The sequence below is a fragment of the Pantoea sp. LMR881 genome (assembly GCF_027157825.1).
GTDB lineage: Bacteria > Pseudomonadota > Gammaproteobacteria > Enterobacterales > Enterobacteriaceae > Pantoea > Pantoea haifensis.
In genome coordinates this window covers 115,195-230,537 of the sequence record NZ_JAPVOK010000002.1, presented here as the reverse complement: position 1 = coordinate 230,537, position 115,343 = coordinate 115,195, and the positions used below count along the sequence as shown (strand labels likewise).

106 protein-coding genes, 3 tRNA genes and 24 pseudogenes (1 of these 133 running past the window's edge) are annotated in these 115,343 nt (G+C 51.1%); 45 read left to right on the top strand and 88 right to left on the bottom strand.

The genetic code is table 11. The annotated features are described in order from the left end of the window. Positions 1-1,153: 1,153 nt before the first annotated feature. Genes O3W44_RS02835 through copC form a run of 3 tightly spaced genes read right to left on the bottom strand, consistent with a single transcriptional unit; the run spans position 1,154 to position 2,786 of the window. A complete protein-coding gene (locus O3W44_RS02835) occupies positions 1,154-1,495 on the bottom strand; it encodes a YebY family protein (protein WP_269294352.1) in 342 nt (113 codons plus the stop codon). A gap of 39 nt (positions 1,496-1,534) precedes the next feature. Beyond that, positions 1,535-2,410, bottom strand: coding sequence for a copper homeostasis membrane protein CopD (copD, locus tag O3W44_RS02830; RefSeq protein WP_269291917.1), 876 nt, complete (start codon positions 2,408-2,410; stop codon positions 1,535-1,537). A gap of 1 nt (position 2,411) precedes the next feature. Further along, positions 2,412-2,786, bottom strand: coding sequence for a copper homeostasis periplasmic binding protein CopC (copC, locus tag O3W44_RS02825; RefSeq protein WP_269291916.1), 375 nt, complete (start codon positions 2,784-2,786; stop codon positions 2,412-2,414). Between the two features lie 151 nt (positions 2,787-2,937). Here copC and O3W44_RS02820 point away from each other — a divergent pair, with 151 nt between their 5' ends. Continuing rightward, entirely contained in the window at positions 2,938-3,171 is a 234-nt protein-coding gene (locus O3W44_RS02820; RefSeq protein WP_269291915.1) for a DNA polymerase III subunit theta, read from the top strand. Next, positions 3,171-3,839 (top strand): exodeoxyribonuclease X, encoded by a 669-nt coding sequence (exoX, locus tag O3W44_RS02815; RefSeq protein WP_269291914.1) that lies wholly within the window; start codon positions 3,171-3,173, stop codon positions 3,837-3,839. The genes O3W44_RS02820 and exoX overlap by 1 nt, the downstream gene beginning before the upstream one ends. Here exoX and O3W44_RS02810 read toward each other — a convergent pair. Both O3W44_RS02810 and O3W44_RS02805 read right to left on the bottom strand, forming a co-directional pair. Next, positions 3,823-5,894: pseudogene (locus O3W44_RS02810) on the bottom strand (prolyl oligopeptidase family serine peptidase). The gene exoX and the pseudogene O3W44_RS02810 overlap by 17 nt on opposite strands. 117 nt (positions 5,895-6,011) lie before the next feature. Then, on the bottom strand, positions 6,012-6,668 hold the full coding sequence (locus O3W44_RS02805) for a tellurite resistance TerB family protein (protein ID WP_269294351.1): 657 nt from the start codon (positions 6,666-6,668) through the stop codon (positions 6,012-6,014). Between the two features lie 102 nt (positions 6,669-6,770). Between O3W44_RS02805 and purT the strand changes: the two are divergent. Together purT and O3W44_RS24880 are read left to right on the top strand one after the other, a co-directional pair. Continuing rightward, positions 6,771-7,672 (top strand): annotated as a pseudogene (gene purT / locus O3W44_RS02800) (formate-dependent phosphoribosylglycinamide formyltransferase); the annotation flags it as partial. Positions 7,673-7,696: 24 nt separating this feature from the next. Next, complete coding sequence (locus O3W44_RS24880) at positions 7,697-8,011, top strand: hypothetical protein (protein WP_442954657.1); 315 nt, start codon at positions 7,697-7,699, stop codon at positions 8,009-8,011. Between the two features lie 37 nt (positions 8,012-8,048). Here the strand turns inward: O3W44_RS24880 and O3W44_RS02795 are convergent. Together O3W44_RS02795 and zwf are read right to left on the bottom strand one after the other, a co-directional pair. After that, positions 8,049-8,686: pseudogene (locus tag O3W44_RS02795) on the bottom strand (bifunctional 4-hydroxy-2-oxoglutarate aldolase/2-dehydro-3-deoxy-phosphogluconate aldolase). 200 nt (positions 8,687-8,886) lie between these two features. Continuing rightward, positions 8,887-10,362, bottom strand: a complete 1,476-nt coding sequence (gene zwf, locus O3W44_RS02790; protein WP_269291913.1) for a glucose-6-phosphate dehydrogenase — start codon at positions 10,360-10,362, stop codon at positions 8,887-8,889. A gap of 371 nt (positions 10,363-10,733) precedes the next feature. On the opposite strand from zwf, the gene O3W44_RS02785 reads away from it, so the two are divergent. The 3 genes from O3W44_RS02785 (at position 10,734) to O3W44_RS02775 (ending at position 14,476) form a co-directional block, all read left to right on the top strand. After that, positions 10,734-11,657: a MurR/RpiR family transcriptional regulator gene (locus O3W44_RS02785; RefSeq protein ID WP_269291912.1), complete on the top strand. Its 924-nt coding sequence runs from the start codon at positions 10,734-10,736 to the stop codon at positions 11,655-11,657. Between the two features lie 60 nt (positions 11,658-11,717). Then, complete coding sequence (gene pyk, locus O3W44_RS02780; RefSeq protein WP_269291911.1) at positions 11,718-13,160, top strand: pyruvate kinase; 1,443 nt, start codon at positions 11,718-11,720, stop codon at positions 13,158-13,160. An 83-nt stretch (positions 13,161-13,243) separates the two neighbouring features. Further along, complete coding sequence (locus tag O3W44_RS02775) at positions 13,244-14,476, top strand: MFS transporter (RefSeq protein WP_269291910.1); 1,233 nt, start codon at positions 13,244-13,246, stop codon at positions 14,474-14,476. 27 nt (positions 14,477-14,503) lie between these two features. Here O3W44_RS02775 and lpxM read toward each other — a convergent pair whose 3' ends face one another. From lpxM to znuA, 3 genes and pseudogenes are all read right to left on the bottom strand, one after another. After that, entirely contained in the window at positions 14,504-15,478 is a 975-nt protein-coding gene (gene lpxM / locus O3W44_RS02770) for a lauroyl-Kdo(2)-lipid IV(A) myristoyltransferase (protein ID WP_269291909.1), read from the bottom strand. Positions 15,479-15,602: 124 nt separating this feature from the next. Further along, on the bottom strand, positions 15,603-16,934 hold the full coding sequence (gene mepM, locus O3W44_RS02765) for a murein DD-endopeptidase MepM (protein ID WP_269291908.1): 1,332 nt from the start codon (positions 16,932-16,934) through the stop codon (positions 15,603-15,605). A gap of 14 nt (positions 16,935-16,948) precedes the next feature. Further along, positions 16,949-17,907 (bottom strand): annotated as a pseudogene (znuA, locus tag O3W44_RS02760) (zinc ABC transporter substrate-binding protein ZnuA). A gap of 77 nt (positions 17,908-17,984) precedes the next feature. Here znuA and znuC point away from each other — a divergent pair. Beyond that, the gene (znuC, locus tag O3W44_RS02755; RefSeq protein ID WP_269291907.1) at positions 17,985-18,740 is read left to right on the top strand and encodes a zinc ABC transporter ATP-binding protein ZnuC; all 756 of its coding nucleotides are present in this window, start codon (positions 17,985-17,987) and stop codon (positions 18,738-18,740) included. Next, a complete protein-coding gene (gene znuB / locus O3W44_RS02750) occupies positions 18,737-19,522 on the top strand; it encodes a zinc ABC transporter permease subunit ZnuB (RefSeq protein WP_269291906.1) in 786 nt (261 codons plus the stop codon). Before znuC ends, znuB begins: the two co-directional genes overlap by 4 nt. A 58-nt stretch (positions 19,523-19,580) precedes the next feature. On the opposite strand, the gene ruvB is transcribed toward znuB, so the two are convergent. The 6 genes and pseudogenes from ruvB to aspS form a co-directional block, all read right to left on the bottom strand. Then, complete coding sequence (ruvB, locus tag O3W44_RS02745) at positions 19,581-20,585, bottom strand: Holliday junction branch migration DNA helicase RuvB (RefSeq protein ID WP_269291905.1); 1,005 nt, start codon at positions 20,583-20,585, stop codon at positions 19,581-19,583. Positions 20,586-20,593: 8 nt separating this feature from the next. Further along, a pseudogene (gene ruvA / locus O3W44_RS02740) lies at positions 20,594-21,207 on the bottom strand (Holliday junction branch migration protein RuvA). Positions 21,208-21,304: 97 nt separating this feature from the next. Beyond that, positions 21,305-21,831, bottom strand: a pseudogene (ruvC, locus tag O3W44_RS02735) (crossover junction endodeoxyribonuclease RuvC). Positions 21,832-21,868: 37 nt separating this feature from the next. Further along, positions 21,869-22,610, bottom strand: a pseudogene (locus tag O3W44_RS02730) (YebC/PmpR family DNA-binding transcriptional regulator). A 246-nt stretch (positions 22,611-22,856) separates the two neighbouring features. Further along, on the bottom strand, positions 22,857-23,288 hold the full coding sequence (gene nudB, locus O3W44_RS02725; protein WP_269291904.1) for a dihydroneopterin triphosphate diphosphatase: 432 nt from the start codon (positions 23,286-23,288) through the stop codon (positions 22,857-22,859). Then, positions 23,288-25,066: an aspartate--tRNA ligase gene (gene aspS, locus O3W44_RS02720; RefSeq protein WP_269291903.1), complete on the bottom strand. Its 1,779-nt coding sequence runs from the start codon at positions 25,064-25,066 to the stop codon at positions 23,288-23,290. Before aspS ends, nudB begins: the two co-directional genes overlap by 1 nt. Positions 25,067-25,285: 219 nt before the next feature. Between aspS and O3W44_RS02715 the strand changes: the two genes are divergently transcribed. The 4 genes from O3W44_RS02715 to cmoB all read left to right on the top strand — a co-directional run bounded on the left by O3W44_RS02715 (position 25,286) and on the right by cmoB (position 28,348). Further along, positions 25,286-26,107, top strand: a complete 822-nt coding sequence (locus O3W44_RS02715; RefSeq protein WP_269291902.1) for a DUF72 domain-containing protein — start codon at positions 25,286-25,288, stop codon at positions 26,105-26,107. Positions 26,108-26,177: 70 nt separating this feature from the next. Beyond that, positions 26,178-26,573, top strand: coding sequence for an MAPEG family protein (locus tag O3W44_RS02710; RefSeq protein ID WP_269291901.1), 396 nt, complete (start codon positions 26,178-26,180; stop codon positions 26,571-26,573). An 81-nt stretch (positions 26,574-26,654) separates the two neighbouring features. Then, complete coding sequence (gene cmoA / locus O3W44_RS02705) at positions 26,655-27,383, top strand: carboxy-S-adenosyl-L-methionine synthase CmoA (protein WP_269291900.1); 729 nt, start codon at positions 26,655-26,657, stop codon at positions 27,381-27,383. Continuing rightward, positions 27,380-28,348 carry a tRNA 5-methoxyuridine(34)/uridine 5-oxyacetic acid(34) synthase CmoB gene (gene cmoB, locus O3W44_RS02700; protein WP_269291899.1) on the top strand — a complete coding sequence of 323 codons (969 nt, stop codon included), beginning with the start codon at positions 27,380-27,382 and terminating at the stop codon, positions 28,346-28,348. Before cmoA ends, cmoB begins: the two co-directional genes overlap by 4 nt. A 3-nt stretch (positions 28,349-28,351) precedes the next feature. Here the strand turns inward: cmoB and O3W44_RS02695 are convergent, their stop codons facing one another. After that, on the bottom strand, positions 28,352-28,975 hold the full coding sequence (locus O3W44_RS02695; RefSeq protein WP_269291898.1) for a LysE family translocator: 624 nt from the start codon (positions 28,973-28,975) through the stop codon (positions 28,352-28,354). Positions 28,976-29,139: 164 nt separating this feature from the next. On the opposite strand from O3W44_RS02695, the gene O3W44_RS02690 reads away from it, so the two are divergent. Continuing rightward, complete coding sequence (locus tag O3W44_RS02690; protein ID WP_269291897.1) at positions 29,140-30,237, top strand: glycerol dehydrogenase; 1,098 nt, start codon at positions 29,140-29,142, stop codon at positions 30,235-30,237. A gap of 27 nt (positions 30,238-30,264) precedes the next feature. On the opposite strand, the gene O3W44_RS02685 is transcribed toward O3W44_RS02690, so the two are convergent. Beyond that, positions 30,265-31,119, bottom strand: a complete 855-nt coding sequence (locus O3W44_RS02685) for a hypothetical protein (RefSeq protein ID WP_269291896.1) — start codon at positions 31,117-31,119, stop codon at positions 30,265-30,267. Positions 31,120-31,254: 135 nt separating this feature from the next. Here O3W44_RS02685 and O3W44_RS02680 point away from each other — a divergent pair, with 135 nt between their 5' ends. The 5 genes from O3W44_RS02680 (at position 31,255) to O3W44_RS02660 (ending at position 35,456) form a co-directional block, all read left to right on the top strand. Beyond that, a complete protein-coding gene (locus tag O3W44_RS02680; RefSeq protein ID WP_269291895.1) occupies positions 31,255-31,953 on the top strand; it encodes a DUF421 domain-containing protein in 699 nt (232 codons plus the stop codon). Positions 31,954-31,955: 2 nt separating this feature from the next. Beyond that, positions 31,956-32,687 carry a DUF421 domain-containing protein gene (locus tag O3W44_RS02675; protein WP_269291894.1) on the top strand — a complete coding sequence of 244 codons (732 nt, stop codon included), beginning with the start codon at positions 31,956-31,958 and terminating at the stop codon, positions 32,685-32,687. A gap of 227 nt (positions 32,688-32,914) precedes the next feature. Beyond that, positions 32,915-34,030, top strand: a complete 1,116-nt coding sequence (locus O3W44_RS02670; RefSeq protein WP_269291893.1) for a site-specific integrase — start codon at positions 32,915-32,917, stop codon at positions 34,028-34,030. Further along, positions 34,020-34,286, top strand: coding sequence for a hypothetical protein (locus O3W44_RS02665; protein WP_269291892.1), 267 nt, complete (start codon positions 34,020-34,022; stop codon positions 34,284-34,286). The genes O3W44_RS02670 and O3W44_RS02665 overlap by 11 nt, the downstream gene beginning before the upstream one ends. A 540-nt stretch (positions 34,287-34,826) precedes the next feature. Beyond that, positions 34,827-35,456: a hypothetical protein gene (locus tag O3W44_RS02660; protein WP_269291891.1), complete on the top strand. Its 630-nt coding sequence runs from the start codon at positions 34,827-34,829 to the stop codon at positions 35,454-35,456. A 1,053-nt stretch (positions 35,457-36,509) separates the two neighbouring features. On the opposite strand, the gene O3W44_RS02655 is transcribed toward O3W44_RS02660, so the two are convergent. The 4 genes and pseudogenes from O3W44_RS02655 to O3W44_RS02640 form a co-directional block, all read right to left on the bottom strand. Then, on the bottom strand, positions 36,510-36,710 hold the full coding sequence (locus O3W44_RS02655) for a general stress protein (protein ID WP_269291890.1): 201 nt from the start codon (positions 36,708-36,710) through the stop codon (positions 36,510-36,512). Positions 36,711-37,034: 324 nt separating this feature from the next. Next, positions 37,035-37,240, bottom strand: a pseudogene (locus O3W44_RS02650) (DUF2767 family protein). 414 nt (positions 37,241-37,654) lie between these two features. Continuing rightward, on the bottom strand, positions 37,655-38,113 hold the full coding sequence (locus O3W44_RS02645; protein ID WP_269291889.1) for a tail fiber assembly protein: 459 nt from the start codon (positions 38,111-38,113) through the stop codon (positions 37,655-37,657). 2 nt (positions 38,114-38,115) lie between these two features. Continuing rightward, positions 38,116-39,228 carry a hypothetical protein gene (locus tag O3W44_RS02640; protein ID WP_269291888.1) on the bottom strand — a complete coding sequence of 371 codons (1,113 nt, stop codon included), beginning with the start codon at positions 39,226-39,228 and terminating at the stop codon, positions 38,116-38,118. Positions 39,229-39,391: 163 nt separating this feature from the next. On the opposite strand from O3W44_RS02640, the gene cor reads away from it, so the two are divergent. Beyond that, complete coding sequence (cor, locus tag O3W44_RS02635) at positions 39,392-39,616, top strand: phage exclusion lipoprotein Cor (protein WP_269291887.1); 225 nt, start codon at positions 39,392-39,394, stop codon at positions 39,614-39,616. Here the strand turns inward: cor and O3W44_RS02630 are convergent. From O3W44_RS02630 to O3W44_RS02520, 26 genes and pseudogenes are all read right to left on the bottom strand, one after another. Continuing rightward, positions 39,605-40,579 carry a hypothetical protein gene (locus O3W44_RS02630; protein WP_269291886.1) on the bottom strand — a complete coding sequence of 325 codons (975 nt, stop codon included), beginning with the start codon at positions 40,577-40,579 and terminating at the stop codon, positions 39,605-39,607. The genes cor and O3W44_RS02630 overlap by 12 nt on opposite strands. Beyond that, positions 40,576-40,988 (bottom strand): annotated as a pseudogene (locus O3W44_RS24875) (phage tail tip fiber protein); the annotation flags it as partial. The pseudogene O3W44_RS24875 and the gene O3W44_RS02630, both read right to left, overlap by 4 nt. A gap of 800 nt (positions 40,989-41,788) precedes the next feature. After that, a pseudogene (locus O3W44_RS02625) lies at positions 41,789-44,273 on the bottom strand (host specificity protein J); the annotation flags it as partial. Between the two features lie 50 nt (positions 44,274-44,323). Next, the gene (locus O3W44_RS02620; RefSeq protein WP_269294350.1) at positions 44,324-44,941 is read right to left on the bottom strand and encodes a tail assembly protein; all 618 of its coding nucleotides are present in this window, start codon (positions 44,939-44,941) and stop codon (positions 44,324-44,326) included. Positions 44,942-44,985: 44 nt separating this feature from the next. Continuing rightward, positions 44,986-45,321, bottom strand: a complete 336-nt coding sequence (locus tag O3W44_RS02615; protein WP_269291884.1) for a hypothetical protein — start codon at positions 45,319-45,321, stop codon at positions 44,986-44,988. Between the two features lie 63 nt (positions 45,322-45,384). Further along, on the bottom strand, positions 45,385-46,095 hold the full coding sequence (locus tag O3W44_RS02610) for a C40 family peptidase (RefSeq protein ID WP_269291883.1): 711 nt from the start codon (positions 46,093-46,095) through the stop codon (positions 45,385-45,387). A 2-nt stretch (positions 46,096-46,097) separates the two neighbouring features. Beyond that, positions 46,098-46,853, bottom strand: a complete 756-nt coding sequence (locus O3W44_RS02605; RefSeq protein WP_269291882.1) for a phage minor tail protein L — start codon at positions 46,851-46,853, stop codon at positions 46,098-46,100. Beyond that, positions 46,850-47,188, bottom strand: coding sequence for a phage tail protein (locus O3W44_RS02600; protein ID WP_269291881.1), 339 nt, complete (start codon positions 47,186-47,188; stop codon positions 46,850-46,852). Before O3W44_RS02600 ends, O3W44_RS02605 begins: the two co-directional genes overlap by 4 nt. Positions 47,189-47,191: 3 nt before the next feature. Further along, the gene (locus O3W44_RS24870) at positions 47,192-47,476 is read right to left on the bottom strand and encodes a hypothetical protein (protein ID WP_442954593.1); all 285 of its coding nucleotides are present in this window, start codon (positions 47,474-47,476) and stop codon (positions 47,192-47,194) included. Positions 47,477-47,577: 101 nt separating this feature from the next. Continuing rightward, positions 47,578-48,102, bottom strand: a complete 525-nt coding sequence (locus O3W44_RS24865; RefSeq protein WP_442954656.1) for a phage tail tape measure protein — start codon at positions 48,100-48,102, stop codon at positions 47,578-47,580. A gap of 461 nt (positions 48,103-48,563) precedes the next feature. Then, a pseudogene (locus tag O3W44_RS24860) lies at positions 48,564-49,701 on the bottom strand (phage tail tape measure protein); the annotation flags it as partial. Positions 49,702-49,721: 20 nt separating this feature from the next. Continuing rightward, the gene (locus O3W44_RS02590) at positions 49,722-49,892 is read right to left on the bottom strand and encodes a phage tail assembly protein T (protein ID WP_269291880.1); all 171 of its coding nucleotides are present in this window, start codon (positions 49,890-49,892) and stop codon (positions 49,722-49,724) included. 5 nt (positions 49,893-49,897) lie between these two features. Further along, complete coding sequence (locus tag O3W44_RS02585) at positions 49,898-50,383, bottom strand: phage tail assembly chaperone family protein, TAC (RefSeq protein ID WP_269291879.1); 486 nt, start codon at positions 50,381-50,383, stop codon at positions 49,898-49,900. Positions 50,384-50,425: 42 nt separating this feature from the next. After that, a pseudogene (locus O3W44_RS02580) lies at positions 50,426-50,928 on the bottom strand (phage tail tube protein). Positions 50,929-50,981: 53 nt separating this feature from the next. Further along, entirely contained in the window at positions 50,982-51,347 is a 366-nt protein-coding gene (locus O3W44_RS02575; protein ID WP_269291878.1) for a DUF3168 domain-containing protein, read from the bottom strand. Beyond that, positions 51,344-51,829, bottom strand: coding sequence for an HK97-gp10 family putative phage morphogenesis protein (locus O3W44_RS02570; protein ID WP_269291877.1), 486 nt, complete (start codon positions 51,827-51,829; stop codon positions 51,344-51,346). The genes O3W44_RS02575 and O3W44_RS02570 overlap by 4 nt, the downstream gene beginning before the upstream one ends. Continuing rightward, positions 51,822-52,154, bottom strand: coding sequence for a phage head closure protein (locus O3W44_RS02565; protein WP_269291876.1), 333 nt, complete (start codon positions 52,152-52,154; stop codon positions 51,822-51,824). The genes O3W44_RS02570 and O3W44_RS02565 overlap by 8 nt, the downstream gene beginning before the upstream one ends. A 2-nt stretch (positions 52,155-52,156) precedes the next feature. Continuing rightward, positions 52,157-52,381 (bottom strand): hypothetical protein, encoded by a 225-nt coding sequence (locus O3W44_RS02560; RefSeq protein WP_269291875.1) that lies wholly within the window; start codon positions 52,379-52,381, stop codon positions 52,157-52,159. A 60-nt stretch (positions 52,382-52,441) separates the two neighbouring features. Next, a complete protein-coding gene (locus O3W44_RS02555) occupies positions 52,442-52,768 on the bottom strand; it encodes a head-tail connector protein (protein ID WP_269291874.1) in 327 nt (108 codons plus the stop codon). Between the two features lie 217 nt (positions 52,769-52,985). Continuing rightward, positions 52,986-54,149, bottom strand: coding sequence for a phage major capsid protein (locus O3W44_RS02550; protein WP_269291873.1), 1,164 nt, complete (start codon positions 54,147-54,149; stop codon positions 52,986-52,988). 11 nt (positions 54,150-54,160) lie between these two features. Further along, positions 54,161-54,829, bottom strand: a complete 669-nt coding sequence (locus O3W44_RS02545) for an HK97 family phage prohead protease (protein ID WP_269291872.1) — start codon at positions 54,827-54,829, stop codon at positions 54,161-54,163. A gap of 17 nt (positions 54,830-54,846) precedes the next feature. Continuing rightward, a pseudogene (locus O3W44_RS02540) lies at positions 54,847-56,125 on the bottom strand (phage portal protein). Between the two features lies 1 nt (position 56,126). Next, entirely contained in the window at positions 56,127-57,659 is a 1,533-nt protein-coding gene (locus tag O3W44_RS02535) for a terminase large subunit (protein WP_269291871.1), read from the bottom strand. After that, positions 57,641-58,105 (bottom strand): hypothetical protein, encoded by a 465-nt coding sequence (locus O3W44_RS02530; RefSeq protein ID WP_269291870.1) that lies wholly within the window; start codon positions 58,103-58,105, stop codon positions 57,641-57,643. The genes O3W44_RS02535 and O3W44_RS02530 overlap by 19 nt, the downstream gene beginning before the upstream one ends. Positions 58,106-58,225: 120 nt before the next feature. Beyond that, entirely contained in the window at positions 58,226-58,435 is a 210-nt protein-coding gene (locus O3W44_RS02525) for a serine acetyltransferase (RefSeq protein WP_269291869.1), read from the bottom strand. 12 nt (positions 58,436-58,447) lie between these two features. Beyond that, on the bottom strand, positions 58,448-58,738 hold the full coding sequence (locus O3W44_RS02520) for an HNH endonuclease (protein ID WP_269291868.1): 291 nt from the start codon (positions 58,736-58,738) through the stop codon (positions 58,448-58,450). Between the two features lie 111 nt (positions 58,739-58,849). Here O3W44_RS02520 and O3W44_RS02515 point away from each other — a divergent pair, with 111 nt between their 5' ends. After that, entirely contained in the window at positions 58,850-59,053 is a 204-nt protein-coding gene (locus tag O3W44_RS02515; RefSeq protein ID WP_269291867.1) for a hypothetical protein, read from the top strand. Between the two features lie 29 nt (positions 59,054-59,082). After that, positions 59,083-59,289: a HEAT repeat domain-containing protein gene (locus O3W44_RS02510; RefSeq protein ID WP_269291866.1), complete on the top strand. Its 207-nt coding sequence runs from the start codon at positions 59,083-59,085 to the stop codon at positions 59,287-59,289. On the opposite strand, the gene lysC is transcribed toward O3W44_RS02510, so the two are convergent. The 13 genes and pseudogenes from lysC to O3W44_RS02450 all read right to left on the bottom strand — a co-directional run bounded on the left by lysC (position 59,263) and on the right by O3W44_RS02450 (position 66,013). After that, positions 59,263-59,535, bottom strand: a complete 273-nt coding sequence (gene lysC / locus O3W44_RS24855; RefSeq protein WP_442954592.1) for an Rz1-like lysis system protein LysC — start codon at positions 59,533-59,535, stop codon at positions 59,263-59,265. The two genes, O3W44_RS02510 and lysC, sit on opposite strands and share 27 nt — an antisense overlap. Further along, positions 59,432-59,887: an Rz lytic protein gene (locus O3W44_RS02505; RefSeq protein WP_269291865.1), complete on the bottom strand. Its 456-nt coding sequence runs from the start codon at positions 59,885-59,887 to the stop codon at positions 59,432-59,434. Before O3W44_RS02505 ends, lysC begins: the two co-directional genes overlap by 104 nt. Beyond that, entirely contained in the window at positions 59,875-60,507 is a 633-nt protein-coding gene (locus tag O3W44_RS02500) for a glycoside hydrolase family 19 protein (protein WP_269291864.1), read from the bottom strand. The genes O3W44_RS02505 and O3W44_RS02500 overlap by 13 nt, the downstream gene beginning before the upstream one ends. 21 nt (positions 60,508-60,528) lie before the next feature. Beyond that, the gene (locus O3W44_RS02495) at positions 60,529-60,843 is read right to left on the bottom strand and encodes a phage holin family protein (protein ID WP_269294349.1); all 315 of its coding nucleotides are present in this window, start codon (positions 60,841-60,843) and stop codon (positions 60,529-60,531) included. Positions 60,844-61,088: 245 nt separating this feature from the next. Next, a tRNA-OTHER gene (locus tag O3W44_RS02490) sits at positions 61,089-61,160 on the bottom strand. 177 nt (positions 61,161-61,337) lie between these two features. Continuing rightward, positions 61,338-61,413: transfer RNA gene (locus O3W44_RS02485), tRNA-Pro, on the bottom strand. Continuing rightward, on the bottom strand, positions 61,414-61,572 hold the full coding sequence (locus O3W44_RS02480) for a DUF3927 family protein (RefSeq protein WP_269291863.1): 159 nt from the start codon (positions 61,570-61,572) through the stop codon (positions 61,414-61,416). It abuts the tRNA gene before it with no gap. Continuing rightward, positions 61,569-61,997, bottom strand: coding sequence for a tellurite resistance TerB family protein (locus O3W44_RS02475; protein WP_269291862.1), 429 nt, complete (start codon positions 61,995-61,997; stop codon positions 61,569-61,571). Before O3W44_RS02475 ends, O3W44_RS02480 begins: the two co-directional genes overlap by 4 nt. Before the next feature lie 248 nt (positions 61,998-62,245). Continuing rightward, positions 62,246-62,650, bottom strand: coding sequence for an antiterminator Q family protein (locus O3W44_RS02470; protein ID WP_269291861.1), 405 nt, complete (start codon positions 62,648-62,650; stop codon positions 62,246-62,248). Continuing rightward, positions 62,650-64,022, bottom strand: a pseudogene (locus tag O3W44_RS02465) (replicative DNA helicase). The gene O3W44_RS02470 and the pseudogene O3W44_RS02465 overlap by 1 nt, the downstream one beginning before the upstream one ends. Then, positions 64,019-64,714: an ATP-binding protein gene (locus tag O3W44_RS02460; RefSeq protein ID WP_269291860.1), complete on the bottom strand. Its 696-nt coding sequence runs from the start codon at positions 64,712-64,714 to the stop codon at positions 64,019-64,021. The pseudogene O3W44_RS02465 and the gene O3W44_RS02460 overlap by 4 nt, the downstream one beginning before the upstream one ends. 184 nt (positions 64,715-64,898) lie before the next feature. Then, positions 64,899-65,752: pseudogene (locus tag O3W44_RS02455) on the bottom strand (helix-turn-helix domain-containing protein). A gap of 3 nt (positions 65,753-65,755) precedes the next feature. Next, positions 65,756-66,013, bottom strand: a complete 258-nt coding sequence (locus tag O3W44_RS02450) for a helix-turn-helix transcriptional regulator (protein ID WP_269291859.1) — start codon at positions 66,011-66,013, stop codon at positions 65,756-65,758. Between the two features lie 113 nt (positions 66,014-66,126). Here O3W44_RS02450 and O3W44_RS02445 point away from each other — a divergent pair, with 113 nt between their 5' ends. From O3W44_RS02445 to O3W44_RS02380, 14 genes are all read left to right on the top strand, one after another. Further along, positions 66,127-66,786 (top strand): LexA family protein, encoded by a 660-nt coding sequence (locus O3W44_RS02445; protein ID WP_269291858.1) that lies wholly within the window; start codon positions 66,127-66,129, stop codon positions 66,784-66,786. 235 nt (positions 66,787-67,021) lie between these two features. Continuing rightward, positions 67,022-67,237, top strand: a complete 216-nt coding sequence (locus O3W44_RS02440; protein ID WP_269291857.1) for a hypothetical protein — start codon at positions 67,022-67,024, stop codon at positions 67,235-67,237. Beyond that, positions 67,234-67,428: a hypothetical protein gene (locus O3W44_RS02435; RefSeq protein ID WP_269291856.1), complete on the top strand. Its 195-nt coding sequence runs from the start codon at positions 67,234-67,236 to the stop codon at positions 67,426-67,428. Before O3W44_RS02440 ends, O3W44_RS02435 begins: the two co-directional genes overlap by 4 nt. Before the next feature lie 73 nt (positions 67,429-67,501). Next, positions 67,502-67,855, top strand: a complete 354-nt coding sequence (locus O3W44_RS02430; protein WP_269291855.1) for a S24 family peptidase — start codon at positions 67,502-67,504, stop codon at positions 67,853-67,855. A gap of 111 nt (positions 67,856-67,966) precedes the next feature. Next, entirely contained in the window at positions 67,967-68,158 is a 192-nt protein-coding gene (locus tag O3W44_RS02425) for a hypothetical protein (RefSeq protein WP_269291854.1), read from the top strand. Between the two features lie 12 nt (positions 68,159-68,170). Beyond that, the gene (locus O3W44_RS02420) at positions 68,171-68,515 is read left to right on the top strand and encodes a hypothetical protein (protein WP_269291853.1); all 345 of its coding nucleotides are present in this window, start codon (positions 68,171-68,173) and stop codon (positions 68,513-68,515) included. After that, positions 68,512-68,733, top strand: a complete 222-nt coding sequence (locus tag O3W44_RS02415) for a ParE family toxin-like protein (RefSeq protein WP_269291852.1) — start codon at positions 68,512-68,514, stop codon at positions 68,731-68,733. Before O3W44_RS02420 ends, O3W44_RS02415 begins: the two co-directional genes overlap by 4 nt. Then, positions 68,730-69,116, top strand: a complete 387-nt coding sequence (locus tag O3W44_RS02410; protein WP_269291851.1) for a hypothetical protein — start codon at positions 68,730-68,732, stop codon at positions 69,114-69,116. The genes O3W44_RS02415 and O3W44_RS02410 overlap by 4 nt, the downstream gene beginning before the upstream one ends. An 11-nt stretch (positions 69,117-69,127) precedes the next feature. Then, positions 69,128-69,967 carry an ORF6N domain-containing protein gene (locus tag O3W44_RS02405; RefSeq protein WP_269291850.1) on the top strand — a complete coding sequence of 280 codons (840 nt, stop codon included), beginning with the start codon at positions 69,128-69,130 and terminating at the stop codon, positions 69,965-69,967. Then, entirely contained in the window at positions 69,954-70,385 is a 432-nt protein-coding gene (locus O3W44_RS02400; protein WP_269291849.1) for a hypothetical protein, read from the top strand. The genes O3W44_RS02405 and O3W44_RS02400 overlap by 14 nt, the downstream gene beginning before the upstream one ends. Continuing rightward, positions 70,375-70,596: a hypothetical protein gene (locus O3W44_RS02395; RefSeq protein ID WP_269291848.1), complete on the top strand. Its 222-nt coding sequence runs from the start codon at positions 70,375-70,377 to the stop codon at positions 70,594-70,596. Before O3W44_RS02400 ends, O3W44_RS02395 begins: the two co-directional genes overlap by 11 nt. Further along, a complete protein-coding gene (locus O3W44_RS02390; RefSeq protein WP_269291847.1) occupies positions 70,593-70,925 on the top strand; it encodes a hypothetical protein in 333 nt (110 codons plus the stop codon). The genes O3W44_RS02395 and O3W44_RS02390 overlap by 4 nt, the downstream gene beginning before the upstream one ends. Continuing rightward, positions 70,925-71,185, top strand: coding sequence for a hypothetical protein (locus O3W44_RS02385; protein WP_269291846.1), 261 nt, complete (start codon positions 70,925-70,927; stop codon positions 71,183-71,185). Before O3W44_RS02390 ends, O3W44_RS02385 begins: the two co-directional genes overlap by 1 nt. Then, entirely contained in the window at positions 71,185-71,445 is a 261-nt protein-coding gene (locus O3W44_RS02380) for a pyocin activator PrtN family protein (protein ID WP_269291845.1), read from the top strand. Before O3W44_RS02385 ends, O3W44_RS02380 begins: the two co-directional genes overlap by 1 nt. Here O3W44_RS02380 and O3W44_RS02375 read toward each other — a convergent pair. Both O3W44_RS02375 and cutC read right to left on the bottom strand, forming a co-directional pair. After that, entirely contained in the window at positions 71,442-71,864 is a 423-nt protein-coding gene (locus tag O3W44_RS02375; RefSeq protein ID WP_269291844.1) for a GNAT family N-acetyltransferase, read from the bottom strand. The genes O3W44_RS02380 and O3W44_RS02375 overlap by 4 nt on opposite strands. A gap of 184 nt (positions 71,865-72,048) precedes the next feature. Then, positions 72,049-72,800, bottom strand: a pseudogene (cutC, locus tag O3W44_RS02370) (copper homeostasis protein CutC). An 86-nt stretch (positions 72,801-72,886) separates the two neighbouring features. Here cutC and O3W44_RS02365 point away from each other — a divergent pair. After that, positions 72,887-74,031: pseudogene (locus tag O3W44_RS02365) on the top strand (MalY/PatB family protein). Here O3W44_RS02365 and O3W44_RS02360 read toward each other — a convergent pair. After that, on the bottom strand, positions 74,028-74,588 hold the full coding sequence (locus tag O3W44_RS02360) for a VOC family protein (protein ID WP_269291843.1): 561 nt from the start codon (positions 74,586-74,588) through the stop codon (positions 74,028-74,030). The pseudogene O3W44_RS02365 and the gene O3W44_RS02360 sit on opposite strands and share 4 nt — an antisense overlap. Positions 74,589-75,209: 621 nt before the next feature. Between O3W44_RS02360 and argS the strand changes: the two genes are divergently transcribed. Then, the gene (gene argS / locus O3W44_RS02355; RefSeq protein WP_269294348.1) at positions 75,210-76,937 is read left to right on the top strand and encodes an arginine--tRNA ligase; all 1,728 of its coding nucleotides are present in this window, start codon (positions 75,210-75,212) and stop codon (positions 76,935-76,937) included. A gap of 49 nt (positions 76,938-76,986) precedes the next feature. Here the strand turns inward: argS and flhE are convergent, their stop codons facing one another. From flhE to otsB, 19 genes and pseudogenes are all read right to left on the bottom strand, one after another. Then, positions 76,987-77,379: a flagellar protein FlhE gene (gene flhE / locus O3W44_RS02350; protein WP_269291842.1), complete on the bottom strand. Its 393-nt coding sequence runs from the start codon at positions 77,377-77,379 to the stop codon at positions 76,987-76,989. Next, positions 77,379-79,472, bottom strand: coding sequence for a flagellar biosynthesis protein FlhA (gene flhA, locus O3W44_RS02345; RefSeq protein ID WP_269291841.1), 2,094 nt, complete (start codon positions 79,470-79,472; stop codon positions 77,379-77,381). Before flhA ends, flhE begins: the two co-directional genes overlap by 1 nt. Beyond that, positions 79,465-80,615: pseudogene (flhB, locus tag O3W44_RS02340) on the bottom strand (flagellar biosynthesis protein FlhB). The gene flhA and the pseudogene flhB overlap by 8 nt, the downstream one beginning before the upstream one ends. A 391-nt stretch (positions 80,616-81,006) precedes the next feature. Continuing rightward, on the bottom strand, positions 81,007-81,216 hold the full coding sequence (locus tag O3W44_RS02335) for a hypothetical protein (RefSeq protein ID WP_269291840.1): 210 nt from the start codon (positions 81,214-81,216) through the stop codon (positions 81,007-81,009). A gap of 837 nt (positions 81,217-82,053) precedes the next feature. Further along, positions 82,054-82,692 (bottom strand): annotated as a pseudogene (gene cheZ / locus O3W44_RS02330) (protein phosphatase CheZ); the annotation flags it as partial. A gap of 9 nt (positions 82,693-82,701) precedes the next feature. After that, positions 82,702-83,090: pseudogene (cheY, locus tag O3W44_RS02325) on the bottom strand (chemotaxis response regulator CheY). 39 nt (positions 83,091-83,129) lie between these two features. Next, positions 83,130-84,179: a protein-glutamate methylesterase/protein-glutamine glutaminase gene (locus O3W44_RS02320; RefSeq protein ID WP_269294347.1), complete on the bottom strand. Its 1,050-nt coding sequence runs from the start codon at positions 84,177-84,179 to the stop codon at positions 83,130-83,132. After that, positions 84,179-85,051 carry a protein-glutamate O-methyltransferase CheR gene (cheR, locus tag O3W44_RS02315; protein WP_269291839.1) on the bottom strand — a complete coding sequence of 291 codons (873 nt, stop codon included), beginning with the start codon at positions 85,049-85,051 and terminating at the stop codon, positions 84,179-84,181. The genes O3W44_RS02320 and cheR overlap by 1 nt, the downstream gene beginning before the upstream one ends. Before the next feature lie 81 nt (positions 85,052-85,132). Continuing rightward, complete coding sequence (locus tag O3W44_RS02310) at positions 85,133-86,809, bottom strand: methyl-accepting chemotaxis protein (RefSeq protein WP_269291838.1); 1,677 nt, start codon at positions 86,807-86,809, stop codon at positions 85,133-85,135. A 128-nt stretch (positions 86,810-86,937) separates the two neighbouring features. After that, positions 86,938-88,500 (bottom strand): methyl-accepting chemotaxis protein, encoded by a 1,563-nt coding sequence (locus O3W44_RS02305; RefSeq protein ID WP_269291837.1) that lies wholly within the window; start codon positions 88,498-88,500, stop codon positions 86,938-86,940. A 237-nt stretch (positions 88,501-88,737) separates the two neighbouring features. Then, positions 88,738-90,402, bottom strand: a complete 1,665-nt coding sequence (locus O3W44_RS02300; RefSeq protein WP_269291836.1) for a methyl-accepting chemotaxis protein — start codon at positions 90,400-90,402, stop codon at positions 88,738-88,740. Positions 90,403-90,533: 131 nt separating this feature from the next. Next, complete coding sequence (gene cheW / locus O3W44_RS02295; RefSeq protein WP_269291835.1) at positions 90,534-91,031, bottom strand: chemotaxis protein CheW; 498 nt, start codon at positions 91,029-91,031, stop codon at positions 90,534-90,536. A 23-nt stretch (positions 91,032-91,054) separates the two neighbouring features. Beyond that, complete coding sequence (cheA, locus tag O3W44_RS02290; RefSeq protein ID WP_269294346.1) at positions 91,055-93,025, bottom strand: chemotaxis protein CheA; 1,971 nt, start codon at positions 93,023-93,025, stop codon at positions 91,055-91,057. A gap of 2 nt (positions 93,026-93,027) precedes the next feature. Then, positions 93,028-93,981: a flagellar motor protein MotB gene (motB, locus tag O3W44_RS02285; protein ID WP_269291834.1), complete on the bottom strand. Its 954-nt coding sequence runs from the start codon at positions 93,979-93,981 to the stop codon at positions 93,028-93,030. Further along, a pseudogene (gene motA / locus O3W44_RS02280) lies at positions 93,978-94,864 on the bottom strand (flagellar motor stator protein MotA). Before motA ends, motB begins: the two are co-directional and overlap by 4 nt. A 131-nt stretch (positions 94,865-94,995) precedes the next feature. Continuing rightward, a complete protein-coding gene (flhC, locus tag O3W44_RS02275) occupies positions 94,996-95,574 on the bottom strand; it encodes a flagellar transcriptional regulator FlhC (protein ID WP_269291833.1) in 579 nt (192 codons plus the stop codon). Beyond that, positions 95,574-95,924 (bottom strand): flagellar transcriptional regulator FlhD, encoded by a 351-nt coding sequence (flhD, locus tag O3W44_RS02270; RefSeq protein ID WP_269291832.1) that lies wholly within the window; start codon positions 95,922-95,924, stop codon positions 95,574-95,576. Before flhD ends, flhC begins: the two co-directional genes overlap by 1 nt. 996 nt (positions 95,925-96,920) lie before the next feature. After that, positions 96,921-98,357 (bottom strand): alpha,alpha-trehalose-phosphate synthase, encoded by a 1,437-nt coding sequence (gene otsA, locus O3W44_RS02265; RefSeq protein WP_269291831.1) that lies wholly within the window; start codon positions 98,355-98,357, stop codon positions 96,921-96,923. After that, positions 98,354-99,141 (bottom strand): annotated as a pseudogene (gene otsB / locus O3W44_RS02260) (trehalose-phosphatase). Before otsB ends, otsA begins: the two are co-directional and overlap by 4 nt. Positions 99,142-99,635: 494 nt before the next feature. Between otsB and eptA the strand changes: the two are divergent. The 6 genes from eptA (at position 99,636) to O3W44_RS02230 (ending at position 105,106) form a co-directional block, all read left to right on the top strand. Continuing rightward, positions 99,636-101,279, top strand: coding sequence for a phosphoethanolamine transferase EptA (gene eptA, locus O3W44_RS02255; RefSeq protein ID WP_269291830.1), 1,644 nt, complete (start codon positions 99,636-99,638; stop codon positions 101,277-101,279). Beyond that, complete coding sequence (gene pmrA, locus O3W44_RS02250; protein WP_269291829.1) at positions 101,276-101,956, top strand: two-component system response regulator PmrA; 681 nt, start codon at positions 101,276-101,278, stop codon at positions 101,954-101,956. Before eptA ends, pmrA begins: the two co-directional genes overlap by 4 nt. A 1-nt stretch (position 101,957) precedes the next feature. Beyond that, complete coding sequence (pmrB, locus tag O3W44_RS02245; protein ID WP_269291828.1) at positions 101,958-103,043, top strand: two-component system sensor histidine kinase PmrB; 1,086 nt, start codon at positions 101,958-101,960, stop codon at positions 103,041-103,043. Between the two features lie 307 nt (positions 103,044-103,350). After that, the gene (locus tag O3W44_RS02240; protein WP_269291827.1) at positions 103,351-103,917 is read left to right on the top strand and encodes a flavin reductase family protein; all 567 of its coding nucleotides are present in this window, start codon (positions 103,351-103,353) and stop codon (positions 103,915-103,917) included. Positions 103,918-103,977: 60 nt separating this feature from the next. Then, the gene (msrA, locus tag O3W44_RS02235) at positions 103,978-104,511 is read left to right on the top strand and encodes a peptide-methionine (S)-S-oxide reductase MsrA (RefSeq protein ID WP_269291826.1); all 534 of its coding nucleotides are present in this window, start codon (positions 103,978-103,980) and stop codon (positions 104,509-104,511) included. A gap of 507 nt (positions 104,512-105,018) precedes the next feature. After that, positions 105,019-105,106, top strand: a tRNA-Ser gene (locus O3W44_RS02230). Between the two features lie 808 nt (positions 105,107-105,914). Here the strand turns inward: O3W44_RS02230 and phoH are convergent. The 5 genes and pseudogenes from phoH to putP all read right to left on the bottom strand — a co-directional run bounded on the left by phoH (position 105,915) and on the right by putP (position 112,236). Further along, positions 105,915-106,703 carry a phosphate starvation-inducible protein PhoH gene (gene phoH, locus O3W44_RS02225; RefSeq protein WP_269291825.1) on the bottom strand — a complete coding sequence of 263 codons (789 nt, stop codon included), beginning with the start codon at positions 106,701-106,703 and terminating at the stop codon, positions 105,915-105,917. Positions 106,704-107,280: 577 nt separating this feature from the next. After that, positions 107,281-108,558: an iron uptake transporter deferrochelatase/peroxidase subunit gene (gene efeB / locus O3W44_RS02220; protein ID WP_269291824.1), complete on the bottom strand. Its 1,278-nt coding sequence runs from the start codon at positions 108,556-108,558 to the stop codon at positions 107,281-107,283. Then, a complete protein-coding gene (gene efeO / locus O3W44_RS02215) occupies positions 108,559-109,677 on the bottom strand; it encodes an iron uptake system protein EfeO (protein WP_269291823.1) in 1,119 nt (372 codons plus the stop codon). A 54-nt stretch (positions 109,678-109,731) separates the two neighbouring features. Continuing rightward, a pseudogene (gene efeU / locus O3W44_RS02210) lies at positions 109,732-110,555 on the bottom strand (iron uptake transporter permease EfeU). Between the two features lie 196 nt (positions 110,556-110,751). Beyond that, on the bottom strand, positions 110,752-112,236 hold the full coding sequence (putP, locus tag O3W44_RS02205; protein ID WP_269291822.1) for a sodium/proline symporter PutP: 1,485 nt from the start codon (positions 112,234-112,236) through the stop codon (positions 110,752-110,754). A gap of 450 nt (positions 112,237-112,686) precedes the next feature. Between putP and putA the strand changes: the two are divergent. Continuing rightward, positions 112,687-115,343: pseudogene (gene putA, locus O3W44_RS02200) on the top strand (trifunctional transcriptional regulator/proline dehydrogenase/L-glutamate gamma-semialdehyde dehydrogenase); it runs 1,290 nt beyond the window's last position.

The window sequence follows — 115,343 nt, the reverse complement described above, 5'->3', positions numbered from 1 at the left end:
TTTCCAGCTCATGAGCTCTTAAGGCAATAAAAAACCCGCCAGAGCGGGTCGGTTTATTTTTTCTAAAAAATAAATTAATCAGGTAATACGACATTACATAAGATTTTTTGAACGCCAGACATTCCGTTTTTGTTCACACCTGCTTTTACCTTGCCGCTTTTCATAACAGTAAGGAAAAATTGACCATCTGGCATAGTGGACCCAGATTTATATCCAGCAATAATATCAGACGAAAAGCCGTTGTGCCTGAACGGTGAGGCAATCCAGTTAAGCCTTGCGTCCGGACCTTTATTAGCCCTGAAAACGAAAGCTCCCGAACTTTTGCCGACATCGTAGGTTGCTGTGACAATAAGGATTGTGCTGCTCGCCGATGGGGCTGGGCATTCAATTATTATCTGTTTACTGAACTGTCCATCCCCATCCGCCGCTCTCTTTACTTTATTAAAAAGTTAGCTGTGAATGGGTTATCTTTTGCATGCGCTGAAAAACCTAATGCAGAGATGGCTCATGCTGCCAATACTTTTTATATTCCACCACCAAAATCAGGGTTATCCCCGCTGATCATTTTACATACAAATACGAGTGGCACGATGCGTTATTTCCACTGAAGCGGTTACACAGTAAAACACTCTGCGAACTGCGATTTATTTAACAGCCATCGCCCCTCCGTCCGCTGGGGAAGCAGATCGCACTTTACTGACGCAAAACAGCTCTCTCACTTTCCAGGTAAAAATGAAAAAAATATTTATCTATGGTTCTTGTTTTGCCCGTGCTGTTGCGCTGCCAGTTTGATAGCAGGTGGTCAGTACATTAGCCGTTTCGTAAAAAAGCCCGCTCAATGGCGAGCCTCATAAGGTTTGTAGTAAATTTCGTGTGATTCTCATGCAGCCACACTAAAACCACTTACAAAACAGACGCATAAAAAAAGACCGAATACGATTCCTATATTCGGTCCAGGGAAATGGCTCTCAAGGAGCCGTGCGCTAAAAGTTGGCATTAATGAAGGCAGTTTTGCCTTGCCTGTTAAGATTAGAACAGGGTTGGAGATTTTCCAGCCAACTCGTCTCAGAGCGGATAAAAGCAGAGCAGTTTGTGATCAGGACGGCAGAAATGGTTGAAGCGGGGTGCAGCGTCATGCCACACCCGCCAACGTCTACTTATCGCACAACGCCTGGGTGCGCTCAACGATGGGTTGCAGACTCATCATTTTGCCCGGATTGGCTTTATCTTCACTCTGAATCACGCTGATCGGCTGGGCTTTTACCTGCCCGGCTTTCAGTCGCGCTTCGGCAAGATCGTTAAGCGGATATTGCATCAGCGTACCGGGATTAATAGCAAACAGCGAGCCATCTTTTTCGCAGGTTAGCATCACCTCTTCGCGATTAAAGGGCCACTTATCTTTACCGACTTCGAAGCGGCTGACAGTAATAATTTGGGCCGCCAGCGCCTGACCACATACGGATAATACCAGGATTGCAGGGATCACTTTCTTCAGCAAAATAGCCTACCTTGTACTCATTTACTTTGTTCAAACTCAGGCTGGCGATAGCGTGGCTAACACGCTGACCAGGCCAACCACCCCGCATGCCAGCAATAATTCAAGTTGTGTCATGCGAATAAATTTTTGTTGCGTACCGCTGCCAGCCAGACGGAATCGTGGCACCAGCCAGTAACGATTAAACAGCGCCACCAGCACCATCAGGGCAACCAGTATGACTTTCCACAGCAGCAACCTAATGTAGAAATTATCGCGCCACGTTAAGGGCCAACCCGCAATTAACATGCTGTTGATTAAGCCAGTCAGCAAGGCTAACGCTACGGCTAAATGACCATAGCGGGAAAAACGCATCATGGTGCGAATGGCGTCGGTTCGCCGTTCAATCTGCCGCGCTTCCTGCATCAACAGCAGCAACGGCACTAATCCGCCTGCCCAGAAAGAGGACGTGATAAGGTGCAACGCGTGATTACTTTGCTGCAGCAATCCTGATACGCCGGTATGCATCGCGGCATGACCGGTGAATGCCAGGCAAAACAATTGCAACAGTGCAAACACAAGCAATGCTTGCTGGCGTAATCTGCCTGTTAACTGCCACGCCACCACTGCGCCCAGTGCAAACCCAATTTCCCATTGCCATACTGCGCCGAACCGGGTGTTAAGCACCGCCAGCCAGACCGTGGTGTCACTGAGATTGTGCCAGTCGCCACTCATCAAAACGTTTTGCGCAGCTAACATCACCAACGCGCTTAACAATGCCAGCCAGCTGCTGAACAGCATCAGGGGGTGCAACGTAGCGGCCAGTGCCTGACGATAACGTGCAGGTGCCAGCAATGCGGTGTAAAATGCGCTTCCGGTAAGCGCCATTACAGCGACAAAGTGCAGCAGGCGTAGCAGGATCCACAGCGTCGTCACGTTATTTCACGTTGAAGCGATAGCTTCCTTTCGTTTTATGGCCATCAACTGACAGCACATGCCAGTTAACCTGATAGCTGCCTGTGGCTAGCGGTTGAGCCAAATTCACAATCAACTTACTGTGCTGTTTACTGTCCAGAATGGCTTTATCACTCGCTACCGTTTTTTGCTGCGCATCTACAATCTCTACCCCGCTGAATGCCGCTTCGACATCTTCTGTGAAGGTCAGCGTCAACGACGTCTGCGGCTGCATTACGTCCGCTTTCGCGGCTGGCTCAGATGAGCGAAGATGCGCATGGGCGCTGGCGAAGGGACTGAAAAACGCACCCGCAAACACCAGGGAAATTACCGCACCTGAAATAAGGGTTTTCTGCATGAGATCATCCTGTTAACAACAGCAAATAGTGCAAATGTGGCGCAAGGATACGCTGCTGTTTTTAAGGTGTCGAGACCAGCGGTGCGATCCTTTACCCTTGATTCAGGCCGGGGAAAACATTACTTTTGCCCGATAACATCAGGAGAACACCATGAGTCATAACCTTGCTCTTCTGTCGCAGGAAGAAAAAGACAAAGTGAATGTTGATTTGGCCGCAGCGGGCGTTGCGTTTAAAGAACGTTATAACATGCCTGTGATCCCGGAAATGGTGGTCAGTGAACAGCCAGAAGCTCTGCGCGACTGGTTCCGTCAGCGTTTAATGCATTATCGTCAGGCGTCGCTTGGGTTCTCGCGCCTGCCTTACGAACCGAAGCAGAAATCATAATGTTACGAGTTATTGATACCGAAACCTGCGGCTTGCAGGGCGGCGTGGTTGAGGTCGCGTCAGTCGACGTGATTGACGGGCAGATCGTGAATCCAATGAGCGATCTGATTTTACCTGACCGCCCTATCAGCCGTCAGGCGATGGCAGTGCATCGTATCACTGAGGCCATGGTGCGCGGTAAACCCACCATTGAACAGGCAATTGAACGCTATCATGGCAGCGCCTTCTATGTGGCACACAATGCCAGTTTTGATCGTCGCATGTTACCGGAGATGCATGGCGAGTGGATTTGTACCATGACGTTAGCGCGTCAACTCTGGCCCGGAATCAAATATGGCAACCAGGCGCTACGCCACAGCCTTAAGCTTGACGTCACACCGCCTGAGGATTTACATGCCCACCGCGCGCTCTACGACTGCTACGTGACCGCCGCGCTGTTGTTGCGCATTATGGAAACCTCAGGCTGGGATGCCGCACAGATGATGCAACGTTGCCAGCCCGCCACGCCACAAGATGATGTGCTGCCTTTTGGTAAATATCGTGGTCAGCCTGTGGCTGCGATCGCCCGTAAGGATCCGGGCTATTTAAAGTGGATGCTGGATAACGTGAAGGATTTGCGCCCACCTCTGCGGCAGGCGCTGCGTAAATATCTCAGCCAGACTCAGTAATCGTGGGCGGGGGTAACGTGCCCTGCGCCAACGCAATCAGAAACGTTAGCTCCATCGCCACCCCTTCATACGCTTTATAACGGCCCGATTTACCGCCGTGACCTGAGTCCATATCGGTACAAAGCAGTAACAGGTTATTGTCAGTTTTCAGTTCCCTCAGCTTCGCAACCCATTTTGCGGGTTCCCAGTATTGCACCTGTGAATCGTGCAGACCGGTAGTCACCAGCAGATGCGGATACGCTTTTGCCTCGACATTATCGTAGGGACTGTATTGGCGGATATAGCGGTAATACTCCTCATCATGAGGATTACCCCATTCGTCATATTCTCCCGTGGTGAGCGGGATGGTTTCATCGAGCATGGTGGTAACAACATCCACAAAAGGCACCTGGGCAATAACGCCGTAGAAACGTTGCGGCGCCCTGTTAATCACCCCGCCCATCAGTAATCCCCCTGCACTGCCGCCCATGGCAAATAAACGTTCAGGATGACCGAAACCGCGTTTAACCAGCGCATTAGTGACATCAATGAAATCTGTGAAGCTGTTTAGTTTATTGAGCAGTCGGCCGCCATCGTACCACTGCTGGCCCAGCTCCCCGCCGCCTCGCACCTGCACCAGTGCATAGACAAACCCACGATCCAACAGACTTAAGCGACTGACGCTGAAGTCTGCGTCCATACTGCTGCCGTAAGCGCCGTAGCCATAAACCAGCATCGGGTTCTGACCCGGTTGATAATGTTTGCGGTGATACACCAGTGACACAGGGACTTCAGTGCCGTCACTGACTTTGATCCAGTGGTGCTCACTTTTGTAATCATCAGGCTCAAAATTGCCCACAGCACTCTGTTTGAGGATCCGCCGTTCGCCGGTGTCCATATCCAGCTCAAACAGCGTGGTTGGCGTGGTCATTGAAGAGTAGCCATACCGTAGCTTGCTGGTTTTGGGGGTAGGATTATACGCTAACCAGGTCACGTAAGTAGGATCGTCAAAGGCGATGCCGCTGACTTCACCCGAAGCCCAGTTCATCTGACGTAAACTGGTCAGCCCGCGCTGACGCTCCTCGACAACCAGCCAGTCGCGAAAAAGTTGGAAATCTTCCATCACCACATGCTCGCGGGCCGGAATAATTGTCTCCCAGCGCGATTCAGCGAGATAACGAGTACGGTACAGCCCGAAGTTTTTTCCGTCGCGATTGGAGCGAATAAAAAACTCATGATCGTAGTGATCAAGGCTGTATTCATGATCTTTGCGGCGCGGTAAAAATATGTGCGGCTGCGCATCGGGAAAGCCCGCATCAATTAGCTGAATTTCACTGGTTGTGGTGCTGTACAGCGCAATCAGAATAAATTGCTTGGACGTGGTTTTATGCACGCTGAGGTGAAAGGTGTCATCTTTTTCTTCATAAACTAACTGATCGTCCGCTTGTGACGTGCCAAGCTCATGACGCCAGACCTGATAAGACAACAGCGTTTGAGGATGTTTTTGCACGTAATAAACGGTACGTGAGTCGTTTCCCAGGCAAAGCTTGAAGAGGCATTGGTTAACACTTCGGGATACCAGCTGCCGCTGTGCAAATTGCGAAAGCGGATACCGTACTGCCGACGTGATAAAAAATCCTCAGCCAGCGCCATGACATTGTTGTCCGGGCTGATATGCAACGCGCCCATGGTATAAAACTCGCTGTGCGAAGCGCGCTGGTTAGCATCAAGCAGCAGCGTCCACGCATCCTCTTCGCTACTGCCGGCGGGCTGTCGGTAATAAGCAGCATACTCATTTCCGCTCTCATAACGGCTCTGATAGCGATAACCATTTTTCACATAAGGTACAGAATGATCCTGCGACGGCAGCCGATCTACGATTTCTTTAAGGATGCGATCCTGCAGCGGTTGCTGCGAGGCCATGATTTTCCTGCCGTAATTATTTTCGGCACGCAGGTAGTCGAGAACATCGCTGTTTTCTCGTTTGTCATCGCGCAGCCAGTAGTAATTGTCCACGCGCGTTTCACCATGCAGCGACATTTCGTAAGGTATTTTTTTTGCGATGGGTGCTTTCATGACATCCGTCTCCGTGAAAGTAATGATCTGTAAGCGTGGCATCTATAAGAAAAGTTGCCAGGCGTAGCCAGATAAACGGAACGGCAATAAAGGCCACACGTTGTGGCCAGATATTGATTAACCGGCAGGCAGGCGGGCTTTTTCCTCAACAATATTTTTTTGCATATCGTCGCGGACATCCTGTGGGATTTTCAGCGCATCGCCTAATGCGGAAAGGTAACTGCGTTCCATAAAGTGATCGACATCTATTGCTGCACAGCTCAGAAAATAGAGCTCCAGCGCCTCTTCCTCGTTCTTGACATCTTTTGCCAGCCATTGCGGGTCAAGCGGACGGTTCATTGCCTGTTGAATCAGTCGCTCAGCATCCTGACCATAACCGGCCTGATGAATATTCTGTTCAATGGCAGCACGCTCTTGATCGTCAATATGTCCGTCGCTTTTCGCCGCAAAGACCAGCGCAGTGACCAGCCGTTCAGTGCGAAGATCAACCGGCGTTTGCGCCACACCAAACGTTGGTTCATCCTGATGGGTTTCACGCACGCGCTGTTTATATTTATTCCACAACACCGCGCCTGCTGCTGCACCACCGCCAATGATTAACGCTTTGCTGCCATATTTCGTTAACAGGTTACGTGACGACTTACTTGAAATCAGCATGCCTGCCAGGCCACCCAGTGCGCCGGGTGCCAGCATATCACTTAAACCGCCTGAAGATTTTCCGTCACCGCTCTTTTTCGCTAAAACTGACTGAATTTGTTGCAACCAGTTGTTCATCATCCACTCCTGTTGGTTTCGTTAACTCTTCATCCTGCCGAAACAGATGTCAGGAAACGTCAGAGCAGGAAAAGTAAGGAAAAAGCACGCTCCCTACGCGGAATGGTGAGAACGCAAACGTTTTCGTTTATACTGCGCGCGCATTTTGATTGCTTAGGTGAATTTATGACGACTCTGGGAACTGCGCTGCGCCCTGCTGCGACGCGTGTCATGCTGTTAGGCTCAGGCGAACTGGGTAAAGAAGTGGCGCTGGAGTGTCAGCGTCTGGGTGTGGAAGTCATTGCGGTTGATCGTTACGCTGATGCGCCTGCCATGCACGTTGCACATCGTAGCCACGTCATCAATATGCTTGATGGCGATGCGCTGGCCGCATTAATCGCACAGGAAAAACCTGACTATGTGGTGCCTGAAATCGAAGCCATCGCCACAGAAAAACTCATCGAGCTGGAGCAGCAAGGTCAGCGTGTGGTGCCGACCGCGCGCGCTGCGCGTCTGACCATGAACCGTGAAGGTATTCGCCGTCTTGCTGCGGAAACGTTATCGCTGCCAACCTCCAGCTATCGTTTCGCCGACAGCAAAGCCAGTTTCGATGCTGCGGCAGCGGAGATCGGTTTCCCCTGCATTGTTAAGCCGGTAATGAGTTCTTCCGGCAAAGGTCAGAGCTTTATTCGTGAAGCGAGCCAGCTGGATAAAGCCTGGGATTACGCGCAACAGGGCGGCCGCGCAGGTGCCGGGCGCGTTATCGTTGAAGGCGTCGTGACGTTTGACTTTGAAATTACCTTGCTCACCATCAGTGCCGTAGACGGTATTCACTTCTGCGCGCCAATTGGGCATCGTCAGGAAGATGGCGATTATCGCGAATCCTGGCAGCCGCAGCAGATGAGCGATGCAGCCTTACAGCAGGCACAGGATATTGCAGAAAAGGTGGTTAAAGCGTTAGGGGTTACGGCCTGTTTGGCGTGGAGCTGTTTGTGTGTGGTGATGAGGTGATCTTTAGTGAGGTTTCGCCCCGTCCCCATGATACCGGCATGGTGACGCTGATTTCGCAGGATCTCTCTGAATTCGCTCTGCACGTCCGCGCCTTTCTCGGTCTTCCTGTTGGCGGCATTCGTCAGTATGGCCCTTCTGCCTCTGCGGTTATTTTGCCCCAGCTGACCAGCCAGAACCCGCAGTTCGTTAATGTGGAAGCTGCCTTAGGTGCAGGTTTGCAGGTGCGCTTGTTTGGTAAACCAGAGATAGAGGGGCAACGCCGCTTAGGTGTCGCACTGGCCAGCGGCGAAACCACGGACCAGGCAATTGCACGCGCCGTTGCCAGCGCCGCTTCGATAACCGTTCAGGGATAATCCCCATGCGGTGAGCATTTTGCTCACCGCGAATACTCTATTTCGCGCCTTCTACTGCCTCGCACGCCAGTTGTGTAATACGATCCCAGTCGCCCGCTTCCAGCGCATCGTTAGGCACCAGCCACGAACCGCCAATGCACAACACGCTTTTCAGCGCCAGGTAGTCACGATAGTTCGCTGGCGAAATCCCCCGGTTGGGCAGAAGCGAACTTGTGGGAACGGACCGCTAATTGCCTGCAGTGCTTTGACACCGCCGTTGGCTTCTGCCGGGAAGAATTTAAACTCACGCAAGCCGTAATCCATCCCGGTCATGAGTTCAGATACGGTGCTAATGCCAGGAATCAGCGGAACCGGGCCATCCACGGCGGCTTTCAGCAAAGATTCAGTAATGCCAGGGCTGATAATAAACTGGGCGCCCGCTTCGGTCACTTCCTGTAACTGCTGAGTATTAATCACCGTCCCCGCGCCAACAATCGCTTCGGGTACTTCTTTGATCATCGCTCGTAATGCATCCATCGCTACCGGTGTACGCAGCGTCACTTCCAGCACTTTTACCCCACCTGCAACCAGGGCTTTTGCCATGGGTACAGCGTGTTCCAGCTTGTTAACCACAATAACCGGTACCACAGGTCCGGTTTTCAGAATCTGTTCAGCACTCGTTTTCCAGTTTTTCATCACTTCCCCTTGCTTGAGAATGCCGGGCTTAGCGGCCCGACGCGGGAGTTTCGATCCCAATCCTGTAAATCGCGTAACTACCATACATGATCGGCTTAACGATCGTCTATTGAGCAGCGCATTTTTTGAAACGGCAGTTCATTTTTATCATCAGATACGAGATACAAAAAGGCCCGCACGCGGCGGGCCAATTCAGTCAGTTACTCAAACTCATTCCAGGAGCGTCCGTCACGGGTGATCATCGCCACGGAGGCCACCGGTCCCCAGGTGCCCGCCTGATACGGTTTAGAAGAGTCACCGTCAGCCGCCCATGCATTAATGATGGAATCAACATAGGTCCATGCAGCTTCCACTTCATCACGACGCACAAACAGGGCCTGAATGCCGCGCATGGTTTCCAGCAGCAGACGTTCATAGGCATCTGCCAGGTGAGACTGATTAAAGGTTTCTGAATAGCTCAGATCCAGCTTGGTGGTCTGCAGCTTATGTTTGTGATCCAGGCCCGGCACTTTATTCAGAATTTCAATATCAACACCTTCATCCGGCTGCAAACGGATCGTCAGCTTGTTCTGCGGCAACTCGGAATAGGAGTCTTTAAACAGGTTCATCTCAGGATTTTTGAAATAAACCACGACTTCTGAACACTTGGTTGGCAGACGTTTACCGGTACGCAGATAGAACGGCACACCCGCCCAGCGCCAGTTGTCGATATCGACGCGAATAGCCACGAAGGTCTCAGTGGAGCTGCTTTTATTCGCGCCCTCTTCTTCCAGGTAACCTGGTACTTTTTTGCCCTGCACAAAGCCTGCGGTGTACTGACCACGCACGGTTTTATCGCGCACATTGGTTTGGTCAATGCGGCGCAGCGAGCGCAAGACTTTTACTTTTTCGTCACGAATGCTGTCTGCACTGAGATCAGAGGGCGGCGACATCGCAATCATGGTGAGGATTTGCAGCAGATGGTTCTGGATCATATCGCGCATTTGACCCGCTTTATCGAAGTAACCCCAGCGGCCTTCAATACCCACCTCTTCCGCAACCGTGATCTGCACATGGTCAATGGTGCGGTTATCCCAGTTGTTAACAAAAATGGAGTTGGCGAAGCGCAGCGCCAGCAGATTCAATACCGTTTCTTTGCCGAGATAATGGTCGATACGGAAAACCTGGCTCTCTTCGAAGTATTCACCCACGCTGTCATTGATTTCCTGCGAGGTTTCCAGCGAGGTTCCGAGCGGTTTTTCCATCACGACGCGCGCTGGTTTGGCGTTGAGCTTCGCAGTCCCCAGGCCCTGACAGATGGCACCAAAGGTGCTGGGCGGCATGGCAAAATAATTAATTGTTGTGCGGCTTTTTTGATCGAGCATTTTGCCCAGTTTAGGAAAATGCGACGTGTCATTAACATCGAGGTTGCAGAAGTCGAGACGGCTGCTGAGCTTATCCCACAGTGCTTCGTCAATCTTCTCCTTCATGAAGGTTTCCAGTGCTTCACGGACAACTTTGGTGTAAGCCTCTTTATCCCATTCCGCGCGGCCTACACCAATAATGCGGGTCTCTTCATGAATCTGACCTGCTTTTTCCAACTGATACAGTGAAGGCAACAGTTTCCGGCGTGCAAGATCGCCTTTGGCACCGAAAATAACCAGATCGCATGCCTGGGCTGTTTGTGTTACCGCCATTTTCCTCTCCTCGTTGCAGGATATAGGCCCGGTGGCGATGCGTCCTCAGCAACCGGGTCCATGTTGTAATTTTCTTTCAGCACAATGTACTTTTTTCGCCGAGTCAGGTAAACCGACTCGCTGTGGTCGTCAAAAGTTACTCTGTACTGGATTGCGGCTTCGCGTGTAGTGACGCGTGCGATTTCCGCTCTCTTTTATGTGTCAGATATTGTCTGGCATAGCCCCAATACGGGGTAAATTATGTCAAAAAAAACCGTGTCGAACTTATCCGACATTGCGCGTTGCGCTCGTTAACGCAGGATAATCGCTGTTAATTATGTCGGGCGACAGCAATAATTGAAATCGATAAAAGTGATAACGGTCATCAGGTTATGGACATGCTGGAAAAAATTCAGGCGCAGCTGGCTGCGTTAAGTAAATCTGAACGCAAAGTGGCTGAGCAAATTCTTGCTGCGCCGCAGGAAGCCATTCATTCCAGCATTGCCACCCTGGCCCGTGCGGCTGGCGTAAGCGAACCCACCGTGAATCGCTTTTGTCATCACTTAGGCACGCGCGGCTTCCCTGATTTTAAACTGCATCTGGCGCAAAGTCTGGCTAAAGGTAATAGTTGGGTCAGCCGCGATGTTGAAGAGAATGACAATGTTGAAAGCTACAGCAATAAAATTTTTGATTCTGCCCTTGCTGGCCTGCAACGGGTTAAAAATCAACTGAATTACAGCGTCATTCAGCAAGCCGTTGTCTGTTTAAGTCAGGCGCATAAGGTGGCGTTCTTCGGCCTCGGCACCTCGGCCGTGGTTGCGCATGACGCCTTTAATAAATTCTTTCGCTTTAATCTCCCCGTCATCTGGTCAGACGATATTGTGATCCAGCGCATGAGTTGCATAAATAGTAGCGCCCATGACGTTTTTGTTATCATTTCACATACAGGGCGCACCAAAAATATGGTAGAACTGGCTCGCCTGGCCCGTGTAAACGGTTCCACCGTCATTGCCATTACGTCTCCCGATTCACCCCTTGCCGAAGCGGCTACGCTGGCTTTGGCACTTGATGTGCCGGAAGATACCGATGTCTACTTGCCGATGGTATCGCGCCTGGCACAGTTAACCGTGATCGATGTTTTAGCCACCGGGTTCACCCTTGAGCGGGGTACACCGTTTCGTGAAAATCTGAAGCGGGTCAAAGCGGCGTTAAAGAGTCGCGTTATGAAAAGCCAGTTTTGCTTTATCACAACGCTCCGAAAAAAATTAACATCACATTTACAATGTGAGTCGTATCACACGCCATCAATCAGATAGAATAGATGACCACACCGTGTCCAAAAGAAGGGACACGCTAATTTGTTAACGGAGTCCTTCATGTCAAGACGTCTCAGAAGAACCAAGATCGTAACAACCCTCGGCCCAGCGACTGATCGCGATAATAACCTCGAAAAAATCATCGCTGCCGGCGCGAATGTTGTGCGACTCAACTTCTCCCACGGCACGCCAGAAGATCACCAAATGCGTGCTGATAAAGTCCGTGAAATTGCCGCTAAACTTGGCCGCCACGTTGCCATTCTGGGCGATCTGCAAGGACCAAAAATTCGCGTATCAACCTTTAAAGAAGGCAAAGTTTTTCTCAATATTGGTGACCGCTTCCTGCTTGACGCCAGTCTGGGTAAAGGCGAAGGCGACAAAGAGCGTGTCGGCATTGACTATAAAGGCCTGCCTGCTGACGTTGTACCCGGCGATATCCTGCTGCTGGATGATGGCCGTGTGCAGCTAAAAGTGCTTGAAGTTCAGGGTATGAAAGTCTTCACCGAAGTTACGGTGGGCGGCCCGCTGTCGAACAACAAAGGCATCAACAAACTGGGCGGCGGTTTATCCGCAGAAGCACTCACTGAAAAAGATAAAGCGGACATCATCACCGCAGCCAAAATCAATGTCGATTATCTGGCCGTCTCCTTTCCTCGCTGCGGGGAAGATATGAATTACGCGCGCCGCCTGGCACGTGACGCAGGTTGTGAAGCGAAACTGGTTGCCAAGGTAGAACGTGCCGAAGCGGTAGCCACGCAGGAAGCGATGGATGACATCATTCTGGCCTCAGACGTGGTCATGGTGGCGCGTGGCGATCTCGGTGTGGAAATCGGCGATCCAGAACTGGTCGGCATTCAAAAAACGTTGATTCGTCGTGCGCGTCAGTTGAACCGCACCATTATCACTGCAACGCAGATGATGGAGTCGATGATCACTAATCCTATGCCAACACGTGCTGAGGTGATGGATGTCGCAAACGCCGTGCTGGATGGTACCGATGCCGTGATGTTATCGGCTGAAACGGCTGCGGGCCAGTATCCGGCTGAAACCGTTTCCGCGATGGCAAAAGTCTGTTTAGGGGCAGAAAAGATCCCGAGCGTGAATGTGTCAAAACACCGCCTGGACGTGCAGTTCGACAACATTGAAGAAGCCATCGCGATGTCTTCCATGTATACGGCGAACCATCTTCAGGGCGTGACGGCAATTATCACCATGACAGAATCTGGCCGCACGCCGCTAATGACTTCGCGCATTACTTCAGGTCTGCCGATCTTTGCAATGTCACGCCACGAGCGTACCCTGAACTTAACGGCATTATACCGCGGCGTCACGCCCGTGTTTTTTGACAGTAACAATGAAGGTGTTGCCGCTGCACATGATGCTGTTAATCTGCTGCGCGATAAAGGATTCCTCGTTTCGGGCGATCTGGTTATCGTGACGCAGGGAGATGTGATGGGCACGACCGGCACCACTAACACCAGCCGCGTTCTGCGCGTGGATTAATCCCCCCACACCTTTCACAACTGTACTACGCTGAATAACGCGACTGCCTGGCAGTCGCGTTTTATTTTTTACAAGGAGGTCCGATGGCCCGTTTTCAACCCATCAGCCAACTTAACGGTCGCATTTTACTGTTTCCGCTGGCGCTGGTGCTGTTTGAATTTGCCACTTACATTGCACACGACATGATCCAGCCCGGCATGTTGATCGTCACGAATGAATTTGAGGTTGGCCCGGAATGGGTTTCTACGTCACTAACAGCCTATCTGCTTGGCGGCGTGGTGCTGCAGTGGCTGCTTGGCCCACTTTCCGATAAGTTTGGTCGCCGCCCGGTCATGCTATTCGGGATTCTGTTTTTTGCCACTGCCTGCATCCTGACAACCTGGGTCAACAGCATTGAACAGTTTGTTGGATTGCGCTTTGTACAGGGCATCAGTTTGTGCTTTATCGGTGCGGTCGGCTATGCCGCTATTCAGGAGGCTTTTGATGAGGCTCTGGCGGTACGCATGATGGCGCTGATGGCGAATGTCGCGCTGTTAGCGCCGCTGGCGGGGCCTTTAGCGGGTGCAGCCTGGCTCACCGTCGGCAGCTGGCGCAGCATGTTCTGGCTGTTTGCCGCCTGTAGCGCGCTGGCGTTTATTGTACTCTGGCAGGTGATGCCAGAAACGGCGGGCGATCGCAGCCATTCCGTCGCGCTGCCCAATCTGGCACGCAGCTATACCCGGCTGGCAAAGGATCGCCAGGTGATGTACGGCTCGTTTGCCATTGGCCTGGTGTTTATTCCAATACTGACCTGGGTTGCCCTGTCGCCCGTCATTTTGATGCATGACGAAGGGTTGTCGCGCCTGCATTATGCTTTGCTGCAATTGCCGGTATTTCTGGCGATGATCGCAGGCAACCTGACGCTGAGTAAACTGGCGGGGCGAGTCCCCATTGAACAGCCAGTCAAATTTGCCGCCTGGCCAATTTTGCTTGGCTTAAGCGTTGCCTTACTGGCGAATGTGCTTAACAGCCACAGCTATTTGTTTCTCACGGCAGGATTAAGTCTTTACGCCTTTGGTGCAGGTATGGTGAATGCCGGACTGTATCGCCTGACCCTTTACGCCAGTGATGAAGGCAAAGGCAGTGTCGCCGCCATGCTTGGTATGATCAGCATTTTGACGTTAGCCATCGGCATTGAGCTGGCAAAAAGCGGCTATTTCAGCGGCGGTACGCCGTGGTTCAGCCTGATTAATTTCATCAGCGGTCTGTTATGGTTTGGCCTTGTTGTGCTGTTTTTGCGTGAGCGAAAAAAGCGAACACGATTAGCCGCGTTATAAAAAAAGGCCGCAACATGCGGCCTTTTGCTATTTACGTGGGTAAAGATCTTTGCGTTTATAGGGCTCTGTATCGCCCTCTTTTCGCGTCTTGAGCAGTTTCAGGATCCATGTGTACTGTTCAGGATGCGGACGCACAAAAATTTCAACTTCCTCGTTCATACGGCGTGCCAGTTGATGATCGTCCGCGTCGGGCAGGTCATCCATCGGCGGGCGAATATAAATTTCCAGCTTATGCGTTTCACTGTTGTAGACCGGAAACAGCGGTACGACACGAGCACGACACACTTTCATCAACCGCCCGACGGCCGGTAAGGTTGCTTTGTATGTCGCAAAGAAATCCACAAACTCGCTGTGCTCCGCGCCGTGATCCTGATCCGGAAGATAATAGCCCCAGTAGCCCTGTCGCACTGAACTGATGAACGGTTTAATACCGTCGTTGCGAGCATGCAAACGGCCACCGAAACGTCGCCGTACACGGTTCCAGGCATAATCTACTAGCGGATCGCTTTGATTATGAAACATGGCTGCCATCATTTGTCCTTCAGATGCCAGCAGCATGGCAGGAATATCAACCGCCCAACCGTGTGGTACTAAAAAAATGACGTTCTGCTTTTCCGCCTTCATTTGCTCAATGATTTCGCGCCCGTGCCATTCGACGCGCTGACGAACTCGCTCGGGACCCCGTAAGGCCAGTTCGGCCATCATGGTCATCGCTTGTGGTGCGGTGGCAAACATTTTGTCTACAATTTCTGCACGCTGAGCTTCGCTCTGTTCCGGCAAGCAGTAGCAGAGATTGATAAGCGCACGTCGACGCGCCCCTTTCGCCAGTTTTCCGGCAAATTTACCCAGTCTCCCCAAAATGGGATCGCGCACGTTGGCGGGTAACATCGCCATGCCAGCTAAGGCACCTATCGCCAGCCAACTGCCCCAGTATTTAGGTTTAAGAAAGGAACGTTCAAAAACGGGAATAAATTCGATGTTATTTTTTCTACGGGTTTCCATGCACTCGCCTCAATCAATGACGGGCTAATGATAGTGGCGACGTACAAATTTGCAATCATCCCGCACGCGATATAAAAAAACCGACGGTCATCCCGTCGGTTTTCGCCTTAACCTACAGAATCGTTTAGTTAAGCTTCAGTTGCGGTACCCAGGATTTAACCTGCGCCATATATTCGGTACGCGATTTACCGCTCAGCCCTTCCATACGCGGCAATTTCGCCGTTAACGGATTAACTGCCTGATTATTGATCCAGATTTCATAGTGTAAATGCGGCCCGGTGGAGCGACCCGTGTTGCCGGATAGTGCGATACGATCGCCGCGTTTCACTTTTTGGCCTGGCTTCACCAGCACTTTCTTTAAGTGCATGTAACGTGTCATATACTGACGACCATGACGTATCGCCACATAGTTACCGGCTGCACCACCATTTTTCGCGACCACCACTTCGCCATCGCCCACAGCAAGTACCGGCGTGCCAATAGGTAACGCAAAATCGACACCTTTATGAGGGGCGATGCGTCCGGTGACCGGATTGAGTCGGCGCGGGTTAAAGTTCGACGAGACACGGTACTGCTTCACCGTAGGAAAGCGCATGAAACCGCGCGCCAGTCCAGATGCATTACGGTCGTAGAATTTGCCATCTTCAGCGCGGAAAGCGTAATAATCTTTGCCGCCCGAACGGAGGCGCACACCCAGTAACTGGCTTTGTGCGCTCTTTCCATCCAGCATTTCACGCGACATCAGTACGCTGAACTGATCCCCGGCGCGCAGTTTGCGAAAATCCATTTGCCACTGCAAAGCTTTGATAACACTGCTGGTTTCGGCGCTGCTTAAACCAGCACGCTGCGCACTGGCGGCAAAACTGCCCCGCACTTCACCCAGCAAAACGTTATTTTTCCATTCACCCTTTTGCAGTTCCGACTGCATGGTAAAGCCACCTTTATCGGTACGCTCATAATGTCGGGTTTCACGGCGGGAAATTTCCCAGCTTAGCGTTTTTAAGCTGCCATCATCGGCCAGCGTCCAGCTCAGTTGCTGGCCGACCTGCAAATTACGTAGATCGCGATCGCTGCGAACCAGCGCAGCAATATCACCAATATCAATGCCGTACTGATTAAGCGCACTGCTTAAGGTATCGCCGGATGACAAGGTATATTCATGGACGCCACGGGTTTCAGGGACATCTTTATCAATATCGTCTGCGGGCAGTTCTTCTTCCGGCTCCGGTGTACTTTGATCGATAGGCTCACTGGCTTCAGGTAACAGTGTGCGCAATTCGTTTTTATCTAACTCGATGGTTTTGACGATTGGCGTCACATCATCCGTTGGATGGTAAACATAAGGCCGCCAGACAGCGACGGCCAGAGTAATTACAGTTAATGAACCCAGCATTACGCGGTGGGGGCGCGGCAAATTATTAAATGCGAGGGCGACAGAGCGGGCTATCTGCTGCACTTTTACCTATTCCTCTATGCTCCTTTCAGGCAGGCTTCATACTGGCTCGACAGCTGTGAGAGGAATTTCACATAGCTGTCTTTCGATAAGCTGATGTCTGTGCCGAGTGGATCGAGCGTGCCTTTACGCACCGCTGTTCCCCGGGCTACAGCATCGATGACTGCTGGCCTGAATTGTGGCTCAGCAAAGACGCAAACGGCCTTTTGCTCAACCAACTGTGTTCGTATTTGATGTAAACGCTGTGCGCCCGGCTGAATTTCAGGATTTACGGTAAAATGCCCTGTTGGGGAAAGACCATAATGTTTTTCAAAATAGTTGTAAGCGTCGTGAAAAACGAAATACCCTTTATTCCTGACCGGTGCGAGTTGCGCGCTAATGCGTTTGTCCGTGTCCGCCAATTCTGTCTGAAAATGCTGCAGGTTGGCGTCAAGTTTGGCTTTGTCTTGCGGCATAAGTTCCAATAATTTTTCATGGATTGCAACCGCGGTTTGCCTCGCTATCTCAGGGGACAACCATACGTGCATATTAAATTGCCCATGATCGTGATGGTGGTCAAACGCGTCCTGATCTACTGATTCTCGCTGATTATGTTCATGCTCGTCATGATCGTCATCATCTCCTCCAGCGATGAGTAAAGATTTAGCACCCTGTATATCGGCAATTTCGAGATTTTTTTAGCGGGTAATTCAGCCACGGACTTACTCATAAACGCTTCCATGTCTGGCCCAACCCAAACGACTAAGTCTGCGTTTTTTAAGCGTTTTACATCAGATGGACGTAATGAATAATCATGCTCAGAAGCCCCGTCTGGCAATAATACGTCGACCGGTGTGACGCCCTCTGCAATCGCAGCGGCAATAAACCCAACGGGTTTAATCGACGCGACCACATTGGCATGGGCTGGCAGTGTCAGAGAGGCAGCTAAAGACAACGCAGAAAAGGCGAAAACAAGGCCCTTTTTTTTGTGTAACATAATGCGACTTTCCATCGTGAGCAATTGTGTGGATGTGATATTATAACATCCTAATTTCTGTGCAACCTGTAAATACTATGTCCTCACTCGTCACACTTGAAAACATAACGGTTCAATACGACCAGCGCACGGTCTTATCAGGGGTCAGTCTCGCCTTGCAGCCCGGTCGCATCCTTACTCTGCTCGGACCTAACGGCGCAGGTAAATCTACACTGGTGCGGGTGGTATTGGGCCTGCTCTCACCGCAGGGTGGCCGTGTCCAGCGCAGCGCGGGTTTGCGTATCGGATATGTGCCGCAAAAGTTGCATATCGACCCCACTCTGCCGGTCACGGTAGCGCGATTTATGCGTCTGACGCGCGGCAGTAAAGCCGATGAAATTTTGCCTGCCCTGAAACGTGTGCAGGCCGGGCATTTACTTAACGCACCGCTGCAAAAACTTTCGGGCGGTGAAACCCAGCGCGTCTTACTGGCCCGCGCCCTGCTTAATCAGCCGCAGTTGCTGGTGCTTGATGAGCCAACGCAAGGTGTGGACGTCAACGGCCAGGTCGCGCTTTATGATCTTATTGACCAGCTGCGCCATGAATTGAACTGCGGCGTGCTGATGGTTTCACACGATCTGCATTTGGTTATGGCAAAAACTGACGAGGTTTTATGTCTAAACCATCATATTTGTTGCTCAGGCACGCCAGAAGCGGTCTCTCAACATCCTGAATTTATTGCCATGTTTGGGCCACGCGGTGCTCAGCAACTGGCGATTTATCGTCATCATCATAACCATCGTCACGACCTTCAGGGACGTATCGTATTACGCAGAGGACAAGGTCCATCATGATTGAGTTGTTATTACCGGGTTGGTTAGGCGGCGTGATGTTGGCGCTGGCAGCCGGACCGCTGGGATCTTTTGTTGTCTGGCGCAAGATGTCCTATTTTGGCGACACGCTGGCCCATGCGTCACTGCTTGGTGTTGCCTTCGGTTTGTTGCTCAATGTTAATCCTTACTATGCAGTGATTTTAGTCACCGTTTGTCTGGCGCTGGGTTTGGTATGGCTGGAACGTCGGCCACATCTTGCTATTGATACCCTGCTCGGCATTATGGCGCACAGCGCCTTATCCCTCGGGCTGGTTGTCGTGAGCCTGATGTCGAACGTCCGCGTCGATTTAATGGCATATCTGTTTGGCGATCTGCTGGCAGTGACGCCAAACGATCTGTTAACGATGGGTGTCGGTGTGTTAGCGGTATTAGGCGTGATGGCCTGGCAATGGCGTTCGCTGCTGTCGATGACTATTAGCCCGGAACTGGCTCAGGTCGATGGCGTTAACATTCAGCGCACCAGACTGGTATTGATGTTAGTCACCGCCTTAACCATCGGTGTCGCAATGAAGTTTGTTGGCGCGCTGATAATTACTTCGCTGTTGATTATTCCTGCAGCGACTGCACGTCGCTTTGCTCGTTCACCCGAGCAAATGGCAATCATTGCCGTAATTACAGGTATTATTGCGGTGACGGGCGGCCTGACGTTTTCCGCGTTTTATGACACCCCTGCTGGCCCTTCAGTGGTGCTGTGTGCTGCCATTCTGTTTATCTTCAGCATGGTGCGAAAACCCGCCGTGTAGTACTACAGCACTCGGTTTGTGCCGCTATTGCTTCCGGCAGTAGCGGCACTTATCTGTTTTATTCTCCGTGCGTAACACCAAAATGGCGGTAGGCATGTTGCGTCGCCATGCGACCGCGCGGCGTTCGCTGAATGAAGCCTTGCTGAATCAGGAACGGCTCAATGACATCTTCAATGGTTTCGCGCTCTTCACCGATCGCAGCGGCAAGATTATCGAGACCAACCGGGCCACCAGTAAACTTGTCAATGATCGCCAGCAGCAGCTTACGATCCATGTAGTCAAAGCCTTCGCTGTCTACGTTCAGCATATCCAGCGCACTGGAGGAGACTTTCCCGCTTAATTCACCATCGGCGCGTACTTCTGCGTAATCGCGCACACGACGCAGCAGACGGTTAGCGATACGTGGCGTTCCCCGTGAGCGACGGGCAATTTCCAGCGCACCTTCGTCACTCAGCGCCAGCCCCAGGCAGGCAGCACTGCGGCTGACAATGTGCTGCAGATCGTCAACGCGATAAAATTCAAGCCGCTGCACAATGCCAAAGCGATCGCGCAGCGGTGAAGTAAGAGAGCCTGCGCGCGTGGTGGCACCAATCAGGGTAAACGGTGGAAGATCCAGTTTAATTGAGCGCGCTGCCGGGCCTTCACCAATCATAATATCCAGCTGATAATCTTCCATTGCCGGATAAAGCACCTCTTCTACCACAGGTGACAGACGGTGAATTTCATCGATAAACAGCACATCATGAGGTTCAAGGTTGGTCAGCATGGCGGCAAGGTCGCCTGCCTTTTCCAACACCGGGCCTGAAGTGGTGCGTAGATTAACGCCCATTTCATTGGCAACGATGTTTGCCAGCGTCGTTTTACCCAATCCCGGCGGACCGAAAATCAGTAAATGATCGAGCGCATCGCCACGCAGCTGGGCTGCCTTGATGAAAATCTCCATCTGCTCACGCACCTGCGGCTGTCCAACGTATTCTGCCAGCAGCTTAGGGCGAATCGCGCGATCCAGACTCTCTTCTTCATTAACACTGGCGGCAGAGACCAGGCGATCGGCTTCTATCATGAATTACCTCAAATGGCTGCGCGCAGAGCTTCGCGGATAAGGGTTTCGCAATCCGCATCAGGTCGACCAACTTTACTGATCATACGGCTGGCTTCCTGCGGTTTATAACCCAGTGCAACCAGGGCTGCAACCGCTTCGGCTTCCGCATCATTGGTGTCAGGTTCCATGCCTGGCGACGTTAACGTAAAGGCTGAGTCACCGCCAAACAGGTCGCCATGCATACCTTTGAAACGATCTTTCATTTCAACAACCAGACGCTCAGCGGTTTTTTTGCCTACGCCCGGCAATTTGACCAGCACTGCAATTTCTTCTTTTTCTACCGCAGTAACGAACTGCTGTGCCGACATGCCAGAAAGAATCGCTAACGCCAGCTTCGGGCCGACGCCATTAACTTTGATCAGCTCGCGAAACAGCGCGCGCTCTTGTTTACTGTTGAAGCCAAACAGCAATTGCGCATCTTCACGCACCACAAACTGGGTAAAATTACCGCTTCTTCATTGAGTTCAGGCAGTTCGTAAAAACAGGTCATTGGCATGTGAACTTCATAACCAACACCGTTCGCCTCAAGCAGCACCAGCGGTGGCTGTTTTTCCAGAATATTGCCCCGTAGACGACCTATCACCTGAACGCTTCCTTTATAAAAAAACTGTGGCGGATTTTATAACATAAAAAAAGCTGGATGAATATCCAGCCTGATAAGCCTGCGCATCGTCTCGCATTTAGCCCGAACGTAAACGACCACGGGTGAGCACCAGTTTGCTGTCACTCATCCGCGCCGCGTTTTGCGAAACGTGACAATGGGTAATAGCAATGGCCAGCGCATCGGCAGCATCCGCTTGTGGGTTAGCCGCTAATTTCAGTAAGGTGCGAACCATATGCTGCACCTGACTTTTTCCGCACTGCCAATACCTACCACGGTTTGCTTGACCTGACGCGCAGCGTATTCAAACACCGGTAAATCGTGATTAACAGCCGCAACGATAGCTGCACCGCGCGCCTGCCCCAGCTTAAGCGCAGAGTCCGCATTCTTCGCCATAAACACCTGTTCAATGGCGAAATAATCGGGTGAAAACTGAGTAATGATTTCACTGACGCCAGCATAGATTAACTTCAGGCGTGAAGGCAGATCGGCTGTGTTCGTGCGAATACAGCCGCTGCCCAGATAGGTGAGCTGGCGGCCAGTTTGACGGATCACACCATAACCGGTGATTCGCGAACCGGGATCGATACCCAAAATGATCGCCATTATTCGTCTCCGGTTTGGTGTCTGTGGGCTGACGCCATTACAGCGTTTCCGCCACCTCGTCGGAGATCTCACCGTTGTGGTAAACCTCCTGCACATCATCACAATCTTCCAGCATGTCGATCAAACGCAGCAGTTTTGGCGCGGTTTCCGCATCCATTTCAGCTTTGGTTGAAGGGATCATTGAGACTTCGGCGCTGTCTGCCTTAAGGCCTGTCGCTTCTAATGCATCACGCACTGCGCCCATCTCTTCCCATGCGGTGAAGACATCAATTGCGCCATCATCGTAGCTCACGACATCCTCCGCTCCCGCTTCCAGCGCCGCTTCCATCACCTGATCTTCATCCTGACCTGGCGCGTAAGAGATCACCCCTTTTTGCTGAACAGGTAGGCGACGGAGCCGTCAGTGCCCAGGTTACCGCCGGTCTTCGTGAAGGCGTGACGCACTTCGCCCACGGTACGATTGCGGTTATCACTCAGACATTCGATCATGATGGCTGAGCCACCCGGACCGTAGCCTTCATAGATAATGGTTTCCATGTTGGCGTTATCTTCACCCCCACACCACGCGCAATCGCACGATCCATAGTGTCACGCGTCATGTTATTGGACAGGGCTTTATCCATAGCAGCACGCAGACGAGGGTTGGATGTTGGATCACCGCCACCGAGTTTGGCAGCCGTAACCAGCTCACGAATAATTTTGGTGAAGATTTTACCGCGCTTAGCGTCTTGCGCCGCTTTGCGGTGCTTGGTATTAGCCCACTTGCTATGTCCTGCCATCTTACATTTTCTCCGATCTTATCTATGGAACAGGCTATCTTGCTGACGATCCTGGCTGCTGGCAGTGCTCGCAATCCTCACGTACAGACGTACGCTCCGGTTGCTGTGCGCTGGCAGCAGTCAGCCTCGCTGCGCCGATTACGCCTGAACGTTAAGCTTAAGGGCCATAATCTTTACGATCATGACCTAAAATTGAGATAGAACTTTAATCTCTTCGCCGCCGGAAAAACGTGGGACGGCAAACGTTTAAGTAAATTCTTCTATTGCCTGGCGATTACTCCAGGACTTGGTAAGTGCTGCTGCATCAGCACGATCGAGCCAGCGGAACGCGAGGTGCTCGGTTAACGCAATATCGCGTTCGGTGGGCAATTGTAGCCGAAACCAGTGCTCGCGATTATGCGTGGTGCCGGGCGCGTAGCGGTGACGATAGTGCGCAAAGATTTCAAACTCAATTTGACGCTGACAATCTTCTACCGCTAACTGTTCGGCCTGTACATCAATACCCAGCTCTTCGCCTACTTCACGCTGCGCCGCCTGCAGAGCGGTTTCACCCACTTCCAGGCTGCCGGTTACGGATTGCCAGAAATCGGGATCGTCTCGCCGTTGCAGCATCAACACCCGGCCGGTGTTTAGCGCGGAAATCACCACCAGCACCGAAACCGGGTATTTGTACGACATTATTTATTCTCTGACTTATCTTTCTTTACTACCTGAATACCTAATTCAAGCAGTGCCGCCGGATTCGCTTCGCTCGGCGCTTCAGTCATCAGACAGGCCGCGGCAGTGGTTTTCGGGAACGCAATGACGTCACGAATATTATCTGTGCCGGTCAGCAGCATAGTCAGACGATCCAGACCAAAAGCCAGTCCCGCGTGCGGCGGCGTACCGAATTTCAGTGCGTCCAGCAGGAAGCCGAACTTTTCACGCTGTTCATGTTCTTCAATGCCGAGAATAGTGAACACGGTCTGCTGCATATTACCGTTATGAATACGCACAGAACCGCCACCGACTTCGTAGCCGTTAATCACCATGTCGTAAGCATTCGCTACCGCTGAAGTGGGATCGGCGGCCAGCTGTTCTGCGCTCATCGCTTTCGGCGCAGTAAAGGGATGGTGCATGGCCGCCAGGCCGCCTTCCTCGTCCGCTTCGAACATCGGGAAGTCGATTACCCATAATGGCGCCCAGGCTTTCTCATTGGTGATCTGCAATTCACGACCCACTTTCAGGCGCAGCGCGCCCAGTGCATCAGCAACCACTTTGGCGCGGTCGGCACCGAAGAAGATGATGTCGCCATCTTGCGCACCCGTCCGGCTGAGGATCTCTTCGACAATCCCGGCGTTCAGGAATTTCGCAATCGGGCTTTGTACGCCGTCCAGGCCGTTAGCGCGTTCGTTGACTTTCATCCACGCCAGCCCTTTGGCACCGTAGATCTCAACAAATTTGCCATACTCGTCAATTTGTTTGCGGCTCAGCTGCGCACCCGTCGGTACACGCAGCGCGGCAACCCGGCCTTTCGCATCATTTGCCGGGCCAGAGAAGACCTGAAACTCAACGTTTTTCAACAGATCGCCTACATCGATCAGTTCCATTGGGTTACGCAGATCCGGCTTGTCCGAACCGTAACGACGCATCGCTTCAGCAAAGGTCATCTGCGGGAATTCGCCCAGATCAACGCCCTTCACGCTCTGCCACAGATTGCGAATCAGGCGCTCCATGATTTCGCGCACCTGCGGGGCCGTCAGGAACGAGGTTTCCACATCGATCTGAGTAAATTCTGGCTGGCGATCGGCACGCAAATCTTCATCGCGGAAGCACTTCACGATTTGGTAATAGCGATCGAAGCCAGACATCATTAATAACTGCTTGAACAGCTGTGGTGACTGTGGCAGCGCATAAAATTTGCCTTTATGAACGCGGCTCGGTACTAAATAGTCGCGCGCACCCTCTGGCGTGGCTTTAGTCAGCATCGGTGTTTCGATGTCGAGAAAACCTTCGTCATCCATAAAGCGACGGACAAAACTGGTGATTTTTGCGCGCGTTTTCAGGCGTTCGACCATTTCGGGACGACGCAAATCGAGGTAGCGATATTTAAGACGCGCTTCTTCGCTGTTGTTTTGGTTGGCGTCGAGAGGCAGCGGTTCAGAACGGTTGATGATGTTCAGTTCTTGCGCGAACACTTCAACTTCACCGGTGGCCATCTCAGCATTTTTGTTCTTCTCATCACGCGCACGCACGGTTCCGGTGATCTGGATACAGAATTCGTTGCGCAGTTCAGAAGCCAGCTTGAAAGCATCCTGACGATCGGGATCAAAGAACACCTGCACGATACCTTCACGGTCGCGCATATCGATAAATATCAGGCTTCCCAGATCGCGACGGCGGTTTACCCAGCCGCAAAGAGTGACTTGCTGACCCACATGAGACAGATTGAGCTGTCCGCAATATTCTGTACGCATAACACTATCCTTTTAACTTCGCCGCTGCAGCTGACAGCATCAGGCCGCGTAACCTTTAAAGATGCTGCCGCAAAAAGGCGGCCATTATAATGGAAAAAGGCAAACAGGATAAGTAGAGCCGCGCCAAAGCCGCTATTTCATCGCTGGTTTTTGCCGGTTTGCACCCGTGCGCTACCTTATAGGATAATTTGTCATCGTATCAGAGCCAGGAGAAAGGGTGTGACGCTTCGTATTGGCCTACCGCAATGGCAACATTCGCACTGGAAACGCTGGGGAATTGAGAGTCTGGCTGACTATGCCCGCTATTTTCACTGTGTGGAAGGCAACACCACACTCTACGCGCTGCCAAACGCGGAAACGGTGCTGCGCTGGCGCGATATGACGCACGATGACTTTCGTTTCTGCTTTAAATTTCCGGCCACGATTAGTCATCAGGCAGCCTTACAACACAGCGATGATTTAGTTGCGGCGTTTCTGCGCCTGCTCGATCCGTTGGCCGATCGCATTGGGCAATACTGGCTGCAGCTGCCGGCCCGTTTTTCACCAGCACAGCTTGGCGAACTGTGGCGCTTTCTGGATAGCCTGCCACGGCGTTTCGCCTACGGTGTCGAAGTTCGCCATGCCGCGTTCTTTGAAAAAGGCGAGGCGGAACGCACCCTGAATCGCGGTCTGCTTGAGCGCGGCATCAACCGGGTTATGCTGGATAGCCGTCCGGTGCATGCTTCAGTCTCGCAAAGTGCCGCTGCCCTGCATGCGCGCCAGCAAAAACCCCGGGTTCCGCCTCACGCGCTGCGTACCGGTTCGCAACCGATGGTGCGTTTTATTGGAAGCGACAGCGTTGATGAGAGCGTGCCGCTGTTCCAAATCTGGCTGAAAAAACTGGCTGAGTGGCAGGCTGACAGCAACCCGCTGCTGTTTCTGCATACGCCGGATATGGGTGACGTCTTTCCGCTGGTCCAGGCGTTGTGGCCTCAGTTACAAAAACTGGATGCGCGCATTGGCAACGGCCCGGACTGGCCGCAGCAAGATTCTCTGTTTTAGTCATTCTACCGGACAATGATTAATTCGCGGGTTAGCATAGCGGCCTTTGTTGCAAATTCTGGAGTTACAAATGGTTAGCGCGTTATATGTTGTTTGGGGTGTTTTGTTAGTGATGAAGTTCACACTGGATGTCGTACGTTACCGCCGCCAGTACCGCGTCGCCTACGGGGATGGGGGCATTAATGAACTGAAAATCGCGATTCGCATTCACGGCAATGCGATCGAAACCCTCCCGCTGGCTCTGCTGCTGTTAATCGTGATGGAGATGAACGGCGCCAACATCTGGATGATTCACCTCACTGCCCTGCTGTTTTTTACCGGTCGCCTGGTGCATGCCTACGGTTTACGCCACAGCGTGATGAAGGGCCGTCAATACGGCATGATGCTGACGCTGTTTGCTTTGTGCGGCATGGCAATTTTTAACCTGATTTACCTGCCGTGGGAATTGGTGCTGACGCTACACTGACAGATGCGGGTTAATGGGTGCAGCCCACGCGACTTTCTGCCAGAATAGCGCCCTTTCCGTCGTCTCTTCGGATTTTTCGTTATGTCTGACCGCGATACGCTATTTTCCGCGCCCATTGCTAAGCTGGGCGACTGGACCTTTGACGAGCGCGTAGCTGAAGTTTTTCCTGATATGATTCAGCGATCGGTGCCCGGCTACTCAAACATTATTTCCATGATCGGCATGCTGGCAGAGCGTTTCGTTCAGCCTGACAGCCAGGTTTACGATCTCGGCTGTTCATTGGGTGCAGCCACGTTATCTGTGCGCCGCAATATCCATGTGCCAGGTTGTACCATCATCGCGGTGGATAACTCACCGGCGATGGTTGAACGTTGCCGCCGCCACCTTGATGCTTTCCGCGCCGATACCCCGGTGACAGTGATGGAAGCCGATATCCGCGATATCCCTGTTGAAAATGCCTCACTGGTGATCCTTAACTTTACTCTGCAATTTCTTGACCCTCCCGCTCGTTTGCAGTTACTGGAGAAAATCTGGCAAGGATTAAATCCCGGTGGCGCACTGGTGCTTTCCGAGAAGTTTAGCTTTGAAGACAGTGAAGTCGGCGAATTGCTGTTTAACATGCACCACGACTTCAAACGCGCGAATGGCTATAGCGAGCTGGAAATCAGTCAGAAACGCAGCATGCTGGAAAATGTCATGTTGACCGACAGCGTTGAAACGCATAAAGCGCGCCTGAAACAGGCCGGTTTTTCCCATGCTGAGCTGTGGTTTCAGTGCTTTAACTTTGGTTCGTTGGTGGCGTTGAAATGATCGATTTTGGCCGTTTTTATCAGCAAATAGCCGTCGGCCCACTGGCAAAGTGGCTGGAAGTATTACCGGCGCAGATCAGCACCTGGCAACGAGAAAATCTGCATGGGCATTTTCGCGACTGGTACAAGTCGCTGGAATATCTGCCTCTGCTGGCGCCACAGCGCCTCGATTTATTGCACAGCGTCAGTGCTGACCGTGATGATATTAGCGATCGTCATCGTCAGGGCATTGAGAAACTCCTGCGCAATCTTATGCCGTGGCGTAAAGGACCTTATTCTTTATACGGCACCGACATTAATACTGAATGGCGCTCTGACTGGAAATGGGAGCGTGTGCTGCCTCACATCTCTTCGCTCGCCGGACGCACGGTTTTAGATGTCGGCTGCGGCAGCGGCTATCATATGTGGCGCATGATTGGTGCCGGTGCGCATTTGGTGGTCGGCATCGATCCAATGCAGCTGTTTCTGTGTCAGTTTGAAGCAGTACGCAAACTGCTTAATGACGATCGTCGCGCCCATCTGTTGCCGCTCGGCATAGAGCAACTGCCCGCTCTGCAGGCGTTTGACACCGTGTTTTCTATGGGCGTGCTTTATCATCGTCGCTCGCCGCTTGATCATCTGTTGCAGCTGAAAAATCAGCTCGTCAGCGGGGGCGAGCTGGTGCTGGAAACGCTGGTGATTGAGGGCGACGTCAATCAGGTGCTGGTGCCTGGCGAACGCTACGCACAGATGCGTAACGTCTACTTTATTCCGTCAGCCGAAGCCCTGAAAAGCTGGCTGGAAAAAAGCGGATTCGTTGATGTACGCATCGTGGATTATGCAGTGACAACCACCGAAGAGCAGCGCCGCACCGACTGGATGACCAGCGAATCGCTGGCTGAATTTCTTGATCCAAAGGATCCAGGCAAAACGGTAGAGGGTTATCCAGCACCGCTGCGAGCCGTACTGGTAGCCACTAAGCCATGACGTTTAGCGGCGTGACAGGGCCAGTTTCGCCGCAAAACCGATAAACACACAGCCGGTCAGACGATCCATCATTTTCAACACGCGGGGCTGACGTAAACGGCGGGCAAAATAATGGCTGCCGCCAATCAGCACCGCGTTCCACAGCAATCCCAACAGCATGTGCGCGAGCGCCATCAGCGTACACCACAACGCCACCGATGCGCCGGCGGGAATAAACTGCGGCAGAAACGTCACGTAAAAAACACCGACTTTGGGATTAAGTAAGTTGCCGAACAAACCGCGGCAGAAACAGGCGAAGCCGCTTTGCTGCGCCGTCTCACTCTGCATTACATCGTCTGATGCCTGACGTGGATTAAGCAGCAGCTTCACGCCTAAATAGAGTAAATACCCCGCACCGATCCACTTGAGCGCGGTGTAGGCCACTTCTGATGCCAGTAACAGCGTCCCCAAACCCAGTCCAACAGCCACTCCCCAGACTAAACAGCCCAGCGTCACACCGAGCGCGGTCGCACTGGCACGCTTCCAGCCTTGCGCGGCGGCTGAACGCAGCACCAGTGCCGTATCGAAGCCCGGCGTGAGCGTCAGAATGGTAATGGCGAACAGAAAAGAGAGCAGCGTAGCGATCATATTTTCCTCTTAGGTAAGCCCGTACAGCCTGGCCATTTATCCAGGAATTTTAACCCGCGCTTAACAATATGCCCACTGTCATTCCCGGTAAATGCTAAAGATTTTTACCCAGGATGTGCCAGGCTGGTTCAGGCCTCTAAATTTCATATCAAGGAGTTGTGATTATGAGTAAATTTATTTTCTCTTCACCCCGTAAATATGTGCAAGGTGCAGGCGTACTAGATGAGCTCGGTTCTTATATTTCAGAGCTGGGTCAGCACGCCTTTCTGGTCGCAGACGATATTGTCTGGGAATTAACTGGTGAGCGAGCGCAAAAAGCCCTGCAAGCGGCTAATATCGCGTGCGTCAGGCAACAGTTTAATGGCGAGGCATCCAGCAACGAAATTACGCGACTGAGTAAACTGGCCAGTGAGCAAGGCTGCGACGTGATCGTTGGCCTGGGCGGCGGTAAAACGCTGGATACAGTGAAAGCCGTGGCTGATGAAGTGAAACAGCCCGTGGCGATTGTGCCGACCATTGCCTCCACCGATGCACCCTGTAGTGCACTGTCGGTGATTTATTCGGATAATGGCGTGTTTGAAAGCTATCGTTTTTACAGCAAAAATCCCGATCTGGTGTTAGTGGATACGGCCGTGTGCGCCAGTGCGCCAGCACGACTGTTTGCATCGGGTATTGCTGATGGGCTGGCAACATGGGTAGAAGCGCAAGCCGTCGCGCGTTCACATGCCAAATCGATGGTGAGCGGCGATCCGACGATTGCCGGTTTAGCGATTGCCCGCGCCTGTGAAGAAACCCTGCTGACATGGGGATTCAGCGCCTATACCGCAGTGAGCGAAAAACGCGTAACGCCTGCCGTGGAAGCCGTTGTTGAAGCCAATACGTTGCTGTCCGGGCTGGGCTTTGAAAATGGCGGCTTGGCCGGGGCGCACGCGATTCATAATGGCTTTACCGCAATTGATGGCGATATTCATCACTTAACCCACGGTGAGAAAGTCGCTTACGGTACGTTGACGCAAATGGTGCTTGAGCAGCGTCCGGATGAGGAGATTGCGCGTTACATTCGTTTTTATCGCGCAATCAACATGCCGACCACGTTGAAAGCGTTGCACCTCGAAAATGAAAGTTGGGAAAATCTGGTCAAGATTGGCGCACTGGCCAACAGCGAGGGCGACACGCTGAAAAACCTCAACCCGCATTTATCAGCAGAAGATATTGCTCATGCCATTTTGGCGTTAGACGCGTTCAGTAAAACGGTGAAGTAAGCCAGCCAGGGCGATCGGTGCATCGCCCTACTCTTCCGTAAATTCGCCCGGTTTATCCCAGTATTGATATTTATAGGCTGAGCTCAGATTCCGCTCGATGGTGCCTTTATCGAAGACTTCAGTTTCGTGCAGATAGCTTAGCGTGCAGTTCCCCACTTCATCCCACAACTGGCACTCATCAACGGAGCGGATAGTACTGACCGGCGTGCTGGTGATGCCGTTCAGGCGTAACTCGCGCAACTGCTTATCGTAAGTGTAGGTATCCTGACTGCGCGATGAGGTGGCGCTGACAACCAGCCCATGCGGATTCCAGCGATAGTGACTTTCGCCGTTGGTTAATTCATCCGAACCGCGTGCTACGCTTTTTTCCAGCCTCAAATGGGCATCATAACGATAAGTTGTGTCGGTAAAGCCTCGCTGGCCCATGCTGGTAAATTTATCAGAGGCACTCACAATGTTGCCGCGCTTGCCCATCTGCCAGTTAATGGTGCCCTGACGATTATCCACCACCACCTCTTTTCCTTCTCTCAGCACTTTTACCAGCCAGGCATATTCCGCTACCCAGCCGCCCTGTACGCGGGCAATGTGCTGTTCCATGCTGAAAATAACGTTGCGCTCGTTTTTGTCATAACTGACATCAGCCACCATCAGGTCGCCACAAGGATCAAACTGCCCCAAAATCCGCTTTTGAGAGTTCACATCTTTGCCAAACTCACCGGCAATCACCTGACGTACTGCGCCTTTTGCGCTGCCGCCCAGCATAATCCAGTTATTGCTACTCGCAATGACGCCGCTTTGCGGGCCGCACTTGCTGGCTGCATAAAGGGGACTGCCTGATACAGCCAGTAACAGCGTAACGACAGAAATCAGGAAAGGTTTCATGATGTAAGTCCCAGACAACAATACGTTAAGTATAAACGCAACTGTGGCAAAAATAGCCCCTCGCGCCGGTATTGAGATTTTGACGAGATATAATTAATGCTCTCTATACGTTGAAACATGCAGGAACAGAAATCCATGAAACAGGATGATATTTTTCTGTCTGATGTCACTCGTCTCGTTTTCGGCCAACAGCCCCCTGCTTTTCTGTCTGAAGTTCTCTTCCGCGCCGTGCTCAGTTTCATCATCATTATTATTACGCTGCGGCTGTTGGGTCGTCGGGTTGCATCACAATACACGCTGATTGAGCTATCAGCCGTGATTACGCTGGCCGGTACGATGGGCGTGCCGTTACTGGACGACAAGCGCGGGCTGTTACCACCGCTATTGATTATTTGTGGTTTGGTTGGCATGCAGCATCTGATGGGGCATTTGAGTTTGCGTTTTCGCAAACTTGACCGTGCGCTGGCGGGCACCGAGCGCATTGCGCTGGAGGATGGCCGGCTGCGTTTAGAAACGCTGCGCAATACGGTGTTATCGCGAGAAAAACTCTTTTCGCTACTGCGCGGGCGCGGTGTACAACAGCTCGGACAGCTCAGCCGGGTGTATATCGAACCTTCAGGTGCGTTAACGCTGGTATGGAGTGACACACCACGGCCCGGACTGGCCATTGTTCCGCGCCATGATAAAGCCCTGCTTGCTGAGATGCGCAACGATGACCATCAGGTTTGCGCCTCGTGCGGTAATCTGACGGAGAGCCAAAGTGAGCCCGATCTGCCGTGTCGCTGCTGCCATGCGCGGAACTGGTTACCCGCCGCCACGGCGCTGGAGGACTGAAGATGAGCGATTTTTTTCATAAATGGCTGATTGGCGAAGCGCCATGGAGTTTTGCTGGTGAAGTGCTGCTGCGCTTTGTGATTATCTATCTTGTTTTAGTGCTGATACTGCGGTTGATGGGTCGCCGTTTCGCCGGTCAGCTCAGCATCGTTGACCTGGCGATTATGGTTATGCTGGGTGCCGCCATCGGCGCACCATTACAGACACCAGAGAAAGGGATTTTATCAACCGTGCTGTTGCTGGTCACGCTGCTGGCCTGCTTTCGGCTGCTTTCGTTGCTCTCTTTTTACTCTCACACGCTCGAAACCTTTACCCAGGGTGATGCCACGCTGTTAGTTATGGATGGGCGGCTGGCACTGGAACACCTGCATCATGCAGAACTGAGCCGCGACCGAACGTTTTCAGAATTACGTTCAATGGGCGTGCAGCATTTGGGCGAGGTGCGGCGCGCGTGGCTGGAGCCTTCCGGTCGGGTCAGTTTATTACTCTATAAACAACCGCGTGCCGGATTGTGGCTGCTGCCCGGACAGAATGAAGCGTTCAGCAAGCGTATCGCTGTAGAGGGATGTTTTGCCTGCATAAATTGCGGATTCGTTATACAAAGCGAGAGTTCGCCAGAAACAGAGTGTGACTATTGCCATCATCAAAACTGGCGACCTGCGGTTAAGCGGCTGGGCACAGAAAAACTCTATAATCCGCACGAAAAGGAACAGAGCAGCGAGGCGAGTGAATAAATGCGGCAGGCCCAAAGGGCACTGTTTCAGACAAAAAATACCCCAGCAAAGGCGTTGTGGGTGGAGAATGATCGTTGATCTTAAATCCTTTTATATACAGCAAGTTAATGGAATTAGTGTTTTTTATTCCTTGTATATTACTGTATATTAACACAGTATTTAAATCATTATTTAGTGGTCAGGTCCCCCTCTAGCACCCCTTGGGAACTCCTACTCAAGGTAAAAACATGGCCTTTTATTCAATTGAAAAGCGCAAAACGTCTGAAGGTGAAACTCGTTATCGTTGTACGGTCGGGGTTAAGAAAGATGGCAAATATCTTTTCCGAGAGCGCCAGACTTTTAGTAAGCAGGCGCTTGCTAAAACATGGGGCGTCACTCGCGTTGCTGATCTGGAAACTAACGGTATACCCGAAGAAAACAAAATTACAACGATGACGTTTGGTGAGTTGATGGATTTATACATGAACCATCCACACATCAAGTACGGCAAAACAAAATCAGAGACCCTCAATTTAGTTCGTAAGTGTGAGATCGCCAATACGCCGTTGTCGGAAATGAATCAGAAAACATACATCGAGCACTGTGAATATCGAGCTTCTACAGGAGCGGGACCTTCAACGATCCGTAATGATATTGTTTTTATTGGGTCTGTACTTTTTGCAGCAAAGCCGATGTTCAATGTTGATGTAAGGCTTGATGACTTTGGCTATGCAAAGTACCAAATGAATAAACTTCGAATGATTACGTCGTCTCAGAAAAGAAGCCGTAGGCCCACCCAACAAGAAACAGACCGCTTGATTGACGCCCTCAAAGTGAGGGAGCTGACCTCTTATCAAAAGATTCCATTTTCCGATATTTTCATGTTTTCAATTTTAACCTGCATGAGGATTGGCGAAGTTACACGGATTCGCTGGGAAGACATCGATCATGCTCAGAAGGCTGTATTAGTTAGGGACAGGAAAGATCCACGAAAAAAAATAGGTAATCATATGAAGGTGGCCTTGCTAGGAGAAGCATGGGATATCATGAAGCGCCAACCTGAAAAAGATGAATGCATATTCCCTTTCAAGCCAAAAAACATTTCACTTGTTTTCGCCCAAGAACGTAATAAGTTGGGCATTAAAGACCTTCGCTATCATGATCTTAGGCGAGAGGGCGTCAGCCGATTATTCGAGGCCGGCTTTACTATAGAAGAGGTCGCACAGGTTAGTGGCCACCGCTCCCTTAGTACTCTTTGGCAAGTCTATACTGAGTTGTTCCCAAAATCCTTACATGACAGATTCGATGAGCTTCAAAAGCTAAAAATTAAAAGCATTCAAGAGGAGAACAAAAATGAAGCATAACAAAGAATCAAATGTAGGAAGGATGCCGGAGCTTACTGACTTCGGGTTGATTTACAGCGCACTCGGAAAGCTCATAGTCGTTGACCTTGTGATGGAAGACTCTCTTAAAGGTCACGTTGACTATCCGCAAGACTTTCCTGATTTGAAATTAAGTATGAGGTCTGACATGGCTAGGGAGTTAGCAAAGGCGCTACTTGATTGCGCTGATGCGATTGATGCTGGCATGCATCATCCTAGCGTGAAGATCATGAATTGAAGTATAAACGGGTTGAAATAATTATTCTCTGCATCAGACCAGACAGGAGCAGTTGATGCTCCTAAGACACGAATGGAGCGCCCTTCTTAATGACCGGATCTTTAACCCTGATAAATAACCAGATCTGCATTATCAATCAGAAGCGGTAATATGTCGGTAGTACAACCAAAAAGGTTATGGATCAGTAGCCGGAAGATAAATCCCTTTGAAGCCACGCTGGGGAGCTGGCAGGAAGCAGTTGCTCAGGGATGAGACCTTCAAACTGGAAGAGTCTTTGGATAACTTTGGCATTAATTATGGTGCTTCTACTGCAGGGAGGGTACGGTGAAATGTTTTATACAACCATTTTGCGCTTTGATAGTGCTGCTAATGCTCATAGTAGCCCTGCTACATAGAGACCTTTACTTTCTATAGTGGCCTGAAGAGACGTTTGGGTAAAGTTTTTGCAATATTGGACGATGAATTGATTAGTACATCTTGCAGAAGATGAGAGTTAGCTGTCGGAAAAAATAAATATTCAAAATTACTGAAGGGATTTTTATGGCTGAATTGCTGGAGTTAGAGTTCACTGAGGATATTTATTACTCAATTGGAAATAACCCAAGCATTAAGGAAATCATAGCCTCTTTACAGGGCTGGGAGGCCTTGATAAAACAGTCCAGAGGCGTGCTTTCTGAACTTACTGGATCCCATGTACTAGACGTTGACGTTCGCGTTAGTAAGCTAGAGGTTGGATCGTTAAAAGAAAAATTACTCATTAGACTTTTCTTTGCAAATGAGGAAGAATTAAACAAATTTGTTGATGAAGTCAGAACCAAGTACATAGGGGAAGGGAAAGTGAGGAACGCTCTTTTGTGGGCTGTTGTTATCGCCCTTGCTGGTACTGCATTTCTCTCCCTGGCCAAACTCATGGCCCCTAATACTACGTCTCATTTTGAAGCTAATAATAATACGATTATCAATATTGGCGCAGGACAAACCGAGATTACTCCTGAGCGAATCCAGGCGATCATAGACAGTAGCGTTACCGATAAAAAAGTTCTTGCTAAGAGTGCGGTAAAAATTCTCTCTCCAGCAAGGAATGATGACAATGCAACTCTCGTAATAGGAAGTGGCGATGTTCAATATACTTTGCCAGCTGAAACAATAAAAAGGTTCCTACAGACGTAGAATTCCCTCCAGATACCTACACACGAGATCACAGCGATGTTGACCTTGAAATTAGAGCAACAGATTTAGATCACCCAGAGAAATGGGCCGCCGTCATACCGGGTTTAGTAGACAGGCGAGTGAAACTGGTACTAGCTCCCGGCATCAATCCGGACAATATAAAAAGACTTTATACAGCTAGAGCTGACGTGACGATTACCTATAAACACACATCATCTAAAAGCAACCCATACCAGCCTTCGGAAATTTTTCTCAAGGCCATCATAACTGAGAATTAATAATCCTCTCCCGGCCCCAGCACCGGGTTTTTCACGCCTGTAGCCGATAGCCCGCCAAGCGGGCTTTTTTGTGCCTACCGATCCAGTACGCGAACCGCCACCTCCATTACTTTTACCTTCAATTCAGTTCGCGCGCTTCCTTTGAGTATATAGCCCACATTGCTCAATTTTCGACCAAATCACGATATCACGTTCTGTTATGGCGGGTTTCTTATGGCCTCATAAAACCCCTCATTAGTCTGACTTACAATCTTCTAACAAAATATAAAGCGAAGTCGGGAAAATTTAGTGTTTTGATGTACTGGTTATGTGTGTTTTTTCATCTAAAATAGATGCCCCGGTGTCCGTACCGGTTTTTTTGTGCCCTGTTAGCTTTCAGTTAACACACGTATCACCATCTCATAATACTTGTCTTCTCTTGCATCACTCCTGGCGTGCCTTTCCTGAGCAAGCCTTTTCACAATTTCATCTTGGGCAACTTTTTGCCCTGACCATGAATATTAAATACCGCATCACCTAAGATCGTACAGCTGATGAGCTTCTTATCCCTTTTTATTAAAGCTTATGTTTACCCCGCCGATAACATGGTATGGGTCGATATGGCTTCGCCTGTATCAGCCCCCTGATGTATTATTTGCCCGTTTTATGCGGGGTTCTTAAAAACTGAGAGTAGCATCTGCACTTACAGAGCGATTGCCAGCTCCAGGGAAACCATATAAATACAGAATATGCCCGCCTTGAGCGGGCTTTTTTTGGCTGGCTTTTAATAAGCCGTTCAGGCAGCATTATAACGAGGGGGTTTACTGGCTGCTCTTCCCCTTCTGCTGATAGCACCACCTTTACGACCTGCTTCAACAGCGCGTTCATGGTTGTTTTTGAAATTCCCACCACTGATCTTACCGCCCTTCCTTCCCTCTTCAGCGGCACGCTGAGGATTTTCCGCAAAATTTCCCGCTCCACCGCGACGTGTTTTCATGAATGCTCCAGATTTGAGTTAAGTAGTGTTTTCATAAACAAGCATAGACTTGATATCTGGCCGTCGCGTTTATTAATTGTGGAGTGAGACGCTGATCATCATCAGGCAGCATGAAAGAAGAGTGACTCTAAAGAATAAAAACTATCTTATATTACTAATATCAATTGTCTGCATTAATGACGAACATCACGAATTCATTTCAGAATTATTTATCTATTTTTGGTGTTTAATTATGATGCTCAGGTAACACACAGCAAAGTGTTGCGAACGAAGAGAATAAGACACCAGAGTACGGTTGCCCGCCCTGTGCGGGCTTTTTTATGGCTACTCTTCCTGAAGTTTTACCGCCAGCTCCATCACCCTGACCTGGCTATGATCCCACTTATCTTTTTTGGCAAGCTCTGTTCTGATAACGTTCGCTATAGCTACCTTTTTCGTCTCGTAACCTTCTGCTGCCAGGCTAAAATCACATCACCTACAATGCGGCACCTCTCCTGATACATCAGCTCAGCTTTTACTTCAGCGTTCATTGGACTGGATGCTCAAATCAGAGGTGATAAAACGTATCGAAGCCTGCCCTCCATGGGATAACTCTTAACTGAGTCGATTTTTACCGCTTACGCTTGAAATCACGTATCAATTTTTTAGTATTAATTGTGTTACGCAGAACCTGGTCTTCCTACCACCAGGTGAAGGGAAGTTGCTGGCGGGAATGCCTGTTGTTTCCCATGCGTAAGACATGTAAAACCTAAAATCATGACGCCCTTAGGCGTCCGACTGAACTCCTTTCCCCGTATTATCCTCATGAGGCGGGGATTTTTTTGCATGCCTTACAGCGTTTTCACTAAAGAAATTATCGTTCTAACCGAAAAATTAAAGGTATTAATTCAGATTTTCATATTGAGAGATACATCCTGATTTTGCCCACTCATGAGTGGGCTTTTTTATTCGGAGGGTCTTGTTGGCCACTGCACATCAGGCGCATCACTTAAATCGGTATCATTAAGCACATCGATGTAATCCAGCCATGCATTGACTTTACTTGCTTCGGATTCTGTAAGCTTTCTTCCCATCATCAGTTTCAGATTCAGTGAATAAGTAGCAGAGTTTGCTTCAGCAAGGAGAACATCCCGCTGTGCTTCCGCCTGTGCCACATAGTCAGGATCAGGTATTTTTTCTAACCTCGGGCCTTCATCATCAAAAACCTGATAGTAGCCATCCGGTGGATTCCAGTATCGGTCATAGTCTTCACTGAGCATTTCTGTCAGGTCATCAGGCTTGTTTTCATAAAGTGGCATTGAAGACAAGAGATAAAACCCCTTAACAGATAGGCTGAAGTAGTATTTTTCAACAAAAGGAGTCTCTTCGAAATTGTTATCTGTATCCTGAAGTTCTTCGCTCATGATTAATATCCGATTGCTATAAAATTAATACGACATGCGGAGCTTGACTGCCCCTCAACATGAATATCAAAATTGGCAGGTCTTCCAGTTCTGAAGTTAATTATGCGAACGCTGGTACCTCCCGTGCTGTCACCCAGAACAGGTATCACTATCATTGAGTCATTCGCAAAACTTGAAGGGAAAGCTATTGTTGTTTCACCAGATGAGTTAAGCGTAACGACTGCTGAATTTGTCTGAATATGTAATGTCCTGCTGCCCGTTCCGCAGGGTATTTTCCATTGGTTAGTGCCGGGAGAACTAAATCCCAGGTTTGCTAACGTGGCATAAGCCGCTGCTGTAGATATCCAGCTTTGTATATTGGTATTTGTTAAATTCTGGCTGTTCATGTTCATCGCGCCAGTCATGGTTCCACTACTGGCCGTAAAAGACTTACAGCTAATGGCATTCGCGAAAGATGCCAGGTTAGCATCGACTGACAGCCAGGCTCCAGAGTTACTTTGTGAGTTATTTACTACAAAATTTGCACCCGAACCCGTTCCAAAAAATATTTGTCCGGCAGTTGTCTGCGCACCGTAATAACTGTTTGCATCCGAGTTGGTGCGGTTTGCATTGAAACTTAATGTTCCCGACCCTTCACGCGAAATGGTTCCTGATGCTTTTAGTTGGCCTGTAATCTCTCCTCCTGTCGTTACATCAAGCTTGTTAGCCATATCGGAGGTTAGTTTAGAAAAGCTACTAATCGTCACGCTCATTCCGTCTGGCGCGGTAAGCGTCACATTTCCGGTTCCGGTCATAATCTGCTGCCAGCCATCCATTTGTGACTGATAATAGCTCAGCTGCGCAGCGAGACGGCGCGCAAAGTCAGGAACGGAGTCGGTATAGAAAGACAGGATGGCGTAAGCCTGCCCCGCAGCAATCGTGCCGGGTGACGTCTTGAGCGTCAGCTTAGTTGCGCTGGTTACACTCGCAATCTCATACATCTTAACCGTGCCAGAACCGGGAATAAGCAGAGCCTGACCTGCACCAATTGACTGCTTGTTATCCAGCCAGTTGGTACCTGTGCCGGTTACTGTCGTTCCTGATACGGCTATCGTGCCGGTGGTATACCATGCCATTTACTTTTCTCCGGGCAATAAAAAACCGGCTCAGTGGCCGGGCTGGATTATTTATATTTCAATTCAAATAGATATACAGATCGTAATGATCTAAATCATTCATTTAAATACGGATGAATTAAGTGCTTTTATATAAACCAAACCAAATAAACTGAAAGAAAATATGAAAACGATTATTGCGCTTACTGCAATTGCTTTGGCCTTAACCGGTTGCGCAACAAGCACGCCCCCTGTTTGTTATAACAAGGCCAATATTGCAAATCACGTTTACGACATAGCAATATTCAGGAAAGAAAACGGTAGATATCTTGCCGGATATCCTTTCTATGCATGGACAAATAAAACTGAATTTGTTGATACCGCTGAGTGCGACAGATTAAACCCCTAAAGCCTGACGGTAATAGGCGTCATAAATATCACATTCTATATAGCCTACTGTACCTGCAACCCATGACGGCGGCAAAGAAGGGGATGGTATGATGTTCTGAAAATACCTGTCCAGTGTCGTCGCGGCGTAGTTGCCGGACGAGTCACGCCCTGCCGATGCGCATTCATACCATGTCGTATATGTTCCCGGAACACTGGGGTCTGTCTGTATTGCCCTGGCTGAGGTAACTCCATTCGATATGGCAAGAGGCTGCGCTGCAGAAGTTACCGTGCCGCCGTTGAGGATATTCATTTTTAACGGCAGGCAGTTGTTGTGCCATACCATGCTACCGTTTTTATACAGAAAGAATCCCCATACGGGAGTATTAATCAGTAGTTTAGCGAATATGTAAATACGGCACGCCTGCATGGCGTTAAGTCCTGTATTCGATCTGAATTTAAAAGTCCAGTAACCGTTCTGATTTATCTCAGTCCACCACACATGATCATATGTGCTGCCGGTCGCGCGGTGGAAAGCCATAATAGGTACAGATGCGGGTATGTTTGTCTGGAATATCTGGTCATATGCGGGCGAAATATCTATAACCTGCGCCAGGTTGTACGGCGTAAAATCAGGAGCAATTTTGAATGTTCTCGGGTTTGTGCTGTAGTCATACATCGAAAACCCGAAATACATTCCACTGTCTGCGCCTGCTGTCGGGGTGGCGGTAACAATGAGTTTGCTGGTGTTTTTAACGTTCCATGTCACTGTTTGTCCTGACACGCTGACGGTATAGGAATCTCCGCTTGTTCCCTGCCCTGAGTATGTGTTCATCAGCGCGGCAGACAGCGTAAAGCCGGGGAGTGAATATGTTGTGCTGCCGTTACCTGAAACATATTTTATATCGGCAATAAAATTGAATGACATACTGTTAAGGACGTCAAAAGACGTCCCTTTAAGAAATGCCTGAAAACCCATACTCATAAACGCTGCCCCATCACCGCCGCTGGGTTGTTATTTTCGTCATACGAAACAATCCTGTTATTTGAAATAACTAACCTGCCCTGGCCCGGTACAGTCCCGTTAATTTCAAATGTTCCGGATTTATCGAGCCTCCACCCTGTAGAGCTGGCCACATAATTCGTTGACTGGATGTATGCCCCGATCATCGCATTCGTAATGGTTCCATCACCGATAAACGCCGTATCGATAATGGTTTGCCCGTTCTGAATGGCGAAAAAGTTTTTGGCGTTGCGCCGACATTCGTCATCACAGCAAAACGATCTGCAAGGAAAAGTACCTGTGACTGCATACCGTCTGGCGTGTTCTCGACACCAATACCCATACCGGCTGCGTAATACCTGCCGTTTGAGTCCACACCAAGCTTAATGCTGTACTGAGCGGAAACCTTGCCATCCAGAGAGGACACCGCTGAGGAAGTCTGCTGCACGGTAGCATTTGTGTCATTAAACTGAGCTGATACGGTCTGTTGATACTGCGCGAATGCCCGGTTAGCATCAGCCTGAGCAGTTTCAGTTGTCACGATACGCGCTTCGGCTTTAGTTACTCTGCCGTTTACAACACCCACTGCTGCGCGCTGAGACTGATCCGCCGCATCGTTCGCAAGGGCGTTTTCAATATCAGTTAAAGCCTGACTGTCGGCATTGGTGAATGCTGCCTCAGTGCTTTGCGTCAGCTTACTGAGCGCCTGATCGGTTGTGGTTTGCGCCGTCTGCAGGGTGCCAATCGCCGAAGTGTTGTTATCCGTAGTAGCCTTTACGCTGCTGATGGTCTGCGAAAGTGCTGAATCCGCATCCGTGCGCGCCTTCTGTTCTGCGGTGATATTTGCCACATTAGTTGCAACAGAGGAATCCAGACTGTCCAGACGCTGCGTTGTGGCCGACTGGTTATCCGTAACCGTTTTCTCTACTGTGGTCAGGCGAGCTGTATTGCCTTCAGTTGTGGCTTTAATATCAGTGATACGCTGACCGAGTGCGGTATCAGCATCGGTTCTGGCCGTCTGTTCTGCCGTAATTGCTGCACTGACACCAGTCACAGCACTGGTATTTTTATCCAGATCGTCACGTACCGCAGCAATATCCTGCTGTGCCTGGCCAACTGCATTATTCAGCCCCTCAACTTCGTCTTCGACGGAGTCAATGCGAGCCACAAGCTGCTTACCGGCTTCACTTTCGAGAATATCTTCACCAATCCAGTCGAGAATATCACTGGCGTCGGTTGTAGCCTGTCCCCTTACCCAGCCTGTATAGCCACTCTCATTCCCGGTTTTATCGACCAGTTGAGCGCGATACCAGAAAATCTGACCGGCCTTAAGTCCCATCTGCTGGTACTTACTCTGCGGGTAAGGTACATCAGCAAGCAGTAAAGGTGACGTTCCGTCAGCGTCTGCGCTGTACTGAATCTCTGTCTTAAGGGTATCTTCGGTGTTAGCCGGGAAACCCCAGTTCAGTTCAACGCCGAAAACAACGTCATCAGAAGCGGAGAAGCCAACCGGCTTAGGTGGATTACCTACCTTACCTGTGAGCGTTTTTTCCTGCGAATAGCCCCAGCCTGAAGAAATTTCAGCAGCGTTGATTGCCCGAACGCGCACCAGATAACGACCGGCATAAATACTGGGAACCTCAAATGAGGTTACTGAAGCACGCGCCACGTTAATCCAGTTGCCGTCATTTCGCCGCCACTGCGCTTCATACGCAATAGCGTTAGCCACTGCATCCCAGTGAACACGCATCGTTTCCAGGCTTATGCCCTGCTGAACCACGGAATATGAGTCGATAACGATGTTAGAAGGTGCCGCCTGATTTCCTGGAGGAATGACACTTACCGGGCGCTGGTCAATCACTGCGCCGGTATCAATACGCGCATATTTATCCGGGTCGTGAGCGGTTCCGGTAATGGTGAAAGTGCCGTCATCATTCTCCGTCACGGTCGTGACGCGGTACTGCTGCGCATACAGCTCATCGGACTCAACAACCCACACGCATTCTGACTGCGGCGTTTCCGAATAAGCGGTCGTGACAGTCACGATATTATCTGTGATTGACTGGATAGTCCGGCTTTGTGCTATACCACTGGGAAGATTGACCTGTAGGCGGTCACCAGCCACGGCATCAGGTTTTCGGTCCAGTGTCAGGGCGCGTCCGTTAACAGCACTGATGCGGCCACCGGTTACTTTGCCTGACAGGTATTCATCGGCTACCGCAATGACATAGCCAGGCTGAGGGATATCACCATCAAGGCCCACGCTGAAAGAAACAACCCGGTCTTTATTGTTGGTGAGAATGCCCCAGCGCCCTTTGCGGTTGGCTTCGGACTGACGTGTGCAGCCGATAGCAGTAATCTCAAGCTGGTTGAATACCTTATAACGTGTGACTAAATCTTTTTCGAACACCGGTTCCATGGCATCTGCATAGGCATTAGCAGGATCGGACCACGACACAAGTGCAGAGGTATAGCGCGTTTTGGTTGTGCTGCTTGAATAAGCAAACTCTCCATCCACCACGTTCGCGTTTGTGAAGTTGTAATCCACATCACGCGGCATATCTGCCAGCGCATAAATCTGATCGCCGCTCCAGAACGTCATGCCACGGAATATGGCCGCGAAATCACGCAGCACCGTATAGGCATCATTTCTGTTTTGCACAAACACATCGCAAATATAACGTGGCTCTATTCCCGAACCGCCTTTACCGTCCGGCACCATCTGATCGCAATACTGCGCAACCTGATACAGAGACCATTTATCGATATTTGCTGCCGTCAGGCGGTCACCCAGGCCAAAGCGATCTGTAACGACCAAATCATAGAAAACCCATGCCGGGTTATTGGTCCACGCCCATTTAAACGTGCCCTCCCAGGTGCCGGAATAAGAGCGCGTTACAGGGTCGTAGGTATCAGGAACGCGGATAACACGCCCTTTAGGTGTACAGGATACCTGCGGAATGCTGCCGTTAAACTGACTGGAATCGAACTCGATATAAAGCAAGGCTGTATTTGGATAGCGAAGCTTGGCGTCGATAACCTCGGTATAGCTTTCAAGGACCATCGCATCGCCAACTTTGGCGCTGTTTGCGTCAGGCGTGATTTTGCGAAGACGTACAGTCCATATGCTGCCAGCCTGCGGCAACTCAATACGGTGGCTACGCTCATAACCTGACGTTGTTTTTCCGGTTACGGCGGTATCAAGAACTGTCGTCCACGTACCGCCATCTGTTTGCAGGTCAACAGCATATTTTACAGTGTTGCCAACCAGGTCCCCGTCATCTTCCTGTTTAAAAAGCGCAGACCATTTCAGGCGCAGACGAATAGCGGAAAGCTGGGTATTAGTGAAAGTGTGCACCCAGGCCGTAGTGCTGGAGATATCTGAGCCAACGCTGATTTCATTTTCAGTGCCTGGAATGCCCTGAATATAGCTCTGAGCCTGCGTTCCTGAACGGAACTCCCACGCAACGCCACTGAAATTTTGTGTGCCGTCATCATTCTCAATTGCCGTACCGTCCAGAAATATATTCTTTGCGGTAAGTTCACCAGCAAATTCACCTTCACCCAGAGCAATTAATAATTTGGCCTTCGCTACTGATTGCAGATCATCTGGCTGTTCTGTTGGAGTGCGTGAAGATGATGAGCCGCCCTTCTTGCCCCTGATTGCTTTTGCCATATCGCGCCCATAAAAAGGCCGCATAAGCGGCCCTGAGAAAGAATTAAAAGTTACTGCTGATCTTCGACATAAATCCCGGCAGAGATGATGGCCCCACCTATTAGGCGCTGGCCATAAAGTAGTGGCACGGGATAGCCTTGCGCGGCTGTATTTGTTGCTCCGCCGAAAGCATAAGAAGCCTGATTATCAGCGTCCTGTTTACTGGCCAGCCCTGCTGTTTGAGGTGAGAGCATTTGAACAACGCCTCCGAGCATCATTGCTGCTCCCATCATTGCCATTTTTGACCCGATAGCCCAGCCAACGCCGGTCCAGCCAGAAACATAGCCAATAACAACACCCACCACTACCAGCACAGCCCCTAAAATGGTTTGCAGCGCACCTGCTTTTTTGCTTCCAATTACTTGAGGTACAATTTTTATTGTCTCACCAGTAACCGGATAACCCATATCATCGATACCAATGTTTTTTTTACCGCGGAAGACAGCGAAAGTCAGCCCTCTGATTTTACTATTATTTAAATATCGCTCGAAGTTATCTAATGTTTTACACAAGGCATGAACTGCTTCGGCATTCGTTCTGACAGAACGCTTATGCACTTTTCCAAAGATTTTACCTAATTGACCATATAGCTCTATCGTTACCAATTTCTCTTCGGCAATAACTGACATATATTCTCCAAGCGAAAAAAACCACCCGAAGGTGGTTTCAATTATCAAAGACATGATCTTGCTGCTTTGCCCCAAGGGTCATTCCAGCCTTTTGATAGAGCATAAACTTTTAGGTCTGTACCGCTATCTTGCGCCTTATCTATTTTCACAAGCGATACCGCGCCCATCAAATCATCAGAAGAAGATATTTGATAGCCTGTTTCTGTTGGCACGCTGGTCGATGAAGGCTTTAACGCTACCCACTTAGGAGCAAGACACTTATTCATTTCTTCAGGAGTTTTTGAAGAATGTCCTGTGTAGATTGGTTTATCATTCTCAAGCCCGGTAGTAGAACAGCCTGATAAGACTATTAAAGAGAATACGATTGATAATCGTCTCATTATTCTTCCCTTAAATAAAAAAGTAGTCGAATAATAGCAGCGACAAATCCTATGACAATCTTTCTAAAAAAGATCTCTGTGCCTGATCTGCTTCATGGTTCTATCCATCCAATATCCACCATAAGGTGTGCGATTACTAATACGCCCGTATAAATGGTGAAGCATCAGGTTACCTTCAAGGAGAATTCCGGCGTGATTCCACTTGTTCGCCTGGACCTGCATCAAGATCACATCACCAGGCTCAGGCGATCCTGTGACATCAACAAATCCCGCGCTTTCCCAGTTGTCCTGATAGAAATTGTCGGCATACTCATCTTCCCACCATGGATAATCCACGCGGTAATCGGGCAGTTCAATTCCATGCTCCTGCCGGAAGTAGCTCATCACAAGACCCCAGCAATCTGAATGACCAAGCACGAACGGACGACCGAGTAGCGGCAGTTCGCCACGCGGGTTAATAGTGCGAAGGTCGCCTTCAGGCCAACTTACGATATGCCAGGGAACACCGTTGGCATCACATTGCGCTTCATCAAGCGGACTGGGGCGCGTTGTGGCATCAGGGTGACTGTGCACAATCGCCGTAACAGTTCCCCAGTCCTCAGCCTGTGCATAATCTTCGGGTGAAAGCAGGAATTGTTCATTCGGCTCAGCCGCCTGATTGCGGCACGGGAAATAACGCTCTACCCGGCTTTTCTGCGCAACTACGCCGCAACATTCGCGAGGATATTCAGCCGCAGCATGCGCCATGATCGCATCAATGGTTTTTTGCCGCACGATTAGCTCCTGATCAAAGAGGTTCCCGGGAAACCACCAAATGAAAGCTCTTCATTTTCGCCAAAACGCAGCTTGCAGCCAGTTAGCGTACCGCTGCATTCGTCAAGAGAGGGATCATTCACAGGATTGTTGAATTTGTCGAAGTATCGCGAACCGGCATAATCACAGCCGTCCCCGGTACGATATTTACCCCGGATGCACCAGGTGCAGAGCGAATGAAGCTGGCGCGTTGGTATCATCAGCCCCTGCAAGTCCATAGGGCTACTTAGCGTAAACTCGACCTGCGTTTTTGTTTCAGCACTCTTGCTGTCGATGTAAAACACCTTCAGCTTTTCCTGCGTTGGATCGGCGCTGGCGTTACCGTCAGGGAAGTTTTTCGCGTCAAGATACTGAGCAAGCGTATCGTGAATCGAAACCTTAGCCTGAAGAAGGTCGTCATATGCCAGGCACAGCGCCGTAATCGAACCATCAAGATTCGCCACTGTCAGCTTTGGCTGCGCACTGCTGCCGGTTGTCGACGTTTCCATGCCTTCAATTTTGCATGGCCACGCAGAATACTCTTCCCCCTGCCACCAGATGGACTTTGCCGGAAGTTTTGACTCGTCACCGCCAGCAGCAATGATTTCAGCCTCCGAATGGGGAATATTGCAGGCATGAAACCGAAGAACATCAGCCACGCCGAATGCGGTTCCATCCACTTCGTACAGCCGGATAAAGTTGCCAGGCTCAAGCTTCTGGTAATCGGTATTTATACTCATGGTCTGAATGCCTGCTCAAAAGTTGCCGTCAGATTAAAAAGCCCTGCCCCGAGCGCAGTCGGGGTATAAGTCTCGCAGCGGTAAAGGCCAAGTGGTTCAAGCGGTGGTTTCCACTGAAATGACCGCACACCGCCATGTGCATCAAGAAACGCTTTGATCTCGCTGATGAAAGACTCGGTACCGGTAAATTGCAGGTCCCAGTTCTGGGTTCTTGGATTCAGACCGTTGCCAGAGACCTGCGTATAACCATCACCAAACTGTACTTTCCGCGTATTGAACTTAGCCTCACCGGCCGCATTGGTGCGGGGGCACCAGGTAAAGGTTTCGATAGCCATGGGTTACCTGTTTTTCATTACGTTCCAGATATCGCCACCGGGACGGATATCTCGCATCATGTTTTGCTTATAACGCCGGTCAACAAAGCTACCGATTTCTGAGCCAAACTGTTCCCAGCCCTGTGTTGACTGCGTTGAGGTGTTTCCGTTGCCATCTACGGTGATATAAACCTGTGGCGCTGCGCTGCCTGATGGCGTTGCATTGGCTGTCCCCAGCGCACGTACACCAAGGGAGCCATCAGCAGCACGCGTAAGCGGCATGATTGCTTCAGGCCCGGCTTCGCCCATCAGCCCCGCGCCTTTTGCAAAGGCAAACAGCGTTGGCGAGCTGACGATTGAATTGCTGTACTGGCTGAGATCGGATGATGCGTAAACGCCACCTTTGGCGTTCAGCGTGAGGTTGTCATAAGCGCCGGAAGAAAATGCGTTCGATGTTGATGCCCCAGCAGAAGCGCCGCCGCCAAAGTAACCTGCGATGCCTGATGCGACAGTCCCCAGCAGGCCAGAAGATGAAGAACCGCCCCCATTGCGCTGACAACAGCCATTTGCAGCGCAACCTTCTCAATGATTTGCAGGACTGAAATGCCCCACGACTTCCAGCTAACCTTATTGCCTTCAAGCATTGAGGTGACATTACTGAACACGCCGTCGAGAGAAGATTTCACGCCATCCGATACCGTTCCAGAAACATCACTGATTTCATCAAACCAGTCAGCAAAGCCATCCTGTGCCCCTGAAATCCAGTCGGCCTGTAGCGCGTCAATCTGGCTGTAGTAATCCTGCTGAATCCTGAGTCGCTCTGACTGCGCATCACTTAGCACCTGAGTTTCCCGGTCATAAACTGATTTAGTAATTTCCCCGCCCTGATACTGCTTTTGCAGTTCCCGCTGTTGGTCGAGGTACTCACGCTCAATGCTGAGGCGCTCTTTCAGGCGTCCGCGCTCTTTATCACCGAGGCCGGCCCCTGAACATCAACATTCAGGGATGATCGGGCGTTATCGTTCTGCGCCTGAAGGTTGGCAACATACGCGGCAACCTTCATGTTTTCTTCATTTGCCTTTTTCACTGCATTAAGGCGATCAACTTCCTGAGCAAGCGATTCCAGTCGCTTCCGCTGAGTTGCATTGAGACCTTGTAGCTTGCCATCAGCGATATCGAACTGAAGTTTCTGCTGCTCAGTCACTACGGTGACCTTTTTACCAGTAGTGTCTATCAGTTCAATCTGGCGCATGTAGCTGCGCTCAGCCGCCTGGAAAGCAGACTCCAGTTTTTTACCAGCAGTATCTTTCGGCGGCTTGCCGTTGGTCTCTCCCGGGGCAAGGCCGAAGTCCAGCAGCGATGATGCAGAATCAGGCGTGACGGACGGCGAGACCTTTATATCTTTGGGTTGTCTGTTCAGCTCAGCCAGGCGACTGGTCAGCGAGGCTATTTCATCAGAGACAGCTTTCACGCTGTCGTCTTTGCCCATAATCCAGCCCAGGAACGTCTGACTGCCGTCATACATTCCGTCCCCGCGGCCCTTGATAGTGCTGTTGAGGTAGTCGATACGGGCCTGAATCTGGTCCGGGTTGTTCATATCAACATTGTTGCCAAGTGCGGCCATTCTGTTGCCGGAAGATGCAGCCAGCCTCCCTGCTCCACCCGCAGCTTTTATCAGCCACCCGGCCAGTTGTGCCACCTGACTTACGAGGTCGGCAATACCCTGGAGCACCTGCGGGTCGGTCAGAACATCATGAATCTCTGACAGGGAATTGTTCAGGGGACTCAGGTCTACATGCGCCAGACCTGCCGCGATTTCCATTTTCAGACCTTTAACCTGTGCTTCCATGTCCTGAAACAGGCCGTTGACCTTTATCAGATCATCAATGGACTGTGGATCGGGAGCAACGCCGTAATCCTTAGCCAGTTGAATGAACTGGTTCAGCTTCGCATTGTTGTTGTCGAACAGTGGAAGAAGTTTTGAAAGGTCATCACCCAGGCTTTCAAGAATGGTGACCTTTCCGGCGTTGGTGCTGATTTTCCCAAGCGCCTCACCAATCGCCAGCATTTGTTTATCAGGCGCTACCTTTGACAACTTCTCGGCAGACAGGCCCAGCGCATTAAGCGCATCGACTGCTTCGCCTGATTTATTCAGGACGGCATCACCAATTTTATCGCTGAGGTCTTTAAAAATGTCCGCCATCTTATCGCCTTCGACACCGGCTTTTTCCGCAGCGAACTGCCAGGCCAGCAGCTCTTGCGTGGACATTTTCAGGGATTTGGCCCACTGATCCGTGACGTTAATCTGCTCGGAAGTTGTTTTCAGTAGCGCGAACCCGGCAGTTCCGGCAGTCAATGCGGCAGCCTGTATTGCCCCCAACGGAAAGAATAGCGGCTGATGTTGCGGCAGCATCCTTCTGGACCTGTTTAGCCCATTTATCAGAGGCACGCTGCGCTTTATCCATGCCCGATGTAAAGCCGCCAACTTTAGCGATCAGGTCGATCGTCAGTGTCCCCAGTGATTTGGAAGCCATAAAATCTCCGTTGGCGGCAGTTATGTCCAGCTACTCTTAGCTTCCTCAAGAGAGATGGGCTCATTAGCAGCAGCGACTTTAGTAAAATGCAGGGTGAAATCGGTCGGACTGAATGGCGGTTTTTTAGGGTCACGGTTAACGTTGGCAATGGTGCTGGCAACCACCCCTGCGCCCCACTCGGTGCGCATCATTGGGTTCAGGCTGCCGTACCGCTCCCGGTATCTTGCCCAGAGCTGCGACTCTTTGAAGCTGATCGCTTCCCGCGCTTCGGCGATGGTGCGCCCGCCGACGCCGTTGAGGACGAGCTCACACCAGAATTCGTCTTCTGCGCTGAGCTCGTAGTCTTTCCCAAATCGTTGACATCCTGAATAGCGACCAGCAGCGCCACAGTGAGCGCGCCATCAAGAGCACCACGCTCTGGATCGGCCTCGCCAGTGATATCAGCAGGCGTAAAGACAGGCTTGCCGTTCTCATCACAGACCGATGCCGCAATACGACCGGCAACGCCATCAACTTTGCCACCGTAAGCCAGTACGTCAGATGTTGCTGTGTGATAGCCCATCGGGCGAATGAATACGGTGGCTGTAAATTTCTGCTCACCCTGTCTCCAGGTGATTTCTTTCTCAACCGGGCGTCCGGTAAAAGCACCGGATTTTTTCAGCTCATCAAGCGTTAATTTCATGAGTAACTCTCAGGTTGCTGGGGCATTTAAGCCCCATAATAATTAAGCGCCGGTAACAGCTTTTGGCACCCAGACGGCAGAGCCGGAACGCTGGATAGAGGCAGCAGTGGAAACTACCGTGTTGGCAGCAAAATCAAACGGGAAGTCTGACACGTAGCCTTTAAACACAAACCAGGTACGCGAATCAGGCAGAACAAGCCCGTCAACCGCACCGGTTGCACCATCCGCAGCGACGGTAGGTGTAGCTTCACCATCTGACCAGCCGATAGCGAAGGTCAGGTCCTGATCTTCTTCATCGTCAGAGATAGACAGGTTATAAAGCATTATGTGACTGGTATTTTTCGGATCGGCATTCAGTGTTGCTGATGCCTGACCGGGAGTACGCAAGCCACGCTTGTACGTCCGGTCAAACTTCTCAGAAAGACAGGTATCTTCAATCTGGTCAGCCGGGTTGCTGCCAGGGAAAATGCGGTAATGCATTCCACTTCGCTCACCGCGCCTTTTGCGAGCACATAGAGCTGCGTGCCTTGGGTCAGTACAGACATTGTTATCTCCGGTCATAAAAAAACCGGCTCATGGCCGGTGGGTAAAAGTTGGGTCAGCGCATCACTATCCAGTCAACGTCAAAGGAATAGCGGTAGCGCCTTGTTTCGCTGTCAATATCCTGACTTCCCCAGCGCGTGATATAAGCATGCGGCTCAATGGCGTCACGAAGTGCTGAGGCCACCGTAATCGCTTCATCTGGCGTATCAGCCCACACATCCACCTGAAGCGTGAACAAGTCAGCGTCAGGTCGCCGGGCGAGATAATTTTCAGGTGAGCCACTGATGTTCTGCCAGACGGCATAGGGATAAATAACGTTGTCGTCCTGCATGCCGAACGGATAGAGCCGCAGCGTGTCGCCCCCTATCAGCCGGTTTACATCCGCACTGGCTGCACATACCGCAAAAATCGGTGCAATCACGGCTGACCTCCTTTCTTCCTGGCACGCTTAATGGCCCGGTCAATCGCCTTTTCGTATTCATCACCAAAGGTGCTGACCACTTCCCCGATGCTGTTTTCGGCAGCGGGACGCAGAAACGGCTGCGCACGCATTTTTTCGGTACCGAACTCCAGCAGACGCCAGTGCGGCGTGGGTGCGTTCTGCGCTTTGTCCGGATGCTTTTTCAGGACAGCACCGTGCAGCACGCCAATACGGAAGCCCAGATTGCCGGTTTGCTTAAACAGCTTCCCGTTCCAACGCTGCGCCACGTTATCAGCGATACTGCGACCGGTAACCGGATCATCAAGACGCTGCGCATTCGCTTTTGCCTTACTGACAATGACGTTGCCAGCCTGGCGCAAAGCCGCCCTCCCACCTTTACGGCGCAGGTCATCGCTGACTTCATCCAGCTTGCCCAGCAGTGAATCCAGACCGGTAATGCTGAAATCAACCCCATCAGCCATCGTTCACCCCCTGCGAGCACGGAAGTGTCAGATACTCTGAGCCGCTTTTGTCATCAGCCAGAACGCCATGGATGTTGTAAACCCTGCCGCGAAACAGAATGCGGTGCTTACTGGTTACGTCATCCCGGAAACGAATGGTGATGCGCGATGTTATTTCGCTCTGCCCCGCCTGCGCGGCCACAAATTCCCGCGCTGACAGGTCCACAACGTTTGCCCAGAGCTTTGTCACGTCAGCCCATGTGTTAACGACCGCGCCGGTAGCCGGGCTCTGCGCCTTAACCGGCTTTTGCAGCGTGACGCGGTGTCGGAGTTTTCCGGCTTGCATAATTACCCTCCTGGTTTTCCGCTCAGGTAGGTCTGGCCGGGTGGATCAGGTATTTCTTCGTAATCGTCGGCCATCGTCTGGTACAGCAAAGCCGTTAATGATTCGTTGGATTCAGCCAGGCGGTTGATTGCTGCTGTCTGGGCTTTCATCCCCTCTGCCACCTGATGGAAGCTTTCGGCCAGTTTCTCCAGCGTCGTCGCCAGCAGGCTTACCTGTAGCTCTTTCATATGCTATTGCCATCCATTTTTTCAGCCATTCGCGGCGTTTCTGGCATCCTGAGCACGCCATCAGTGCCACTTACGGTGTCGGTACAACAGCGCCTCCACACCTAACGGAACCTCTGCCTGGCTCTGCCCGACAGCCTCACGATTGGCATAGTAGTGACCGATAAGAAGCAGCATTGCCTGCCAGATGCCGGATGAAAAAAGAACCTCACGGGGAGGCTCTTCATTTTCATCGGCAGGGGTAAGCTCAGTTACGAGCAGGCCATCACAATAGTTTTCAACGTAATCGACTGAGGCACCGGCATAACCTTTAATCAGATCGTCTTCGTCGTCGTGATCAACTCTCAGGTGCTTCTTTATCAGCGCCATCTGTGCCTGGCTTATTTCCACCCTTGCCCCCTTTCTTAGCGGATTTAGAAGCCGAATCATCTGTTGATTCTTCCTCCACGACCTCAGCCAGGCTCATGCCTACAAGCGCCTCGCCGATTTCTTTTTAACCACTTTCACTTCACCCTGAGAAACGGTGCCCAGGTGATAATGAGAAAACATACGGAGAGCTTTAATTTTCATGATTTAAAACGCGGCCATTGCTGGCCACGCCCTGATGTTATGCGCCAGTAGAAACGGCGATATCGCCGGTGACAATAGCGGCCGGACGGTAGTGAGCCAGCGCCAGACGCTCTTCACACAGAATGGTGAGCATGTTTTTAACAAAGTTGTCGCGGTCTTGGTTGCTGACCTCAACGGTGGCGTCCATACGGTCCCAGACCTGAGAAGCCAGACCGAACGCACCAACGGTGAACTTACCTGCCGTTTGTGCAGTCGTTGAAACGACCGGAAGCCCCCACAGCACTTTTGACGCAAACGCCTGCGGACCGCCGAGGATGTAATTACCGTTGGCATCTTTCAGCAGCGCGATACGGTGCCAGTCAGCCGGGTTGAGGATGATGCCGTCCGCTTCAAACTCGCTCAGAGATACCTGGTAAATCGCGTGAGCCAGCACATCAGCCCCGGTATCACCGGTAGCGTTCAGCGCGGTTTCATAACCGGACGCGACCACGTTCAGGCCCTGAAGGTTATCGCCGGTGCCGTCACCGTTCAGCATCTGGTTTTCTTCCACCAGCGCCAGACCGTACATCATTCGGGAATTGATATAGGACTGAAGCGCAGGCGCATCGTCCATAATCTGGCGAGATGCCTGCATCCAGTGCGCGATCGTTTTCACGTTCGCCGTTTCTTTGGTGAACGTGATGTTACTTTCCGGTTTGAGCGTGCCCTCAGCAACCGGCGCGGCAGCATTGGTAAATACGTTTTCACGCACGTATTCCAGGGCGTTGCTGGAAATGCGACCCTGTGACAGCAGGTCGCGCACGGTCAGGCGGCGCAGGCCCGGTATCAGAATGCCCGGATTCTGCTGAGGCTGTACCAGCGCACCGGCTGAGGCAGAGCCCGAGCCGATTGCTTTGTCAAAACTGGCTACTTTCGCTTTGGAGCGATCGCCGTTCCAGTTCTTGATCAGGTCTTCAGACACGCGCTCGGCAAAAGATTTCTGCGCAGTCTGCTCCGGTGCGTTACCGGCCATTTTCTGCTCAAGGTCAAACAGGCGGGTGCCGGTTTTCTTCAGTTCTTCCTGAGCGGTGTTCAGGTCCTGCTGAAGCTTTTTGTTAACTTCGCCGTTTTCGCTGATGGATTTACGCTGCTCTTCGATGAGGTTTTTCACTTCTTTCTGTGAGTTCTCAATCGCTTTTTCCAGAGTGGCTAATTCAGACATGTATAACTCCGTTACTGGTTCCGCAGGTTAGCGGCAAATGAGGTAATGCGCTGAGCCAGCGCGTCAATGTCGCCGCCACCGAACTCGCTTCGGTCTGCGGACTTAACACGGGCAATAAATGCCTGTGCCTCAGAACGAGAAAGCCCGACTGAATCCCTCAGCCAGGCCTCCGCGTCCCGTACAGATTTAATGGTTTCGATACTCTTCATGGCAGAGACGCCAGCGAGTTCGTTGGCCGGAAAGGTGCAGACGCTGATTTCGCGCAGCACAGAAATGTTCTTGATGATCATCCCGGTTGTACCCAGGCTGTAATCATCTTTGGAAATGGAGAACCCGACAGACATTCCCTCGACAGTGCCATGCTGCATGGCCGCTTTAAGGTCGCTGGCACCGGAATGGCCGGGCGTTAACTGACCGCGCACAAACAGCCCTTTCTCATCCTCCTGAAGCGCCTCCCACTTACCGACCGGGATTTCCCACGTTTTGTGGTTGAAGAACATCGCGACCTTGCGGGACTGACCGGCCAGCACGCTTTTAAATGCGCCGGGCAGGATGATGTCGCCGTCCGAATCGGTGTTATTGAACACCGATGCGTAGCCTTCAAACTCGCCCTTCGTACCGTCTCCAGAAAACTTGATTTCGGTATGTTCAAACGCCAGCGTTTTCTTAATTTCAGGCATTGAAGCCCCCATAAAAATTAAGCCCCGTCAGTGCGGGGCTCTTTGTTTGTTCCGAGGTCGGTAATGGGTATGTTTTGCGACTGCCGCGTGGCAACATCGCCACCAGGCAGCGGCGGCAGGTTGTCGAGCCTGCGCACTTCATTGATAGTGCGAATGCCGGTATTGACCATACCCTGCATAAACGCGGCGCGACTTGCTGAATCACCACGCAGCAGGCCGTCAAGGTTGTGCTCAGCATGCAGTCTGCCCTGATCCTCATCCTTAACCAGCCACCGTTCTATGCTGTATTCCCAGCGGTCCAGGTAGGGCTTCAACGTGTACTGCAAAAAGCCAAGGTTCTGCTGTTCAATGCCGCTGCCCCATGAAGTCGTTTTTTCCACGTCTCCCACCAGATGCGGTGGTACGCCGTAGAACCGTGCCAGCTCGGCGACCTGAAACTTACGCGCCTCAAGCATCTGCGCATCCTGCGGCGATACGCCGATGGGCTGTGTGGTAAAGCCGCTTTCCAGAATCCAGAGGCGCTTTCTGACCGGACCACCGGCAATCTCTTTAAAGTTTTCCTCAAGCTGACCGCGCTGCTCTTTGGTGAGCACTTTGCCGTCTGTCATCAGAATCTGCGGCGATTTCGCGCCGTTCGCGAAAAAACTCGCGCTGGTTATCTTCCATGGCAATGGCCACGCCTGCGGATTTGGCACTGAACGCCAGCGGCGACAGGCCCACCAGACCGTTAAAGCCAAAACCTTTCAGGTGAAAGATTTCTTTTGGCTTGAAATCCGCATATTCCGTATCGCGCCGGTAGCGGTAGATGACGTTTTTGCCGTTATCACTGAGGCGTACATCCATATTTGCGCTCATCAGCGGCAGCATACTGATCACATCGCCAACACTGTTGCGCTCAACCAGCGCATACGCATTACCGTAGGCGCAGAGCTGCATAGTCATGGCCTCGCGAAACTCCAGCGCGGTCATAAAGTTGTTTGGCCGGAAGCGAAGAAGTTTTGCCAGCGGATTGCTGTTATCTGCTTTCTTTCGCTGATCGTCTTTGGTTTCGTACACATCAAGCGGCAGCGAAGCCGTCACGGTAGATATTAGCCTGATACAGGCCCATACCGTGCTGATCTGCATATTTCGCTCGTCAGAAACCACTGATTCGCCAACGGTGCCATGCGCCGATGTGCCAGCCATCTGCGAGCCCTTATCCGGCGACACCAGGCGACCACCTGTAAGAATGGAGGCCATCCGGGCCCAGAATGGCGAACGTGTCCGCAAGTCAATGCTGTAATCGGTATCTGCCATGTTAAACACTCAAAAAGTTGTAGATAAAATCGTTAACGTCGCCCTGTTCTTCAACCTCGTCGCTGTTCTGTGCGCCGACTGACATTGCCAGCGCAACCATGCCGTCTATCCTGCCGCTGGATTTACCCTTCACGAATTTACGGTTGCCTGCGGGATCGGTAATGACCGTGGCGTTTTTCGCGCACATTTCCAGAATCGGGTGATTACCGTGTTTAAGCTGTGCGCCAAGAAGTTTTGTTTCCAGCTCGCGCAGTGCCGGTGACATTGAAACGAAGCCCTGCCCGAACTCAACAAAGCGTTCAAGCTCTGCTTCTGTGAATCCCGCATCGATGAGGTGTGGTCGCAGGAAGCGCATGTTGTAGCGGTCAAAGGCGATGGCCCTGACGTTGCAGGTATCAAAAATCTTTCTCAGCTCGGTTGCGATGAACGAGTATTCAATCGCTTTACCCGGCGTTGTGTTGAGATAACCCTGCTTCGCCCAGATGTCATACGGCACGCGGTCATTACGTGCCTTGTCTGCCAGCCCTTCAGCCGGAAGCCAGAACTTGGAATGCACATCGCCCTTCGCCGATGTCAGCACCAGCGCGGTAAGGTCAGACACGCTGGACAGGTCAAGTCCGCCCCAGACGGTGACGCCAGTTAAATCATCCGGCTCCTCCTTGTTCATGTGCCATACCGTCTGACTGACGAACGGGCTTTTCGCCTCAACCCTGCGGTTCAGCACAAGGTTTTCAAATTCAGCCTGGCGGGACGGCAGACGCTTGGCGCTCGCGGCCATATCCAGAACTTCTTTCTGATTCATGAACACGTCAAAGGCCGGATTTGCCGCCCGGATGGCTTCAACCGAGAACGGGTCAATGTCTTCAGGTGCAGTCTGGAGCCGGACCACGGTGCGCGGGTCTGCGCCGGTCAGGCCGTCGTCAATCAGCAGGCTGAGAAGATCGCTCGCGTCGGGTGCCTGCGTGCTGATGATGACTGAAATCGGGTTATCCTGAGCAGCGGTTGCGGTTTCAAGCGCCTCATAGAGCGGGTCGCGAGGACCGCGCACCTGTCCCAGCTCATCGTGTGCAACGAAACGGGGCGAGAATCCGTAGGCCGTGGTGGCCTCGGCGCTCAGTGCCCGATAGTACGAACCCAGTTCCGGGCAGTGAATTTCCTTTGCTGAATCCTTAATAGCCACGTACTGCATCAGTACCGGATTCATGCGGCACATTTTCGAGGCCAAGTTAAACAGAATTGCTGCCTGGTCACGCGAACGCGCAGCGGAATAAAGTTGAGAGTTATGTCCTGCCTCCGGGCCAACCAGATACAGCAGCATCAGCATGGCGGTCTCAACCGTTTTGGCGTTTTTGCGGCCCCGGCTGATGATCGCACGGCGCGTGCCATGTTCATTGTCGAAGATGGCCCGGAAGTCGTCTTTCATGAACTCAGCCATTTTCAGCGGCTGGCCGACATACTTCCCTTCAGGGATAAGAATATTTTTTTCACACCAGAGGATGTTGCGTTCGGCCCTTGTCAGAATTTTTTTAGCCATCTGCTAACAGCCTTAATCAATTTCCCAGGGCTTTTCTCCCGGGCAAGATTGTTATGCGCACGCCCTACCGTTTTTGGGTCTGCCGTCGCCTGTCGGGTGATCCTCAGCCGGGTTGCCAGAGATGACGCCGAACGCACTTCGCGTTCGCGCATGGTGAGCAGCTTGTCGTAACGCTTCAGGCCGTCTTCACGCGACAGCCACTCCATCTCAAAATCTTCTAGCTGCGTGGTCAGCAGGCGCGCCTGCACCACATGACGGCAGTACATCTCCATCATGTCGCGGTGGGTTTCGGTGAATGAACTGGCCGGATTGTCGTTAACAAGCCGTACCCAGACGTTTATTTCCGGGTCGCTGAGGTGTAATGAAGGCTGTAACCTGCTTTCAGCCAGTGCTGGCAGCGAGACAGCCGACGTCGCGGCAAGAGATTTTCTGCCTCGCTGAGCCATCGCATTTTTCCTTTTTTTCTGGACGTTTTTAAAAAAAGACTGAGGGCGCGGTCTTTAAGGATTTGCTGCCAGAGTTTTTGCCCTCCCCCTGCCAGCCTTGATTTCAAATGTGAATTAATCTCATTTATCGATTATTTGCAGGTTTTCGTGGTAAGGGCGGGCTGGAGCTAACGATCCTCCGAAGCCGAGAGGTATAGATATGCTGACTGTTGGCGGCGTCTCTCCTACCTCGTGGTTGAAGCTTATCGCGGAGACGGATTTAAAACTTACACCATCAATACTGAACTCAATCAGCTGGCCGTCGCGGTATTCAATCTTCAAGTCTTTCATCTGATGCTCCTGTTACCAGATAACGCGACCTTCATCGTCGAACTCGGTCGCCGTCCCACCCTTTTCCATACGTTGCTTCACTGAATCGTGGCAGCGTTTGCATAAACTTTGCAAATTTTCCGGGTCATGGAACAGTACGCCATCGCCCTTGTGAGGTTTGACGTGGTCAACGATGGATGCGGATATCACCTGATTACGCTTGAGGTGAAACTCACACAGTGGCTGCTTCTGAAGCTGGTGATAGCGCAGGCGATACCAACGCCTTGTGTTGTAGAGGTTATGCCAGGGTGAATTGGAAGCCATAAACATCGCCGCTAAGTAATGAACACAAAACAATTAGTGTTCTTAATGCCAAATGAAACTGTAGTAAGATGCTAACGATCACATAGTCTTAGAAGAATTGAGGATATGCTTTTGTCTGATAAAAAAGGCGAACCGAGTAAAGAACATCTTGAATACCTTGTGAAAGTCGCAGCAGGCGTTATTGAAGATTTAAAATCACCAATTGCTGTTAATAATCTGGATAATGTAAGAAAGATTCTTAATCGTGGTGGCATTTCGGAAATACTTGAGGCAGCTTCTTGGCTGGATTCATATAAACCTGATCGTCTTATTTGAGTATCCAAACTATAAACAAGGAATTTTTTATGACCCCAGCAGTAGGAAAAAGACTTTTAGATGCATGCGCAGAACTTGATAACGACATCAAGATTGCAGCTATTTATGCTTTAGGTGAATCGGCTGATACATCTCCCGCTGTAATTCAAAAGTTATTGGATTTGAGTACCAATTTGAATAATGATGTAAAAATCGCAGCCCTTAAAGCATTAGGGCGAGTATCTAGAAATAAATGACGTGCTAATTAGAGGGAGACTCCCCCTCTCAATCTTCCTGATAGCTTCTCTATCAATATTGCACTGTGCCAGCACGCCGTATAGTTCAGCGTTTAACGCCACGCTGTCACCAAAGTTCATAGGCTCTGGCGGCTGCGGCACGTCAATCGGGCTTGTCAGTTCCGCTGGAAGGTTTAGCCGTGGCTGCTTTACTGTCTGGTACTCCACCAGCGGCTTTTGCTGCTTCGCGCAGCCGGTCAGCAGCATTAGGGGGAACAGGAGCAACAGCACACTTGTCCGCCTCAAGGTAACGCTTGATTTCATTCTGTAGTTTCCGGTTCTGCTGTGCTGTCACGGCGCGTTGTTCGGTAACCTGACTCATTACGGCGTTCTGCTGATTTACCGCTTTCACCAGGTCGTTAACACTTGAGGCTAAATCGTCGTTCTTGGAACGAAGATCGTTTATCTGGTCATCCTTACTGTTCGAGAGCTTCTCAAGCCGCTCGTTCGTGGCGCTCAGTTGTGAGTTACGGGCATTCAGCCCCCAGAGTGCAACGCAGATAAGACCGATGATGAACAGACCAGAGTTGTTTCGGATAAAGCCGATTACCTTGAACATAGAATCCCCTTAGCTTTGATTAAGCGGGATTTCCTGTCGTCCAGTCCGAATGTGCCACCGTTAATGATTCTGGTGATGCGGGTAACATCATCAGAGTCAGCAATCTCGTTTAATCCGTGATTCTTCCACCATGCAGCCGCAGACAGCGCCGCAAAGCGATAGCCCAGAATTAAATCAGGGTCAGCCACCACGTCTGCGCCAAGCTGTTTAACCAGTGCAGCGTAATTATCCTTCCCGGTAATCTGAATTAACCCTCTTCCCCGGTAGCGATACCCGTCACCAGAATCAACTAAGCCATTACCATTACGATTCGCATAAATGATGCTGGCGATCATCTTCTGGTTTGCCGGGTGCAGCGCGTTACGGCCAAAAGCTTTTGCCTGCTCTGGCGTGATTCGCTTGCCAAACATGGCGGTCAGCGCGTTCTCACTGTAATTCAGACCTTCTTCAACCTTCTGGAACCCGGCTGACTCATGGCCCGTCTGTGCAAGGAAGTGAGCCTGACGCAGCGGCGTACTGATTTGGAATGCTGACATGCAGGCGGCAATGTGCGGATACCACTTATCACGCAGCGTATTGCTTACGTTTGTTGCCTTCTGAAAGTTACTGGCTGTCAGCATCACCATCTCCCAGGCGCTTATCTATCTGGCGGCGAATCTTTGATGAGATGTAATCCACACCCAGAAAGCCAAGGAACACCGCAGCAACGCGCGTAGTGTCGTCACTGAAGTTCCAGTTGAATATTGAGCCGATGACCTGAAGGGTCGGCTGAAGAAAAAAGCGAACACGCTACACATAGCGGCATCAAGTAGTCGTCTCGACCAGCTGTCTTTACCGAGGTAAGTGGCGCGGAGAATTGCCATTACGCCTGCCAGTCCTGCGTAGCCGGATTCGTTTCTGTGGGCATAAAGCCAGGCAACAAGACTCGCCCAGAACCCAGGGTCTTTATCTGGCATACGTTTCAATCTCCACCTCCCTCATCTGGGGTGGCCGTGTGTGTCGGATTAAAAGATGCGTCTCGGCCAGTTGCGGCAAGAGTCGGTTTAGGCTGTTTGGCCGGACGCAAAAACGAAAAAAGGCCGCTCTATGGCGACCTTCTTGTATGAGTACCCTGACGCAAACGCGGTAACTGCCTGGCTCGTCAGCCACAGGGTTTTATTTCAGCTCAAGCAATCTCAAAAGTTATTGAATTTGAGATTTGTTGTGGTGGCCGGATTCGAACCGGCAACCTAATGACACAGGTCAATTGCTCTACCGTTTGAGCTAAACCACAACGGAGAGAGCACCAATCGGTGTGCAGTCACCGAACCAGATGGATTAGGTTATGAGCCTGTCATCTGGTGATGCTCTTTCCTGTTGTGCGCCCCGTTTCGTGAGGCTTACGGACTGGAACGTTACTCAGTCACCTGATGCAAGATAACCCCGCCACTATGACGAGGTGTTTTGCTGTTGGTCCGTCATGAAGGATTTGAACCCCCGACCTGCTGGCCCCAAACCAGCCGCGCTACCTGCTACGCCAATGACGGTTATTTCTTTTTTCCGTTGATTAAAGGGAGTGCCAGGACAACAACCCCAGCCACCAGCACACCATCAGCAACCACTGACAAAAGCTTACTGGTGAAGTCCACCGCGATAACCAGAAATAACAGCAGGCCAATCGCCACATACCGGGCCTGTGTAATCACAGATGGTTTTCCAGACGCAGCCCGAGAGCGTTGGCGATCTCTTCCAGAACCTTACGTTCTTCCGGTTCAACTTCGCCGTCAACCTCAGCTATTGCCACCGCCACGTCGAGCACATCTTCTGCTTCGCGGGTGTCATGCTTAACGTCTTCGATTTCACGCAGCGCAGCACGACGACCAATTTTAAAGTTGGTATCAAGCTGACCAACAATAGTGGCGCTGATCGCATTGATCTCGGATGTGAATGCAGCCAGTGCTGGCTGATTACGCAATACCTGCTCAATCTTTGCTTTCTCAGACGCCTCACATTCGCCATCGGCATAGGCCACCAGATAGGCTGCATTTACTACTGCCTGAGCCAAATCGCGCTTTTCAAACTTCTTGATATCGCTTACTGCTTTGCGAGCTTTCTTACGGAAACCGAACATAGTGACTTTCCTTTTAGAGGGTGAGCCAGCGCCCAGGAGTAGTCAGCCCACAGAGAATGTCACACTGACGATCCCTATGGCTCACCCCTGAAAGGCTCTGTGGTTTTTAGTTCGCCGGACGTGGCGAGAGGAACAAAAGAAGAATTACAGGCATAAAAAACCCCGCCAGTTGGCGAGGTTTCGAGTGTTATGTGTCAGTGCGTAGTGACAACTCATAGCAGATTAATAGCGGTTTTGTCATGACACAACTAATTTAAGCTTCGGTGGCAAAATATTTTCTTTCTGACATTCCCTGTCCATTTCCAGCTTGATATCGAGAGCGCATAACGCACCCTGGATAAAACTTTCGCCTTGTTGAATGCGCACCGAAACAGTGTTGTAAGAGATCCCCAGCACTTTCTCCAGCCCCTGAGTGTCATTCCATCTATGTAATATTTTTCCAAAATTGCACAAAGATATTCATCGTGTTTGCTCAAGCGGATCATTGCTTCATTAATAAACATGCCATCATCGTCACAGCATGACGGACGCCCGGCCCGGCTGGCAGGAAGAAGGCGTGATAGGCCGGCAGCAGTGCGCGGGTAGCCAATGTTTGTGTCACCGCTGGTAGCCCATGCTCCCCATCGTTCAAGCACCATCTGAATATCACGCATTATGCTGCCCCTCTCTTCGAATATCTGCGGTTACTGACTGGCTGTTCCTGCTGCTCACGACTGAGGTTCTGAGCTTCAGCCTGATCAATATGGTGAAAGTGACCGTTATGAAACCGACGGTATACCGTTCCCAGCGCGCCATTTCTGTTCTTGGTAATGTTTATTTCTGCAATGCCACGTGCCGGTGACTCCGGATCGTATACTTCATCCCGGTAAAGCATCATGATGATGTCAGCATCTGCTTCTATTTCACCGGAGTCTTTAAGGTCAGCATTCACCGGTCTTTTACTGACGCGCTGTTCAACGCTCCGGGAAAGCTGGCTCAGGGCAATAACTGGCGTTCGGTTAATCTTGGCCAGCGACTTGAGCCCTTTTGAAACCTCCCCCACTGCCAGATCATGGCGGCTGCTACCCTGAAGTTTGATCAGGCGGAGATAATCAATTGCCACCAGCGCGGTTTCGGGATGAGCCCGCTTGTGCTTAATCGCGATTTGTTTGATTTGCTCAACGTTCAGATCGGTAGCGTCAACCATCCAGATTGGGCGCCCGGTCATTCTGCCGATCCCGCTGCTGATTCTGGCCCAGTCCTCATCCTGTAGTTTCTCAGCAGATTTGAGCTTCGAGGCGGAAAGCCCGCCAGCAGCAGTAACCTGACGCTCAGCTATCTGGACAGCACTCATCTCCATACTGAACAACAGCACTCCGCCGCCCTCAGCTGATATTTTATCTGTGATATCCAGCATCATTTCCGTTTTGCCCATTGAGGGCCGGGCTGCCAGTAAAATCAGGTCCGTCTGATCAAACCCACCGGTAACGGCGTCCAGCTCTTCAATGCCGGTCAGAACAGTTCGCCCTTCACTCCTGCCTTCAATCTTCTCTTCAAGTCGCGTGATGATCGAGGGAAGAAGTTCATCAATGCTTACCGGCCTCACCGCATCCGCATCTGTTTCAATCGCTGCCACCAGCGTCTTAACCTCCTGTAGCGCCGCTATCCCAGTATCGCTGTTAGGTGCGCTTTCAAGCTTTGCCAGCGCATTGCCCAAGGCGCTCTGAGCATCCCGCAGAGCGGCATTACGCAGCATCTGCCGAGAATAAGACTTCAGCGAGGATTTGGCCCAGACGATGCGGCCAGCTTCTGCAATCAGGGAACTGTGTTCCGGCAACTGTTCGCTGACAAGAATAGGGTCAATCACCCCTTTGCTGCGTGCCTGCGCGCCAATCGCTTTGAATATTTCGCGATACTGACTGAAGTTGAATGCGGTTTCCGGCATGGACGCAATCACATCCATAACCTCAGCGTCAGCCCCCGAAGCAACATAGCGCCGATAACCGCAGCCTCCATTTCCTGATCGCGCCACAGAACCTGACTCATACCGCTGTCACTCCTTTCTGGCTGCGAAAGCTCTGCCAGTCGAAAATGACTGTCGTGCCGCCACCTTCAACCATACGATCAGTCAGACGCTCACCAATTACCGATGAGATTTCATTCGGGGTCAGGTTACTGATGATGATTGTGGGAAGCATGCGCTCGTAACGGGTGTTGAGAATATCGAACAGGATGATCATTTCAGAATCACTGCCGTACTGAATGCCCACTTCATCAATGACAAGCAAATCGCGGCTGGTGTAATGTGCGATTACGTCTTCTTCGCTGCGCTCGCTGTCTTTTGCCCAGGTGCGACGAACGGCGCGGATAATGCGCATCACTGATGTGAGCAATACGCTGGCTTGATGATTCCGGATAATTTCTTTAGTCAGTGCCACCGCGAGATGATTTTTCCCTGTGCCGGGTTTGCCACTGAAAATGAGGCTTGTCCCGTTCTGATACATTTCCGGCCAGGCATCAGCGTAAGACCTGATAAGGTCGAGATTGTTCTTTGCCTTCGCGTTTACCGGCTCGTAGCTAGCCAGTTCACATGATGCAAACCTTTCAGGAATGCCAGCCTCATCAATGAGGATATCTGACTGGATCTGACGTTTTTTGCGTTCGGTAGCTTCAAATTCTTGGCGTATACATGCAGGGCAGCGGGATAGCTTTTCAGAAACACGTTCGCCATATTCCATCCAGATGCGTACCTGCTGGAATTCACCGTGTGTCTGGCAACGGGCTGTGCGTTCTTCTTTTTGTCGAAGCAGCGGTCAATGGGTGCCACCTTTCCGCTCGAAAGCTCCAGTTCTTCTGTCAGTGTTGCCAGTTGTGTTTTGAGACCGGCGATTTCTCTTTTGCGGTTATCTGCTTTGAAATATGTCATTTAGCACCTCTTGCCCATGCAGGGGTTTGTGTTACGCCGTAATCGCGTTCTGAAAAGCCGCTGTGTTTTTGCTGTGAGGATGCCTGCTTCGGCTGAAGTGATGGCGCCTGCCAGGCCTCCTCAAAATGACGATCGGGACCGAAAAAGGTTGTAGCCTGTTTTACGTACTCTGTTCCCGCCTTGCCCGTAGCCTCAGCAAAATCCGCATAACGCTGAACGCCAGCCAGCATCGATTCTATGCTTACCCCTTCACGCAGGCGGGCATTCCAGGCTTTCCAGGCTGATGGCTTCGGATTACCGCCAGAGCGTTTCGGATATGCCTGCCAGGCATTTTCAAACTCAACTGAATAAACCTGACCAGAACCCTTTTTCGGTGTGCAGGCCTCAGCCTGTGCACCAATAGATTTAGGTTCAATGACTGGTTCTTTGATTGATTCAAAAGAGTGACTGATTCTGGGGGCAGCTCCTGCCCCACCCCCAGGGCAGCTCCTGCCCCACCCTCGGTCATTTCCCGCCCCACCTGGGTTATTTGCTGACCTAGGTCATTTCCTGCCCCACCCTTGTTGGAAGTCTTAGCTGCAGGGTTATCAAGATTAAGATGAAACAGGTTTGACTGGTTAAGCTCACCATTTTTACGGAACTCTCTTCTCAGAAACCCCATATCTTCCAGCGCACGAACATGAGATTTGACGGAAGATCGCGCTATTTCGCACTGGTCAGCAATATGCTGATAAGAAGGCCAGCATTCTCCTTTGTCGTTGGCATTATCAGCCAGTTTAAGCAGGACCAGCTTACGCAGCGGGTTACCTACTTTAATTTTCATTACCTTAACCATAAGTTCCATACTCATGAGTTAAACTCCTTTCGAGCCTGAACGAGCCAGGGAACGGGTTGAACTCTTCGCATTTGCTGGCTGAGGAAAAATTTCTTCGAACGTCACTTTTTGTCCGAGGCGGTTAAAGGCACTGATAATCGAATGACAAGTACCAATATCCGGGGAGCGACGACCAGATTCATAATGGCCTACTGAAGAGGGAGTCTGACCGATTGCTTCGGCCAACTGCTTCTGGGACATTTTGAGTCCCAAACGGATGGATTTAAGGTTGCTCATGTAGCTTTCCTCACTGATTCATGAGCAAACTATACAATATGTAGTTTACTTTCACAACAAAACTGTACATATTGTGCATTGAAACTACACACACAAAGCGTATTATTTAGGCTATGAAAACACATTGGTATGAACTGGCTAAAGCCAGATTATCTTCGATGGGCATGACCCAGTCTGAACTCTCTGAGAAGTTAGGTGTAACTCAGGGTGCGATGGGTCACTGGCTGAATGGTCGCAGGAGCCCGTCTTTAGCTGAAGTAGGGAAAATATTTGAAATACTTGGGATTAGCGGGGCTTCAATCAACCCTGATGGAACTTTCACTATAGGCAGCTACACTGAGCCGCCTCCCGCTAAGCCACAATATGATTACCCTTTGTTTGCGCATGTACAGGCGGGTCCTTTCTCCGAAGTGGGAAGCTATACAGCCAGTGATGCAAAAGAATGGGTGGCAACAACCAAGAAAGCTAGTGATAAAGCCTTTTGGCTTGAGGTAAAAGGCCATTCAATGACCGCGCCACAAGGCGTTCGTCCGAGCTTCCCAGAGGGAATGCTTATCCTGGTTGATCCAGCTGAAACCGTTGTATCCGGAGACTTTTGTGTTGCTTCGGCCAATGGAGACTCTGAAGTAACATTCAAAAAATATGAGATGGATGGTGGCGTTAGCTATCTGGTTCCGCTCAATCCTTCTTACCGGATACTAGACTGCGACCATAGTTGCCGCGTTATCGGGAAAGTCGTTAAGGCCCAGTGGCCTGAAGAAACATTCAAATAATCAATTTATTATAGATAAAACGAAGCCGCATTTAGCGGCTTTTTTTTCGATCTTACATACCTAAGTTATTATTAGTTAGTTAATAGTTTCTGAAATAATTAATACGGTTTGGCAGATAGCAATTCTATATTTCCCAAACATATCGTATGAAGTCAAAAATAAATGTACATATTGTGTTGACGCATCACTATACGTTTTGTAGGATTAACCTCATAGCAAAGACGGAGGAAAATCCATGCCCCCTCAAATTCAAAGTAATAAAGGTCCTGTTCTGCAAAAAATTTCTAGTGATATTGATATGGTTATCAATTCACTCAAGTTCGCTGAGAAAGATCCAGACACTTCATATCAGTCAGCAGCATTGATTCAGCTTTGTATTAACCAGCTAAACAACAATCTACGCTGCTTAAACGAAGAGTTTGGCTCTGCATGGCCGGAGAATAAATTATGAATTCTGAATTATCTTCTCAGATTGACGAGCGAATTTCTGAATTGCGAGACGCTCTTTCCACTCTGGAGTTTGCTTATATAAATTGTGGGAACGCGAAAGCTGTAGATCTGATTTCTATCATAGGCGTGAGTGTCCGGGATGGCTACAGGACATTAGAAAATCTGGAAGCCGCTCTCTTTAAACTTAACTAATTAATTGAAACGGAATATATAACAGCGCCTGCGCTGGGGAATTCCACAACCAATTTTCAGAGTGAATTTAATAATGAATACACTTATTGCGCCGTTCGGAAATAAAAAAGAAGAGGCAGTAATGGGAGTTATTACTTCTCAGGCTGCCCCGATTATTGCTTCCATGCCTGACGACACTATGCAGGGAGAAATCGAACTGGGCGAGCAGATCGCCATCGACACTCAACTGAAATTTTTCGAAGACGGTATTTACGCGTTCTGGTGGGGCAATTGCTTCATGGTTAAGCGATTGCAGTTCATGGCAGACAAGATACGCGTCATTCCCACCAGTCGTCACTATATTACCCGGGACATCAGTACAGAAGAGGCAAAGTACCTTATGGTTGTTGGCCGCGTTGTGGTAAGTCAGGAAATTCTGAGACATTAAAATGACTTTCATTCAAAACCAGGAAGCTTTCCGAAAGGCCATCACTTTCCGTAACGCTGGTGAGTGGGTAATTGCCAGTCTTTATCTTCGTGCTGCTTATGGGATCAAATAATGAAAACAGATGAATTAATTATTTGTGAAGCATCAGAACTGGCTGGACAACTGACGGCCCTGATTGAACTGTTATTTGAACGTGGAACAGGCAGTGGGTTACCTGTAAATGACCCTGTAGTTGGCCCGGCTTATAACATGGCGGCTAAAGTTCATTTTTTTCTTGCAGGCAGAGGAAACCCGTCAGGATAAGGAAATAAGCAAATGACAACCATCGTAGAAAAAAACCGTGCGCGGTTAGTTAATATTTTCCTGTCTGAACTTGTTCGTAAAACTGGCTCAATGATGATAGCGGCTAAATTGCCAGACGGATCGATTACAACGGTGCAGCTTGATTCCGAAACAGTTACCAAAGCGTTAATTAAATTATTTGAAAACTCTGTGAAGAAAACGATCTCTGGCGATGCCGCAGAACGCGAAATAGCGGAAACCTACAGCGAGTGCGTGAAGATTAAATCAGGGAAGTTGTCGGCTATCGGTGAGGGGTTTATGGATGCGCTTATTTCAAACCTGACTGAACTGGCATTTCAGCAACGGAGCGATAAATGACGCTCACCACATTGAAAGCACCTGAATGGGTAATCGTTCAGGCAACCAAAAAATTAATTCAGTACCGCAAGCGACGGATATTTCCCTGCCGCATTCGCAGCACTGGATTTCTCAGTCTGGCAGTTAATCCGCGCTGGCGCCTGCTCTCTCGGAACGGCGGCAAAGACTGGCAGTTAATGACTCACGAAACCTATAACGGCGTTAAGGACGGAAAATGAAACTCACAGTAATTAAAGAAGATGCAATCGACGAATCATTTCGCATCGTTCAGTCGCCGGTATTCGTTGTGACACGTCACGGCTATTCAAAACGCTGCCTGAGCCGAAGCGCGGCAATCAATAATCTGGCGCATTATATGGTTACCAAAACCTTTCATCGTGCCTGCATTGATACCAACGAGCCGGATACGCCTGTTCAACAGGATGGCGTAACCATTCATCACATCGGCCAGCACACCCAGCAATACCTTTTTGCTCACAATCGTTGCGTCCGCCGTATTCGCCGCATCCTGACAAAGAAACGCGAGTTTCAAATTTGGGTGAAGAAGCATGAAGAAATCAAACAGCAATATGCCGTTCACCTGGCTAACAAACCGTACTGAGGGTGATCGCTATGAAAAATGAAATTACCAGCCCTACGCCAGCAGCGATGATGAGCACGAAAGAGGTTGCCCAGTTGACCGGAAAAACACTCGGTAACATTCATGCCGATGTCTGGACGCTCATCTTTCAACTGTACGGGATCGGAAAGGATGATTGGAATTTCAATCATCATAAAAAACAACCGGTTGAAATTTTGGATGGGGCGATCGCGAAAATTGACAGTCGGGGGTATGTGTCGGAGCTGCTACTGAACCGCCGCCACACTGAAATACTTATCACCGGTTATGACGTTGTGCGCCGTGCGGCCGTTATTGATCGCTGGTTTACCCTGGAATCAAAGACCCAGCAGCCAGTTGATGCAATGCGGATGCTGAGCGACCCAGCAACACTCCGGGGGCTGCTGATGAACTACTCCGAAGATAACCAGCGGCTGGCAGGAGAAAACATCGCGCTTACCGCAACAGTTGGTAGCCTGGAGAAACACTTCACCAAAGGGATGACTATCCCTGCCTTTTGCAAAGGCCTGAACGGCGTAAATGTCAGCAAAATGATGTGGTGGGCTTTCGGGCGTGAGTGGGTTTACAACGAGCAGCGTGATCCAGAGAAAGACCCTCGGTGGCGCGTGGCGAGCTATGCGCGGGATAAATATCTGACCGAGGATAAAACTCAAGTCACACCGCACGGTATGGAAACTTTCACGCGCTTTTCCCCTGTCCTTCTTGAAGGCGGTTGCCACCGAATTTATCAGCTTTATATGAAGGGCGAATTGCCAATGAAAAAGACATGGAACGGTGAATTCAGCCATGACAAAGCAATTTACACACCGGAGGCTGACCGTGCCAAAGCGTGAACCCTACTCATACAGTAATACGCTGCAGCAGAGCCACCAGCAGGCTTTGCAGTGGCTGGCCGATGCTTACCTGTTTCACCTGGTAAGTATGCATCGTCGCCCGGTGTACCGTCATCAGTATGGTGATATCTCGCTGAGCCAGCACGCGGTGCAAGGTTTTATTGATACTCACCTGACGGAAAAAGGTATGGGGCTTAAAGAGCGCCGTGCCCGATACATCACCCTATTGGATATTGACGCATTTACGTTTCGGTCAAACTCAGATTTCGTTGACTGGGGAACGGTGCCGCAGCTTAAGCCGCGAGGTATCCGATGGATGAATGCCTGCTTTAATCGCTACGGTGAAATGGTCCAGGACATGGGTGGGCAGGATGTGGTTGAGGCGATGATTAAAAAGGAGCTGGCTGATGAAATTTGAATTTAAGGATCAAGGTGCCGTGGCAACCCTGACCATCACCAGCAGCCTGTTTGAGTTCCGCAAACACAACCGGGCGGTAGATGCCGCCCTGCTCTCGGCTGATGTGACGGCCAGAACGTCAGGCATCTTCATCCGCAAAACAGTCATCAGTGGACCGGCAAATCGTAGTCTGCGTGCCTATAAAGCAGCTATCAACGTGGAGGCAAAGTGAGCACAGAAAACATTTTTGAACTGATGGCCCTAGTGAAGTCGGCAAAGGGTGATCCGTCTGCAGTAGTTGATGTGGTATGGGAGGCAGGATACCGCCAGCCGCCTCGTACTGAGCAGGAAGCTGCACAGATCACCATCGACACGTTCTTTTATTGTGAATCTTTTGACATGCCAACTGACTTTTGGCCGAAAAGTTATGATTCCGTTCTTCAAAATGAGCTGATGAAAGCCGTTCTGACAGAGGATGAAGACGACTCATGGTGCAAGGCAGACCCAGCCAAAGTGGCAAAAAGCATTCTGGCTGCGGGTTTTTCAAAGGAGGCTATCTGATGCCAACCACTCGCAAGCTTTCGAACCTGTCAATTACGGAGATTGAAGCCCGCCAGGCAGACGCAAGCGTAAAATTTGATGACGGATGCGACCATACTCAGCGAATTATCTGGAACATGAACGGCAAACGGTATATGCGTAACGGACAGAACGTTTCGCGACCACCAGCTCCGCAGGTTGCGCCGGTTAGGGTTGCGCCAAAGAAAAAGCCGCGTAAGCGTGTTTACCGTGTGGTTGAAAAAGCAATAGGAGCGGTTTAATGAATACAATGTTTTTGCTTATGGCTGAGTATGAAACCGCTACCGTTCCGCTGAGCCAGGTGTGTGAAAAATATTTCGGAATGAAATCAGCCACAGCTGAAAGAAAAGCGGCTGAGAACAGGCTGCCAATTCCTACATTTCGAACCGGAGATAGTCAGAAAGCACCGAGAATGATTCATATAGCAGATTTAGCAGAATTCATTGATAAACAAAGGTCAGAAAGCAGAAGTATGCATCAGGTGGTAAATAGCGGAAGCTAATCAAACTTCAGCTTGCACTCACCAATTCCACCAAATATAGCCCGGTCTTGCCAAAAACGCCGGGCTTGCTCAGTACCGAGAACCGTGATATCCACATCATCAATTTCTTCCCTGCAATACCACGATTTCACAGCATCTAGCAACTTACCACCATAGTTATTACCCCTGTATTCGGGAAAAACATATATGTCGCTTAGTTCGGCTGAGTTGTAAAGAGCATAACCAAGAACGTGATCTTCATCTAAGAGAACCGTTACCCTTACCCCATCCGCATCTTCTTTTAACAATCCAAACATAACCGCTCGCTGTCCGCGAAATGTATCGAAAGGACATTCGTTATCATTTGCTAGAACGCTTCGTATTTGCTGGGCATATTGTTCTGCTACAAGAGTAGGCCATTCATAAGATATAAAATGCAACGTTTATTCCTGTTGATTACTGGTTATTTTGGGTTTACTTTACATAGTTCAGGTCCCCATGAGCCCCCTTTTTGGGCTAACCTGTTGTTTTAAATAAAAAGAACCCCAGCAAAGGCGCTGGGGTTTGGTACTTGCAAGCATCACGTCAATGATCGGCGTGCTGCGCGGCAAAATCGGGAGTGATTCAGGCGACCCGAACGGTATTCATCTGCATCACACTTTTCATCGCTTCCACCACGTCACCATCAACACAATAGCGACTGAACTCATCGGTTTCAGCTTCGGAACACATTGAGACACCGGCTTTTCGATAACGCATCGGCGACGCCACGAGGCGACTGGCCGAGCTGTGAACTTCACGAATACCCATGTCGAGAAACTTTTGCAGGTTACTCAGGCGCACGCCCGCACCCGCCATAATAATAGGACCCTCACTGAGTTCGTTAAGTTCCTTCAACAATGCAATTCCGTTTTCCGCGCTTTGTTGTTGCCCTGATGTCAGAATGCGCGCGACGCCGAGATCGGTCAACTCCTCTAAGGCACGTTTCGGACTATGGCACAGGTCAAAGGCGCGATGAAACGTCACCGAAAGACCCTCACACAGCGCCATAACCTGCCGCATCTGGCTGCGATTAATGTGTGCGTCTTCATCTAACATCCCTATCACCAGGCCGGGAAAACCGAGTTCACGAATTAACGCGACATCCGATTTCATGACTTCAAATTCACGTGCGGTATAACAAAAGTCTCCGCCCCGTGGTCGCACAATGGGATGAACCGGTATCGCCACCTCGCGACGAGCGGCTTCAAGCATACCGGCAGAAGGCGTTAACCCCCTTCACGTGGTGAAGTGCAAAGCTCAACCCGATCGGCTCCAGCCTGTTGCGCATTCACTGCGCAGTCCACGCCATAGCAGCAAATTTCCAGTTTGATCATTCTCTTCTCCTGTTTATGACGGCTGGTTCGAACCCGGTTCATCAGTTAATCTGACCTACAAGGTGAGTTTACGCGGAAAGGTAACTATGACATTCAATTTTGACCAACGGATAGACCGGCGTCACAGCGATAGCCTGAAATGGCACAAATATGCGGGCCAGGACATACTGCCATTATGGGTAGCGGATACGGATTTCCGGTCGCCGTCATGCATTATCGAAGCGTTAAAAGCCCGTGTTGAACAGGGGGTTTTTGGCTACGGCGACAGGCCACATGGCTTGATTGACACGGCTATTGCGCGCTTCGCCTCACGCTATCAGTGGCACGTTGACCCTGAGTGGATCGTGCTGTTGCCTGGGGTGGTAAGTGGTTTAAATTTGTCAGTCCGTGCTTTCACTGCTCCCGATGAAATAACCCTTGCGCCAACGCCCATTTATCCTCCGTTTCGCGGTGCAGCTAAATTAGCTGACCGGGGGCAGTTAAACCTGCCGTTGAGCCTGCAGAATCACCGCTGGGTCATTGATATCAATGCAGCCACCAGCCAACTGAGCGGCAAAGAAAAATTATTGATGTTATGCAATCCGCAAAATCCTGGCGGCACGGTTTACCGCCGCGCAGAATTGCAGGCACAACTGGCTTTTGCCCAACAGCATGATTTGATCGTCTGTTCTGACGAGATCCATTGCGATCTGCTGCTGGAGCCAGGCCTGGAACATATACCTTTCGCGTCGCTCAGTGAAGATGCGGCGCAGCGCAGCATTACGCTCATCTCCCCTTCCAAGAGTTTTAATATTGCTGGTTTAGGCGCGTCGATGGCGATTATTCCAAATCCTGAACTGCGCGCACGCTTTAATCGGGTGCGTCAGGGAATTGTGCCTTCAGTGGATATTCTGGCGCTGGTTGCGGCTGAAGCAGCATGGCGTGACGGTGATGACTGGCTGGCGGCGCAGCTCGCCTATTTGCGCAGTAATCGTGACTGGCTGGTTGCACAGGTTAACGCGCTGCCCGGCCTGTCGATGCAATCCCCGAGGCGACCTACCTTGGCTGGATAGATGCCAGCGGGCTCGATGTCGCCAGTCCGGCCCTCTATTTCGAAAAACACGGTTTAGGCTTTTCGCCAGGCCGTGATTTTGGTGATGACAACTTTGTACGCTTTAATTTTGGTTGCACCCGCGCCACGCTGGAAGAAGCGATAACGCGAATGCAGCGTGCTGTTGCTTTGCGCTGTTAATCTGCTTCGCTGGCAACGATCTCTTCCAGTCGCCACGGATGAAACTTAATGGTTGTTTGCCCGTCTGTGACCGCTAAGGTCGGATTGGGCAAACGCTCCTTCTCTCCTTTTGGCGAACTGGTTTTAAACGAAATCCCCGGCTGCGTCAGGGCATCATCCGACAACAGCGCCATAGCGCGTACGCCCAGCGTGTCGGGTTCCCCGCGCAGCACAATCTCTACGTGCTCCCAGCCTTCGTGGCGATAGCGTTTTTCACCCGGCCACGGCAGTTCAATAATATCCAGCTGCCAGCCAGCAACGGTTATCGGTTGATGCAGTTTAAACAAGCAGATGGGTCTGCCGTTGATGATGTTTTCCGAAAACAAGGTCGCGATTTGCTGTAATCCCTGTTTCCAGCGCGCCGCAGTGGCATCCTGATGGCAACGAACCGCGATATGATCCGCCTCAAGATCGCGAAGCGATAAGCCTAATCGTTGAGAAAATGTTTGTAATGCTTGCTCAAAACGCAGCAAATCTGCGTCTAAATCGATCAATTCTGCCGGAAAAGTGGTGTTCACCGCCTAAATTCTCCTTAGATAATTCAATATTTCTAACCAATACAAAACGCCGTCTGGCCTGCGTTAAGTACCACAAAATGATAAGATTCATCCGATTTGGCGCTTTAACTACCATAAAAGCGTATAACTAAACGTTTTAATTCGGATTATTCCCTCTTTAGGGCCAGCACTTACTTGATGAAAACAGGTTAACTTGCTGTTTTTAATTAGGTTCTTTAATACAATGAGATAACTCTTATTTGCCAGGCAAACAATTGCAGCCACCCGACCTTTCTTATAAATTTGATCCAACACAACTAAAAGGAATGGCTCAATGTCTATGCTAATCGTTGTCGCGGTCCTGATCGCACTGATGGGATTTGCTATTTCCCGCCATTGGAAGGTGCGAGAAGATAAAAGCGTCAAGAACCCTCGCCGTCATCTCCGACGCCGTTAAAGCACACGGGAAACATTTCAGGCGCTGTTTCCCCGCTTTATCCAACTACTGACGCCCACAGACAATTCACGTATACTTTCTCCCTCATTTTTTTCCATTTTGTCTGGTAGTGGATGCCAGGCAAGATGATGATGACGGCTCGTTGCAATATTAACGAGCGTTTTTCAGCATATGAAGGTATCTCGGTGAATATTCAGGCTCTTCTTTCCGCAAAAGTCAGTCAGGCAATGGTTTTAGCCGGCGCACCCGCCGATTGTGAACCCCAGGTTCGTCAGTCTGCAAAGATCCAGTTTGGTGATTATCAGGCAAACGGCATTATGGCCGTGGCAAAAAAGCTGGGGCAAGCGCCGCGACAGTTAGCTGAAACCGTTTTGCAGCATCTTGACCTGACGGGCATCGCCAGCAAAGTAGAGATCGCCGGGCCGGGCTTCATCAATATTTTCCTCGATCGCAACTGGCTGGCTGAACAGGCTAAACAGGCCATTAAGTTGCCGCGCCTCGGTGTGGCTCAGGCTGAGCCACAAACCATTGTGGTTGATTACTCCGCACCAAACGTGGCGAAAGAGATGCACGTTGGTCACGTACGCTCAACCATCATCGGTGATGCCGCGGTACGCACTCTGGAATTCCTCGGTCATAACGTTATTCGTGCTAACCACGTCGGCGACTGGGGCACGCAATTCGGTATGCTCATCGCTTTCCTGGAAAAACAGCAAAACGAGGATCACGCTGAGATGGCACTGGCTGATCTCGAAGCGTTCTATCGTGAAGCGAAGCGTACCTATGATGAAGACCCCGTTTTTGCCGAACGTGCACGCGGTTACGTGGTGAAGCTGCAAGGTGGCGACGACTATTGCCGCCAGATGTGGAAAAAGCTGGTCGACATCACCATGAGTCAGAACCAGAAAATTTATGACCGCCTCAATGTTACGCTGACGCGCAAAGATGTAATGGGTGAAAGCCTCTATAACGATATGCTGCCAGGCATCGTGAGCGATTTGAAAGCTAAAGGCTTAGCGGTTGAAAGCGAAGGTGCAACCGTGGTGTTCCTGGATGAGTTCCAGAACAAAGAGGGTGAACCGATGGGCGTGATCATCCAGAAAAAGGATGGCGGCTATCTTTACACCACCACAGATATCGCCTGCGCGAAATACCGTTACGAAACACTGCGTGCCGATCGCGTGCTCTACTATATCGATTCACGCCAACACCAACATTTACAGCAGGCATGGACTATTGTGCGCAAAGCGGGCTACGTGCCGGAAAGCGTTCCGCTTGAGCACCATGCTTTTGGCATGATGCTGGGCAAAGATGGCCGTCCGTTTAAAACCCGCAGCGGCGGCACCATCAAACTTTCCGATTTGCTGGATGAAGCTTACCAGCGCGCTTACACCCTGGTGCGTGAAAAGAATCCAGAGATGAGCGAAGAAGAGGTCAAATCGCTGGCAGAAGTGGTTGGCATTAGCGCGGTTAAATATGCCGATCTGTCGAAAAGCCGTACCACAGATTACATCTTCGACTGGGATAACATGTTGGCCTTTGAAGGCAACACCGCGCCTTATATGCAATATGCTTACACCCGCGTTTTATCGGTGTTCCGCAAGGCTGGCATTGATGCAGATTCACTGGATGCTGAGATCACGCTGACGGACGATCGCGAAGCGTTGCTGGCTACCCGCCTGCTGCAATTCGAAGAAGTGATCACCCAGGTTGCGCGTGACGGTACGCCGCATGTCATGTGCGCCTATTTATACGATCTCGCTGGTCTGTTCTCCGGCTTTTACGAACACTGCCCGATCCTCAGTGCGGATGACGTCACCCGCCTTAGCCGTTTACAGCTCGCAGCGTTAACAGCTAAAACCCTGCAGCAAGGCCTCGATACGCTCGGCATTAAAACAGTCGAACGCATGTAAAACAAAAAAACCCGCTCAGGCGGGTTTTTTTATGCGCTGTTATAAACTGTCAGCGGTAGTTCACCGTGACTTCACTGCTCACAACGCGCAGCCCCGGCGGTAATGCTCCCTTCCCGGCAAAACCAAACACCATATGCAGGCTTTCATCGGCGGCAACATGCGCCAGTCCACGTGTCGTGCCGCTGGCACCCTCTAATGAGGTGCAGCGTTGCGCCGCACACAGTTTAACTTCCAGTCCAGAAGGTGCAGGTTTACTGAGCTGGTAGCGCCAGTTCACGACATTGATATGGCCACTCACCTTTGCGGACGGCAGCAGCGGTTGTGAATGTTGCCAGCTGCCGCGGTTGACCAGCGACGGTCCATTGGCGCTGGCATGCCACGCGCCGCCAGCCGCTTGTGCCCACAAAGGTAACATCACCAGCATCCAGAGCGAACGCGTCATTATTTGCCTCCAATGGTTGCAGTCATGCGGATCTGACGGTTGTCGCTGAGTTCCATATTAGACAGCACCACCAGTTGCGGCAGATTACGACGCAGGAAGCGCGCCAGCAACGCACGTAACGGATGATTAACCAGTAACACAGGAGGTGCACCCAGCATTTCCTGACGCTGTAACGCAGCCTGCGCCTGGTTCAGCAGACGATCGGCCAGTCCTGGCTCCAGTCCACCGCCGCCTTGTAAAGCCTGGAGCAGCAGACGCTCCAGCGTTGCATCAAGTCCAATTACCTGCACTTCGTCGTTGCCGGGGAACCACTGCTGCGTAATGGCGCGGCCTAATGCGACGCGCACCACGCTGGTCAGTTCCTGCGGATCGTTCTGGATCGGCGCATGTTCAGCCAGCGTTTCAATAATGGTGCGCATATCGCGAATGGAGACCTTCTCCACCAGCAGGTTTTGCAGCACTTTATGTAGCGTGGTTAATGTGATCACCCCCGGCACCAGATCTTCTGTCAGCTTCGGCATCTCTTGCGTGACGCGATCCAGCAGCTGTTGCGCCTCCTGGCGACCAAACAACTCGCTGGCATATTGTCCGATCAGGTGATTAAGGTGCGTTGCCACCACCGTACTGGCTTCAACCACGGTAAAGCCCTGGATTTGCGCCTGCTCTTTCAGTGCGCTGTCAATCCAGATTGCGGCCAGCCCAAAGGCCGGATCAACCGTCGCTTCGCCGGGTAACGTACCCGCAGCTGTACCGGGATTTATCGCCATCCAGCGCCCTGGATAAGCATCGCCGCTGCCAATTTCCACCCCTTTCATCAGGATGCGATAGCGCGCTGGCGGTAACTCCATATTGTCCCGGATATGGACCACCGGCGGCAGGAAGCCAACATCCTGCGCGACTTTTTTACGAATGCTTCGGATACGCCCTAACAGTTCGCCATTTTGCAGGTGATCGACCATCGGAATCAGGCGATAACCGACTTCCATGCCGAGCGTATCTTCCAGTTGTACATCGGTCCAGGAGGCTTCGGCTGCCGCAGGCGTCTCCTGTGCTTTTTGAACAATGCTGCTGGATTCCGCTTTTTTGTTTTGCGGCTGCATCTCACGGCCACGAATCCACCAGGCGAGACCCAGCAAAGCAGCAGTAAACAGCAGGAACACCAGGTTTGGCATACCCGGAACCAGACCCAGCAGGCCAATAACCCCGGCGCTGAGCATCAGCACGCGCGAGTTGTTGAACAACTGGCCAACCATTTGCTCGCCGACATCTTCATCGGTCGCAACACGGGTCACGATAACGCCCGCTGCGGTGGAGATAACCAGCGCCGGAATCTGTGCAACCAGGCCATCACCGATGGTCAGCAAAGTGTAGGTCTCACCTGCATGGCCAACGTCCATACCGTGCTGTACCACACCGACCAGCAGGCCCCCGATCACGTTGATCACCATGATCAGAATGCCCGCGATGGCATCGCCGCGCACAAATTTACTTGCACCATCCATCGAACCGTAGAAGTCCGCCTCCTGCGTCACTTCCTGACGACGACGCTTGGCCTCCTCTTCGCCAATCAGACCGGCGTTGAGGTCGGCGTCAATCGCCATCTGTTTGCCTGGCATCCCGTCAAGTACAAAGCGCGCACCCACTTCTGCGATACGGCCAGCCCCTTTGGTGATAACCATAAAGTTAATGATCACCAGGATGATAAACACCACGATACCAATGGCGAAGTTACCGCCCACCAGGAAGTGACCAAACGCTTCAACAACCTGGCCTGCGGCTGCCGCACCGGTATGCCCTTCCATCAGGATGATACGGGTTGAGGCGACGTTAAGCGCCAGACGCAGCAAGGTTGAAAACAGCAAAATGGTCGGAAACGCCGCAAACTCCAGCGTGCGCTGGGTGAACATCGCCACCAGCAGCACCATAATGGAGAGTGCAATGTTAAAGGTGAACAGCAGATCGAGGATGAAAGGTGGCAGCGGTAGCACCATCATCGACAGAATCATCAGGATCAGCACCGGACCGGCCATGATCTGCCATTGCGTATCTTTAAAACTGTTCGGTAAACGCAGTTTTTCGGCCAGATTAGCCATCGTTTCGATTCTCTCCTGCAAAGTCCATTTCTGCCGGGACAGGCAGATGTTTTGGTTTGGTTGGGATCAGGCCGCCCTCAAGCTTCCAGCGGCGCAACTGCCATACCCACGCCAGTACTTCCGCAACCGCGGCATAAAGCGCGCCGGGAATGTGCTGACCTATTTCAGTGTGTCGGTACAACGCACGCGCTAACGGCGGCGCTTCTAAAACCGGAATGCGATGTTCAGCACCCAGTTCACGGATCCTCAGTGCGATTTCGCCCGCGCCTTTTGCTATCACTTTCGGTGCGCTCATTTTTTTCTCGTTATATTGCAGCGCGACAGAATAGTGCGTCGGGTTTGTCACGATGACATCAGCTTTAGGCACGTCAGCCATCATGCGGCGGCGTGCGGCGGCGCGCATTTGCTGACGAATGCGTCCTTTGACGTGCGGGTCACCCTCTTGCTGTTTGTGCTCGTCGCGGATTTCCTGGCGTGACATACGCATTTTTTTGTAATAGCTGTAGAGCTGCCAGAAGACGTCATAGCCAACCATGGGAATCAGCCCCAGCATCACCAGCGAGCAACACACCACAATCATATTCATGCCGTGAGTAAGTGCATTGATCGGCGATTCGCTGATCAGGTGCAGCATGTCAGGCCAGTGTGAGCGGATATACCAACCGGCAACGGAACCCACCAGAATCGCTTTCAGAATGCCTTTGAAAAGTTCAGTCCAGGCCTGACCAGCGAACATGCGCTTAAAACCCGGCAGCGGATTCAGCTTGGTAAAATCCAGTTTGATCGATTTACCGCTGATCACGATGCCGCCAAGCAACATTGGTGCGGCAATAGCAACCAGCACTAATCCCCTAACAGCGGCAGCAGTGCCAGAATGGCCTGACTGACCAGATTGCCGATATGGCTGATGATGATTTTGTCATCTGTCACCATGCCATGATCAAATTGCAACCCGGTCGCCACCATCCGGGCTAAGCGCCCTGCCATTGAGGTGCCGCCCAGCCACAAAATCATGATGCCTGCCAGCAACATTAATACGGAGGTCAGCTCGCGCGATCGCGGAATCTGCCCTTCCTGCCGTGCTTTCTCAAGTCGGTGGGGTGTGGGGGATTCTGTTTTGTCCTCGTCGCTCTCTTCAGCCACAACAAACCTCGGTGGATGGGATTTCTGAGCATAGGATGCCAAAGTAGCGTGGAGTTAAAGCGGAGATAAAACGGATAAAACAGGCGCTCTTTGCCGAATGGAAAAAAGAAGGGCAAACAAACCTGATGCTCTGGGCTGGGAAAACGAGCACCAATCCAGCCTGAAGCGGCTCTCTGTTTACTGGCATCAGTCAACGTTTCTCGCTAATAAAGACAGCCAATAAAGCCATCATCAACGCGGAACCCAAAACGCCTGGCGGTGCTGCAAGCAAAACGCTGAAAACCATTGCAGTGAGTAACCTGCCGTCTGCATGCGCTTCCAGGTCAAATCATATCGAATATTACAAACCGCTCATTTTGAACATATGACCCTTGCGCGAAACATTTATGCTTCAGCTGGTTTGTTTTTTTTGAGGAGAAAAGAATTTTATTACCTTTAAGCATATATCTATTGATGAAAGAAGGGTGAATATTGTCACAACAACTTCAGAGAGTTCTCGTGGCGCAGCATAAGATCCTTCGCTGATACAAGCCCCGTTAAGAAAAGCATATCCAATCATAATGCCTGTAAAAATTGCTGTAATTTTTAATAAATTATTCATCCCTTCCCCTGGACATCCTGGCGCATATGGCCGGGATTGTTTTATTACCAACGACACTGACCACTGAAATTATTACTGTTCTTACTATTATTATTATTAGAAGAACCGTTTGATGTAGAGCAGGAATTCCCTAATGCTGCCCCGGCAACGCCAATTGCAACTCCTGGCAGTCCTCCTCTCAGGGAGCCCTAAATTCCACCCACTATGATAGCCTTATTGCAACCCGCTACTCCGGGATCGTTATAACGAGGATTTCCTCTTTCATTAGAGTTCCCTCTACCTCTGTTATTGTCATTACCAGGCCCATGCTTGTCAGCATAATTACCGGCACCTGAGATCATTTCTATTTCTTCAGTGCTGAGTTCTCTCATATAACATCCTTATTTAACACTCTACTGCATTGATGGTCTTCATAGAATATTCACAACAAAAAAACGATCAACCCCTTTTATTTCTTCACTACCCGCTGCTCACCAATATATTTCACACAACACTTAAAATAAATGCATTACTGATTCACTTTAAATAAAGATAAAATAAACTTATTTATAAAATAAGAAGTTAACGTGGATTCAGATATGAATAACGCTCAAAGAAATTCAAAAAACCCAAAGCTTTATTAACAATATTTTCACCTGTTTTTATTTTAGATAGATTTGTTATGGTGTGAATTACATCTCATTTAAAAAGAAAAAACCCCATGTAGAAACATGGGGTTTGTCAGCATGATCACACGATTTAAGGGCAATCTCACAGGGAAGCTTGCGTGTTACTTCGCCAGCTCATTAAATATCTATCGCTAACGATGCAACGCCTCAAACCTGCTGCCAGACGGTTAAAAACCAGGCTGTCCAGCAAGTCATCCACCTGATCCTGGTTCGCGACCACGCCCGGTGCATCGGCATGGATCTGCGGACCATTCAACAGGCTGGTGCCTTCCTGACGTTTTTCTGCACTCACTTCTGGCATGTTTTCCAGCAGCACCATTAACAGCTGACGCTCAATTTCCTGAATAACATCCATCATGCGCTTGATAACCTGACCGGTGAGATCCTGAAAATCTTGCGCCATCATGATTTCAAGCAGTTGCTTGTTGGTGAAAGCAGTATGACCTGGCACGGCATCAAGGAATTCGCGCGTATCCGTCACCAACTCACGAGCATCGGCAAGTTCAATTGGGTTTTCAAACCACGCATCCCAACGCCCTTTCAGCTGAGTTGCCCCGGCTTCCATTTTGTCCTGATGCGGTTGTGCGGCTTCTACACAGTTCAGTGCGCGATCGGCGGCCTGGGCGGTCATCTGTACCACATAGTCCAGACGATCGCGCGCATCAGGAATTGCTTCGGCGGCTTCGGCAATGGCTTGATCCAGCCCCAGCTCGCGCAGGCTTTCACGCAGCATACGCGTAAGAGAGCCAATGCGGGAGATAATGTCGTGTGCCGAGGCATCTTCAGTTGATTTCGGAAGGTCGCTCATCACATCTCCTTACATGCCCAGTTTTTCAAAAATCTTGTTTAATTTCTCTTCCAGTGTCGCCGCAGTGAACGGCTTCACTACGTAACCGCTGGCACCAGCCTGTGCGGCCGCAATGATGTTCTCTTTTTCGCTTCCGCAGTGACCATCAATACCGGCATGCTGCTCATCGCGGCATCGGCACGGATCGTTTGCAGCAGTTGCAGACCGTCCATGTTTGGCATGTTCCAGTCAGAGATGACAAAGTCAAAGCCGCCTGCTCGCAGTTTTGCCAGCGCGTCAACGCCATCTTCTGCCTCTTCCACATTATTAAAGCCCAGCTCTTTTAGCAGGTTACGTACGATGCGGCGCATCGTATTGAAATCGTCAACCACCAAAAAGCGCATATTCTTATCAGCCATATCTACTCCTGTGTTATCTCGCCCGGCAGGACGGGCCTGTTAAATACGTAATGCCTGTCCGGCGCTAATTTTCGCCAGCATGTGCTGACTGATATTGCTTAAATCGACTACTTCGCTCACGCCACCTGTGGCAATCGCTTCACGCGGCATGCCAAATACCACGCAACTCGCCTCGTTTTGCGCGATGGTCCAGGCACCAGCGCGATGCATTTCCAGCATGCCCGCAGCACCATCATTGCCCATGCCCGTCAGGATCACCCCCACTGCGTTGCGTCCGGCATTAATCGCTACCGATTTGAACAGCACATCCACTGAGGGTTTGTGCCGGTTAACCGGTGGCCCTTCGTTGAGTTTCACAACGTAGTTAGCGCCGCTGCGTGCCAGTTCCATATGCATGGCACCTGGCGCGATATAGGCGTGACCCGGCAAAATACGCTCGCCATCCTCCGCCTCTTTTACCGTGATCTGACACAGCTTATTCAGACGCTCGGCAAAGGAGCGGGTAAAACCTGGCGGCATATGCTGTGTAATCAACAGTGCCGGACTGGTTGCGGGCAGTGGCTGTAGCACATGACGAATCGCTTCGGTGCCGCCCGTTGACGAACCGATGGCAATCAGTTTTTCACTACTTAACAGCGGTCCCGCTTTCAGCGTGGCCGGGACCTGCATCGCACTGCGCGCATGCAGACGTGCCCGTGCCGCTGCACGAATTTTATCGCCAATCATCTGGCTATAGGCCAGCATGCCTTCCCGGATGCCAAGCTGCGGCTTGGTGACAAAGTCCACCGCACCCAACTCAAGCGCCCGTAAGGTTATTTCAGACCCCTTACCGGTGAGCGATGACACCATCACCACAGGCATGGGACGCAGCCGCATCAATTTCTCTAAGAAATCGAGCCCATCCATGCGCGGCATCTCAACATCCAGCGTGAGCACCTGCGGATTAAACTGCTTAATCAGATCGCGGGCGACCAGCGGATCGGGTGCCGTTGCAACCATTTCCATATCGGGATGACTGTTGATGATTTCGGTCATCAATTGCCGCATCAGCGCAGAGTCATCCACGCACATCACGGTGATTTTGCTCATCATCTTTCCTTCGTCAGTCCATAGACGGTTTGCCCACGCAGCCAAAACTCTTTACTGATTTGACTGAAGTTTTCTGAGTGACCGGCAAACAGAATGCCGCCCGGTTTCAACAGCGGTACAAACCGACGCAGAATTTTCTCTTGCGTTTCTTTGTCGAAATAGATCATCACATTGCGACAAAAGATTGCGTCAAAGGGCCCAGGCAGCGACCAGTCATTGGCCAGCAAATTCAGCTGCGCATAGGTGACCATGTTGGCCAGCTCAGGACGCACTCGCACCATGCCAGCATGCGGCCCGGTGCCGCGCAGAAAGAACCGCTGCAACTGTGCGGGCGACAGCGTGCGCAGCTCTTCCTGGCGATAAACCCCTGCCACCGCTTTTTCAAGCACTTGTGTATCAATATCACTGGCATGAACCTGAAATTTACCGGGACCCGTCCCCAGTGTTTCAGCCAGCGTCATGGCGATTGAGTAAGGCTCTTCGCCTGTTGACGCTGCGGTACTCCAGACATTGAAGCTGCCCTGCCGCTTACGGGCGTGCTCTGCGAGGATGGGAAAATGGTGCGCCTCGCGAAAGAAAGCGGTCAGATTCGTGGTCAATGCATTGATAAATGCCTGCCATTCGGCGCTGTTAGGATCGTTCTCCAGCAGCGCCAGATAGCGCCCAAAATCATCAATGTTTAGCGTGCGCAGGCGACGCACCAAACGGTTGTAAACCATTTCGCGCTTATGATCGGCCAGCACAATACCCGCACGCTGATAGATCAGCTGGCTGATACGGCGAAAGTGCGTATCCGAGAGCGGTAAACGTTGAACCATCTGCGACAGCAGCGTCGTCGCCTCGTTTTGATCCAATAACGTCGATTTCTTCATTTCTGCACCTGGCACTCAACTAAACACATTAAATTTCTGCTGCTATGCCCGGCGATCTAACTGACCGGGCAATCCAGGCGATTAAAAGGTTTCCCAGTTTTCATCACTGCGGGAAACCGGCTGGCGGGTAACCGCCTGCGGCGCATCCAGACGGAAGTTTTTTGTTGCCGTTGTCTTGTTAACGGCCTGGGCGACAAATTCTTTACCGATATTGAACACAGAAACCGCTTGTTTAAGGTTGCTGGCCTGATCTTCCAGTGCCGCTGCCGCTGCCGCAGACTGTTCTACCAGGGAAGCGTTCTGCTGCGTCACACGGTCCATTTCTGTAACAGCCAGGCCCACCTGATCGATACCCCGGCTCTGCTCGTCTGACGCCGAGGCGATTTCGCCCATGATGTCGGTGACGCGCGTCACGGCGCTGACGATATCGCTCATGGTCTCACCGGCACTTTCTACCAGTACCGAACCGGTATTGACGCGATTGACGGAATCTTCAATCAGTCCCTTAATCTCTTTCGCGGCCTGCGCACTACGCTGTGCCAGACTGCGCACTTCACCTGCGACCACAGCAAAGCCACGGCCCTGCTCACCGGCACGTGCCGCTTCAACCGCCGCGTTCAGTGCCAGAATGTTGGTCTGGAAAGCAATGCCATCAATCACGCTGGTAATGTCAGCAATCTTCTTCGAACTGCCCGCGATCTCTTTCATGGTCGTTACCACACCATCCACCACTTTTCCGCCTTGCTGAGCGGTTTCTGAGGCGTTCAGCGCCAGCTGTGATGCCTGACGAGCATTTTCAGCGTTCTGTTTAACGGTGGCGGTCAACTGCTCCATGCTGGCAGCCGTTTGTTCCAGCGAAGCAGCCTGCTCTTCAGTGCGGGAAGAGAGATCGTTGTTGCCCACAGCAATCTCGCTGGCGCCGGTATAAATAGCGTCAGAGCCGTCGCGCACCGTGCGCACCGTGCGCACCAGCTCTTGCTGCATGTGTTGCAGTGAACTCAGCAGGTCGCCGATTTCGTTACGTACAGTGAGGTCAATGGGCTGCGTCAGGTCGCCACGGGCAATATGCTGAATGTGTTCAATGCTCTGTTTCAATGGGCGAATCAGCGCGCTGCGCATCACATTCCAGACCAGCACAATCATCAGCAGGGTTACGGCCAGCGTCCCCACCACCAGCAGGATGGAACGTTGATAAGCATCGTTGTTGGCATCAATGCCACGCTTCGCCAGCACCAGGTTGTAACGCATCCACTCGTCGTAATCTTTCTGGAATTTGTCCTGGAAACTCTGGGTAGGCTGATCGATAAACGCTTTGAAGTCACCACGGCCCAGAAATGCGATCAAATCAGCCAGCGCATCGTGGTAGGCCTTGTAGTTGGCTTGCAGCGTCAGAACGTTTTCAGCCGTCTTGCCTTTTTCAGACAGGTTAGCGTTAAACTCCTCGAAGCCCTGCTCGGCACGTTTTAGCTCTTCGCTCGCCAGTGCGACCAGTTCCTTAACGGTTGCGCCGGAGCCGGCCATTTGCCCATCTTGCAGGTAGCGGATCCCTGCACGGTTCAAAGTATTACGCGCCTGAACCAGCGAAACCCACGAGGTTCCCATCGCCTGCTGCAACGTGCTCAGACGTTGGTTATAGGCAAAGTTTTCTTTGTCTGAACTGACGGTTTGAAAAAACATGCCGCCGGAAAACATTTGCAGCAAAGCAAACAACGCCAGCACACATAGCAGGCCGGAGACAACTTTTACTCGACTAAACATAAACACCTCAATGGTTGGCAATTTGCCTTATCTGTTAACGCAGGTAAGAGGGTTATCGGCGCGGCAAAGGGAACTTTATGCGCGGCGGAAGGGGTTGGACCAGCCGCCGCGCGGGTATGATTAAAAGGTTAGGCGCGAGAGATTCTGAATACCGATACGGCCTGGCTCAGCGCACTGGCTTGCTGCTCAAGAGCAGCTGCAGCGGCGGCAGATTGTTCTACCAGCGAGGCGTTTTGTTGCGTGACGCGATCCATTTCCGTTACGGCCTGACCGACCTGATCGATGCCGCGACTCTGCTCATCAGACGCCGAGGCGATTTCGCCCATAATGTCGGTGACGCGGGTAACCGCATCAACGATGTCAGTCATGGTGCTGCCTGCGCTCTCAACCTGTAGCGAGCCACTGTCAACACGGGCTACAGAATCTTCGATCAGGCCTTTGATCTCTTTCGCGGCCTGCGCACTGCGTTGCGCCAGATTACGCACTTCACCGGCCACCACGGCAAAACCACGACCCTGTTCACCAGCGCGGGCTGCTTCTACTGCCGCGTTAAGAGCAAGAATGTTGGTCTGGAAGGCAATGCCGTCAATAACGCTAATAATGTCTGCGATTTTCTTCGAACTGCCTGCAATCTCTTTCATGGTTTTAACCACGCCATCAACTACTTTGCCACCCTGCTGTGCCGTTTCAGACGCTGAAAGCGCAAGGTTCGAAGCCTGACGCGCGTTATCGGCATTCTGTTTTACCGTCGCAGTGAGCTGTTCCATGCTGGCCGCCGTTTGTTCCAGTGACGCCGCTTGCTCTTCAGTACGGGCAGAAAGATCATTGTTGCCAGCGGCAATTTCGCTGGCACCGGTAAAGATAGCGTCTGAACCGTCACGCACGTTGCCTACTGTCATGACCAGCGATTGCTGCATTTCCTGCACGCCCGCCGCCAGTTGCGTCATCTCGTTACGTCCTTCAACCACGATCGGCTGAGTAAGATCGCCAGATGCAATAGCGCGAATATGCCCAATCACATTCTGCAAAGGCTGAATCAGCACCTGACGCAGGCCAAACCAGCAGGCGATAATCACTGCGATAACCGAGACTGCAACCCCGCCCAGCAGCCACATCATTTGGGTAAATGCGTGTTGGTTCTGTTGCAAACCGTGCTCAGAAAGCTCAGTTTGCTTCGCACGCCAGTCGCTATAGCTGGCTTTCATGGTGTTCTGCTTTTCTTCGATGTTCTGTTTAAACATGCCCTCAAGATCGTTAGCCTGCAAACGCTCCAGCATCGCCTGGAGTCCATCGTGATAGCTTGCGTAATCCGCTTCAATTCGTGCCGGCAGAACATCACCCAGACCCGCCGTATTTGGCAGGTCGTGATAGATGTTGTAATAGCGTTCAGCGACCGCAAGCTGCTGTTTCGCCTGCTGCACCAGGGCATCAATATCGCCACCATTAATTTGCGATGCCATGTTGGTTTGTAAACGCAGCATGGCGCGGTTGAGCACGGTGCGCGTCTGGTTAAGTTCGATCCATGCATCCGTCATTGCCGTGACGTTGCGGTTAGAGAGTTGTGACAGTGCAAAAGCTTCTTTGTCTTTATTAAGGGCTGACCAGAACAGGCTGCCCGAAAGTAACTGCAACACGCCAAAAATGACCAGTACCGAAATCAGGCTGGTCACCACTTTTATACGTTTTAACATTTCTTTCCCCAGGAAATTGATATGGTTCAGCGCCTATATCGGCGAAATCAGGGGATTTGTTAGCGCAACTGGCAAGTTTTGTGAAATAAACGACTTTTGTAACTATTCTAAATAATCGCTTTTTTTGTGTGGATATAGCAGGGGTTGGTATACGTCTTTACTGGCACGCGCACAGGGGAAAGTTCGCAACAGTTAAAGACAATGCCAGCCTGGCGAGGCTGGCATTTTGGGCAGGGCTTAAAACGTTTCCCAGTTGTTCTCGCCGGCTGGCGCAGCGACAACGTTGGTCAGAGTAGCGGAAACCGTTGCCGCAACAGGCGTACGTCTGGAGTGCGACTGCTCAACGGATTCGCGCAGTTTAAATACCGTCACAGACTGGCTCAAACGGCTGGCCTGTTCTTCCAGCGATGCCGCCGCCGCCGCCGACTCCTCTACCAGCGACGCATTTTGCTGCGTCACCCGATCCATTTCTGTTACCGCCAGACCAATCTGATCGATACCGCGACTCTGTTCATCCGATGCCGAAGCGATTTCGCCCATAATATCAGTGACGCGCGTGACAGCCCCGACGATATCGTTCATGGTATCCCCGGCGGTGCCAACCAGTTCTGACCCGGTGTTAACGCGACTTACAGAGTCTTCAATCAGGCCTTTGATCTCTTTCGCGGCCTGCGCACTACGCTGTGCCAGACTGCGAACTTCACCCGCGACCACGGCAAATCCACGCCCCTGCTCACCGGCACGGGCAGCTTCAACGGCGGCGTTCAGCGCGAGGATGTTGGTCTGGAAGGCGATACCATCAATAACGCTGGTGATATCAGAAATTTTCTTTGAGCTGACAGCAATATCGCTCATGGTTTTCACCACGCTGGCAACCACACTGCCGCCTTTATTCGCCGTTTCGGAAGCACTTAACGCCAGCTGCGATGCCTGACGGGCATTTTCGGCATTTTGTTTGACTGTTGCGGTGAGTTCTTCCATGCTGGCAGCCGTTTGCTCCAGCGATGCCGCCTGCTGTTCAGTGCGGGCCGACAAATCGTTATTACCGGCTGAAATTTCACTGGCTCCACTAAAGATAGCATCTGAACCCTGACGCACATTACTCACGGTACGCACCAGCGACTGCTGCATATCATGCAGGCTGGCGGCCAGTTCACTCATCTCGTTGCGCCCTTCCACCACGATTTCTTGCGTGAGATCGCCCGATGCGATACGTTTTATATGCATGATATTGGTATCAAGGGGAATGAGCAGGACGCGTCGCATACCCACCCAGCACAAGGCAATCAGCAGTACGACACACAGCATAATCCCGCCAATAATCCACACCATGCGCTCGTAGGCTTCTGCATTGATCTTCGCGCCCAACTGCATCAGGCGATTCTGATCCGTGCGCCATTTGGTATGAATATTCAGAAATTCGATTTGACGTGCAGTGACCGGCACCCTGTCAGCTGCGTCTAAATCGTGAGCTAACAGCGCCTCTTCCCACTGATCTAACGAGAGCGCATAGGCCTGGTACGCTTTCTCCAGCCGGGCATTCAGCTGCGCATCCTGGCCTGGGGTGCCTGGTGTGGTTTTAAAGACTTTAAAATATTCAGCAGCATGTTGCTGAAATTCTTTAATTTCATTGAATAAGTCACTGACTGCCGCAGGTTTACCGTCCAGTTTACTGTTGGCAAAACGCAGCTGAATACGTGTCAGCAGCACACGGCTCTGATTAAGGCTCATGTAAGCATCATTTAACGCCTCAGTGTTATCGCTGGCCTTTTGTGCAACAACAAAACTCTCCTTATCGTTATTCAACGCGTTAAAAAAAATCGTGCCTGCTATAACCTGCAACAAGCCGAATATAAGTAATACCAGCAGCAAACTGGACACAACACGGATTTTAGAAAACATAAATTAACCCTGGTAAAAGTAAGTGTTTTAGCAAAGTTACTATCGGCAATTTACCGGGGAATTTATAGCGAGGGGAAATTATTACGAGGGCAATTATTACGGGCCAGTATTGACTGACCCGTTTGCAGGGATTACGCAGTACGCAGGTTATCGACCAGCGCCATCTCCTCGCTGCTCAGCAGCTTCTCGATGTCGACCAGAATCAACATTCGATCGCCCAGTGCACCTAACCCGGTCAGGTATTCAGTGGACATCGTGACAGCAAATTCAGGTGAAGGCCGGATCTGATCCTGTGTCAGCGACAGGACGTCAGACACGCCATCAACCACAATCCCCACCACGCGATTTTCCAGATTTAATACAATCACGACGGTGTTGTCGTTGTACTCTACGTCTGGCTGGGAGAACTTCACGCGCAGATCGATAATCGGCACGATGACGCCACGCAGGTTAGTTACGCCGCGAATAAACTCTGGCGTATTGGCAATACGGGTTACCTGATCATAACCACGAATTTCCTGAACTTTGAGGATATCGATGCCGTACTCTTCATCGCCCAGCGTGAAGACCAGAAACTCCTGGCCGACAGTTTCGCCAGCGATTTTTGTTACGGTTGCCATTCCAGTCATGTTATTTACCTTTTCTTTATCAATCAGGCGGCAGCGCCAGCCACACGTTTTTCACGGTTGAGTGATTGCAGCGCAGAGACATCGACGATCAGCGCCACGCTACCATCGCCAAGAATGGTGGCAGCTGAGATCCCTGGCACTTTGCGATAGTTACTTTCCAGGTTTTTCACCACCACCTGATGTTGACCAATCAGTTGATCGACCAGCAGCGCGTAACGCTTGCCTGCGCTTTGCAGAATGACGACGATACCTTGCGTCGCTTCAGTTTTCGCACCCTGCACATCAAAGACATTCCACAGTTCAACCAGTGGCAGATATTCGCCTCGTACTTCCAGCACGCATTCGCCACCCGCCAGCGGTTTTAACTCTTCAGCACGCGGTTGCAGCGATTCCATCACAGCATTCAGCGGCAGAATAAACACTTCGTCCGCCACCCGCACTGACATGCCATCAAGGATCGCCAGCGTCAACGGCAGTAAAATGCGTATAGTGGTGCCTTTCCCCTGCTTCGACGCTATTTCAACGTGGCCACCCATTTCCTGAATGTTTCGTTTCACCACGTCCATGCCCACGCCACGGCCAGAGACATCCGTTACCTGCTCTGCTGTAGAGAAACCAGGAGCGAAGATCAGCATGCCGACTTCTTCGTCACTCATGTTCTCACTCACCGGCAAGCCAGACGACAGTGCCTTGGCAAGAATGCGTTCACGGTTCAGACCGGCACCATCATCTGAAACTTCAATGCAAATGTTGCCGCCCTGATGTTCCGCAGACAGCGTCAGATTCCCGGTCGCAACCTTGCCTGCAGCCAGACGTTTTTCCGGGGATTCGATACCGTGATCGAGACTGTTACGCACTAAGTGCGTTAACGGATCGATGATACGTTCAATCAGACTCTTATCGAGTTCGGTTGAGCTGCCCAACAGCGTCAGTTCTACTTCTTTGCCGAGCTTGCTGGCCAGATCGCGTACCAGACGCGGGAAGCGGCTGAAGACATACTCCATCGGCATCATACGAATTGACATCACCGACTCTTGCAGATCGCGGGCGTTGCGTTCGAGCTGTCCCATACTGTTCAGCAGATCACCGTGGGCAACCGGGTCGAGTTCGCCCGAACGCTGCGCCAGCATCGATTGGGTGATCACCAATTCACCGACCAGGTTAATAAGCTGATCAACCTTCTCAACGGCTACGCGAATACTGCTGGATTCGCTGGATTTTGCCGGAGCGGCAGCACGTTTTGCTTCGCGTTTCGCCACGACAGGTGCTTCAGCTACCGCTGCCACCGCCGGAGTTTGTGCTTCGGCTACGGCAGGCGCGGCTTCAACTGGCACGGCGGCTGCATCAGGGAAGCGGATTTGCGCTTCTTCAATGACAAAACAGAGCACCGCAACGATGTCATCTTTGCTGACACCCTCAATCGTGACTTCAAGCGTAGTGCTGCCTTTCTGAACCTGGCTTAATGACCCCAGGTTACTCATCTCTTCCAGCAGCAACTCCACTTCTTTTTCTTTCAGGTCAACCAGTTGTACGCGCAGACCACCCGATGCGGGGGTGCTGGCTACAGGGGCCGCCGCGACGGGCGCAGGCTGCTCAACGGGTAAGCCTTTTGCCTCTAACGCTAACTGACGCAGTGCTTCACAGATATATTTGAAGCTTTCCGCGTTAGGCTCTTGCGCGGTTTTATAAGCATCGAGCTGTTCCTGCATAATATCTTTGGTTTCCAAAAACAGGTTGATGATGTCGGTGCTGAGCTGCATCTCGCCGCGACGAGCACCATCTAAAATGTTTTCCAGGATGTGAGTCGTTTCCTGCAATACGGTAAAACCAAATGTTCCGGCTCCGCCTTTAATGGAGTGGGCAGCGCGGAAGATGGCGTTAAGCTGTTCGGAGTCTGGTTCCTGGGGATCGAGTCCCAACAGGTGTTGTTCCATATCCGCTAACAGCTCATCCGCTTCATCGAAAAACGTCTGGTAAAAATCGCTGATGTCCATGCTCACGGGTTCACCTCGGTTGTGAGGGGGGCTGCTGTATTCACCGCACTGCCATCAGGTGTGGGCGGTACGGTAATCTGTTCAATTGCCGCCGGATCGCTGATCTGGACGGCATCACTTTCTGCGTTCTCTTTCTCAATTGCCGCTTCGGTATCATGGTTCAATACCAGCAGGCTAATGCGACGGTTTACTGCATCATTGCCACCGCGATTTTTTAGCTTCATGGTGTCTGCCATGCCTAACACCCGCAGAATTTTACCGCTGTCGAGGCCACCAATAACCAGTTCGCGCCGTGAAGCGTTAGCGCGATCGGTCGAAAGCTCCCAGTTGCTGTAGCCGCGATCGCCGCTGGCATACTGGAAATCGTCCGTATGGCCGGCGAGGCTGATACGGTTGGGAATGCCATTCAGTACCGGGGCGATAGCACGCAAAATATCGCGCATATAAGGTTCAACGTCGGCGCTGCCGGTTTTGAACATGGGGCGGTTCTGACTATCAATAATCTGAATACGCAGCCCCTCCTCGACCATATTAATGATCAGGTGCGGGCGTAACGCTTTCAGTCGCGGATCGGCTTCAATCAGCTGATCAAGATTTTCACGCAGGCGATTAAGGCGAATGTCATCCAGCTTGCGTTTCTGCGCATCTAAATCGACCACTTTATGCACTTCACCGGTTTTCTGCGTGGGATCTTCACCGCCGCCAGGAATAGGACTCACACTGTCACTGCTACGCGGCCCACCACTTAATGCCACCTTCAGCGGGGTCTTGAAGTAATCGGCAATCTGAATCAGTTCTTTCGGACTGGCGATAGAAAGCAACCACATCACCATGAAGAAGGCCATCATCGCCGTCATAAAGTCGGCATAGGCAATCTTCCACGAGCCATGACTCCCTTCGTGATGTTTTGACTTGCGCTTTTTGACCACAATTATGGGGCGGTTGCCTTGCTTCATGAATTCTCTTCCGAAGTCTGTTTAGCCGGGTTCTTCGCATTGCGTACGTGCTCTTCCAGCTCGCTAAACGACGGACGTTCAGCGGAATAAAGTGTCTTACGGCCAAACTCGACGGCGATTTGTGGCGCATAACCGTTCAGGCTGGAAAGCAACGTGACTTTAATGCACTGCATCATCTTGGTGGTTTCAGCACACTTTTGACGCAGCACTGATGACAACGGAGAAATAAAACCGTACGCCAGCAAAATCCCGAGGAAGGTTCCCACCATGGCATGTGCCACCAACGCGCCCAGTTCTGCGGCAGGACGGTCAGCAGAGGCCAGGGCATGCACCACCCCATTACCGCCGCAACGATACCGAATGCCGGTAGTCCATCACCTATCGCGGCTATACTTTGCGCTGGTACGTCACACTCGTGTTCGTAGGTCTCAATTTCTTCATCCATTAACGCTTCAATTTCAAAGGCGTTCATGTTGCCACTTACCATCAGACGTAAATAATCGGTAATAAAATCGACCAACTGTTTATCGGCTAAAATACGCGGATAATTAGCAAAAATTTCACTTTGGCTCGGATCTTCAATATCACGCTCAAGCGATAACATGCCTTGTTGGCGTGATTTCGCCATCAGACGATAGAGCAGTGCCATCAAGTCCATATAAATCGCTTTGTTATATTTTGATCCGCGCATCAGCAACGGCAGGGCTTTTAATGTCTTTTTAATCGATTTGCCGTTATTGCCAACTAAAAAGGCACCGACACCCGCCCCGCCAATCATTAATAACTCGGCAGGTTGATAAAGCGCACCTAAATGGCCACCCACCAGCGCATAGCCGCCCAACACGGACGCTAACACTACGATATAACCCAAAATTATCAGCACAAAATTTCCTTACGTCCGTAACGTGTTGGTGGAAGTTAAGCCAGAAAGCCGCAGGCGTTGTTAGCAAATTAGAAGCAAAAAAAAGCAGCGGTATTAACCGCTGCTGGATGGCTTCCACAGTGCGAACAAACTTAAACGGCGTGTTTAACCGGTTCATCCAGCAGTTGTGGAAAGATATCGGCAGAATCTGCAGAAAGTTTACGTCTTTTTACCGCACGTGATGGCGGCTGGCACAGGCTACAAACAAAGCTGCCGACCGGCTGATGTGCATGATTAATAAAGCTACCATTGCAGCATTTGCAATCTGACAGTTCGAGCATGCCACTTTCAACGAATCGCACCAGGGTCCAGGCGCGTGTCAGCGCCAACAGCGGGCCCTCGTCCGATTGCGGACACTGTTCGAGATAAAGTCGGTAGGCCTTGATTACGGCATCTACACCGCTGCACAACCCGGTTTTCAACAAAAATTTCCAGGCGTTGCAGAACATCGACGCGTGGATATTTTGTTCCCAGGTCATGAACCAGTCGGTAGAGAAAGGCAGCATACCTTTAGGCGGCGGACTGCCGCGCAATTCTTTATAAAGTTTAATCAGGCGACCACGGCTTAACTGGGTTTCGCTTTCTAACATCTGTAAGCGGGCACCAAGCGTAATCAATTCCATCGCGAGCTGAATATCCCGCGCTTCCTGAACGATACTTTTCTCAGACATTAAACTGCCCTCTTTTTAGCGGGTGCATCATCTTTAGATGCGTTACGCAATAAACGGCTGGACAATAAAATGCCGGTGTGAATTTGTTGTAAATCATCTACACGAGACTCTTGAGTCAGGCGATTAATGACGGAGCTTTCAGTAAAGCGAAACTGGCAAACCAGTTGATTGGTTTCCGCTAATTTCACCATTTCCGGCAAAGTTAATTCAGATAATGCATCCGCCATCTTTTCATCGATGCCGAGGCGAAACATTGCAGACGCTTTTTCCTGGTTAATTAAACGTTGCGCGAGTAACAAATAAGACAAGTTGATATCGTAAATATGTTTTAGTAATTCAGATGTACCCATTTTTCCATCCTGAGAGACGCGACATAACATCACCGCAGATAAATTTCTGCGTATCGAGCTGCTGGTTGGTAAATCTAAAGATGGCAAAATAATAAATCAGTAAAGCATATGGTCATCGAAGTCTGCCTCATTTCCCACCGGGACACTGAACCAGTCGAAAGTCAAAACTCCAGGCCATTTATTCTTAAATTTGTAACCATCTTCCGTGACGTCTTCTTACACTTTTAAGACTAATCCGAAAACAACGCAAATTTATATCGTCTGATTACTACATACAACGAGAGTTTTGTAAAATTTTGGATAAAGTGTGACGCAGATCACACTTTTTCAGTAAATTTCTCCAGCAAAGCTTTACGATCACTTATCTACCGAACGTTTTTCACTCAATTTTTACTTGTTTTTAACTTAATTAATCCTCAGAAAGGCTTTATTCACTCAGTCACAGGCTATTTTGCCTGCTGCACCGCTAATGCGATCTTTTACCTGGTTAAATGGCTTTAATGCCATACTTACAGCCAAACACCTGCATATAAGCAGCATAATAATCTAAATACAGTGCCTGATAATTTCTTTTAAATTAATAACTTAAGGGTAATATCGCTTTTAGAAAGTAAGGGAGGCGTAAAGATAATGCGAAGGGTGTATGGCGTAAGCGCAGCGAAGCGTTAGCAATCAAACATGAACGTTTAGCGTACGAAAGCATATGTAACAACAGGTTACATAAGCATTGTGAATGAATTGCAGGGGAAATGTATTTATGCTTGCTAACTATCGGCATCGGTAGTGAAAACTTTAGGTTTATTAAGTTAAAAAACTAATAATTATCGCGTGCTGATCGCTTTTTTAAGCTGCTGGCAAAAAACCGCTAAATTTTAGCCATTTAACTCACTAAACATTCAAAAGCGGCGTTAACGGATCAGCGTGCGAGAAAGAGAGCCGATAAGGCAAAGAGAGGCTTTCAGTATGCCCTCCCTGGCATACTGAAAAGGAGACCTGTCAGGCGAGTTTAGGAAAGCTGGCAACCTTGCTTTCGGATGCCTGCTCGTCACGGCGGGCTGGAATGCTGGCCAGGTCTTTCAGGAAATTTTCTCGCCAGGCAGTGATATCGTTTTTACGCAGCGCTGCCATCATGTCGTTGTAGCGAGAAATCCTTTCGGTACGTGGCATAGTGATCGCTTTATCCAGCGCAGCTGCGACTTCATCACGGTCGTAAGGGTTAACAATCAAGGCAGAGGTTAACTCATTCGCGGCCCCTGCAAAGCGTGACAGTACCAACACGCCGGGATCATCCGGGTCCTGAGCCGCCACATACTCTTTCGCCACTAAATTCATGCCATCACGCAGCGGTGTGACCAGACCGACATCCGTCAGACGGAAAATTTTCATCAACAGACGACGATCAAAATGCTGATTAAGGTAATAGAGCGGCGTCCAGCCTAACGTGCCATATTTACCGTTAATGCGCCCCGCTTCAGTTTCTAACTGATGGCGAATATCCTGATAGGCCTGAACATCACCGCGTGAGGTAGGCGCAATCTGCGAGTAACGGATCTTGCCGCGATGTTGTGGGAAATGTTCCAGCAACGCTTCATAAGCCAGAAAACGTTCTGGCAGGCCTTTCGAATAGTCGAGGCGTTCACAGGCAATAATGTTGCGTGCATCGCCAAGCTCGCGTTTCATCGCAGCCATTTTTGGCGGCAGTGGACCTTCAGCCATCTCTTTAATGCTGTCAGGCTCAATACCGATGGGATAAACCTCAGTCATAAAGGTATTGCCGAAGGCGCGGTGTAGCTTCTCACCTTTATTTTGCAGCTGCGTAAGCAGGCTCACGCTGTCGAGGAAGGCCGTACGATCGGACTCTGTCTGGAAGCCGAGAAGATCGTATTCGCTCAGCATTTCTAACAATTCCTGATGCGGCGGCAGGGCATTGAAAATTTCTGGCGTTGGAAAAGGAATATGAAGGAAAAAGCCGATACGGTTTTCAATTCCCGCTTTACGCAATGCCGCAGCGAAAGGCAGCAGATGATAATCGTGGATCCACAGAATATCGTCTGGCTTGATCAGCGGTTTTAATCGCTTCGCCACCTCTTCATTGACCCGGCAATATCCTTCCCAGGCTTCCCGCTGGAACTGTACCAGGTCAAGGCGATAATGGAACGCGGGCCAGATGACGGTATTTGAGAACTGACAGTAATACAGATCGTAATCGTTCTGATTAAGCGGGAATGAAGCATAGGTGATGCCATCGTGCTCTACCTGAGCAGTGTCGTCGTCCTCTTCGCCCGAGAACTCGCTGATTTCACCATTCCAGCCGAACCACAATCCGCCCGTGCTTTTCAACGCATCAAGGATACCGACGGCGAGACCGCCCGCACTGGATTTTGATCCATCAGGAATAGCAATACGGTTAGAAACAACCACTAAACGACTCATAACCTGAACTCCTTACCGACGTTGTCTTGCTTTATTTGTAATAGTATTCGCTCCAGCCATCCATATACCGCCTCGACATCTTTTAGCCGATAGCGTGCATGGCTCGAGCCTTCACCAACCTTAACGGAAATGCCCTGCATGGCGTTTACCGTGAGAAACCCCTTCTCGTCCGTTAAATCGTCCCCGATAAATACCGGCGTTCGACCGGCAAAAGGCGCTTCCTGCATAAAGTCGCGAATGGCCGCGCCTTTATCAATGCCTTGCGGTTTGATTTCGACAACGCATTTCCCCGGCTGGAGTGCCAGGCCAGGAAAGCGTTTAACCGACTGTTCTGCCAACCGCATGACATCCTGTTCGTGCTGCATCGCCTGGCGATAGTGCAAGGCAAATGCCATGCCTTTGACTTCCAGCCGTGTGCCAGGCCATTGAGACATAGCGTGCTCCAGCTCTTTTCGCAGTTCTTGCTCAACCTCGGTGGGCAGCGTGATGCGATGAATGTCCCCTTTGGGCATACGGCGCTCTGCGCCATGCACGCCCGCAGCGGAAAAAGTCAGTGGCGCGACCAGCGCGTCAAGCTGCTCAATCGGACGGCCTGAAACCAGTGCGAACGCACCGTGACAGCACGCCGAGAGCTGTTGAAGTTGCTCTACCACATTTTTGGGAATGAAAGCCGCATCGGGTTGGGGCTGGATCGCCGCCAGCGTACCGTCAACATCAAAAAGAAGGCATACAGACCGCCGCTCAAAGACGGGAACGTGGCAGAGGGATTTGCCGCTTGGGTCACGTGTCTTCTCCTGTTAAATGAAAAATATCACCTACGCTAAGGGCGCGATGACCTGAAAAATAGAGGATGTCTCTGAAAGGGAGGGAGCCAGCAAGAAGAAAGGCACAAGGCCAGTTCGGAGATAAGGAGATTGATACTGATACCGCATCGTTTTGATAAATCACACTCCTCAAACGTTCACGTTTGTTGCTGACAACATCACCTGAAGGAGAACATCGTCACGCTAAGTGTAGACGCATAAGAAGATTCTGCCAGGTTTCGCCCGTTATTATCTTAAACGCTGCTTGTATGTGAGTGAGATACCCGCGCTCGCTCTCTTACCTGCTGGCGCGAAATAAGGTGAGCCATTACGGTGACTCATTTGCAGATCAACGAACACAACATCAATGAAATAACAACGAAACGGAAGCACCCACTGAAGCTGACAAGCCTTAAGGTTTTCCTAATATTGATTTGGCAATCTTGCACTTTCTGCGAATTATCAGGTGCTTTTAATGATTAGGTTGCCGCTGAAAAGGCCGACATTGCGTCGCTTAACGTTTCTTATTGTGTTCTCTGTCTATATTTCTGTTTTTCTTAATATTGCTTATTACCGGCAAGTATTAACGCTCTTACCGCTGACTAATTTGCACGCCACAGGGGTGTTTCTTTCCATGCCACTGGTGGCTTTTGCTGTCATCAATAGTGTGGTCACGCTGGCCTCTTTTATCTGGCTGGATCGCCTGATCATTGCCCTGTTTATTCTGCTTTCTGCATCCGCTCAGTACTTCATTCAAACCTACGGCATCATCGTTGACCGCTCAATGATCCTGAATATGCTGGATACGACGGCGTCGGAGAGTTTCGCACTGATCACCCCGCAGTTAGTCATTACGCTGCTCCTGTCAGGAGTGCTGATGGCGATACTGGCGTATTGGGTCCGGATCCCCAAAGCGCCATGTTTCTGGAAGAGCGTACTTTATCGCGCTGCCAGCATACTGCTCTCCGCGATGCTGATTGTGGTGGTGGCCCTGCTGTTTTATAAAGATTACGCTTCACTTTTTCGCAATCACCGCGAACTGATCAAAGCCCTTAGCCCATCAAACAGTATTGCCGCATCGCTCTCTTACTACAAACACCATCGTCTTGAGAATCAGCCGCTGGTGCGAATTGGCGAAGATGCACATCAGCGACCGGAATGGCTATCGGGTAGCAGGAAGAGTTTGACGATTTTGATTGTGGGCGAAACCTCACGTGGCGACGACTTTTCGCTATCAGGGTACAGCCGTCAGACCAATCCACTGCTGGAAAAGGATAAGGTGATTTACTTCCCGCATACCGTTTCCTGTGGCACGTCTACTGCGGTATCGGTGCCGTGCATGTTCTCAAACATGCCTCGCGCACATTATGACGAAGCCCTTGCCAGCCATCAGGAAGGCGTGCTGGATATTATTCAGCGTGCAGGCACTGGCGTACTGTGGAATGAAAACGATGGTGGCTGCAAAGGCGCCTGTGATCGCGTTCCCCACCAGGATATGACTCGTTTGAATTTGCCCGACATGTGCATTGAGGGCGAATGCTACGACGACGTCCTGTTTCACGGACTGGATGATTATATTCAGCATCTCAAGGGGAATGGCGTGATTGTGCTGCATACCATCGGCAGTCACGGGCCGACGTACAATCATCGCTATCCATCCCAGTTTCGCCAGTTTTTGCCTACCTGCGAAACCAATCAGATTCAGGATTGCTCAAAAACGCAGTTAGTGAACACCTATGATAATACCGTACTGTATGTTGACCACATTGTTGATAAAGCGATAAAGCTTTTGCAGTCACATCAGGATCAATTCACTACCAGCCTGGTCTATCTTTCCGATCATGGTGAATCGCTGGGTGAAAAAGGTGAATATTTGCACGGCTTACCCTACGCCATCGCGCCGGATGTGCAAAAGCATATTCCGATGCTGCTCTGGCTCTCAGCGGATTTTCAACAACGCTTCGCCATAAATAGTCACTGCCTGCGTAAACTGGCTGCGACAGATGATTTTTCACAAGATAATCTCTTCTCCACACTGTTAGGCATGACGGGTACAGTGACACATGAATACAAGCCCGCAGACGATATTTTGTCGATGTGTCGGAGCACACCACAATGAAGATCTTAATCGTAGAAGATGACGCGCTGCTGCTACAGGGTTTGGTTCTGGCGCTGGAGGACGAAGGCTATATCTGTGACGGGGTAACAACGATTCGTGAAGCGGAAGCGCACCTCATGAACGGGCTTTATAGCCTGCTGGTGCTGGATTTAGGGTTGCCAGATGAGGATGGTTTGCACTTTTTATTGCGTTTGCGCCGTCAGAAGAAAACTGAGCCGGTTTTGATCCTGACGGCGCGCGATACCGTTAACGATCGTATTGCGGGTCTTGATGCCGGAGCTGACGACTATTTAATTAAGCCCTTCTCGCTGGATGAATTGCTGGCACGTATTCGGGCGCTGATTCGTCGCTACGTTAATCAGGGCGACAGTCGGCTCTCGCTGGGGAATTTAACGCTCGATATGACACACCGGCAAATCTACCTTACCGATCACTTGCTTGATTTGACGCCGAAAGAGTACGCCATTCTGTGCCGCCTGATGCTGAAAGCGGGCAATCCCGTCCATCGTGAAATCCTTTATCAGGATATCTACAATTACGACACTGAACCGTCAACCAACACGCTTGAAGTCCATATCCATAATCTTCGCGACAAAATAGGCAAGAGCGCCATTCGCACTGTGCGCGGTTTCGGTTATGCATTAGTGCAGCAAACCTCTCACAGCGAGTCCTTTTAATATGCGCGTTTTCCACTTGAACCCCAGTACGCTGCGCTTTCGGCTGTTAATCGCCATTGCCCTGATTTTACTTTTTTGCCAAATCATTAGCGTGATCTGGCTCTGGCATGAGAGTAAAGAGCAGATCCAGTTTTTAGTCGAAGCCACGCTGGAAAATCGCAACATGAACCGCCATGTGGAAAAAGAGGTGCATGAGGCGGTAGCCAGTCTGGCCGTCCCGAGTCTGATCATGATCTCTCTGGCCCTCCTGCTGTGCTATCAGGCAGTAAAATGGATTACACGTCCGTTATCGGTGCTGCAACGTCAGCTTGAAAACCGCAGCGAAGGCGATCTGGCACCCATTGCGTGTGACAGTTCGGTACAAGAGATTGATGCGGTAACCCAGGCGCTTAATCGTCTGGTCAGCCGACTGACCACCAGCCTCGATCGGGAACGGCTGTTTACTGCCGATGTTGCTCATGAACTGCGCACGCCGCTGGCCGGGCTGCGTCTGCATCTGGAACTGATAGAACGTAAAAATAACATCAATGTTCAGCCTTTATTGCAGCGTCTCGACCAAATGACCGACAGCGTGACGCAACTGTTACAGCTGGCGCGCGCGGGCCAGTCTTTTACGTCAGGCAATTATCAGCATGTCGGGTTGATTGACGACGTTATTCTGCCAATGGAGAGTGAACTCAGCGCCATGCTGGCGGCTCATCAGCAATCACTGATGCTCAACATACCTGAAGAGGTGTTTGTATGGGGTGATGCAACCTTACTGAAAATGCTGTTACGCAACCTGGTAGAGAATGCCCATCGCTACAGCCCAGCCAACAGTATCATTACGCTCCGTATTGAGCGGGTGCCAGCGTCAGCGTTGATTGTCGAAGATGAAGGGCCTGGTATTAATGAAAGCCAGCGTGGCGAGTTAAGTAAAGCCTTTATCCGCATGGATAGCCGTTATGGGGGAATTGGTCTGGGGCTAAGTATCGTCAGTCGCATCGTTCAACTTCATAACAGCCAGCTCTATCTGGAAAATCGCCCTGACCGATCGGGCTGTCGCGCACGGGTAAAATTTAACCCGCTGTCGCATGTTAAGCCGTGAACCACAGATGCAGAAAGGCGGCGAGAATGAGCAGGCTTAACACTACGCTGGCGTATTCGCTTACCGGTCGCTGATTGGGTTGCATGGATCTCTCCTCTTCGAATAAAAGAAGTATCCACACAACAGATTAAGGAAACCTTAAGCCTGAAAAATCCGCACAGAATATGAGGCTGGCCGGCTGCTTTCTGTACGCATTTCTCCTCCATCTTTCTGCCGTGGCGTTACTCACAACTTAATCAGACGGCACCGCCGCCTTTTCTGCATGCTTCTACACTTAATGGTCAGGTCCTTATTAAGGAGAAATGCCATGAGTCAACGCATGCACAAATATGCTTTTCCCGTCAGCAAAGCGCGAAAGTATCTTGAACCCGGTCCCGTGCTGCTGCTGAGTTCACAATTTGAGGATCACAGCGACATCATGACGCTCGGCTGGCATACCATTCTGGAATTTTCACCTTCACTGGTGGGCTGCATGATCTCCGGCATGAATTTCAGCCATGAGCTGATTCGTAACAGCGGTCAATGCGTTCTTAATTTACCAACAGCAGATTTAGTCGATAAGGTTGTTGCTATCGGTAACAGTCACGGTGACAAGATCGATAAGTTTGCCTCATTCGGCTTAACTGCTGAACCGGCACACAGTGTTAATGCACCGATGATCGCTGAGTGTTTTGCCAGCTTCGAATGCCAGCTGTATGACGATTCCATGGTGGACAACTACAATCTTTTTATCTTTGAAATCGTTAAAGCGCATGTCGCAGAACAGCCAGAATTCCCGACAACGCTGCACTATACCGGCGAAGGCCGCTTCACCGTAATGGGTGACAAGCTGCTGGACAAGAGCAAAGATTTTAAGCCAGAAATGCTGATTTAGTTGAAATAAGATGAATGCGCCCCCACTGTTTCCCTTTCGACCTGACAGGAGTAGAACAATATGGCAATCGAATACGCAGTGATCGCAGGCGGCTGTTTTTGGTGTACTGAGGCCGTGTTTAAGGATGTGATTGGCGTTGAGTCGGTTGAAAGCGGCTATACCGGCGGTGCGCGTCCAAACCCGACTTATGAACAGGTGTGCAGTGGCGCGACAGGTCATGCAGAAGCGATTCGGATTGGTTTTGACCCGGAAAAAGTCAGCTACGGCGATTTACTGGATATCAGCTTTGTTACCCACGATCCGACGCAGCTGAATCGCCAGGGCAATGACATCGGGACGCAATATCGCTCAGCGATTTTCCCGGCGAATGCCGCGCAGGAAGCTGAAGCGCGTGCTGCGATTGAACGTGCACAGGCCGACCATTCTGAGCCGGTTGTAACAACAATTGAGCCGCTGAAAGAGTGGTATCCCGCAGAAGATTATCATCAGGATTACTGGGAAGGCGCAGGACAGCGCAATGGGTACTGCATGGCAGTTATCCCGCCAAAATTACAGAAGTTACGCAAAAGTTTTGCAAACCGCGTTAAAAATTAATCTCTATCTTCTGTTCCCTCTCCCGCATATTGGGAGAGGGTAATGTGTGCTTTCTGATAATCAGCAGCTTTTGCTACGTCAGGTGCGGCAGTGATTTCGACGTTACCTGTCCCGGCATCCGATGATGTTTTTTCGCGCTGGTATGGCGCAAAAAGGTTTTTAACGCTTCGGTCTGATTGCCCGTTAAACGATGTGCCCCGCCATGCTGACTGAGATCGCGATTGAACCAGCAAGCAGAGTAACCGTAAAAGAGGAACCTGTCTGATTTTGCTGTTTCTTTTTTAGCCTGATTACCTGAGATTGCAGGCGATACGTTGCAGACGATTCGATGATGCTTACATGTTGGCGACCTTTCATTTGATGACAAAACAGTCAGAACGCGCAGTAGAAAACCGATTCGTTCAGTGCTTAAGCGAATAGAAAAAAGAGAAAAATAGTGCTTGACCCTTTTCAGCCTGATCCCTATAGTAGCGCCCCGTTGACCCAGTGCGGTCAGCAATAAAATGTGGTGAGGTGTCCGAGTGGCTGAAGGAGCACGCCTGGAAAGTGTGTATACGGCAACGTATCGAGGGTTCGAATCCCTCCCTCACCGCCATCATTTCAAAGAAGAGCCTGAATTCACGTTCAGGCTTTTTTTTGCATATTCTCCCGGAGGGAGGGTGAGAACCCTCGTCAGGGTTCGACAAAACGGCAGGAAAGCCGTTTTGCATGGCCAGCGGCCACCCGCAGGGCGAGCGCCAGGGATGGCGCGAGTAACATCCCTCCCTCACCGCCATCATTTCAAAGAAGAGCCTGAATTCACGTTCAGGCTTTTTTTTGCATATTCTCCCGGAGGGAGGGTGAGAACCCTCGTCAGGGTTCGACAAAACGGCAGGAAAGCCGTTTTGCATGGCCAGCGGCCACCCACAGGGCGAGCGCCAGGGATGGCGCGAGTGATATCCCTCCCTCACCGCCATCATTTCAAAGAAGAGCCTGAATTCACGTTCAGGCTTTTTTTTGCATATTCTCCCGGAGGGAGGGTGAGAACCCTCGTCAGGGTTCGACAAAACGGCAGGAAAGCCGTTTTGCATGGCCAGCGGCCACCCGCAGGGCGAGCGCCAGGGATGGCGCGAGTAACATCCCTCCCTCACCGCCATCATTTCAAAGAAGAGCCTGAATTCACGTTCAGGCTTTTTTTTTGCATATTCTTCCGGAGGGAGGGTGAGAACCCTCGTCAGGGTTCGACAAAACGGCAGGAACGCCGTTTTGCATGGCCAGCGGCCACCCGCAGGGCGAGCGCCAGGGATGGCGCGAGTAACATCCCTCCCTCACCGCCATCATTTCAAAGAAGCGTGTTCATCAGTTTTTTTCATCAAAAAACCCGGCCTGAGCCGGGTTTATCTGATCACAGATGACAATCACGATTAACTGTAAGCAAGCAGCGTACGCTGGCACAGAGCCGAACGTACACAATCCTCTTTGCCGAAACGGACTATGCCAACCATCTCGTCCTCTTCGAAACGCGCCAGCGCGTCTGCGAGACCGGAAGGCACCCCAGCGGGCAAGTCGCACTGGGTAATATCACCGTTAACGATTACCGTGACGTTTTCGCCAAGGCGTGTAAGGAACATTTTCATCTGCGCGGCGGTGACGTTTTGCGCCTCATCCAGAATAACTACCGCGTTTTCAAAGGTACGTCCGCGCATATAAGCAAATGGCGCGATTTCCACTTTGGCGATTTCCGGACGCAGACAATATTGCATGAAGGATGCGCCGAGACGTTTAACCAGAATGTCGTAAACCGGTCGGAAATACGGGGCAAATTTCTCTGAGATATCTCCGGGGAGAAATCCCAGATCCTCATCAGCCTGTAGTACCGGGCGCGTGACGATAATCCTGTCAATATCCTTATGAATCAGGGCTTCAGCCGCTTTCGCGGCGCTAATCCAGGTTTTACCGCAGCCAGCTTCGCCGGTTGCAAAGATTAGCTGTTTCGTTTCTATGGCGTTGAGATAGTGTGCCTGAGCATCATTTCGGGCTTCAATCGGTGCCCGGTCACGCACATCGCGCGCCATGCCAATTGAATCCAACCCACCCATTTGCACCAGCGAAGTGACCGATTCTTCTTCACGCTGACGATGACTGCGAGAGTCATTGCGAAGCACTCGTCTTGCTTCTCGACGCGCTTTGATCACTGCTTTCTGTCTTCCCATAGTGGCACCTTACAGTTGGTTTCATTTCCCGCATAGGGCTGTTAACCCATTGCGATTACGTGAACGCTTTAGAGGTTTTGAGTGGCTTCCTTGTAAGCCGTGGTGAGCCGTGTGAGTGGCATACAGCAACGCAACAGCAATGCTGCATACCGGATAACAATGAATTCAGTTTGAAGAGAAAAAACGTCAGAGAGAAGTGGAGTTCAGGAGGGAAAAAGCCCTCGCAGAAAAATGCGATGTGTTTACTAAATTTGCCGATCCGTAAAAGCATTGACCCATGCGCGAACTCCAGTGTGATACGTCAACACGTCTGATTACGCTTAATGATTAAATTGCACCAACTTCATGTGGCTTTGCAACAGTAATTTTACCTGACGATAAAGAAATTGCGTAACCCTGCATTAGCCATCCCGTCGTTTATATTTCAAAGTCATTATTTTACAAGGATTTGCATTATTCAGGCTGGCAGGAAAAAATTAGGAGGATCCGTAAAGCGATGCGTGAATATGATCACCGGTGAAAAAAGATGAGATCCTTCTGCCGCAAGCGCGGCAGAAAGCCGTTGATGGAAATTTAATCAGGACTCAAGGAGTGATTGCGCTAAATAATGATTTTTATCCACTACGCCAGGCAAAACATAAAAGTATCCGCCGCCAGTTGGACGTATATATTCTTCCAGCGCCTCGCCGTTAAGACGTTTTTGTACCGTGATAAAACCTTTTTCTAAATCGTGCTGATAGCAAACAAACAGTAAACCCATTTCAAGTTGCCCGGCAGCAGTCACCCCGGCTGAATAGCTGTAACCCCGACGAAGCATTACGCTGCTGGCCGTTTCAGCTGTACGGGGATTAGCAAGACGAATATGGGCATCCAGCGCAATCGCTTCGCCATCAGGATCACGGGTGTAATCAGGTATATCGCGTTCGTGCTGCATACCCAACGGCGCCCCGCTCAACTTGTCCCGGCCAAAGATAGTTTGCTGCTCACCCAGCGGCGTACGATCCCACATTTCTACGTGAAAACGAACAATGCGTACCGCCTGATAACTGCCGTGACGTGCCCATGCAGGCTCGCCCTGATCTTCTGTCACCCACAGGATCTGGCTCATCAGTGCACCGTCCTGGGTATCGGGGTTGGCGCTGCCGTCTTTAAAGCCAAGCAGGTTAACGGGCGTCTCTTTTCCCTGACTGCGCGCCGCGTGATCGGAGATAAACCCTTCGCGTCGCCAGCGTACCCCCAACAGATCGGGGGTATGCTTAATGATGTCACGCAGCGCGTGGATAACGGTATCCTGTGTATTGGCGCAAATCTGCAACAGCACATCACCGTGGCACTGGTTTGCATCAAGTGAATCGTTAGGAAAGCGCGTCATGATCTGTAATTTTTTCGGCTTATGCGGCGCTAAACCGAAGCGTTGGTCAAACAGCGATGCGCCAACTGAAACAGTAATGGTCAGGTTATCTGGCGAAATATATGCCCCTAAAATGCCTGAATCCTGCGGCGGCAATTGTGGGTTGTCCACTCGCGGTGCCGGGCCGCCTTGCGTTAAAAAGGCGATGCGCTGAGTCAGCAAGATAAACAAGCGTTTAAGATCGCTTTTATCAGTGGCTAAAAGGTCAAAAGCCACCAGCATCATGGAAGCCTGCTGCGGCGTGACAATGCCCGCCTGATGCTGACCATAGAAAGGTTGCACCTGCTCGCGTGCATTCGGTGTCACTGTACCGGGCGAAAAGCTGTCAGCCGTGGCGGTGTGAAACGGACATCCGCCACTCAGGGCTGTCGCACCGCCCAGCAGTCCCAAACTTTTTAATAAACGACGACGCGCGGGCTGCGCGTCCTCTTGCTGATGACTCATTTAATTAAGACCTAATGTTCCACGTAACAGAGAAAGATCTTCCGCCAGAGAGGTAATCGGGCCTTTCAGCGCATTACGGTCCGCGCTAGTCAGCTTCTCATAGGATTCAAAACCCGACGGGGTGCGGTATTTAGCCAAAATCACATCGACTTTTTTGAAGTTGCCGTCGATTTTCGTCAGCAACGGCGGGTTCGCTTTTTCCACCATCGGGCGCAGCAGATCAACAATTTTCTGGGCGCCATCCACGTTTGCCTGGAAGTCCCATAAATCGGTACGGCTGTAGCGATCCTCTTCTCCTGAAATCTTGCTGGAAGCCACTTCTTCAATCAAACCCGCCGCGCCGCCGACCACTTTCGCCGGAGGGAAGGCCAGTTCACTGATGCGGGTTTGCAGATCCAGCACATCTTGGTTGAGCTGGTCAGCATAGCCTTCCATGCCCCTGGTGCTGTTATCCGCAAACAGGGCTTTTTCGAGACGGTGGAAACCGGTGAATTTGGGATCGTCCGCTTTCTGCTCGTAATCATCTTCACGGGCATCAATGCTGCCATCAAGGTCAGAGAAGAGTTCGGCAATGGGCTCAATACGTTCATAGTGCTGGCGCGTCGGGGCGAACAGCGCCCTGGCTTTTTCCACCTCACCTGCTTTCACTGCGTCGGTAAAGGCCTGGGTACGAATAACCAGTTGGCTGACTTCCTGCGTGACGTAAGTTTTGTAGTCGCCAATCGGCCCCGCCAGCTGCATCAAATCCCCTGCGGTTTTATCGGGGGTAGCAGCCCCGCTGGCTTCAACGATCAGCCTGCCTTTGGGGTTGCTCAGCAAACCGCAGGTCATCTCATATTCACCCTCCTCAAGAGTCGCGGTCAGTTTCTGGCTGAAACCCGGCGCTATATTTTCGCGCTCTTCGACCACCATCACGCCCTTCAGGATTTCCCATTCCAGCGCCTTTTGGCTGTTGTTCTTGATCAGGAATTGCGTTTTACCCGCTTTCACTGACAGTGTCATTGGCTCGCACTGTTTGTCACTCACGCTCACGCTAACCTGAGGAACGGCCGCCGTTGCGGCACCCGTCATGGCCAGCAACACAGCCACTACTGCCTTGCGGCGAAAACGCATACTCATAAGTCTGTTCCTTTAACGTAATGATGAGCGCGCCATACGCGCCCAGTAAATGGCTTAGCGCACGGCGGCTGACGGCGTCGGTCGCGCAGGCGTAAAAAACAGTAACAGCGCGGGGATCAGGTAGAGCAAGTAAACCGCGACTTCGCTGACGCTGGGCGCTTCCTGATAGCCCAAAACCCCTTCCAGCAGCGTGCCGAACAGCGAGTGCGTTGATAAGACGTGACTGAGATCGAAGGCGATACGCTGCAAATGATTCCATAATCCCGCTTCGTGGAAAGCACGTATCGCACCGGCTGCCAGACCGGCCGCCACGAACAGAATGAAAATGCTGGTCCAGCGAAAAAAGGTCGCCAGATTCAGGCGAATACCGCCCCAGTAAAGCAACATGCCCAACACAATCGCGGTAGCTAAACCCAGCACAGCGCCAACTGGCGGTGCATTGCCCACATCCTGGGTGAACGCCGCCAGCAGGAAAAATACTGACTCCAGTCCTTCGCGTGCTACGGCCAGAAATACCATCAGCACCAGGGCTAAGCCGCTGCCTTGTTTCATCAAGGCCTGATCAACGGCCAGTTCCAGCGCCCTTTGATATTACGCGCCACTTTGCGCATCCAGAACACCATAGAGGTCAGAATAACAACCGCAATCAGCGCCACGATGCCTTCAAACAGCTCTTGCTGCTTTTGCGGAAACTCTCCGCTGGTTTCGTTAATAACGATGCCCAGAGCCAGGCAAAGCGCCGCTGCGATAAACACGCCAGTCCAGAGTGCGGGAAACCACTTTGTACGCTGTGTACGTTTCAGATAACTGGCGATCAGGCTGACAATTAACGCAGCTTCTAAGCCTTCACGCAGCATGATCAGAAAAGGAACAAACATCGCCCACCTCTTGAATGTTAAGCAGCGTCAATGCCAGGTAAATTTTCGTAAATCTAAACGAGTACGATTATCATTATCGCTGAGGAAAAAACAAGTTGCTGACGGAAATTATTTTGTTTTTGAGGCAGGCGTGTACCGAGCAGGCATAAAAAAGCCCGCCTCTGTGGAAGGCGGGCCTGATAACCTGTTTTGCTTTTTATTTGGTCTGGAACTCTGCTTCAGCCGCATCAAAACGCTGCATCGCTTCTGCTGAAGGCTCGCGTCCCATCAGGCTGAACACCACGATGGCAATGCTGGCGAACAGGAAGCCGGGGATAATTTCATACAGATCCAGCCAGCCATACTGTTTCCACACCAGCACGGTAAGGGCACCAACAACCATCCCTGCCAGCGCACCGTTGCGGTTCATACGTTTCCAGCACACGCCAAACAGGACAACCGGACCGAACGCCGCACCAAAACCCGCCCAGGCATAGCTGACCAGACCCAGCACGCGGTTTTCAGGATTAGCCGCCAGAGCAATCGCAATCAGAGCAATCAACAACACCATCAGGCGCCCTACCCATACCAGCTCTTTCTGGCTGGCATTTTTACGCAGGAACCCTTTGTAGAGATCTTCCGTCAGGGCGCTGGAGCAGACCAGCAGCTGACAGCTCAGCGTTGACATCACGGCCGCCAGAATCGCAGAAAGCAGGATACCGGCAATCCACGGGTTGAACAGAATACGCGCCAGCTCAATAAATACGCGCTCGCCGTTCTCGCTCACGCCTGCTGCCTGCGTCGGGTTGTTCTGGAAGTAAGCAATACCAAAGAAACCTACTGCCACGGCACCCGCCAGACAGAGGATCATCCAGGTCATACCGATGCGACGTGCGGTGCGAATAGAACGGTGAGAGTCGGCCGCCATAAAGCGCGCCAGAATATGTGGCTGACCGAAGTAACCCAGGCCCCAGCCCAGCAGCGAAATCACCGCAACAACATTCAGCCCTTTCAGCATATCGAGGTTTTCCAGGCTTTTGGCCTCAATCACTGCTAAGGAATCGGCGAATCCGCCCACTGACAGGATAACAATCACCGGTGTCAGGAGCAGGGCAAAAAACATCAGGCCTGCCTGTACGGTATCGGTCCAGCTTACCGCCAGGAAACCGCCCACCAGCGTATAGAGGATGGTGGCAGCAGCACCGGCCCACAAGGCCGTTTCGTAGCTCATACCGAAGGTGCTTTCAAACAGACGCGCACCGGCCACCACGCCTGAGGCGCAGTAAATGGTAAAGAACACCAGAATAACCCCTGCAGAGATGACACGCAGGATTTTGCTGTGATCTTCAAAACGGCTGCTGAAGAAATCGGGCAGCGTCAGGGCATTGTCGTGATGCTCAGTCTGGACACGCAGACGACCCGCAACAATTTTCCAGTTTAGCCATGCGCCAATTATCAGGCCGATGGCGATCCAGCTTTCAGAGATGCCGGAAAGGAAAATGGCGCCGGGCAGACCCATCAGCAACCAGCCACTCATATCAGACGCACCGGCTGAGAGAGCTGTCACTAAGCTACCAAGACTACGTCCGCCCAGAATGTAATCGTCGAAGTTTTTCGTTGACCGATAGGCAATGAAACCGATTAGCACCATTCCGAGTATATAAATTAAAAAGGTCACCAGCATCGGTGTACTTAGTGTCATCTGTCTCTCCACTTATAATTTGATTTCCCCAGAGAAATCGCTTTAAGCATGGTTGCCGGAACGGGGCAACACTACAGCTCATCCTCTTCAGGGCATTAGCCATTTCCCTGAGGCGCGGTATCCTGCCGGAAAGGCGAGCCGCGCACAATGGATTTAACACAGGCGTTACAGCGATTTCACTAACCATTTGTGAAAATGTGTTCAGAGGTTGCACTCGCTCACAGAATTAAAGTTGCACCTCATGACATCGCTCCACAAGTCAGATTTAATCGGGCCTGGCAGGTTGGCGAGATTCTTGCAGCAAGATTTGTGCCGCATTGCAAAATTTAACACGCGACGACGTAAAAACCTTGCTAACTGGCTCACATTTAACACGGTTGCACAAAGTTGCAACATGAGTAATAGTGCAGGCCACGCCGTACCGAATTACTTTTAAGGAGCACTGAAGTCATGGGTACAACCACCATGGGTGTAAAACTGGACGATGCGACTCGCGAGCGCATTAAACTGGCCGCACAAGGCATTGATCGCACGCCGCACTGGCTCATCAAGCAGGCGATTTTTAACTATCTGAACCAGCTTGAAGCGGGCAATTCACTGCCAGAGATTCCGCTGTCTACCCTTGCTGTTGCAGAAGGTGATGAAGGCATGCCAGACGAGGCGCATCAGCCCTTCCTTGACTTCGCAGAACACATTTTGCCGCAGTCGGTAACGCGCTCTGCCGTGACGGCAGCCTGGCGTCGGCCTGAAACTGATGCGGTCCCGATGCTGCTTGAACAAGCACGTCTTCCGGCACCGTTAGCTGAAAAAACGCATCAGTTGGCTTATCAGCTTGCCGACAAGCTGCGGCACCAAAAGGTGCAACCGGGCGCGCCGGAATGGTGCAAAGCCTGCTGCAGGAGTTTTCTTTGTCTTCGCAGGAAGGCGTGGCATTGATGTGCCTGGCAGAGGCCCTGTTACGTATTCCGGACAAGCCAACCCGTGATGCTCTTATCCGCGATAAAATCAGTAACGGTAACTGGCAATCGCATCTGGGCCGCAGCCCTTCCCTGTTTGTCAACGCGGCAACCTGGGGATTACTGTTCACCGGACGTCTGGTTTCAACGCATAACGAAGCGAACCTGTCACGCTCGCTCAACCGGATTATCGGTAAGAGCGGCGAGCCGCTGATCCGCAAAGGCGTGGATATGGCGATGCGTTTAATGGGTGAGCAGTTTGTCACGGGCGAAACCATTGCTGAAGCCCTGGCTAACGCCCGCAAACTTGAAGAAAAAGGGTTCCGTTACTCCTACGATATGCTGGGCGAGGCTGCACTGACTGCCAGCGATGCCAGGGCTTATCTGGTTTCCTACCAGCAGGCTATTCACGCAATTGGTAAAGCGTCAAACGGACGCGGGATTTATGAAGGTCCGGGGATTTCGATTAAGCTGTCGGCCCTGCATCCACGCTATAGCCGTGCGCAATACGATCGCGTGATGGAAGAGTTGTATCCGATTCTGAAATCGCTGACCCTGCTGGCCCGCTCTTACGACATCGGTATCAATATCGATGCGGAAGAAGCCGATCGTCTGGAGCTGTCACTCGATCTGCTGGAAAAACTCTGCTTCGAACCGGAACTGGAAGGCTGGAACGGTATCGGATTTGTTATTCAGGCTTACATGAAGCGTTGCCCGTTCGTTATCGATGAACTGGTGGATTTAGCGCAGCGCAGCCGTCGCCGTCTGATGATTCGTCTGGTGAAAGGCGCATACTGGGACAGCGAAATCAAACGCGCCCAGATGGAAGGCCTGGAAGGCTATCCGGTTTACACGCGCAAGGTCTACACCGATATCTCTTATCTCGCCTGCGCCCGTAAACTGCTTTCGGTGCCGAATCTTATTTATCCGCAGTTTGCTACGCACAATGCCCACACGCTGGCCGCAATCTATCAGCTGGCGGGCAATAACTACTACCCAGGCCAGTATGAGTTCCAGTGCCTGCACGGTATGGGTGAGCCGCTGTATGAGCAGGTGGTAGGCAAAGTTGCGGATGGCAAGCTGAACCGCCCTTGCCGCATTTATGCACCGGTGGGTACGCATGAAACCTTGCTCGCTTATCTGGTGCGTCGACTGCTGGAAAACGGCGCAAATACCTCGTTTGTGAACCGCATTGCTGATACATCGCTACCGATTGAGGAACTGGTGGCCGATCCGGTTACAGCAGTTGAGAAAATGGGTGCCAGCGAAGGCGCGATTGGCCTGCCGCATCCGAAAATCCCGCTACCGCGCGATCTCTACGGCAAACACCGCGTTAACTCAGCCGGCCTGGATATGGCGAATGAACACCGCCTGGCATCGCTGTCCAGCGCCCTGTTGAGCAGTGCCGCTCAGCCTTGCCTGGCACAGCCAATCATTGACGGCGAACCGGGAGCCGGCGAAACCCGTGATGTGATCAACCCTGCTGCACCAAACGACATAGTGGGTCAGGTGCGTGAAGCGACGGAGCAGGAGGTTTCGCTGGCACTGGATGCCGCAGTGAATGCGGGGCCGATTTGGTTTGCGACGCCGCCAGAAGAGCGTGCGGGGATTCTGGAACGCGCCGCCGAGATCATGGAAAGCCAGATGCAACAACTGATTGGCATCCTGGTGCGTGAAGCGGGCAAAACTTACAACAACGCCATTGCGGAAGTACGTGAAGCGGTCGATTTCCTCTATTACTACGCAGGCATGGTGCGTGACGATTTCGATAACGAAACCCATCGCCCGTTGGGACCGGTGGTGTGTATCAGTCCCTGGAACTTCCCGCTCGCCATTTTCACTGGCCAAATCGCCGCTGCGTTAGCGGCAGGTAACAGCGTACTGGCGAAACCGGCCGAGCAGACGCCGCTGATTGCCGCTCAGGCAGTGCACATTCTGCTGGATGCTGGCGTACCGGCGGGCGTGTTGCAATTGCTACCGGGCCAGGGCGAGACGGTTGGTGCGCAGTTGACGGGTGACGATCGCGTTCGCGGCGTGATGTTTACCGGTTCAACCGCTGTTGCGACCTTGCTCCAGCGTAATCTGGCTGGCCGCCTTGATCCACAAGGTCGCCCAACGCCGTTGATTGCTGAAACCGGCGGCATGAATGCC

Excerpts from the sequence above, each read along its gene's own strand:
- flhD (WP_269291832.1), bottom strand. The coding sequence starts at position 95,924 with ATGGGTACATCTGAATTACTAAAACATATTTACGATATCAACTTGTCT.
- otsA (WP_269291831.1), bottom strand. The coding sequence starts at position 98,357 with ATGAGTCGTTTAGTGGTTGTTTCTAACCGTATTGCTATTCCTGATGGA.
- nudB (WP_269291904.1), bottom strand. The coding sequence starts at position 23,288 with ATGTCGTACAAATACCCGGTTTCGGTGCTGGTGGTGATTTCCGCGCTA.
- O3W44_RS02565 (WP_269291876.1), bottom strand. The coding sequence starts at position 52,154 with ATGCAAGCCGGAAAACTCCGACACCGCGTCACGCTGCAAAAGCCGGTT.
- O3W44_RS02520 (WP_269291868.1), bottom strand. The coding sequence starts at position 58,738 with ATGGCTTCCAATTCACCCTGGCATAACCTCTACAACACAAGGCGTTGG.
- O3W44_RS02505 (WP_269291865.1), bottom strand. The coding sequence starts at position 59,887 with ATGTTCAAGGTAATCGGCTTTATCCGAAACAACTCTGGTCTGTTCATC.
- O3W44_RS02660 (WP_269291891.1), top strand. The coding sequence starts at position 34,827 with ATGGCTGAATTGCTGGAGTTAGAGTTCACTGAGGATATTTATTACTCA.
- O3W44_RS02500 (WP_269291864.1), bottom strand. The coding sequence starts at position 60,507 with ATGCTGACAGCCAGTAACTTTCAGAAGGCAACAAACGTAAGCAATACG.
- cheW (WP_269291835.1), bottom strand. The coding sequence starts at position 91,031 with ATGACTGGAATGGCAACCGTAACAAAAATCGCTGGCGAAACTGTCGGC.
- O3W44_RS02620 (WP_269294350.1), bottom strand. The coding sequence starts at position 44,941 with ATGTCAGTTATTGCCGAAGAGAAATTGGTAACGATAGAGCTATATGGT.
- O3W44_RS02775 (WP_269291910.1), top strand. The coding sequence starts at position 13,244 with ATGGCCCGTTTTCAACCCATCAGCCAACTTAACGGTCGCATTTTACTG.
- pmrB (WP_269291828.1), top strand. The coding sequence starts at position 101,958 with ATGCGCGTTTTCCACTTGAACCCCAGTACGCTGCGCTTTCGGCTGTTA.
- flhC (WP_269291833.1), bottom strand. The coding sequence starts at position 95,574 with ATGTCTGAGAAAAGTATCGTTCAGGAAGCGCGGGATATTCAGCTCGCG.
- O3W44_RS02440 (WP_269291857.1), top strand. The coding sequence starts at position 67,022 with ATGCCCCCTCAAATTCAAAGTAATAAAGGTCCTGTTCTGCAAAAAATT.
- O3W44_RS02300 (WP_269291836.1), bottom strand. The coding sequence starts at position 90,402 with ATGTTTTCTAAAATCCGTGTTGTGTCCAGTTTGCTGCTGGTATTACTT.
- ruvB (WP_269291905.1), bottom strand. The coding sequence starts at position 20,585 with ATGATAGAAGCCGATCGCCTGGTCTCTGCCGCCAGTGTTAATGAAGAA.
- cheA (WP_269294346.1), bottom strand. The coding sequence starts at position 93,025 with ATGGACATCAGCGATTTTTACCAGACGTTTTTCGATGAAGCGGATGAG.
- O3W44_RS02535 (WP_269291871.1), bottom strand. The coding sequence starts at position 57,659 with ATGGCTAAAAAAATTCTGACAAGGGCCGAACGCAACATCCTCTGGTGT.
- O3W44_RS02530 (WP_269291870.1), bottom strand. The coding sequence starts at position 58,105 with ATGGCTCAGCGAGGCAGAAAATCTCTTGCCGCGACGTCGGCTGTCTCG.
- efeO (WP_269291823.1), bottom strand. The coding sequence starts at position 109,677 with ATGAGTATGCGTTTTCGCCGCAAGGCAGTAGTGGCTGTGTTGCTGGCC.
- cor (WP_269291887.1), top strand. The coding sequence starts at position 39,392 with ATGAAAACGATTATTGCGCTTACTGCAATTGCTTTGGCCTTAACCGGT.
- O3W44_RS02630 (WP_269291886.1), bottom strand. The coding sequence starts at position 40,579 with ATGAGTATGGGTTTTCAGGCATTTCTTAAAGGGACGTCTTTTGACGTC.
- O3W44_RS02385 (WP_269291846.1), top strand. The coding sequence starts at position 70,925 with ATGCCAACCACTCGCAAGCTTTCGAACCTGTCAATTACGGAGATTGAA.
- O3W44_RS02495 (WP_269294349.1), bottom strand. The coding sequence starts at position 60,843 with ATGCCAGATAAAGACCCTGGGTTCTGGGCGAGTCTTGTTGCCTGGCTT.
- O3W44_RS02710 (WP_269291901.1), top strand. The coding sequence starts at position 26,178 with ATGGTTAGCGCGTTATATGTTGTTTGGGGTGTTTTGTTAGTGATGAAG.
- O3W44_RS24880 (WP_442954657.1), top strand. The coding sequence starts at position 7,697 with ATGGTGACGCTGATTTCGCAGGATCTCTCTGAATTCGCTCTGCACGTC.
- O3W44_RS02805 (WP_269294351.1), bottom strand. The coding sequence starts at position 6,668 with ATGAACAACTGGTTGCAACAAATTCAGTCAGTTTTAGCGAAAAAGAGC.
- O3W44_RS02525 (WP_269291869.1), bottom strand. The coding sequence starts at position 58,435 with ATGAAAGACTTGAAGATTGAATACCGCGACGGCCAGCTGATTGAGTTC.
- cmoB (WP_269291899.1), top strand. The coding sequence starts at position 27,380 with ATGATCGATTTTGGCCGTTTTTATCAGCAAATAGCCGTCGGCCCACTG.
- O3W44_RS02560 (WP_269291875.1), bottom strand. The coding sequence starts at position 52,381 with ATGAAAGAGCTACAGGTAAGCCTGCTGGCGACGACGCTGGAGAAACTG.
- flhA (WP_269291841.1), bottom strand. The coding sequence starts at position 79,472 with ATGGCTAATCTGGCCGAAAAACTGCGTTTACCGAACAGTTTTAAAGAT.
- eptA (WP_269291830.1), top strand. The coding sequence starts at position 99,636 with ATGATTAGGTTGCCGCTGAAAAGGCCGACATTGCGTCGCTTAACGTTT.
- O3W44_RS02510 (WP_269291866.1), top strand. The coding sequence starts at position 59,083 with ATGACCCCAGCAGTAGGAAAAAGACTTTTAGATGCATGCGCAGAACTT.
- cheR (WP_269291839.1), bottom strand. The coding sequence starts at position 85,051 with ATGAAGAAATCGACGTTATTGGATCAAAACGAGGCGACGACGCTGCTG.
- flhE (WP_269291842.1), bottom strand. The coding sequence starts at position 77,379 with ATGACGCGTTCGCTCTGGATGCTGGTGATGTTACCTTTGTGGGCACAA.
- O3W44_RS02305 (WP_269291837.1), bottom strand. The coding sequence starts at position 88,500 with ATGTTAAAACGTATAAAAGTGGTGACCAGCCTGATTTCGGTACTGGTC.
- motB (WP_269291834.1), bottom strand. The coding sequence starts at position 93,981 with ATGAAGCAAGGCAACCGCCCCATAATTGTGGTCAAAAAGCGCAAGTCA.
- aspS (WP_269291903.1), bottom strand. The coding sequence starts at position 25,066 with ATGCGTACAGAATATTGCGGACAGCTCAATCTGTCTCATGTGGGTCAG.
- O3W44_RS02655 (WP_269291890.1), bottom strand. The coding sequence starts at position 36,710 with ATGAAAACACGTCGCGGTGGAGCGGGAAATTTTGCGGAAAATCCTCAG.
- O3W44_RS02425 (WP_269291854.1), top strand. The coding sequence starts at position 67,967 with ATGAAAACAGATGAATTAATTATTTGTGAAGCATCAGAACTGGCTGGA.
- znuB (WP_269291906.1), top strand. The coding sequence starts at position 18,737 with ATGATTGAGTTGTTATTACCGGGTTGGTTAGGCGGCGTGATGTTGGCG.
- cmoA (WP_269291900.1), top strand. The coding sequence starts at position 26,655 with ATGTCTGACCGCGATACGCTATTTTCCGCGCCCATTGCTAAGCTGGGC.
- O3W44_RS02415 (WP_269291852.1), top strand. The coding sequence starts at position 68,512 with ATGACGCTCACCACATTGAAAGCACCTGAATGGGTAATCGTTCAGGCA.
- efeB (WP_269291824.1), bottom strand. The coding sequence starts at position 108,558 with ATGAGTCATCAGCAAGAGGACGCGCAGCCCGCGCGTCGTCGTTTATTA.
- O3W44_RS02605 (WP_269291882.1), bottom strand. The coding sequence starts at position 46,853 with ATGAGTATAAATACCGATTACCAGAAGCTTGAGCCTGGCAACTTTATC.
- O3W44_RS02695 (WP_269291898.1), bottom strand. The coding sequence starts at position 28,975 with ATGATCGCTACGCTGCTCTCTTTTCTGTTCGCCATTACCATTCTGACG.
- O3W44_RS02680 (WP_269291895.1), top strand. The coding sequence starts at position 31,255 with ATGAAACAGGATGATATTTTTCTGTCTGATGTCACTCGTCTCGTTTTC.
- O3W44_RS02405 (WP_269291850.1), top strand. The coding sequence starts at position 69,128 with ATGAAAAATGAAATTACCAGCCCTACGCCAGCAGCGATGATGAGCACG.
- O3W44_RS02675 (WP_269291894.1), top strand. The coding sequence starts at position 31,956 with ATGAGCGATTTTTTTCATAAATGGCTGATTGGCGAAGCGCCATGGAGT.
- O3W44_RS02450 (WP_269291859.1), bottom strand. The coding sequence starts at position 66,013 with ATGAGCAACCTTAAATCCATCCGTTTGGGACTCAAAATGTCCCAGAAG.
- O3W44_RS02430 (WP_269291855.1), top strand. The coding sequence starts at position 67,502 with ATGAATACACTTATTGCGCCGTTCGGAAATAAAAAAGAAGAGGCAGTA.
- copC (WP_269291916.1), bottom strand. The coding sequence starts at position 2,786 with ATGCAGAAAACCCTTATTTCAGGTGCGGTAATTTCCCTGGTGTTTGCG.
- lysC (WP_442954592.1), bottom strand. The coding sequence starts at position 59,535 with ATGCTGCTGACCGGCTGCGCGAAGCAGCAAAAGCCGCTGGTGGAGTAC.
- O3W44_RS02570 (WP_269291877.1), bottom strand. The coding sequence starts at position 51,829 with ATGGCTGATGGGGTTGATTTCAGCATTACCGGTCTGGATTCACTGCTG.
- O3W44_RS02445 (WP_269291858.1), top strand. The coding sequence starts at position 66,127 with ATGAAAACACATTGGTATGAACTGGCTAAAGCCAGATTATCTTCGATG.
- O3W44_RS02645 (WP_269291889.1), bottom strand. The coding sequence starts at position 38,113 with ATGAGCGAAGAACTTCAGGATACAGATAACAATTTCGAAGAGACTCCT.
- phoH (WP_269291825.1), bottom strand. The coding sequence starts at position 106,703 with ATGGGAAGACAGAAAGCAGTGATCAAAGCGCGTCGAGAAGCAAGACGA.
- O3W44_RS02545 (WP_269291872.1), bottom strand. The coding sequence starts at position 54,829 with ATGCCTGAAATTAAGAAAACGCTGGCGTTTGAACATACCGAAATCAAG.
- O3W44_RS02600 (WP_269291881.1), bottom strand. The coding sequence starts at position 47,188 with ATGGCTATCGAAACCTTTACCTGGTGCCCCCGCACCAATGCGGCCGGT.
- O3W44_RS02240 (WP_269291827.1), top strand. The coding sequence starts at position 103,351 with ATGAGTCAACGCATGCACAAATATGCTTTTCCCGTCAGCAAAGCGCGA.
- O3W44_RS02435 (WP_269291856.1), top strand. The coding sequence starts at position 67,234 with ATGAATTCTGAATTATCTTCTCAGATTGACGAGCGAATTTCTGAATTG.
- exoX (WP_269291914.1), top strand. The coding sequence starts at position 3,171 with ATGTTACGAGTTATTGATACCGAAACCTGCGGCTTGCAGGGCGGCGTG.
- O3W44_RS02665 (WP_269291892.1), top strand. The coding sequence starts at position 34,020 with ATGAAGCATAACAAAGAATCAAATGTAGGAAGGATGCCGGAGCTTACT.
- O3W44_RS02475 (WP_269291862.1), bottom strand. The coding sequence starts at position 61,997 with ATGTTCGGTTTCCGTAAGAAAGCTCGCAAAGCAGTAAGCGATATCAAG.
- O3W44_RS02615 (WP_269291884.1), bottom strand. The coding sequence starts at position 45,321 with ATGAGACGATTATCAATCGTATTCTCTTTAATAGTCTTATCAGGCTGT.
- msrA (WP_269291826.1), top strand. The coding sequence starts at position 103,978 with ATGGCAATCGAATACGCAGTGATCGCAGGCGGCTGTTTTTGGTGTACT.
- O3W44_RS02690 (WP_269291897.1), top strand. The coding sequence starts at position 29,140 with ATGAGTAAATTTATTTTCTCTTCACCCCGTAAATATGTGCAAGGTGCA.
- lpxM (WP_269291909.1), bottom strand. The coding sequence starts at position 15,478 with ATGGAAACCCGTAGAAAAAATAACATCGAATTTATTCCCGTTTTTGAA.
- O3W44_RS02785 (WP_269291912.1), top strand. The coding sequence starts at position 10,734 with ATGGACATGCTGGAAAAAATTCAGGCGCAGCTGGCTGCGTTAAGTAAA.
- O3W44_RS02685 (WP_269291896.1), bottom strand. The coding sequence starts at position 31,119 with ATGAAACCTTTCCTGATTTCTGTCGTTACGCTGTTACTGGCTGTATCA.
- O3W44_RS02640 (WP_269291888.1), bottom strand. The coding sequence starts at position 39,228 with ATGGCATGGTATACCACCGGCACGATAGCCGTATCAGGAACGACAGTA.
- O3W44_RS24870 (WP_442954593.1), bottom strand. The coding sequence starts at position 47,476 with ATGGGCGAAGCCGGGCCTGAAGCAATCATGCCGCTTACGCGTGCTGCT.
- O3W44_RS02460 (WP_269291860.1), bottom strand. The coding sequence starts at position 64,714 with ATGGAATATGGCGAACGTGTTTCTGAAAAGCTATCCCGCTGCCCTGCA.
- O3W44_RS02820 (WP_269291915.1), top strand. The coding sequence starts at position 2,938 with ATGAGTCATAACCTTGCTCTTCTGTCGCAGGAAGAAAAAGACAAAGTG.
- pyk (WP_269291911.1), top strand. The coding sequence starts at position 11,718 with ATGTCAAGACGTCTCAGAAGAACCAAGATCGTAACAACCCTCGGCCCA.
- zwf (WP_269291913.1), bottom strand. The coding sequence starts at position 10,362 with ATGGCGGTAACACAAACAGCCCAGGCATGCGATCTGGTTATTTTCGGT.
- O3W44_RS02410 (WP_269291851.1), top strand. The coding sequence starts at position 68,730 with ATGAAACTCACAGTAATTAAAGAAGATGCAATCGACGAATCATTTCGC.
- O3W44_RS02470 (WP_269291861.1), bottom strand. The coding sequence starts at position 62,650 with ATGCGTGATATTCAGATGGTGCTTGAACGATGGGGAGCATGGGCTACC.
- O3W44_RS02585 (WP_269291879.1), bottom strand. The coding sequence starts at position 50,383 with ATGAAATTAACGCTTGATGAGCTGAAAAAATCCGGTGCTTTTACCGGA.
- O3W44_RS02590 (WP_269291880.1), bottom strand. The coding sequence starts at position 49,892 with ATGATGCGCACCGAGTGGGGCGCAGGGGTGGTTGCCAGCACCATTGCC.
- O3W44_RS02310 (WP_269291838.1), bottom strand. The coding sequence starts at position 86,809 with ATGTTTAGTCGAGTAAAAGTTGTCTCCGGCCTGCTATGTGTGCTGGCG.
- O3W44_RS02550 (WP_269291873.1), bottom strand. The coding sequence starts at position 54,149 with ATGTCTGAATTAGCCACTCTGGAAAAAGCGATTGAGAACTCACAGAAA.
- O3W44_RS02335 (WP_269291840.1), bottom strand. The coding sequence starts at position 81,216 with ATGAATAATTTATTAAAAATTACAGCAATTTTTACAGGCATTATGATT.
- O3W44_RS02420 (WP_269291853.1), top strand. The coding sequence starts at position 68,171 with ATGACAACCATCGTAGAAAAAAACCGTGCGCGGTTAGTTAATATTTTC.
- O3W44_RS02380 (WP_269291845.1), top strand. The coding sequence starts at position 71,185 with ATGAATACAATGTTTTTGCTTATGGCTGAGTATGAAACCGCTACCGTT.
- O3W44_RS02320 (WP_269294347.1), bottom strand. The coding sequence starts at position 84,179 with ATGAGCAAAATCACCGTGATGTGCGTGGATGACTCTGCGCTGATGCGG.
- O3W44_RS02670 (WP_269291893.1), top strand. The coding sequence starts at position 32,915 with ATGGCCTTTTATTCAATTGAAAAGCGCAAAACGTCTGAAGGTGAAACT.
- O3W44_RS02395 (WP_269291848.1), top strand. The coding sequence starts at position 70,375 with ATGAAATTTGAATTTAAGGATCAAGGTGCCGTGGCAACCCTGACCATC.
- pmrA (WP_269291829.1), top strand. The coding sequence starts at position 101,276 with ATGAAGATCTTAATCGTAGAAGATGACGCGCTGCTGCTACAGGGTTTG.
- znuC (WP_269291907.1), top strand. The coding sequence starts at position 17,985 with ATGTCCTCACTCGTCACACTTGAAAACATAACGGTTCAATACGACCAG.
- putP (WP_269291822.1), bottom strand. The coding sequence starts at position 112,236 with ATGACACTAAGTACACCGATGCTGGTGACCTTTTTAATTTATATACTC.